This window comes from Saccharopolyspora sp. NPDC000359 (assembly GCF_040300525.1).
Lineage (GTDB): Bacteria > Actinomycetota > Actinomycetes > Mycobacteriales > Pseudonocardiaceae > Saccharopolyspora.
Genome location: NZ_JBEPDU010000018.1, coordinates 1 through 112,029 on the forward strand (window position 1 = coordinate 1; position 112,029 = coordinate 112,029).

Genomic DNA, 112,029 nt, shown 5'->3' on the forward strand with positions numbered 1-112,029 from the left:
AGGTGTTCTCTGGCTTCCTTCAAGCGCTGGCCCAGTTCCCAACCGGCGAGCGTCGGAACACTGTTACGCACTCACGACCCTCACACCCAGCCCGCGCCGAGGCGCTCCAGCCGCTGGTGCAGTTCGGCGGGCCAGTCCACCTGGTCCAGGGTCGCGTAGTCGACGTGCAGGACGTCCTTGACGTCGCGGTCGCCGATCACCAGCACCCGCCGGTTCGCCTCCAGGACCACGTCCATCCCGTCCGGGCCGGCGAAGAACGACACCTCGAGCTCCTTGAGCTGCCCGTACCGCGGTGATCCGGCGAACTCGATCTCCTGGTGGAACGGCAGCTGCTGCCGGGTCCGGCGGAACCGGCCCATCTCCACGTCGGCGTGGTGCAGCCGGAACCCGAGCGACTCCACCGCCTCCAGCAGCACGTGCTGCGCGGGCAGCGCCCCGATCCCGATCGGGTCGGTGTCGGTCGAGTCGAACGACCCCTTGATCTCCAGCTGGGTGCGCACCGCGACGAACATGCCCGGCAGCGGGCCGTGCTTGTAGTGCGTGATGGGCGTCTCGAACGGCACCGGGGCCTGGAACGGGATCTCCACGACCTGCCCGGGCTGCAGGACGACGCCGCGCTGGACGTCGGTCCGCCCGAAGCCGCGCAGCTCCTCCCGCTTCCCGCCGGGGTACTGCCGCTGGCGCATGCGGCGCTCGTCGTGGTCACGTGGCAGGCGGTCCGGGGCCTCCTCCTCGACACGCGTGACGAACTCGACGAACACGCCGTCCAAGGGCTGCTGGACCTCCCCGCCCCGCAGCCGAACGGTCCCGCGCACGACCCCGCCGGGCTGCACCCCCGGCGTGTCCAGCACGGTGTCCACCTCAGCGCCACCCACTCCGACGGCGGCCAACAACTTCTTGAACATGCGGCCCAGTGTTCCGGTCCGCCTGCCGCCGCGTGGGCGAACGGCGGAATCCACTGGCCGCCCGGCGGAGGTGGCTCTGCCCGGCGAACCTCCGCCACCCGAGCGGCGAGCCTTCCACCTGCGGGGACACCAGAGCCGATCGCCGGTTCCGACGGGTGTCGATCGATTCAGCACCGCCGATCGCCCGCAGCGCCGGGGCAGGGCGGAACGAAGGTGCACCGCCCCAGCCGACGTGGAACCTGAAACCAGTTCGGCGGGGTCCGGTGTCGCGAAAACCCTTGCCGCGAATCGTTTTTCACAGCGGGCGTCGCGATCTTCCCGCACTTCCACTGGAAATGAGCAGCCCAGTCATCCGCACGAGTGGAGCACCATTCCCTATGGTGTGGCTGCGAAGGCGCACCGCCCTGAACCGATGCACCGTACATCTTGCCGATCGGCGCGCACCCCCCAGGTCCCGGAAATCCCGGACAGCCGCCGACCCGGCATGAACAACGGATGGGAGTTCAAGCACATGCGCACTACGCTTCGTCTTATCGGTGTCACCGCTGCCTGCGCCGCCGCTCTGGCCATCGGGTCCCCCGCGTTCGCGGGTGGCCACGGGGGCGACAACGCGGGCTCGTACGCCCAGGGCGGCGACGGTTACGGTGGCAACGGTGGCGTCGGCGTCAACGTCCTGAGCGGCATCAGCCTGCTGTCCAGCGGTGACGGCGGCAACGCCTCCGCGGGCAACGGCGGCGCCGGCATCGGTGGCGACGCCGCCTCGGGCGCGTTCAACGACTGACGCAGCGGTCCCCGGGTGCGCCGACCGGCTCCCACCGGTCGGCGCACCCGCGCGTACCCCCAGATCGAGTGACGTAGCCCTGCCGACCTGCGGCAGTGGGGAAAGCAGCACGCACCGGACTCCCGGAGAGGGCGAGCATCATGGGACGCATCAAGGTCGGCATCGAGAACAGTGCGGACATCGAGCTGCACTACGAGGACAAGGGCGCTGGACAGCCGGTCGTGTTGATCCACGGCTACCCGCTGGACGGCAACTCCTGGGAGGGGCAGCTGCCGGCCCTGCTGGACGCTGGCCACCGGGTCATCACCTACGACCGGCGCGGCTTCGGCGGGTCCAGCCAGCCGGCCACCGGTTACGACTACGACACCTTCGCGGCCGATCTGAACACCGTCGTGGAGACCCTGGAACTGCGCGACGCGGTCCTGGTCGGTTTCTCGATGGGAACCGGGGAGGTCGCGCGCTACCTGTCCACCTACGGCTCCGGGCGGATCGCCAAGGCCGCCTTCCTGGCATCCCTGGAGCCATTCCTGGCCATCACCGATGACAACCCCGACGGCGCGGCTCCGCTCTCCTTCTTCCAGAGCATCTCCGAGGACGTGAAGAAGGACCGCTACGCCTTCTTCACCAGCTTCTACCGCGACTTCTTCAACCTCGACGAGAACCTCGGCACCCGGGTGAGCGAGGAAGCCGTCCGCAACGCTTGGAACACCGCGGCAGGCGCCGGCCCGATCGCCTCCGCCGCAGCACCCCTGACCTGGCCCACCGACTTCCGCGCCGACATCCCCCGCATCGACGTCCCCGCCCTGATCGTGCACGGCACCGCCGACCGCACCCTGCCCATCGACGCCACCGGACGCCGATTCGCCAAGGCCCTGCCCAGCGCCCGGTACGTCGAGATCGAGGGTGCACCGCACGGACTGCTCACCACTCACACGGCCGAGGTCAACGAGGTCCTCCTGGACTTCCTCGGCCAGTGACCCCGGTGCCGCACGGTGGCCGCCCCACGCGAACCCTGGCAGATGTCTGGTCTGTTCGGGGACCGGGTGGAAGCCATGCCAGCCATCCCCGATGACGACACCCGCCGCGGGATCCTCGACGCCGCTCAGCGCATCCTGGTCCGCAAGGGGTTCTCCCCAGTAGGCATCGATGAAATCCTCCGCGCGGTCGGCGTGCCCAAGGGGTCCTTCAACCACTACTTCGGCTCCAAGGACGCCTTCGGCGAGGCGATGATTGGATACTCCGCCAACTACCTCGCCGATATGGACCGCACCTTCGCCGAGCCGAGCCTGACCTCGGCGCAGCGGTTGATGCACTACTGGCGGAACTGGCGCGGAACCCACTTCCACGCAGAATCCCTGGAAATGTCCTCTGCTGAATCCAAGCCAGTGCACTGATCCGGGCTGCCAGTACGAAGCCGCCGCTGCGCACAACAGCGGCGGCTTCGTCGTCCTGAGCACTGTTTCCACGCAGCATTCTTCAATGAGGTTGCCAGCCTCGTTGCGTGGCGGTGCGGGTGGCGGCCTCCCTCCGGGCATGCCAGACGCCGTCGAGCTGCGGGGTCGGTGTTGCCGATTGCATGCCCGATGCACGCCGGACGGACTGTCTTCGCCTGGAACCCAGTCCCGATGGCCCGATCTGCGAACCCGCGGCGGCGCAAGCGCCGAGGGTGGGATGCGCATCCGGGTGGAGGGTAGCGCTAGCTGCACTCGCGCTTTCCCGTACACGGGATCGAACGACCACCACCGCCCCGGCATGCTGGCGGTTCACCGCTCGATGAAGGGGATTCCGTGCTCAACCACCGAGATGGATCGCGCCGCCCCAGGCGCCGGACAGCCGCGCTGGGCGCGTGCATACCCGTGCTGATCATCGGGCTCAGCGCCTGCGAAGACGAGGACTTCCCCTTCGGCGGGGGAGGATTCGCCGTCGAAAGCACGGCACCGCACCGCTCTGACGCGGTCCAGGCGAGTTTGGACCGGTTGGTCCACGAGGACGGCTTCCCCGGCGTGCTCGCCGCCGTAACCGAACGCGACGGGCAGGTGCGCGACTACACCGCGGGCGTGGGCGATGTCGCCACGGGGGAGCCGGTGCCGGTCAACGGGCAGGTGCGCATAGCCAGCAACACCAAGATGTTCGTCGCCACCGTCGTGCTGCAACTGGTCGGCGAGGGCGAGGTCGAACTCGACGCTCCCATCGAGGACTACCTGCCCAACCTGCTGCGCGGCGACGGCATCGACGGCCGGGAGATCACCGTGCGGCAGGTCCTCCAACACACCAGCGGGCTCGGTGACAACGACGTGGAGCTCGCGGCGAACTACTCCGAGGTGCAACACACCTATTTCGAGCCGCAGGAACTGCTCGACGTCGCCCTGGCCAAGAAAGCCCTGTTCCCACCCGGAGAGGGTTGGGCCTACAGCAACCCGAACTACATCGTCGCGGGACTGCTCATCCAGAAGGTCACCGGCCGCCCCGTCGGGGAGGTGATCACCAAGCGGATCATCAAGCCGCTTGCGCTGTCCGAAACCTACTGGCCCGCCATCGGCGAACAGGTCATCCGCGGCGAGCACCCGCACGGGTACTTCCCCGATTCCAGCGGTGCCCAGGCAGACGTCACCGTGATGGATCCGTCAATGGCGTGGGCTTCCGGACAACTGGTCGGCACCCCCCGGGACCTCAACCGCTTCCTCACCGCGCTGCTCGACGGCGAACTGCTCAAGCCGGAACAGCTCGAACAGATGAAGACCACCGTCGAGGCGCCGAACTTCGACGCTACCGGCGGCGCCACCTACGGGCTCGGCATCGCCACCTTCCGGCTGAGCTGCGGCGGCACCGCCTGGACCCACGGCGGCGACGCGCCGGGTTACACCACCCGCAACGCCGTGACGGAAGACGGACGTGCGGCCACGATCGCCGCCACCGGAGCCATCACGGAACTTCCTGCGGCACAGCACATCGAACAAGCCCTGGACACGGCTCTCTGCTCGCAGCCATGACCTGCCGCCGGACAGAACCGGCTCAGCGACGGGATCGCCGCGCGGGCCCCACCGGGCTGGCCGAGCGGTACTGGAGCGCGTCATGACAACGGCGCAACCGCGTTCGCCAGCCGCTCCAGGTCCGCAGTGATCCGCTCGGCAGCGGCCGGGAGGACGACCGGGCGGCGGCGGTTCCAGGTCTTGACGTGCCACAGCAGCGCCTCATCGGCCCTGGCCAGCGCCCCGCCACCACACCTGGCGGCAGGAGCTCGGCGAGCACCGCGCAGGTGCCCTCGGAACCGCTCGGTGTGGTTCCCCACCAGGAAGGCCGCGACCTCCACGTCCAGGCACAGGGGGCCCGGGAAGCCACGACGAGCCTCGTCACCCACCACCTGGACGACCGACCGCAGCGACGGCCGCGCCCCGAGCGGGCCCGGCCGTCGGCTGGTCCAGGACGCGCCGCCCACGATCCCGGGCGCCAGGCTAGGTTCTCCTGGTGAGCGAGTACCAGTACTACGAGTTCCTGGCGATCGACCGGCCGCTGGACGACGAGGAGCAGGCCGAGGTCCGGGAGGTGTCCACCAGGGCGACGATCACCGACACCCGGTTCGTCAACGTGTACCACTGGGGCGACTTCCGCGGTGATCCCGTCCTGCTGATGAACAACTACTACGACGCGCACCTGCACGTGACCAACTGGGGCACCCACGAGGTCATGTTCCGCCTGCCGTGCGACCTGCTCGACCCCGACGTCGTCGAGGACTACCTGGTCGGCGGGGTCAGTTCCTGGGTCTACGACGAGTTCGTGGTGCTGGACTTCGTCAGCGACGACCTCACCGGCGAGTTCGCCGCCGACGACGAGGCCGAATCGCTGCTGGAGGAACTCCTCGGGGTGCGGGCCGAACTCGCCACCGGGGACCTCCGACCGCTCTACCTAGCCTGGCTGGCGGCCTACGGCGTCTGGGAACGCGACGAGTACGCCTTCGACCGCGACGCCGACAACAACCTCGAACCCCCGGTCCCGCCCGGCCTGGGCACGCTCACGGCTGCGCAACAAGCCCTGGCCGACTTCCTCCACCTCGACGAAGACCTCCTGGCCACCGCGGCCCAGACGAGCCCACCGGTCGAGGAGACCACCCAGGCCCCCTCCGCCCTCGCCAACTGGGTGACCGGCCTCCCCGAAGCGGACAAGGACCGGCTGCTCACCCGAGTCGTCCAAGGCGAAACCGCCGGGGTGCGAGCAGAACTCCAGCGCCGCTTCCGCGACGACACCTCCCACACCGCCCCACCCCGCCGAACAGTCGGCCAACTGCTCGACGAAGCAGCCCGCCGCCGCACCGGCACCGAAGCCGCGGGATGACCAGGCCAACCGCAACGGCGTGCCCCAGGCCCAACCCTGGGCCGCGTCGCTGGACTCCTTGGGTCGACCGGGCGAAAGACTGGATGTCGACACCAGGCGTCAGCGCGCCACGTTCTGCGGACCTGTCCCGCCAAAGGGAGAAGCCCAGGTCGTTGACCTGGGCTTCGTGGTGACCCGAACGCGTGATCCGGGGTCTTGGGGACTTGTCAGAGCTGGCCGCTGGCGTCGATGCGGACCGGCTTCACCGGCTTGTCGTTGCGCCCGGTCTTGTTCGCCTCGATCGCGTCCAGGACGGGGAAGCCGTCGGTCAGCTCGCCGAAGACGACGTGCTTGCCGTCCAGGAAGCCGGTTTCGGTGAAGGTGACGAAGAACTGGGAGCCGTTGGTGTTCGGGCCCGCGTTCGCCATGGACAGCAGTCCGCGCTTGGTGTGCTTGGCGGTGAAGTTCTCGTCCTTGAACTTCTCACCGTAGATGCTCTTGCCGCCGGTGCCGTCGCCCCTGGTGAAGTCGCCGCCCTGCGCCATGAACCCGGGGATGACGCGGTGGAAGAAGGAGTCGGCGTAACCGAATCCCTTCTCTCCCGTCGCCAGGGCGCGGAAGTTCTCGGCGGTCTCGGGCACGATGTCGGTGTACAAGCTGAAGACCATGCGGCCCACCGGCTTGCTGTCGATCGAGATGTCGAAGTAGACCTCGGGCCTACTGGTGTCGCTCATGCCCGCGATCCTGTCATGCCGCCCGCACCGTGGCAGTCGCGGACCTCGTTCACCCGCGCGTCGACCCCCTGCACATCTGGAGCCGTGCCGTCAGCGGCCACCGGACTCCTGCCCAGCAGCGGCTTCAAGATCTTCTGCGTGTTGGGCGCGAGGTGGGGGTGCGCGGCAGCCACGTCCGGGACCACCAGCACCTCACCCCAGCGGAACGGCCAGGCATACCGGTGGTCGATGGAGAAGGCCACCAGGTCGTCGAGTCCACCGGTGTGGTGGTCGGCGAGGACGACACCTTCCGGGAAGGCAGCTGCCCAGTGCGTGTCATCGAGGGCGAAGGTGGGCGGGGGATCCAAGACAGCGACCAGATTTCGACCTGGTCGTCGGAAGTCAGGCAGGCCGCTCGGATCCCGTCCGGCGCCCAATCCCACGAGAAGCAGTCGGCCTGGTCGTGTTGGCGAGGTTTGAGCCGCGCAGGCACGTCGTAGCGCTGCGTCGTCCCGTCGTGGACGCGCACACCGCAGTCGTGCTCGCCTAGCCCGTCCACCAGCGCCAAGCGTGGAACGTTCCCGCGCTGCCCCCACCGCAATCGCACAGATCCGCCCGGTGCACGTCCGGATGCCGCAGCAGGGCGCCGCGCTCGCGCAGCTTCTCGGTGGCCAACCGGTGGGCGCCGGTCACCCCTTCCCGAGCTTCCAGGGCACGCAAGGAATCCCGCAACCGAACCAGGTCCCGCTCAGCGTCGAAGCGGGCCCAGTCCGCCTGCCGCAACACCTCCTCCACCTCCGCCAAAGTAGCGTCGCGAGATCGCGGCGAAGGTCCCGGTGCGTGCGGCCGCGTCTGCCTCGTGATCCACAGCGGAGAAGACCAGGGAACACCACCGACGCCAGGAGGGCCCTCAACCCAACGGTGCCTCATCCGTGACCAGGCATTCCTGACTGGGACCGCCCTACGACAAGAAGCCCAGGTCATTGACCTGGGCTTTGCGCTCCTCCGACTGGACTCGAACCAGTAACCCTTCGGTTAACAGCCGAATGCTCTGCCAATTGAGCTACGGAGGAATGTTCTCTTGTTCCATCAGCTCGTCTCGCTGACAGGGACTACTCTAGCGCATCCCCCACAGGCCTCCCACAGGGGCCCCCTTTCATTGATCCACGAAGTGTTTTCGCAGGTCATATCCGGTGTGCAACCACGAAGAGGCGGCGGAACGGGAACCAGGTCACACCATCGGGGCGCTGCGGGTAGGCCGCTCTCAGACGGGGTGCCAGTTGCGCGCGGAACTCCGCCCACTCGTCGTCGTCCAGAACTGCGCGGACCGGGCGGAGCGCCGTTCCCGTCACCCATTCCAGGACCGGGTCCGGGCCGCGCAGGGCGTGGACGTAGGTCGTCTCCCAGGCGTCGACCGCGACGCCGAGGTCGGCCAGGGCGTCGGCGTAACCGAGCGGGGTGAGCACCGCATCCGTGCGCAGGACTCCCGCCCGGTCGCGCCAGCGCGGTTCGGCGAGCAGTTCGCGGATCGCCACGTAGGACGGGGATTCGAAGTTGCCCGGGACCTGGAAGGCGAACCACCCGCCCGCCGGCAGTTCCGGCAGCCAGCGCCGCAGCAGGTCCACGTGCTCGGGCACCCACTGCAGGACCGCGTTGCACAGCACGACATCGGTGTCCGGCAACGGTTTCCAGTCGCGGACGTCCTGGAGGCGGGCGGGGACCCCGCGGGCTCGCGCCGCTTCGACCATCTCCGGGGACGAGTCGGTGGCTTCGACCTGTGCCTCCGGCCAGCGGTCGGTGAGCAGCGAGGTCAGGTTGCCCGCGCCGCAGCCGAGGTCGACCACGCGGCGCGCCCGCTCAGCTCCGACCCGGGCCAGCAGGTCGTGGGCCGGGCGGTCCCGCTGCTCGCTGAAGGACAGGTACTCCTGCGGGTCCCACATGCCACACCTCCCAAGCAGTACGCTCGTACTGTATTCCTGGGGTGCGCAGTTGTCGAGCGTCAGCGCTCCTTCGCCCGCTGCAGCTGCTCGGCAACGGTGGCGGCGAACTCCGCGACCGCCGCCTCGTCCGCGCCCTGGTTCGGCCGCACCTGGAGCACGATCCCGTCCCGGCCGGGCACCTTGCGCTGCACGAACCACGCTCCCCCGCCGGGCAGGTCGCGGTGGTGGCGGGAGCGGATCGACTGGTTCACGCGCTCGTGCACGACGTCCGGCAGCCGCCTGGGATCGGTCAGCTGCAACCGGCGCCCCGGCAGGTCGCGCAGCAGCACCGCACCACCCGCCGCACCGGCCTCCTCCGCCTCGATCACGGTGAGCACGCCGTCCTTCCAGGTGGCCTTGCTCAGCAGGTGCCAGCCGACGCGGCGCCCCTCCGGGAGCCACAGGCCCAGGTGGGTGGCGACCAGCGCACCCTCGGCGGTCCTGGCCACCGCCAGCACGTGCTCCTCCGCGGCGAGCTCCCCGGCGAAGTCGGCGGGCAGCTCGGCCGTGCCGCTCAAGCGGGCGGCCAGGCTCCGCAGCCAGGTGATCACATCGTCCCCATCAGCTGCTCCAGCAGGGCCTTCCGGTAGCCCTCCAGCGCGATCATGTCGCCGAACAGCGCGTTGTACTCCTCGGCGTCCTCCAGCGGCGACATCCGCTGGACCTTCGACTTGATGTCCGCGATCTGCCTGCTGACCAGGCGCTCCTGCAGCCGGACGACCAGCCCGGAGATGTAGCGCGGGCCCTCCTCGGTCCGCGACTCCAGCTTCTCCACCGCCAGTTCGGTGAGCAGCCCCCGCGTGACCTGGTTCTCGCACTGCTGCGACACCGCGTCCACCAGCGCCGCCCCACCCAGGCCGGAGGTGCACCCGCCCGCCGCGAGCATCGCCCGGTGCAGCTCGGCGTAGACCGGTTCGGTGAACGCCTCCTCCGGCAGGGCGTCGTACATCGGCCCGGCCAGCGCGGGCTCCTGCAGCGCCGCCTTCAGCAGCTCGCGCTCCACCCACCGCGGGTCGTGCCGCTGCGGGCGCTTGGGCAGGTCGATGTCCATGCCGAGCGACTGCTGCGCCTTGTCACGCTGCGGGCGGCGCTTGGTGCGCTGCGGGGTGCCCGAGCTCTGCCGGACCCGGCGCACCACCTGGTTCTCGTCGTTCCACCCCGCCCACCAGGCGAGGCGGGCCGCGTAGCCGTCCCGGCTGGCCGGGTCCTTGATCTGCGCCACCAGCGGCACGGTCCGCTTCAGCGCCTGCACCCGGCCGTCGACCGAGTCCAGGTCGTACTCGGTCAGCAGGCTGCGGATGGCGAACTCGAACAGCGGCCGCCGCCGGGCCACCAGGTCGCGCACCGCCGCGTCGCCCTTGGCCTCGCGCAGCTCGCACGGGTCCATGCCGTCCGGGGTGATCGCGACGTAGGTCTGCCCGGCGAACTGCTGCTCGCCCTCGAAGGCCTTCAGCGCCGCCTTCTGCCCCGCCTCGTCACCGTCGAAGGTGAAGATGACCTCGCCGCGGAACACGTCGTCGTCCATCATCAACCGGCGCAGCACCGAGATGTGCTCGTCGCCGAAGGCCGTGCCGCAGGAGGCCACCGCGGTCGGCACCCCGGCCAGGTGCATCGCCATCACGTCGGTGTAGCCCTCGACCACCACCGCCTGGCGGCGCTTGGCGATCTCCCGCTTGGCCAGGTCGATGCCGAACAGCACCTGCGACTTGTTGAAGATCGGCGTCGCCGAGGTGTTGACGTACTTGGCCTGGATCGGGTCGTCGTCGAACAACCGGCGCGCGCCGAACCCGACCACGTCACCGCCGAGGTCCTTCAGCGGCCACAGCAGCCGCCGGTGGAACCGGTCCATCGGGCCGTGGCGGCCCTCCTTGGACAACCCGCCCTTGATCAGCTCGTCGAGCTCGAAACCCTTGCCCAGCAACAGCTTCGTCAGCTTGTCCCAGCCCGCGGGCGCGAAGCCGCACCCGAACCGCAGGGCCGCCGCCTCGTCGAAACCGCGCTCCGACAGGTACTCGCGGGCCTTCAGCGCCTCCGGTGAGCGCAGCTGCTCGGCGTAGAACTCGGCGGCGATGCGGTGCGCCTCGACCATCCGCGCCCGCGTGCCGCGATCGCGCTTCGGCCCCGGGGTACCGCCCTCGTACTGCAGCTGGATGCCGACCCGGTCGGCCAGCCGCTCGACCGACTCCACGAAGCCGAGGTGCTCGATCTTCATCAGGAAGGCGATGACATCGCCGCCCTCGCCGCAGCCGAAGCAGTGGAAGGTGCCGTGGCTGGGGCGCACGTTGAACGACGGGGTCTTCTCGTCGTGGAACGGGCACAGGCCCTTCTGCGCACCACCCCCGGCGTTGCGCAGGGCGACGTAATCGCCGACCACGTCGTCGATCCGGTTGCGATCGCGCACCTCGGCGATGTCGCTCTCCCGGATCCTGCCTGCCACGTGGCCCAGTCTAGGGGCCACGTGATCCGCCACGTCCGGGTGGCTCCGTTCCGCGCGGGGCGCCGCGCGCCGTGGGGCAGAATCAGCGGCGTGACCGCCAGCAGCACCGCGCTCGCCGCGGAATTCGACCAGCACCGCAACCGGTTGATCGGTCTCGGCTACCGGCTCACCGGTCGGATCACCGATGCGGAGGACGCTGTCCAGGACGCCTGGCTACGACTGTCGTCGGCCGACCGAGCGGGCATCCGCGACCTCGGGGCGTGGCTGACCACCGTGGTGAGCCGGTTGTGCCTGGACCGGATGCGCTCGGCGGCGGTGCAGCGCGAGCAGTACGTCGGCCCGTGGCTGCCGGAACCCCTGGTGACCTCGATCGACGACGACCCGGGCGACATCGTGGCCGGTCAGGACGACCTGCGGATGGCCGCCATGCGCGTGCTGCACGAACTGCCGCCCGACCAGCGGCTGGCCTTCGTCCTGCACGACGGCTTCGACGTGCCGTTCGCCGAGATCGCCGAGGTGCTCGGCTGCAGCGTGGTCGCCGCCCGGCAGCACGCCTCGCGGGGGCGGCGGGCGATGGCCGAGGCCGACCCGCCGCCGCGGGTGCCGCTGCCCGAGCAGCAGCAGGTGGTGGAGGAGTTCCTCGCAGCGGTGGCGTCGAAAGACCTCAACGCGATCACCCGCGCGCTGCACCCGTCGGCCGTCGTGTTCGGCGACAGCGGTGGCAAGGCCCGCACCGCCCGGCGCCCGGTGGTGGGCGTGGACAAGGTGGCGCGGTTCCTCGTCGGGCTCGTGCAGAAGTACGACGACGGGCTGCTGGCCGACCTCCGCATGGTGCGGGTCAACGGCGACCTCGGTGTCTACCTGCCCGGCTCCGCCGAGGTCGCGCCGCGCGTGTTCACCCTGGCGGTCCGCGACGGCCAGCTGGCGACGCTGTTCGACGTGGTCAACCCGGACAAGCTCACCCGCCTGCCCTGGTGGGTCAGCTCGGGTCGGTGATCCGGGCGAGAAAGTAGAGGGCCCCGGTTGCCTGGTGGCGGACCAGGAACAGGAAGGGGCGGTCCACCTGCACCCGGACCGGGTCGGGTTCGCGGACGATCGCGGTCAGCCGCATCATCACCGCCGTCGCGGCCGCGCCTTCCAGGCCCTTCTCGTCGACCTCGAGCACCGACTGGTGCAGCACCGCCGAGACCCGCAGCGACCGGTCGGTCAGCGGGGAGAAGTCCGCGGCCGGGGTGAACAGGTCGCGGACGCCGAGGGCGCCCAGCGGTCCGGTCAGCTCGGCATCACCGGTGACGTCGAACTTCGGCAGGAACAGCTCCACGCGCTGCTGCTCCACCGCGCCCAGCAGCCTGCTCAGGCGTGCCGCGTCGAGGTCTGGCTCGGCCTGCTCGAGGCCGTCGTCCGGGAGCAGCACCACCGCCTCGACGCCCCCGGCCGCGGGCAGGCTGACCACCTGCCAGCCCTCCGCCGCGGCGTAGCCGAAGCGCCGCGTGACGTGCATCGTCGGCACCTCGCGGGGGCCCGCCGGGGTGTGGAAGGGGCGCGCGGTGGTGGCCTTCTCGTCGAACGCCTCGCCCCAGGAGACCTTCAGGTACAGGGCGTTGACCAGCGCGGCGACCGTGTCCGGGCGCACCGACCCGGCGGGCAGCAGCTCCGGGATCAGCTCCCGGGTCGTCTCCGCCACATCGGAGTTGATCAGCTGCCGGGACTTCTCCGGGTCGGTGCGGAACGGGGCGTTGCGCACCTCGCTGCCCGGCCAGTCCTTGAGCGCGCGCACGTAGGACTCCTCGACGTGCAGGTCCTCGTGCGCCCACAGCGTGTTGGCCACCGCCAGCACTGGTGGTTCAGCCGCACCGCCCGCGGCCAGCTCAGCGGCGTTGCCGAGCACGTCGAGCAGCGCGGAGGGCTCCGCCCGCAGGGCTGTGACCAGCTCGTCGCGGGTCTGGCCGCCGGTCGCGCTGGCGGCCAGACCGAGGGCACTGGACACCGAGTACGGCGACCAGCAGAACTGCTCGTCCGGCGCCGGGGCGAGCTGCCGGTGCAGGGACAGGCTGAAGTCGAGGTGTTCGCTCACGGCCGCTGGGCTCCGTTTCCGCGTCGGCTGGCTCCGGGCTGATCCCGAGTCTGCCAGCCAACCGGGCAGCTCGACCGTCGCCGAACCACAGTTTCAATTGAAACTGTGGTCTGGGAGCATCCACCACGACGCGGCACGTCGTTCGTGGTCACCGGGCCGGTGACCACGGCCTCGACGTCCGGGCACTGCCGTCCCCTCCGCGCGATCCCAGTGGAAATCGGACGTCTGATCTCCCTGGAAGTTGCGAGAAGTGGCCACGGGCGTCGGCGTGTCGGGGCCCGACGCGCCAGGCTCGGTCAGCGGAGGGACTCCTCGATGTCGGAGAGGCCCATCAGGCGGAGCTCCTGGGCGATGTAGCTGGCCGCGCGCTGGGCGGCGGGGTCCTGCCAGTGCAGGTCGTTGACCCAGTCGGCCAGGTTGTCGGTGTTGACGTACGGCTCGCCGCCGACGACGAGCTTCTGGATGTAGTGCCGGTTGCGCATCGGGGTGTCTCCTCGCGACCCGGCGGTTTCGGGGACCGGGCCACTGGCGTCCTTCGGGGGTCGGGTGCCACCGGCGGTCGGGACCCGCCGGCCAACACTCTGCGTAAGCATCGCGGAGAATCCCAGATCAACTCGCCCCTTTCGGATGAACGTCACACGGATTTCGCCACGTTCCGTACATGCTTTCGATGCCACCGCACCGCCTGCGCGTCGGTCAGCGACGCCACCTGGTCCAGCACCACGCGCAACCGCGCGGCATCGTCCCCAGCCCGCCGCCACACCGCCGCCATCGCCGGGTCCAGCGACTCCGGGGCCCGCTCCGCCAGCGCACCCACCAGCTCCGCCAGCACCACCCGCTGCCGCTCCTGCATGCGCAACCGCAGCGGATCGCTCATCACGTACCGCAGCGCGACCGCCTTGAGCACCGCGACCTCGGCCACCACCGGCTCGGGAACGACCAGGTCAGCGCGGTACCGGGTGAGCGGCCCCGGCCCGAACCGCTCCAGCGTGCCGGTCACCGCAGCGGCCACGAAGCGCCCGACCAGCTCGCTGGTGAGCCGCTTGAGCGCCACCTGCGCGGTGAAGGTGCCGTCGTAGTCCAGCACCGACGCCACCACCGGCCACCGCACCAGCTCCGCCGCGGCGTGCTCCAGCAGCCCCGCGACGTCGCCGACACCATCCCCGCAGAAGTGCTTCGCCGCCATCCGGACGATCTCCGCGCGCTCGTCGGCGCTGGTCAGCGAGCGCAGCGAGATCCGCCCGGACAGCACCCCGTCCTCGACGTCGTGCACCGAGTACGCCACGTCGTCGGCCCAGTCCATCACCTGGGCCTCCAGGCAGCGGCGCTGCGGCGGCGCGCCCTGCCGGAACCAGTCGAAGACCGCCACGTCGTCCGGGTACACCCCGAACTTGGCCTCGCCGGAAAGCTTCGGCCACGGGTACTTGGTGGCCGCGTCCAGGCAGGCCCGCGTCAGGTTCAGCCCGCGGCCGACCTCACCGGAATCCGCCAACTTCGGTTCCAGCCGGGTGAGGATCCGCAGGGTCTGGGCGTTGCCCTCGAACCCGCCGCAGGCCGCGGCCAGGTCGTTGAGGGCGCGCTCACCGTTGTGCCCGAAGGGCGGGTGGCCGATGTCGTGCGCGAGCCCGGCGGTGTCGACGAGGTCCGGGTCGGCGCCCAGCGCCGCGGCGATGCCCCGCCCGATCTGCGCGACCTCCAGCGAGTGCGTCAACCGGGTGCGCGGCACGTCGCCCTCCTCCGGGCCGACCACCTGCGTCTTGCCCGCCAGCCGCCGCAGCGCCGCCGAGTGCAGCACGCGTGCGCGGTCGCGCGCGAACGGCGAGCGGTCGTCCGAGCGGGCGCCCTCCGGCACGGCGGTCTTCGGCTGCTCGGGGAGCAGCCGCTGCAGGTCGTGCGCGTGGTAGCCGGGGATCTCCATCGCGCTTCAGACTACGGCCGGAACCCGCCACGTCGAGGCAGCCCGCAGGCGTTTCGCGCAGGTGCCCACCGGGTGGGCGTCCCGACTCAGCCCAGGCCGTCGCCGGTGAGCTCGGCCGGGGCGTGGGTCAGCCGGTAGTACAGCAGGGCGGCGGTCTCGCGGGCGATGTACTTGAACTGGAACTCGCGGGTCTGCACCACCGGGCCAGAGCGGGCGGGCGAGGTCCAGGACTCCAGCCCGAAGTCGTTGGCCATCGTCCGGGCCCGCAGCGAGTGCCACGGGTCGCTCACGATCAGCGCGCTGTCCCAGCCGCGGTCCGCGGCCAGGTCCGCCACCGCCTGCATGCTGCCCAGGGTGTCCTCGCCGACGTCGACCTCGACGACGCGTTCGGCGGGCACCCCGTTCTCGCCCAGCCACTTCTTGCCCGCCTGGGCTTCGGTGAAGGCGTCGCCGGACTGCCGCCCGCCGACGGTGACGACGTACTCCACCAACCCCGCCCGGTACAGCTTCAACGCCTGGTTGAGCCGCGCTTCCAGCACGTCGGAGGGCTTGCCGTGGTACTGCGCCGCGCCGAGCACGACCGCGATGTCGACCGGGCGCCGGTCATCGGCCCGCGCCACCTGCCACACCCGGAACGCGGTGCCGCCGACGACCAGCAGCGCCACCAGCAGCGCACCGGCCACGACCCGGGTCAGCACCCGCCCGGACCGGGGCCGGTGGGCGGCGCGGTGGGGACTCACGCTGGCACAACCTCGCAGAACCGGGCCCGAGCCCGCTGGGCGGGCCCGGGCGAATCCCGCTCGGGACTCCCCGAGCGGGCTGGAGCCTCAGCAGCCGATCAGGCGGACCGCGAGGTACTCCTCCAACTTGTCGATCGCCACCCGCTCCTGGCTCATGGTGTCGCGCTCGCGAACCGTCACCGCGTGGTCGGACAGCGTGTCGAAGTCGACCGTCACGCAGAACGGGGTGCCGACCTCGTCCTGGCGGCGGTAGCGGCGGCCGATCGCACCGGCGTCGTCGAAGTCGACGTTCCAGTTGCGGCGCAGCGTCGCGGCGATGTCGCGAGCCTTCGGCGACAGCTCGGCGTTGCGGGACAGCGGCAGCACCGCCACCTTCACCGGCGCCAGCCTGCGGTCCAGCTTCAGCACCACGCGCTTGTCCACCCCGCCCTTGGCGTTGGGCGCCTCGTCCTCGTGGTAGGCGTCGATCAGGAACGCCATCATCGGACGGCCCACACCCGCCGCCGGCTCGATCACGTACGGCCGGAAGCGGGAGTTGCTGGCCTGGTCGAAGTACGACAGGTCCACCCCGGAGTGGTTGGAGTGGGTGGTCAGGTCGAAGTCGGTGCGGTTGGCGATGCCCTCGAGCTCACCCCACTCCTGGCCACCGAAGCGGAACCGGTACTCGATGTCCACGGTGCGCTTGGAGTAGTGCGACAGCTTCTCCTTCGGGTGCTCGTACTCCCGCAGGTTGTCGCTGCTGATGCCCAGCTCGGTGTACCAGGCCATGCGCTGGTCGATCCAGTACTGGTGCCACTGCTCGTCCTCGCCCGGCTCGACGAAGAACTCCATCTCCATCTGCTCGAACTCGCGGGTCCGGAAGATGAAGTTGCCCGGGGTGATCTCGTTGCGGAACGACTTGCCGATCTGGCCGATGCCGAACGGCGGCTTCTTGCGCGCCGTGGTCATCACGTTGGCGAAGTTGACGAAGATGCCCTGCGCGGTCTCGGGGCGCAGGTAGTGCATCCCCTCCTCGCTCTCGACCGGCCCCAGGAAGGTCTTGAGCATCATGTTGAACTCGCGCGGCTCGGTGAACTGGCCGCGGGTGCCGCAGTTCGGGCACGGGACGTCGGACAGGTCGTCCTCGGCGACCTCCTTGCCGGTGCGCTCGGAGTACTCCTCGGCGAGCTGGTCGGCGCGGAAGCGGTGGTGGCAGGACGTGCACTCCACCAGCGGGTCGTGGAACGCGGTGACGTGCCCGGAGGCCTCCCAGACCGGGCGGGGCAGGATCACCGACGAGTCCAGGCCCACGACGTCGTCGCGGCCCTGCACCATCGACTTCCACCACTGGCGCTTGATGTTGTCCTTGAGCTCGACGCCGAGCGGACCGTAGTCCCAGGCCGACCGGGTACCGCCGTAGATCTCACCGGACGGGTAGACGAAACCACGGCGCTTGCAGAGATTGACGATCGTGTCGATCTGGTCGGCGGGCACGTTAACTCCGGAAATCGTTCGCTGGATCAAGTCGAACCAGCTGGTCGGGCTGGAGTTTCCCAGCGTACCGATCGCGGCGCGGCGCGCGTTCGCCCGGGCCGTGGTGTCTTCGCGATCGTCCTTCCGGGGGTTACCCGTAGGATGGGTGCGTGGAGCGTCACTGCGCCATGGCACCGCAGTTCGACGGCCCCGCGCCCCGACGCCTCGGAGAGGAAGCGATGCCCGCGATCAGCCCGGATGCCGAGCCGGCCCAGCCGACCGCGCGGCCCGGCCTGGACCGCCCCGAGGACCACGTGCACTCCCCGGACCGGGCGGCGCGCCCGGCTCCGCTGCGGGACCAGCAGGTCCTGGTGGAGGCGGGCGAGCTGCTGCGGGCCCTGGCCGCCCCGGTGCGGATCGCGATCGTCCTGCAGCTGCGAACCTCCGAGCGCTGCGTGCACGAGCTGGTCGACGCCCTCGGCGTCGCCCAGCCGCTGATCAGCCAGCACCTCCGGGTGCTGAAGTCGGCCGGGGTGGTGCACGGCGAGCGGCACGGTCGCGAGGTCGTCTACCGGCTCGTCGACGAGCACCTGGCGCACATCGTGGTGGACGCCGCCGCGCACGCGGAGGAGACCTCCGCTGCCCGGGCGCGCGGGGCCGCGGCGCGCTCCACCGGACCCGACGGCGGACAGGAGACGGAGACAGCGTGACCACCGGTGAAGGCCCCGCGGTCGGGGTACCGGGACTGCGGGCCACCAAGCAGCGGGCGGCGGTGTCGAAGCTGCTCGACCAGGTCGACGACTTCCGCTCGGCCCAGGAGCTGCACGAGGAGCTGCGGCGGCAGGGCGAGGGCATCGGCCTGACCACGGTGTACCGCACCCTGCAGACCTTGGCCGACGCGGGCGAGGTCGACGTGCTGCGCAACCCGTCGGGCGAAGCGGTGTACCGGCGGTGCTCCAGCCATCACCACCACCACCTGGTGTGCCGCCACTGCGGCCGCACCGTCGAGGTTGCCGACCCGCCGGTGGAGAACTGGGCGGAGCGCATCGGCCAGGAGCACGGCTTCACCAACGTCAGCCACACCGTCGAGATCATCGGCACCTGTCCAGACTGCGCGGACTGACGGTTCAGTACTCGTAGGTGTCCTGCGGAGCCGGGATGGGGCGGAGGTCCAGGACGTCCACCGCCGGGACGTAGTCGTTGGCCTCCGTGGCCGTGCCCGGGCGCAGCCGGGCCGTCACCTCGATCCAGGTGTCGGCTGGGAGGTCGGAGAGCTGTGGCGCACCGGCGAGGTCGATCTTCACGGGTGCCGCGTCGGCCGCGCAGCAGGTGATGCGCATGCGCGCGAGCTGCGTGGTCCCCGGTGCCGGGTGCACGACGAAGCCCTGGAGGCGGACCGCTCGGCCGTTGAGCGCACCGCTGTCGTCCCAGATCACGCGGGTGAGGAACTCCGAGGTGCTCAGCAGCGGCGCCCGCTCCGGGGGCAGTTCCGGGAACAACGCCTCCTCCGGGGCCTGCGGGGCCGCGGCGCGGTCCCGGGTGACCGAGTCCGAGCCCAGGGCTGGCGGGGCCACCAGGAAGATCGCGAACACGGGCAGCAGCAACAGCCACGGGCTGCGCGAGTCGTGGTCGTGGTGCCGGGCGCCGCTCGCGCGGACGTCGCGGATGATGGCGAACACCGCGAGCCCGACCACGACCAGCCCGGACAGCAGCAGCCACGGGAACAGCGTCGGCTTGACGTAGCGCAGGTAGCTGCCGCCGAGCGCGATCTTGAGCAGTGCGCCGCCGAGCAGCAGCAACAGCAGGTTCTGGGTCTCCCGGCGCATCACGAACCTCCCAGCAGCACGGCGCCGACCCCGACGGCGCAGGCGATCGCGACCACGAACGTCGCCGGGGCGAAGCGGGCCGCGAACCCGCGCCCGAACGCCCCCGACTGCAGGGCGACCAGCTTCAGGTCCACCGCCGGGCCCACCACGAGGAACACCAGCTTGGGGAGCAGCGGCAGCCCCGGCATCGAGGCCACCACGAACGCATCGGCCTCGCTGCACAGCGCCAGCACCACGGCGAGCACGGCCATCACCAGCACCCCGAGCACGAGCTGACCACCCAGCGACTCCAGCCACTCGGTGGGCACGAGGACGTTGAACACCGCGGAGGTCAGGCCACCGAGCACCAGGAAGCCACCGGCCTCCACCAGGTCGTGCCGCGCGGATTCGGCGAACACGACCCAGCGGCTCCCGCCCTGCCGCGCTTCGACTCGGCGCAGCGCGCGCTCGGCGAGCCACTCGGTCCTGCCCAGCCTGGCCCACAGCCAGCCCATCGCGCAGGCCGTCAGCAGCGAGCCGAGGAACCTGGCCAGCACCATGCGGGGCTCGCCGGGGAAGGCGACCGCGGTGGACACCAGGACGACCGGGTTGATCGCCGGTGCGGCCAGCAGGAATGCCAGCGCGGCGGCGGGTGCGACGCCCTGCTGCACCAACCGGCGCGCCACCGGCACCGACGCGCATTCGCACCCGGGCAGCGCGAGACCAGCGGCGCCGGCGACCGGCACCGCCGCCGAGGCGTTGGCGGGCAGCGCCCGGCGCAGCGCGCCCGGCGGGACGAATGCCGCGATCAGCCCGCTGACCAGCACTCCGAGCACCAGGAACGGCATGGCCTGCACGCACACCGCGACGAACACGGTCGATCCGGTGCGCAGCGCGGGGACGTCCAGCAGCGCGGTCAGCTGCGACTGGAACACCGCAGCGAGCACGAGCAGGACGCAGAGCACCTCCATCGAGGTGATCTTGAGGCGCCGCGTGCGCGGCGGATCGGCGATCTCGGTCACCCGGACATGGTGCCAGTTCGAACTGATAATCGTTCGCACTAGTGCGCTAAGAAGTGGTCTCGACACTGCACGTGGTCGGATCGACCCTGGTCAACCGAGGTTCCGAGGTTGCGGACCTCCGGTGCCGACACACCGGCGCATCCCCCGGCTGGGGCGTCCCCCGCGATTTCCAGAGGAGGTCTCACCGAAACCAGGCGAGTCACCCGTAGTTACAGTTTCAACTGAAACTGTAACTACGGGTGAGCGCGGGAGCCGTGCCCACCGACCCCAGCGCCGATCACGAGCGCTGGTAAAGGGCACCTTCCGCCGACTGACTCGGCACGAGGTGCCCCGCCACCCCGGGCGCGAAGCGGCGTGTCGTCAGATGAGCAGGGACAGGCGCAGTTTCAATTGAAACTGCGGGTCTCCGGCGTGTCAGGTGCCCGACACGCCGGTGGTGCGGCGGGGGCGCCTCACTGAGATCAGCGCGGTGGAAACGGACGTGCGTTTTCCACTGGAACCGCGGCGCACCCAGGGGGGAGGGCCGGGGTCAGGAGGTGGTGCCCTCGGGTTCGGCGAGGAGCTCCGAGCGCAGCTGGGACGCCGTGGCCACCACGAGCATCAGCAGCGTGCCCAGCGGGGCCGGGGCCATGCCCTCCGCCGGGAAGGCGTAGCGCAGCGTCACGTCCATCCCGCGCTCGGTGCGGACCACACCCAGCGTGCCGAACAGCCCCTGCCCGGCCCGCTCCGCGACCGACTGCGCGAGCTCGTCCGTCGCCGGGAGGTCCCAGGCGACCACGCAGGTCAGGCTCAGCACGGTCAGCCCCTCGGCCAACTGCATCGCCTGCACCGCGCACGGCACCTCGGAATGTCGGAAGGTCAGCGCGCCGTCGTCGTCGACGTGCACGTCGTGGTAGGTCTCGAGCGCTTCCTTGGCCGCGGTCATCAACCGCGCCGTGGTCGCCGCCTCCTGCGTCATCAGTTGCCCTCCTGGGCGGGTTCGGCGTCCGCCGCCGCCCGATCTACAGCCCCGCCGAACCGCCGGTCCCGGCGCGCGTACTCCTCGCACGCCCGCCACAGGTGCCGCCGGTCCACGTCGGGGAACAGGGTGTCCTGGAAGACGAACTCCGCGTAGGCGGACTGCCAGAGCATGAAGTTCGACGTCCGCCGCTCACCGGAGGGCCTGATGAACAGGTCCACGTCCGGCATCTCCGGCTGGTACAGGTACTTCGCGATGGTGCGCTCGTCGACCTTGTCCGGGTTGATCTTCCCCGCCGCCGCCAGCCGCGCGATCTCCCGCGCCGCGTCGCCGATCTCGGCCCGACCACCGTAGTTGACGCACATGGTCAGGTTCATGACTTCGTTGTTCTGCGTGCGCACCTCGGCGGACTGCAGCTGGTTGACCACGCTGCGCCACAGCTTCGGCTTGCGCCCGGCCCAGCGCACCCGCACGCCCATCTCGTCGAGCTCGTCCACGCGGCGCGCGATCACGTCGCGGTTGAAGCCCATCAGGAACCGCACCTCGTCCGGGCTGCGCTTCCAGTTCTCGGTGGAGAAGGCGTACAGCGACAACCACTTGACGCCGAGCTCGATCGCCCCGCGGGCCAGCTCCAGCACCACGGCCTCACCGCGCTTGTGCCCCTCGATGCGGGGCAGGCCGCGCTCGTTGGCCCACCGCCCGTTGCCGTCCATCACGACCGCGACGTGGTTGGGCACGAACTCGGACGGCAGCGCCGGTGGCTTCTCCCCCGAGGCGTGCGGGGCCGGTGCCCGAACGGTCGGGTCGTCCTTGCCCCGCCCACGGCGTCGCAACATATCTGGCCACTCCTCCTCCGACTGCGTGCGGTGCTCATTGTCCCCGCACGCGTCGACCAACCGTTCAGCGCCCGTCCTCGGCGGTGCCGACCAGCGCGGCTTCGGACGCCCGCTCCCGGATCAGCTCCGGCACGGTCCGCTCGACCAGCGGCAACGAGCGCAACTGCCGCTCCATGTGCCACTGCAGGTGCGCGGCGATCAGCCCGCTGGCCTCGCGGTGGACTGGCGGCTCCGCCCGCTCGGCCGCCGACCAGTCGCCGTGCAGCAACGCCTCCATCAGAGGCAGCGTGCGCGTGGACGGGCGCACCGAACCGGCCGGGCGGCACCGCGCGCACACCGCCCCACCGGCCTGCACGTTGAACGCGGCGTGCGGGCCGGACTCGCCGCACCGCGCGCACTCGGACAGCGCCGGGGCCCACCCGGCGAACGACATCGCGCGCAGCAGGAACGCGTCGAGCACCTGCGAGGAGTCCCGCTCCCGGCCGGACAGCGCGCGGAGCGCGCCGATGGCCAGCAGGTAGAGCCGCAGCACCGGCTCGCCCTCCTCGGCGGCCAGCCGGTCGACGGTCTCCAGCACCGCGCAGGCCGCGGTGTAGCGCTGGTAGTCGTCGACGATGTGCAGGCCGAAGGCGTCCAGGGTCTGCACCTGGGTGATCACGTCGAGCGTGCGGCCGGTGTAGAGCTGCACGTCGACGTGGCAGAACGGCTCGACGCGGGCCCCGAACCGGGAAGTGGTCCGGCGCACCCCCTTGGCCACCGCGCGCACCTTGCCGTAGCGGCGGGTCAGCAGGGTTATGATCCGATCCGCCTCACCCAGCTTCTGCACCCGCAGCACGACCGCGGTATCCCGGTAGAGGCTCACCCCCACATCGTCGCACCTGGCGCCCGGACGCCTGGCGGGTGCGGCGGAGGTTCCGAGGGATCCGGTTCGCCCCCGGGACGCCCCAAGGTGCGAACCGCAGCCGCTGAGAGGAACGGATGACCTACCCGTACGACCCCTACAACCCGTACCAGGTTCCCGGCTACCCGCCACCGCCGCGCAACAACGGCATGGCGATCGCCTCGATGGTCGTCTCGCTCGCGGCGATCCTGACGTGCTACGGCGCGCTGCTCGTCGGACCGGTCGGAGCGATCCTCGGGCACGTCTCGATGCGAGAGATCAACCAGAACCCGCAGGCCTTCTCCAACCGCAGCATGGCGCTGACCGGCATCATCGTCGGCTGGTCGGTGTTCGCGTTGTGGGCGCTGATCCTGACGTTCGTCATCCTGGCGGCCACCGGCGTGCTGGGCGCGGCACTCCAGGAGTCGTTCAACTAGGCGCGCAGCGCCTCGAAGGGTGGGAAGGGCAGGTTCCGCAGCACGGTCCAGGCGATCACCGAGGCCCCCAGCGCCACGGCTACGACCTTCCCCCACCGCCCTGGCGGCCACATCCGCCGGGCCTTCCCCAGCTCCAGCCTCGCCCCGGCGACCAGCAGCACGAGCGCCAGCGGAACCAGGACGAGGACGGCGAAGGCGTTGTGGTCCACGGCAGCCACCAGGTCACCACGCGCCAGGTCCGCGATCACCCGGCTCCCGCCGCACCCCGGGCAGTCGACGCCGAAAGCCGCCCTGACCGGGCACTCGACCGCGAGGACCCCGCTGCCCAACAGGAGCCCGAGCGCCGCGGTCGCGGCGACTGCGCTCGCGGTCCACCGCAACCGCAGCGGGGAACGCGTCCTGGCTGATCGCACGTCGAACGAGGATAGCCAATTCGGCAGCGGGACCGGCACCCGATTTGCCAAGATCAGATGCACTTCCCATGCATGTGGACGGAGAACCGAAGTTGACCACGCCCCCGCACGACCCCTACAACCCGAACAGCGGTGGATTCCCGCAGCAGCCGTACCAGCAGCCCTACGGGCAGCCCGGCTACATCCCGGTGGTCGCGACGACCCCGGCCCTCCCGCCGAACAACGGGATGGCCATCACCTCGATGGTGCTCTCGCTGGTCGGCATCGTCACCGTGTGCGCGTGGATCGGCTTCGTGCTCGGCATCCTCGGGGTGATCTTCGGGCACGTCGCGCAGGGGCAGATCAAGCGCGACGGCACTCGCGGCGCGGGCATGGCGGTGGCCGGTCTGGTGGTCGGCTACTGCGTCATCGGGCTGCTGGTGCTCGTCCTGGCCCTGCCGTTCCTGATCACCGGATTCGCGGTGCCGCTGCTCGGCGCCAACTGATCACCACCCGGGTGGGCGGCGCGGACCGCCCACCCGGTGGGTCAGAAGCCCAGCTTGCGCAGCTGCCGCGGGTCGCGCTGCCAGTCCTTGGCCACCTTGACGTGCAGGTCGAGGTAGATCTTGCTGCCCAGCAGGGCCTGGATGTGCTTGCGGGCCTGGGTACCGACCGCGCGCAGCCGCTCCCCGCCCTTGCCGATGACGATCGACTTCTGGCTCTGGCGCTCGACGTAGACCACGGCGTGCACGTCGATCAGGTCGTCGCGGTCCTCGCGGGGGATCATCTCCTCGATGGTCACCGCCAGCGAGTGCGGCAGCTCGTCGCGCACGCCCTCCAGCGCCGCCTCGCGGATCAGCTCGGCGATGAGGGTGGTCTCCGGCTCGTCGGTCAACTCGCCGTCCGGGTACAGCTGCGGTCCCTCCGGGAGCTGCTGCACCAGCAGGTCGGAGAGCACGTCGACCTGGAAGGAGTCCACGGCCGACACCGGGACGAGGTCGGCGAAGTCCATCACCTGCTGCAGGTCCAGTAGCTGCTGGGCGACCTGCTCCTTGGGCACCAGGTCGGTCTTGGTGACGATGCCCAGCACCGGGGTGCGGCGGGCCACCTTCTTCAGCTGCTCGGCGATGAACTTGTCGCCCGGGCCCACCTTCTGGTCGGCGGGCACGCAGAACCCGACCACGTCCACCTCGGACCACGTCTCGTAGACCAGGTCGTTGAGCCGCTTGCCGAGCAGGGTGCGCGGGCGGTGCAGACCGGGGGTGTCCACGATGATCAGCTGCGCGTCCGGGCGGTGCACGATGCCGCGGATGGCGTGCCTGGTGGTCTGCGGCTTGCTGGAGGTGATCGCCACCTTGGAGCCGACCAGGCGGTTCGTCAGCGTCGACTTCCCGGCGTTGGGGCGGCCGACGAAGCAGGCGAATCCGGAGCGGTGCACATCAGAGCTGGTCACCGACCCATTGTGACGGCCAGGCCCGCACCCGTACCGCCCGGGGTCCACGGCCCCGGGCGGCAACCAGCGCCACGGCTTCCCCCGGGGAACCGCACCCCGTCCGGCGGGCCGGACGTCCGGCCTTCCGGAGGACCGCAGTTTCAATTGAAACTGCGAAACCCGGTGGCTGGGATGCGCAGTTTCAATTGAAACTGCGATCGGCGCGGACGGGGTGACGGGTCAGGGGTTGAGGACTTCGGCGACTTCGCCGCGGGCGTCGGCGCGCAGGATCGGGGCCTTGGCGGTGAGGTCGCGGACTGCCGCCGCGGAGTCGGCGTCGACGGTCCTGGCGTCGGTGACGACCGCCGCTGCTTCCAAGCCCTCCGCCCCGCTGGAGACCGCCGCGGCCACCGCCGCCTGCAGCGCCGTGAGGCGCAGTGACGGGAGGGCGACCGTGGTCGCCGCGTAGGTCCGGCCGTCGGTGTCGCGCACCGCCGCGCCCTCGGCGGCGCCGGTGCGGGCGCGGGCCGACCTCGCGAGCGTGACGATCTTGGCGTCCTCCGGGTCGATCTGCTGCGGCGCCGCCGCTTCCTGCTCAGCCACGGGTGTTGCTTCCCTCCTGGTCAGCACCGCTCAGCGGTGCTTGGTCGGTGTTGACCGGGCGGACCAGCAGCGCGTTGATGCGGATCCGGCCGCGGTGGTCCTTGCCGCCCTCGGCACGCACCTTCAGCCCGGCGATCTCGGCTTCGGCCCCCGGCAGCGGAACCCGGCCGAGGCGCTGCGCCAGCAGGCCGCCGACCGTCTCCACGTCGGAGTCGTCCAGCTCGACGCCGAACAGCTCACCGAGGTCCTCCACCGGCAGCCGCGAGCTGACCCGGACCGTGCCGTCGTCGAGCTTCTCGATCGGCCGGTGCTCCTCCAGGTCGGACTCGTCGGTGATCTCGCCGACGATCTCCTCGATGATGTCCTCGATGGTCAGCAGCCCGGCGGTGCCGCCGTACTCGTCGACGGCGATGGCCAGGTGGCTGCGGGACAGCTGCATCTCGCGGAGCAGCTCGTCCACCCGCTTGGTGTCGGGCACGAAGCTGGCCGGGCGCATCAGCCCGGACACCGGCGGACCGGCCTCGTCGCGCGCGGTCAGCACCGCGCGGGTGAGGTCCTTGACGGTCACCACGCCGACGACGTCGTCGACGCTCTCGCCGATCACCGGCACCCGGGAGAACCCGGAGCGCAGGCACAGCGCCAGCGCCTGCCGGGCGGACTTGGTCTGCTCGATCCAGATGATCTCGGTGCGCGGCACCATGACCTCGCGGGCCAAGGTGTCGCCGAGCTCGAAGACCGAGTGGATCATCTCCCGCTCCCCGGCGGCGACCACCCCGCGCTCCCCGGCCAGGTCCACCAGCTCGCGCAGCTCCACCTCGGTGGAGAACGGCCCCTCGCGGAACCCCTTGCCGGGGGTGATCATGTTGCCGATCAGGATCAGCAGCCTGGTCAGCGGGTTGAGCAGCCGGGCCAGCACGCGCACCGGCGCGGCCACCTTCAGCCCGATGCCGTAGGGGTGCTGCCGGCCGAGGGTGCGCGGCCCGACGCCGACCAGCACGTACGAGGCCACCAGCATGATCAGCCCGGCGATCACCACGGCCCAGGCTTCGGAGTCGGCCAGCCGCAGCGCGACCACCGTGACCAGCACCGTGGCACCCAGCTCGCAGGCCAGCCGCAGCAGCAGGAGCAGGTTGACGTGCCGCGGCCGGTCGGCGAGCAGCAGCGCGAACTGCTTGGCCCCGCCGCGGCCCTCGCGCACCAGCTCGTCCACGCGGGCGCGGGAGGCCACCGTGACAGCCGCCTCGGAAGCGGCGAACACCCCGGCGGCCAGCACCAGCAGCACTGCCGTGACCAGGAACGCGGTGGAATCGGAGAATTCCAACGCCAGCTCCCTCAGTCGGCAGGCGTCGGACCGCTCTGCGGCTCCGACTCGTCCAGGCCGACCGCGCCGAGCACCCGGTCGTCGGCGCTGCGCTGCGCTTCCGCGCGCTCAGCTTCGGCGCGGGCCTCGCGGAACTCGGCCAGGATGCGGTTCTGCAGCCCGAACATCTCGCGCTCCTCCTCCGGCTCGGCGTGGTCGTAGCCGAGGAGGTGCAGCACGCCGTGCACGGTGAGCAGGTGCAGCTCGTCGAGCAGGCTGTGCCCGGCCTTGCGAGCCTGGTCGCGGGCGAAGGCCGGGCAGAGCACGATGTCGCCCAGCAGTGCCGGGCCGGCCCCGGCCGAGTCGGGTCGGCGGGCCGAGTCGTACTCGTCCATCGGGAAGGACATCACGTCGGTGGGGCCGGGCAGGTCCATCCACCGCTCGTGCAGGTCGGCCATCACGTCGAGCTCCACCAGCACGATGGACAGCTCGGCGAGCTGGCTGACGCTCATCTTGTCCAGGGCGAACCGGGCGACCGAGACGATGGTCGCCTCGGGCACTGCGACGCCGGATTCGTTGGCGATCTCGATGCTCATGCTCGTCCTCGTCGCTGCCCGTTGCGCCGACCGGACCGGTCGTGCTGCTCGGCGTCTTCCAGTGCGTGCCAGCGGTCGTACGCGTTCACGATGTCGGTGACCAGCCGGTGCCGCACCACGTCGTGGCTGTCCAGCTGGGCGAAGTGCACGTCCTCGACCTCGCCGAGGATCTCCTGCACCACCTTCAGCCCGCTGCGCTGGCCGCCGGGCAGGTCGATCTGGGTGACGTCCCCGGTGACCACGATCTTGGAGCCGAAGCCCAGCCGGGTCAGAAACATCTTCATCTGCTCGGGCGTGGTGTTCTGCGCCTCGTCGAGGATGATGAACGCGTCGTTGAGGGTGCGGCCGCGCATGTAGGCCAGCGGTGCGATCTCGATGGTGCCCGCCTGGGTCAGCCGCGGCACCGACTCCGGGTCGACCATGTCGTGCAGCGCGTCGTACAGCGGCCGCAGGTAGGGGTCGATCTTCTCGTAGAGCGTGCCCGGCAGGAAGCCGAGCCGTTCCCCGGCCTCGACCGCGGGGCGGGTGAGGATGATCCGGTTGACCCGCTTGGCCTGCAGCGCCTGCACCGCCTTGGCCATCGCCAGGTAGGTCTTGCCGGTGCCGGCCGGGCCGATGCCGAAGACGACGGTGTGGTGGTCGATGGCGTCGACGTAGCGCTTCTGGTTCAGCGTCTTGGGGCGGATGGTCCGGCCCCGTCGCGACACGATGTCCAGGCTGAGCACGTCGGCGGGGGACTCGTCGTGGTCCGCGGAGAGCATCCCGACGCTGCGCCGGACGATGTCCGGGGTCAGCGGGCTGCCCTTGCCGATGAGCGCGATGAGCTCGGCGAAGACCCGCTCGGCGAAGGCCACCTCGGCGGGGTCGCCGGACAGCGTCACCTCGTTGCCCCGAACGTGGACGTCGGCGCTGAGCAGGTCCTCCACGACCCGCAGGTTCTCGTCGCGGGACCCGACCAACGTCAGCACGACGTCGTCGGGAACGGTCACCCTGGACTGCGCCGTCGCGGTCTGGGCTGTTGCCGTCTGGTGGGGTTCTCCGGACTGGGCGGCAGCGCCACCCGCTGCAATACCGGCCACGTGTGTTCGGGCCTGCTTTCTGCGCGTTCCGCGCGGGTCGTTCGGTCAGTTCTACCTGGCTCCGATGGTAGTCCACGCGGCAATCAGATTGCCGCCATCACCGCGGCTCCGAGGACGTGGATCACGCAACACCCCGGCGGTGCGGCCTCGCGACCGCACCGCCGCCGGGTGGGTCGGTCAGCCCTCGAGCGGGCCGCCGGTCAGGCCGCCGAGCGGTTCGCCGCCCAGCAGGTGTAGGTGGACGTGGAAGATCGTCTGCCCGGCGTCGGCGTTGGTGTTGAACAGCAGCCGGTAGCCGGACTCCTCGACGCCCTCCGCCTCGGCGATCTCGCGCGCCACGGTGAACAGCTCGGCGAGCAGCCCCGGGTCGGCGGCGGCCAGTTCCGCGGCGTTGCGGTAGCGCTCCTTCGGGATCACCAGCACGTGCGTGGGGGCCTGCGGGTTGATGTCGCGGATGGCGATGACCCGGTCGTTCTCCCGCACGATGTCGGCGGGCACCTCGCGCGCGATGATCCGCAGGAACAGGGAATCCATGTCGCTCATGCCGGAAGACTAAGGGGTGCCCGCGCGGCCCGGAGTGGTGCGGCCCACCCGGCACGCTGCGCCGCAACCGGGTCTGGGGGTGTTCCCGCCTGCGGCGCAGCTCTCGCCGGACCGAGGGGGGAGGTGTCCGGCGAGTGCTGGGGTCCGATGCCCCGTGCGGCACCGGTCGCGGCCAAGCCGCGATGTTCATCTTTCACCACCGAGCGTAGCGCTCCGTCAACCATTCGCGCTACGAGAACGGAAGAAGTTTTTGATCTTCTTAGCGGACCGTCACCAGGCGAACAAGACCACCACCGCCGGGTGGACCAATCGACACCCTGCTTCTTCCACGATGCGGTACCCAGGTTCCGGCGAATTCGAACCTCAATGGAAATCGGACACCTGATCTCCATTGGAATCGCGGAGATCAGCCCCAGCGGTCGGTGCGGACGCCGAGGGCGCCCAGGGCAACGGCGGCAGCGGTGGAGGCGCGGAGCACCGTGGGCCCCAGGCGCACCACGTGCGCGCCCGCCTCGGTCAGGGCCGCGAGCTCCTCGCGGGTGATGCCGCCCTCCGGGCCGACCACCAGCACCAGCTCGCCCGACTCCGGCAGGTCGACGGAGGCCAGCGGTTCGGTCGCCGACTCGTGCAGCACCAACGCCGCGTCGGCGCTGCCGACCAGCGCGGCCAGCTGCTTGGTGCTCACCGGCTCGGACACCTCCGGTGTCCACGCCCGCCGCGCCTGCTTCGCCGCCTGCTCCGCGGTGCTTCGCCACCGCGCCAGCGCTTTCGCGCCGCGCGGGCCGTCGTCCCACTTCGCCACGCAGCGGGCGGCCCGCCACGGCGCGACCGCGTCGACACCTGCCTCGGTGGCCAGTTCCACCGCCAGCTCGCCGCGATCACCCTTCACCAGGGCCTGCGCGAGCCGCACCCGCAGCGCGGGCTGCGGTTCGCGCCAGGTCTCGGTGACCGCGAGCTGCAGGGAGTCTTTGGCCGCGGCCACCACCTCGCAGCGCGCCAAGCCGCCCGCGCGGTCGGACAGCAGCAGGTGCTCGCCCGCCCGGAGGCGGCGGACGGTGGCCGCGTGCTTGCCCTCCGGGCCGTCCAGCGTGGTCGGCCCGACGGCGGGCAGCTGCTCGACAGCGAACACCGGCAACGAGGATTCCGACACGTTCCTGCCTCAGTCCGGGGAGCGGCCCCCCGCGGGGGGCCGCTCGCGGGGAGTTCTCAGCGGTGCCCGAAGGACCGGAACCGGGAGAACAGCCCGTGCCTGCTGCCGTTGCCGTTGGCGGTCACGGTCGGCTCGGGCTGCTCCTCGCCGCGCAGCGCGGCGAGCTGGCGCAGCAGGTCCGCCTGCGCGTCGTCGAGCCGGGTCGGCACCACGACGTCCAGGTGCACGTGCAGGTCGCCGTGCCCGCTGACCTTGCCGTTGGAGCGCAGCTTCGGCAGGCCGCGTCCGGTGAGCACGTGCTCAGTGCCGGGCTGGGTGCCTGGTTCGACGGCGAGCTCCTCCTGCCCACCGTCGAGGGTCTCCAGCGTCAGAACCGTGCCCAGCGCGGCCGCGGTCATCGGCACCTCGACGGTGCAGTGCAGGTCCGCGCCGTCGCGGGTGAACCGCTCGTGCGGCAGCTCCTCGACCTCGACGAACAGGTCGCCCGCCGGACCGCCACCGGGCCCGACCTCGCCCTCACCGGCCAGCCGGACGCGCATCCCGTCGCCGACCCCGGCCGGGATCTTGACCGTGATGGTGCGCCGCGCGCGGACCCGCCCGTCGCCGTTGCACTGCTGGCACGGGTCGGTGATGACCTCGCCGAAGCCGCGGCACACCGGGCACGGGCGGGAGGTCATGACCTGCCCGAGGAACGAGCGCTGCACCGACTGCACCTCGCCGCGGCCACCGCAGGTGTCGCAGGTCGAGGGCGCGCTGCCGGCCTTCGAGCCACCGCCGTCGCAGGAGTCGCAGAGCACCGCCGTGTCGACGGTGATGTCCCGGTTGACTCCGCTGGCGCACTCCTCCAGCGTGAGCTCGAGGCGCAGCAGCGCGTCGGAGCCCGGCTGGACCCGGCTGCGCGGGCCGCGGCCGCCGCCACCGGCACCACCGCCGAAGAAGGCGTCCATGATGTCGCCGAGCCCGCCGAAACCGGCGAACGGGTCGCCCATCCCGCCGCCTCCGCCGCCGCCGTTGCCCAGCGGATCACCGCCGAGGTCGACGACCTGCCGCTTCTTCGGGTCGGACAGCACCTCGTAGGCGGTGGTCACCTCGCGGAACCGCTCCTGCGCGGCCTCGTCGGGGTTGACGTCCGGGTGCAATTCCCTCGCGAGCTTGCGGTAAGCCCGCTTGATCTGCTCGGGCGTCGCGTCCCTGGACACGCCGAGAGTCGCGTAGTAGTCCCTGGCCACCTTCTCCGTACTTCCTCTGCTCGATCAACGAGTACATGCCGGTCCGGCTGGTGAAGCGTCACCGACCGACCAGGATCTCACCCACGTACCGGGCGACCGCCCGCACCGCCGCCATCGTGCCCGGATAGTCCATCCGGGTGGGTCCGACGACACCGAGTCCTCCCAGCACCATGCCATCAGAACCGTATCCGGTCGAAATCACCGAGGTCGTCTGCATCTCCTTGGCCTCGTTCTCCATGCCGATGCTGACCCGCACGGTGCTGGAGTCGCGGGAGGCGGCGAGCAGCTTGAGCACCACCACCTGCTCCTCGAGCGCCTCCATGACCTGGCGCAGCGAGTTGGGGAAGTCGGCCACGTTGTTGGTGAGGTTGGGGGTGCCGCCGAGCACCATCCGCTCCTCCGGGTGCTCCACCAGCGAGTCGATGAGCACGCTGCACACCCGGATCAGCGCGTCGCGCAGCTCCGCGGGGGCCTGCTCGGGCAGCTCGGCCACCGCCGCGGAGGCCTCGGCCAGCCGCTTCTCGGCCATCGCGGCGTTGAGCACGTTGCGCAGCCGCGCCACGTCGTCGTCGGTGATGACGTCGCCCAGGTCGACCATCCGCTGGTCGACGCGCCCGGTGTTGGTGATCAGCACCAGCATCAGGCGGGCCGGGGTGATGGTGACGACCTCGACGTGCCGGACGGTCGAGCGGGTCAGCGTCGGGTACTGCACGACGGCGACCTGCTGGGTGAGCTGCGCCAGCAGCCGGACGCTGCGCCGCATCACGTCGTCGAGGTCCAGCGCGCCCTCCAGGAAGGTGTGGATGGCGCGGCGCTCGGCGGTGGTCAGCGGCTTGATGTCGTGCAACCGGTCGACGAACATCCGGTAGCCCTTGTCGGTGGGCACCCGCCCAGCGCTGGTGTGCGGTTGGACGATGAAGCCCTCCTCCTCGAGCGCTGCCATGTCGTTGCGGACCGTGGCGCTGGACACACCCAGGTTGTGGCGGTCGACGAGTGCCTTGGAGCCGACCGGCTCCTTCGTCGACACGTAATCCGCGACGATCGCCCGCAGGACTTCGAACCGGCGTTCATCCGCGTTCACCCGCGCCACCTCCTCCTGCGTCCGCAGCACCTGCCCAGCCTGATGCGCCCGGGCCGCGCCCGGGTACCACCACCGAGTTTACGGTGTTCCCCGCCCGAGACCGAGCGCCGCAGGTGGGCACGGGTAGCCTGCCGGTGGCCGACCGGCCAGCGGTCCGCCACCGACGGGCACCGCTCGCCAGGAGGTGACCAGCACGTGATCTTCAAGGACGTCCGCGAGGGCCGGCCGTACCCGGAGCTGCGGATGTCCCTGCGGGACTGGGCCGCGGTGCCGCCGCGGCCGGTGCGGATGGAGGAGCTGGTCACCACGACCAAGGTCCTGCACCTGGACCGGTTGCTGAGCCCGGACTCGACCTTTTTCGGCGACCTGTTCCCGCACGTGGTCGGCTGGCGCGGCGAGCTGTTCCTGGAGGACGGCCTGCACCGGGCCCTCCGCGCGGCCCTCCACCAGCGCACGGTCCTGCACGCCCGCGTCCTGGACCTGGACGCCCCGCGCCCTCACGCGATGAGGCGCTGAACCACCCCGTCGGCGAGCAACCGGCCCCGGTCGGTGAGCACGCAGCGGCCCGCGGTGAGGGCGTCGCGATCGAGGAGCCCGTCGGACACCGCCTGCTTGGCCGCCAGCACCCCGGACTCGTCGAGGGCCGCCACCGGGAGGCCCCGCGCCACCCGGAGTTCCAGCATGATCCGCTCGATGCGCTGGTCCTCGGTGCTCAGGCGCTCCCGGCCCGCCGCCGGGGAGTTGCCCTCGGCGAGCAGCGCCGCGTAGCGGGCCGGGTGCTTGACGTTCCACCAGCGGACCCCGCCGACGTGGCTGTGCGCGCCCGGTCCAGCGCCCCACCAGTCGCCGCCCTGCCAGTAGCCCAGGTTGTGTTGGCAGGCCGCCGCGTCGTCGCGGGCCCAGTTGGACACCTCGTACCAGCGCAGGCCCACCTCGGCGAGCGTCCGGTCGATGAGCTCGTAGCGGTCGGCGAGCACGTCGTCGTCGGGCATCGGCAGCTCGCCGCGGCGGACCTTGCGGGCCATCGCCGTGCCGTCCTCCACGATCAGCGCGTAGGCCGAGACGTGGTCGACGCCGGTGCTCAGCACCGCGTCCAGCGAGCGGCGCAGGTCGTCGTCGGCCTCCCCCGGCGTGCCGTAGATCAGGTCCAGGTTGACGTGCTCGAACCCGGCTGCACGCGCCTCGCGGGCGGCGGCCACCGCGCGGCCCGGCGTGTGCCGCCGCTCCAGCACCCGCAGCACGTGCTCGGCGGCCGACTGCATGCCGAGCGAAACGCGGTTGTAACCGGATTCGCGGATCGCGGCGAAGAACTCCGGCGACGTCGACTCCGGGTTGGACTCGGTGGTGACCTCCGCCGCATCCGCCAGCCCGAAGGTGCTGCGGACCACCGCCAGCACCTCCCCCAGCCGCTCCGCGCCGAGCAGCGACGGGGTGCCCCCGCCGACGAACACCGTCTCCGCCCGCGGCACCGGCGCACCGCCCGCGCCCAGCACCCGCGCGCCCAGCTCCAGCTCGGCCCGCAGGCCGTCCAGCCAGCTGCGGAAGCTCGCCGAGGAGCCCAGCTCGTCGGCGGTGTAGGTGTTGAAGTCGCAGTACCCGCAGCGGGTGGCGCAGAACGGCACGTGGACGTACACGCCGAACGGTCGGGAACCGAGTCCGGTCAGGGCCTCGGGCGGCAGGGTTCCGTCGGCCGGGGCGGGTTCGCCAGTGGGCAGCTGAGCAGGCACAGCACCACTGTCTCACCATTCGGATGGGCCTGGACCGGCTGGTGGGCGCGTGGCACGCTCCTTCACGTGGGCGCAACATTGCCGAGGCTTCTGCTGGTTGCCCGCCGCTACGTGGACCTGCGGCGGGTTTCCAGCGCGCTCTGCCGCGCCATCGACTGATCCCGCGCTGCTGCACTGTCCAGTCGGCGCTGGGGGCGCCGGCAGTGCGATCCGTCACCGACGGGGATGACACGCGGCGCCGCCGCGCCTGAATCCCGGAGGTCGGACATGGTCCCCCCGACGGAAGCTGCCACCCGCCCCGCCCGCAAGCGCAAGACGCGCGGCGAGGGCCAGTGGGCGCTCGGCTACCGCGAGCCGCTCAACGCCAACGAGCGGTCCAAGAAGGACGACAACCCGCTCAACGTCCGGCAGCGCATCGAGACGATCTACGCCCACGGCGGCTTCGACTCGATCGACCCGGCGGACCTGCGCGGCCGGTTCCGCTGGTGGGGCCTGTACACCCAGCGCGCACCGGGCATCCCGGGGGCGCGCACCGGCACCATCGAGCCGGAGGAGCTCGACGACCGCTACTTCATGCTGCGGGTCCGCGTCGACGGCGGGGCGCTGACCACCGAGCAGCTGCGCACCGTCGGTGAGGTCTCGCAGACCTACGCCCGCGACACCGCCGACATCACCGACCGGCAGAACATCCAGCTGCACTGGGTGCGGGTGGAGGACATGCCGACGATCTGGCAGAAGCTGGAGGGCGTCGGGCTGTCCACCACCGAGGCCTGCGGGGACTGCCCGCGCGTGGTGCTGGGTTCACCGGTGGCCGGGATCGCCGCCGACGAGATCATCGACGCCACCCCGGCCATCGACGAGATCGCCGAGAAGTTCATCGGCGACCGGTCGCTGTCCAACCTGCCGCGCAAGTTCAAGTCCGCGATCAGCGGTTCGCCGCGCTGGGACACCGTGCCGGAGATCAACGACATCTCGCTGGTCGGCGTGGTGCACCCGGAGCACGGCCCCGGGTTCGACCTGTGGGTCGGCGGTGGCCTGTCCACCAACCCGAAGCTGGCCGTGCGGCTGGGCGCCTGGGTGCCGCTGGGCGAGGTCGCCGAGGTGTGGCAGGCGGTGGTGCAGGTCTTCCGCGACTACGGCTACCGGCGGCTGCGGCACCGGGCCCGGTTGAAGTTCCTGGTCAACGACTGGGGTCCGGAGAAGTTCCGACAGGTGCTGGAGGACGAGTACCTGGGGCGGGCGCTGGTCGACGGCCCCGCGCCGGAGACGCCGACCGGGGCGCGCGACCACATCGGGGTGCACCCGCAGGTCGACGGCAACTTCTACGTCGGGGTGAAGTCCCCGGCCGGGCGGGTCAGCGGGTCGACGCTGGTGGAGGTGGCCAAGGCCGCCGAGCGCGTCGGTTCCCGCCGGGTGCGCACCACGGTGGAACAGAACCTGCTCGTGCTGGACGTGGCGGGGTCCGAAGTGGACGGCCTGGTCGCGGACCTGGCCGAGCTGGGCCTGCAGGCCGACCCGTCGCCGTGGCGGCGCAGCGTGATCGCCTGCACCGGCATCGAGTTCTGCAAGCTGGCCATCGTGGAGACCAAGGAGCGGGCGATCGCCCTGGTCCACGACCTGGAGCAGCGGCTGGCCGACATCCAGGGCGACATCGCCGACCCGGTGACGATCAACCTCAACGGCTGCCCGAACGCCTGCGCCCGCACCCAGGTCGCCGACATCGGCCTGAAGGGCCAGATGGTGCCGGACGGCAACGGCAACCAGGTGGAGGGCTTCCAGGTGCACCTGGGCGGCGGGCTCGGGCAGGACGCCGGGTTCGGCCGCAAGATCCGCGGCCACAAGGTCACCTCCGCCGAGCTCGGCGACTACGTGGAGCGCCTGGTCCGCCGCTACCTGGCGCAGCGCGCGGACGGCGAGCGCTTCGCGCAGTGGGTGGCCCGCGCCGACGAGGACGACCTCAAGTGAGCCGGGCGACGCCGTTCTACTGCCCGTACTGCGGCGACGAGGACCTGACGCCCGAAGCCGAACCGGCCGGGGCGTGGAAGTGCCAGTCGTGCCTGCGGGTGTTCGCGGTGCGGCTGGTCGGACTGGCCCTGGGAGGAGACCGATGACCGCCGACCCCACCACGAAGATCGGCACCCGGCGCGGCGACGACGAGCTGCGCGCCCTGGTCGAGGAGGCCGCGCCGCGGCTCGCCGAGGCCAGCGCGCAGGAGGCGCTGCGCTGGGCCGCGGAGACCTTCGGCGACGAGCTGATCGTCGCCTCCAACATGCAGGACGCGGTGCTGGTCGACCTGGCCGCCAAGGCCAGGCCGGGGGTGGACGTCCTGTTCCTGGAGACGGGCTACCACTTCGCCGAGACCATCGGCACCCGCGACGCGGTGGCGCAGGTCTACGACGTGTCCATCGTCAACGCGATCCCGGAGCAGACGGTCGCCGAGCAGGACGCCGCCGAGGGACCGCGCCTGCACGAGCGGGACCCGAACCGCTGCTGCTTCCTGCGCAAGGTGGTGCCGCTGCGCAACACCCTGGCCCGCTACGAGGCGTGGGTGACCGGCGTGCGGCGGGTGGAGGCCCCGACGCGCGCGAACACCCCGGTCGTCACCTGGGACGACCGCAACGGCCTCGTCAAGGTCAACCCGCTGGCGGCCTGGTCGGACGAGGACCTGCAGCGCTACATCGACGAGCACGGCGTGCTGGTCAACCCGCTGGTCCCGGCCGGCTACCCGTCGATCGGCTGCCAGCCGTGCACGGCCAAGCCCGCGCCGGGCGCGGACCCGCGCAGCGGCCGCTGGGCGGGCAGCTCCAAGACCGAGTGCGGCCTGCACGGCTGAACGGCATGTTTCCGAGCTCGACCTGACTCGCGCAGGCGGGCCGAGCGGCTGCGCCGCTCCGAAGACACAGACACAGCAGCCCCCGAGACCGCAGGAGGGGACATGACCGCAATCGATGCCGAGGTCGAGCTGGCGGGTGACGCACCGCCACAGGTGGACAACCTGGACGCGCTGGAGTCCGAGGCGATCCACATCTTCCGCGAGGTCGCCGGGGAGTTCGACCGACCGGTGATTCTGTTCTCCGGCGGCAAGGACTCCACGGTGCTGGTGCACCTGGCGCTCAAGGCGTTCCGGCCCGCTCCGGTGCCGTTCCCGCTGCTGCACGTCGACACCGGGCACAACTTCCCGGAGGTGCTGGCCTTCCGCGACGAGCTCACCGCGCGGCACGACCTGCGGCTGGTGGTGGCCTCGGTGCAGGACTACATCGACGACGGGCGGCTGCAGGAGCGCCCGGACGGCACCCGCAATCCGCTGCAGACCACGCCGCTGCTGGACGCGATCAGCGAGAACCGGTTCGACGCGGTGTTCGGCGGCGGTCGCCGCGACGAGGAGCGGGCCCGCGCCAAGGAGCGGATCTTCAGCCTGCGCAACGCCTTCGGCCAGTGGGACCCGCGCCGCCAGCGCCCCGAGCTGTGGAACCTCTACAACGGCAGGCACCGGCCGGGCGAGCACGTGCGGGTGTTCCCGCTGTCGAACTGGACCGAGCTGGACATCTGGCGCTACATCCAGCGGGAGAAGATCGAGCTGCCGGACATCTACTACGCGCACCGCCGCGAGGTGTTCCAGCGCGACGGCATGTGGCTGACCTCCGGCCCGTGGGGCGGTCCGCGCGACGGCGAGGTCCCGGAGCTGAAGACGGTCCGCTACCGCACGGTCGGCGACGGTTCCTGCACCGGCGCGGTGGAGTCCGAGGCGTACACGGTGGACGACGTGATCGCCGAGGTCGCGGCCAGCCGCCTCACCGAGCGCGGCGCCACCCGCGCGGACGACCGGATCTCGGAAGCCGCGATGGAGGACCGCAAGCGCGAGGGCTACTTCTGACCGGTGCCGCCGGGCACACCGACCACGTCCTCATCGAAGACCAGGAATGGGTTTCCGAATGACCGAGACCACCACCCGCACCGCACCCGACAGCGGCACCGAGGTGACCTTGCCGGTGCAGACCGACCTGCTGCGGCTGGCCACCGCCGGGTCCGTCGACGACGGCAAGAGCACCCTGGTCGGGCGGCTGCTGCACGACACCAAGTCGGTGCTGGCCGACCAGCTGGACGCGGTGCACCGCGCCAGCGCCGACCGCGGCCTGGCGACCCCGGACCTGTCGCTGCTGGTCGACGGGCTGCGCGCGGAGCGCGAGCAGGGCATCACCATCGACGTGGCCTACCGCTACTTCGCCACGCCCAAGCGCTCCTTCGTGCTGGCCGACACCCCGGGGCACGTGCAGTACACCCGGAACACGGTCACCGGCGCGTCCACCGCGCAGCTGGCGGTGCTGCTGGTCGACGCGCGCAACGGCGTGGTCGAGCAGACCCGGCGGCACGCGGCCGTGCTGGCGCTGCTGGGCGTGCCGCAGCTGGTGCTGGCGGTCAACAAGATCGACATGGTCGACTTCGACGAGGCGGTGTTCACCCGCACCGCCGCCGAGTTCACCGAGCACGCCCGCGCGCTCGGCTACCGCGACGACGCCGTGGTGACCATCCCGGTGTCCGCCCTGCTCGGCGACAACGTGGTGGAGCGCTCGGCGAACACGCCGTGGTACGACGGCCCGTCGCTGCTGGAGCACCTGGAGCGCGTACCCGTGGCGCCCGACCCGCACGACGCGCCGTTCCGGCTGCCGGTGCAGTACGTGATCCGACCGCGCACCGCGGAGCACCCGGACTACCGGGGTTACGCGGGCCAGGTGGCGGCCGGGGTCGTCACCGAGGGCGACGAGGTCGTGGTGCTGCCCGCCGGGGTGCGCACCCGGGTGTCCAAGGTGGACACCCCGAACGGCGCCAAGCCGCGCGCGGCCGCGGGGCACTCGATCACCCTGCTGCTGGACGACGACGTGGACATCTCGCGCGGTGACCTGATCGCCGCCGCGGACGCCGCCCCGGAGCTGACCGACGAGCTCGACGCCACGGTGTGCTGGCTGACCGAGAAGCCGCTGCAGGCGGGCGCGAAGGTGCTGGTCAAGCACGGCACGCGCACCGCGCCCGCCATCGTCACCGAGCTGTCGGCCCGCTTCGACGAGCAGCAGCTGTCCAGTGTGGATGGTCCGGACGCGTTGCAGCTCAACGAGATCGGCCGGGTGCAGCTGCGGACCGCGGAGCCGCTGCCGGTGGACACCTACGCGGCCAGCCGCCGCACCGGCTCGTTCCTGGTGATCGACCCCGCCGACGGCACCACCCTGGCCGCTGGCCTGATCGGGGTCCCACTGGCGCCGTTCGCCGCGGGATGACGATGACCGCACCACTGGTGGCCGTCGCCCACGGCAGCCGCGACCCGCGCTCGGCCGCGACCATCCACGCCCTGCTGGACGTGGTGCGCGCGCAGCGCCCGGACCTCGACGTGCGCGTGGCGTTCCTGGACCTGTCGGCACCGCGCGTGGGCGACGTGCTCAGCGCGGTGCACGGCGACGGCCACGACACCGCAGTCGTCGTCCCGCTGCTGCTGGGCCGCGCCTTCCACGCGCGCGTGGACGTCCCGGCGGCCGTGGCCGAGATCCAGCATCGCTACCCGCGCTTCCGGGTGCACGTGTCCGACGTCCTCGGCCCCGACCCGCGGCTGGATGCGGCGGCCTGGCGCCGCCTGGTCGAAGCCGGGGCCGACCCCGAGGACCCGGAGCTCGGCGTCCTGCTGGCAGGCGCTGGCTCCTCCCACGCCCCGGCGAACCAGCTCGTCGCGGACGTCGCCGAGCGCTGGCAGGCGCGCACGTCGTGGGCGGGCGCGGTCGCGACCTTCGCCGCAGCCGCGCAGCCCGCGGTCCCGGCGGCCATCGAGCTGCTCCGAGCCCGCGGCGCCCGCCGCATCGCGGTCGGCTCCTGGTTCTTGGCCCCCGGCCTCCTCCCAGACCGCATCACAGCCCTGGCCCGCGACCACGCGACCAACCCGCTGGTCGCACCCCCGATGGCCGACGACGAGGACCTGGCGGATCTCGTCCTCACCCGCTACGCGCAAACCCTCGCCACCACCCCGCACCACCTCCCCACCGCACTGTGAACCACGGCGGATGCCGCACCTGCGGAAGCCGGGGGTGCGCCCGTACCGCCACCCAGGTGCACGTGGACGAGCCGAACCACTCCGCAGACGAGTGCGGTTGGGCCAAAAAGACGTGCGGGTGAGCAAAAGTCGACAACTGCGGTCGGGTGGGCAACGTCCGGGGCATGATGGCGCTCGTGTCCACCAGCTGGGTACACGATGACCGGCAGCGACCCGGAACACCCCGACATCCCAGGTCGCTGCCGGACCCGTCTTCGCGGCGCCGCGCGGGCGCCGCATGATCTCGCAACCGCACCTGATCGCGCGGGTGCGCCCGGAGTTCGCCCGCGGCGAGCGGGACCGGTGCTGCCACTTTTTCCCGCTGCCCGCCGACGGCGCCATCCCGGCCGTGCTGAGCGCCTACTGCGGGTTCGACATCCACCCCGGTGAGGCCGAACCGCTGGACGCCCCCGTCGGGATGCCCTGCACCGGCTGCCTGATGGCCGCCGCGCTGTCCTCCTGAGCGCTGAACCGGACGAAGAGGGCTGATCACCCGTTGACGGGGAGTCGTTCTCTCGAACACTAAACTTCACCCCATGTGGTCATGAGAGAGTTTGATGTCAGCGTCTGGGTGGGGAACCGGCCGCTCCCTGTGTTCGTCGGACCCGCCGGACCCGCGCTAACGAGTGACCGCCGTGGTGTGGGGGCGATCAATGCAGGGCTGGATGAGGAGTCGGGGACAACAGCGCGAGATGAACACGACGCAGCAGCCGAATCGACCGGTGATCACCCCCGCGATGCGGGAACAGGCCACCAAGCAGCCCAACACCTGGTTGTACGTGGTCGACCCGATCTTCACCGACCCCAGCGCCGAGGTGCCGCCGTGGGGCTTCATCGGGGGCTACCGGGTCGACGAGCAGGGTGAGATCACCGACGACTTCTCCCCCAACCCGAACTACCGCCCCTCCCCGGTCGCGCTGCGGCTGCCCGCGCCGACCAACGACGTCGAACGCGCCCTGCAGCTGACCACCACCGGGTACGCGCAGGGGCACGCGCTGCTGACCGCGATGCTCGACGCCGAGCTGATCCTGTTCGCGCAGCCGCAGGGCAGCGGCCTGTTCACCATGGAGCACGAGTCGGGGCGGCGGCAGCTGCAGGTGTTCACCTCCGAGGGGTTCCTGCCGCCCAACTGGAGCACCTGGCAGCGGATGACCGGCCGCCAGTTGGCCTCGCACAACCCGACCGGCATCGACATCCAGGTGAACCCGACCAGCCCGGTGAAGGCCCGGGTGCCCGCCGAGGACCTGGTCAAGGCCGCCGCCGCGGTGCCGCCGAAGCCCGGCGCCCCGGTGCACTCGCCCGCCACCGGCACCCCGGTGGTCGCGCCGCCGTCCCCGCCGGCCGGCACGCCGGTGCAGACCGGCGCCGCACCGGCGGAGCAGCCCGCGCCGCCGCCCGCCACCGACCCGACCGAGACCGAGTTCGGCCGCCGCTTCCTCGGCTCCGTGCTGGCCGGGGCGATCGGGGACGCGCTGGGCGCGCCGGTCGAGTTCTACCCGGTGGACCAGATACGCAGCCGCTTCGGCGCGATGGGCGTCACCGAGTACGACCGCACCGGCGACCAGCCCGGCGAGTTCACCGACGACACCCAGATGGCGCTGTTCACCCTGGAGGGCCTGATCCGCGGGCACATCGCGGTCCGGTCCGGGGCGGACAGCCCGCTGTCCGCGATCCAGCTGGCCTACCAGCGCTGGCTGCACACCCAGGGCTACGCGTGGATGCGGGCGGCCGGGCCCTACGCCATCAGCCACCCCAAGCCCAACGGCTGGCTGATCGAGCAGCGCGACCTGTTCGCGGTGCGCTCGCCGAACAGCAGCTGCATCACCGCGCTCCGCGAGTTCGCCTCGGTCGGGGCGCCCGGCACCTTCGAGCGGCCGATCAACGACTCGCCCGACTGCGGTGGCGTGGTGCGCGCCGCCCCGGTGGCGCTGTGGTCCGAGGACCCCGAGCAGGTCTTCGAGCTCGCCGCGGCCACTGCGGCGCTGACCTACTCGCAGCCCAACGGCTACCTGCCCGCCGGTGTCCTCGCGGTCATCGTCCACCAGCTGCTGCGGGAGGCGACGCTGGAGGAAGCGGTGCGCCAGGCCCGCGAACTGCTGGTGCGCTACGCCGACCACGAGGACACCGACCGCGCACTGCAAGCCGCCGAGGACCTCGCCCAGCAGGGCAGGCCGACCCCCGAGCAGCTCAAGGACACGCTGGGCGGCGGCTGGGCCGGGCACGAGGCCCTGGCGATCGCGGTGTGCGCGGCGCTGAGCACCGACAGCATCGCGGCTGCGCTGATGATCGCGGTCAACCACTCCGGCGACAGCGACTCCACCGCGGCGATCTGCGGCAACATCGTCGGCGCCCGCTACGGCGCGCCCGCGCTGCCGGGCGTCTGGCTGCGCGACCTCAAGCAGCGCGAGACCGTGGAGGCGCTGGCGAAGGACGCGCTGCTGGAGTTCGGCCCCACACCCCCGAGCGGGGACGCCTGGGCCGCGCGCTACCCGGCGGCCAAGGACGTCTCCGACCTGGACTTCACCTCCACCCTCCCGCTGGTCGGGTCGAAGCCCACGGCACCTGCGCCTGCGGCCGGACAAGCCCCGGTCGAGGAGACCGCGGTCGACGAGGAGCCGCCCGCCACCGAAGCACTCGCGAGTGCCCCTGAGGAACCGGCGCACGAAGAAGCCCAGGCGGACCAGGCCACCGAGGAACCGCCGCCGGTCGCCGAAGAACCGCCCGCAGCGCCGGACGCCGAGGAGCCCCCGGCACCGGTGGCGGAGGAACCGGCGCCCTCCGAGGAAGTACCCGCTGACGACGAACCTCCCGCAGCACCCGTCGCCGAAGAGCCCCCGGCGCCGGTCGAGCCCGCGACCGACGCCGTCGAAGAACCCGCCGCTGAGCCGGAGGAAACCGAAGCTCCCGAGGAGGCGAGCACCGAGGTCGACCCGGCGGAGCTGCGCGCCCAGCGGATCCTGGGCTTTTTGCTCGGCGGCGCGGCCGGGGACGCCCTCGGCTACCCGATCGAGGACGACTCGCTGAAGGACATCCGCCGCAAGTACGGCCCGGCGGGGCTGACCGACTTCGTCGACGCGCACCGGCCCGGCGGTTCGGTCAGCGACGAGACCCAGATGACGCTGTTCACCCTGGAAGGCCTGATCCGGGCGAGCATCCGGCGGCGGCTGTTCGGCGAGAACGAACCCGGCACCCAGGTCCAGCACGCCTACCAGCGCTGGCTGCACACCCAGGGCTTCGACTGGAAGGAAGCGGGCGGCCCGCTGGCCAGCGCCCCGCCGGACGGCTGGCTGATCCGACAGAAGGGGCTGTTCGTCCGCCGCGCGCCCGGCACCACGTGCATACAGGCGCTGCACGGCTACGCCAACGGCAACCCGCAGGGCTCCTTCACCAACCGGCTCAACGACTCCAAGGGCTGCGGTGGGGTCATGCGGGCGGCCCCGGCCGCGCTGTGGTCGGCCGACCCGACCGAGGTGTTCCAGGTCGGGGCGATGACCGCGGTCCTCACCCACGGCAACCCGAGCGGCTACCTGCCCGCCGGTGCGCTGGCGGTGATCGTCCAGCAGCTGCTCGACGGCCGGTCGCTGCCGGAGGCGGTGGACGGCGCGCTCACCGAACTGTCCACTTGGGACGGCAACGAGGAGACGGCGGCGGCGCTGCGCGCGGCGGTCGAGCTCGCCGCCGCGGGTGACCCGAGCCCGGAGCGGCTCCAGGAGGCCCTCGGCGAGGGCTGGTTCGGCGAGCAGGCGCTGGCGATCGCGGTGTGCGCGGCGCTGACCCACCCCCGGTCGTTCGCCGACGCGGTGGTGCTGGCCGCCAACCACTCCGGCGACAGCGACTCGACCGCGGCGATCTGCGGCAACATCATGGGCGCGGCGCTGACGGCGGAGGCCATCCCGCGGACCTGGCGCGACAAGCTGGAGCTGCGCGAGGTCATCGAGCAGCTGGCCGCCGACGCGATCCGGGAGTTCGGCCCGAACCCGCCGAGCGACGCCGAATGGCTGGAGCGCTACCCCATCGGTTCGGCCGAGCCCGCCGTCGCCGAGCAACCCGAACCCGCGGAGCAGGTGGCCGAACCGGTGGTCGTGGAGCAGCTTGAGGTCGCCGACGAGCCCGCGCCCGAACCCGTGGCGGCCGCGGTCGCAGCCGAACCCGCGGCGGTCGCGGTCGAAGCGGTCGAACCCGTCCCGGTCGAAGCGGTCGCCGAACAGCCCGCCGAGGACGCCGACGACGGGCTCTCCGACGAGGAGCTGCGGCTGCTCGCCGCTTGGCGGAAGTTCCGCGACAACGAGGAGGGCAATTCCTCGGACCTCACGCAGGACCTGCACAAGCTGCTCGTCGAGGCCTTCGGCCCGGAACGCGCGGCGCAGCTGATCGGCGAGGCCACCGAAGCCGAGGAGGAGGCCGAGCTGGTCGCCGAGACCCAGGTCCAGCTCGGCCGCGAGCAGCGGGTGGCGGGCTGCGTGCTGGGCACCGCGGTCGGCGACGCGCTCGGCGCGCCGTGGATGTTCGCCGACCTGAGCACCATCCTGCGCGAGAACCCGGAAGGCGTGCGGGAGATGGCCGAGGTGTTCGGCACGCGCGCGGCGGCCACCTCGCACGGGCAGCAGACCGCGTTCGTCCTGGACGGCCTCATCCGCAGCCGCATCCGCTCGGTGCTGCGCGGGATCAGCGCGCACCGGCCGTCGATGATCCGCGGCAGCCTGCTGCACTGGATGCACACCCAGGGCGTGAAGCTGCGCAGCGGCGTCTTCCAGCTCGGCGTGCTCGCCGAGACCGAGGTCCTGCAGGCGCAGCGGTTCCCGGACGAGGCGACGCTGACCGCGCTGGCCCGCTTCTCCGACCGCCGCGAGGTCCCGACCCCGAGCACCCCGCCGAACTCCGCGCGCACGACCGCGGCCACGGTGCGCGGCGCCGTCGTCGGCTTCGGGTTCACCTCCCCGCAGGACGCGATCATCCACGGCGCGGAGATCGCCGCGGTCACCCACGGCCACCCGGACGGCTACCTGTCCGCCGGGGCGCTGGCCGGGCTGGTGTGCTCGCTCAACAACGGGCAGACCCTGGTCGACGCGGTGCACGCGGTGCTGGCCGAGCTGGACCAGATGGAGGTCGCGGAGGGCATCACGCAGGGGCTGCGCTCGGCGGTCGAGATCGCCGGCAGCGGGCAGGTCTCGCCGACCCGCTTCACCGAGCTGGGCCTGGGCTGGCACGCGCCGGAGGCGCTGGCCATCGGCGTCGCCGCCGCGCTGGCGCACCCGAACTCGTTCGCGGACGCGGTGTCGCTGGCGGCCACCCACTCCGGCAACACGGCGGCCACCGCGGCGATCTGCGGCAGCCTGCTCGGCGCCGCCCGCGGCAGCGAGCAGATCCCGGCCGACTGGCTCGCCGACCTGGAGCTGCGGGAAGTCCTGGAACAGCTGATCACCGACGACCACCGGGCGCACACCGAGATCTTCACCGACCAGCCGGTGCCCGACTGGGCACAGCGCTACCTCGGATAACCCGCGTGGACGAATCCCGGTTGGACGACTCCGAACGAGCACTGCTGGCCGCCTGGCGCGCGGCCCGCGCAGCGGACCGCCGCGACCCGGTGGAACAGCGGCTGCTGGAGACCTGGCGGCGGTGGCGGGAACGGCCCGCCACCCGACCGCTGTGGGCGGCGGCCCTGCAGCACCGGCTCGGCGCGGAGTCACCACCGGTACCGGCCACCGGGTTGGCCGACCGCGACGGCCCGATCCCCGAAGCCTCGGGCCGCGTCCTCGGCATGCTGCTGGGCGGCGCGGTCGGCGAGTTCGTCGCCCTCGGCGAAGTCGGGCAGCGCACCAGCGCCCTGCTCTTCGCGTTGGAGGGCCTGATCCGCGCGCACACGCAGGCGCGCGCGTCCGGCGACGGCGACCCGGTCGGCTTCGCGCTCAGCGGTCTGCGCCGCTGGCTGCACACCCGCGGGGTCCCGTGGCAGGACTGCGGGGCGGACACCCCTCGCCCCAACGGCTGGCTGGTGCGGGAACGGCTGCTGCACTCCCCGCGCACCGACGAGCCGACGATGCTCACCGCGATGGCGCGGATCGCCACCGGACACGCTGCCGGGTCGCGGAAGCAGCCGATCAACAGCTCCGACGCCGCCACCGCCGTGCCGCTGGGCGCGCTCGCAGCGCTGTGGTCGGGAGATCCGGGTACCGTGTTCGCGCTCGGTGGTGACCTCGCCGCGCTCACCCACGGGCACGTCAACGGGCACAGCCCGGCCAGCGTCCTCGGCACCGCGGTGCTGTGGCTGCTCCGCGGCAACCCGCTGGAAACCTCGCTGCAGCAAGGGGTCTCGGGGTGGCAAGCCGCCCGCACCACCTTCGCGCACGCGCTGCGGCTCGGCCGAGTCAGCCCGGCCGGAGCCCACCCCGGACCGGCCCACCTCGACGCGATGCAACCCGGTCGCAGCGGCCTGGCCGCCCTGGCGGTCGCGATGCGCGTGGCCGTGGCCTGCGAGGACGACTTCGCCGCCGCCGTCCGCGCCGCCAGCGCCCACACCCCCAGCTCGGCGGCGCTGTGCGGGCAACTGCTCGGCGCGCTGCACGGCCCGACGGCGATCCCCGCCGACCTGCTCGACGCACTTCCGATCACCGCTCTGGTCGAGCGCATCGCCACCGACGCGGCGGCGGAGTTCGGCCCCTACCCGGACGAGTCCGACGACTGGGAGCGCCGCTACCCGACCACCGACACCGCCGAACCGGCACCGTCCACGACGGACTACCGGACCGGGCTGACCGCGGTCCCCCGCCTGGCCGCGTCCCGCGACCGGTTCCTGGGCGCGGTGCTCGGCTGCGCGGTCGGCGAAGCCCTCGGCATGCCGGTGGCCGCGGACAGCTGGGACGAGATCCGGGCCCGGCATGGCGCGGACGGCCTCACCGACTACGTCCCCGCTGGCCACCCCTCCGGCCGCCTCGGCAGCGACACCCAGCTGCTGCTGTTCTCGCTGGAGGGCACCATCCGGGCCAACATCAGCCGCCGCACCACCGGGACCACCGACCCCACCCGGCACATCCAGCACGCCTACCAGCGCTGGCTGCACACCCAGCACCTGAGCTGGCCGCGCGCGGCGGGCGAGTTCCTGGCCACCACCCCGGCACCGGACGGCTGGCTGGTGCAGCAGCGGGCCCTGTTCCAGACCCGCAACCCGGGCCGGACGATGATGCGCACGCTGATCGCCTTCGCCAAGGGCCAGCAGCCGATGGGCACTCCGGAGCAACCGGGCAGCGACTCCCCGGGCAGCAGCGCGATCATGCGCGCGGTCCCGGCGGCGCTGTGGAGCAGCGACCCGGCCGAGGTGTTCGACGTCGGGATGCGCACCGCGGCACTGACCCACGGCCACCCGACGGCCCGGCTGAGCGCGGGCGCGCTGGCCTTCCTGGTGTCCCGGTTGCTCGCCGGTGAACCGCTGGGCACCGCCGTGGACGAGGTGCTGGACCAGCTCGCCCCGCACTCCGGGCACGAGGAGGTCACCCGCCGGATCAGCGCGGCGGTCCGGCTCTCCCGCGAGGGCCGGGTGCCGCCGACCGACCTGGAGCGCAGCCTGGGCACCGGCTCGACCGCGGCGGAATCCCTCGCCATCGGCCTGCACGCGGCGCTGATCAGCGACGGCGACTTCGACGCCGCGCTGCCGGTGTCGGTCAACCACTCCGGCAACAGCGCGACCACCGGAGCGGTCTGCGGCAGCCTGGTCGGCGCGGTGGCCGGTGCCCGGCGCATCCCGGAGCGCTGGACGTCGGAGCTGGAGCTGCACGAGGTGATCGAACGCCTCGCCCACGACGCGGTCCTGGAGTTCGGCCCCCGTCCCCCAGCCTGGGCCGACCGCTACCCCCCGACCTGACCCCCGCGCACGCGATCTCACCGGAATCGCGCTCGGCTCGGCGGTGGGTGGGGACGTCCCGGCAGATCGCCCGGTGCCGGGGAGCCTCCGCCGCGGGTCAGGACCCGTGCCCGGTGGGACGTGGATCACTGGTCCGGTCGTGGTGGGCGCGGTTAACGTGCCTGTCATGGATGAACTCGTGCACTTGGCGGTGGCCGACGGGGTCGCCACGATCACCCTGGACTCGCCGCGCAACCGCAACGCCCTCTCCGCCCAGCTGCGCCGGGAGCTGCGGGCGCACCTGTCGACCGCGCTCGCCGACGACGCGGTGCGCGTGATCGTCCTGGACCACACCGGCCCGGTGTTCTGCGCCGGGATGGACCTCAAGGAGTCGCGCTCGGCCGACGCCGAGAACCAGGGCGTGCAGGAGTTCCCGGCGATTCTGGAGCAGCTGTGGACCAGCCCCAAGCCGGTCGTGGCCAAGCTCGCCGGACCGGCCCGCGCCGGTGGGGTGGGCATCATCGCGGCCTGCGACATCGCCGTCGCGGTGGACACCGCCACCTTCGCCTTCTCCGAGGTGCGCATCGGCGTGGTGCCCGCGGTGATCTCGGTGACCGTGCTGCCCCGGCTGACCGCCCGCCAGGCGCACGAGCTGTTCCTCACCGGCGAGACCTTCGACGCCCGCCGCGCGGCCGAGATCGGTCTGATCAACTCCGCGGTTCCCGCCGACGAGCTGGACGCGGAGGTCAAGCGCTACGCCGACATGCTCGCCCTCGGTGCCCCGAAGGCCCTGGCGGCGACCAAGGAGATGCTGACCGCCCAGCGCCCGGCGGCGATGGGCGAGGCCTTCGAGCAGATGTTGGAGCTCTCCGCCGAGCACTTCGCGGGCGAGGAGGGCCAGGAGGGCATGCGGGCCTTCGCCGAGAAGCGCAAGCCGTCCTGGGTGCCCGACGCCCTCAAGTGACCTGACGCCTCAGGCGCCTTCGCCACTGAGGTCCCACGGCCCATCCGCGCCCGCCGTCAGCAGGTCCGGGGTGATCGTCACGGGGAGGGGAAGTCAGTGGCGAAGGCGTCTTTCCCAACAGCCTCCTGCACCACGCGGTAGTCACCGCCACCCATACGGAGCTCGAACGTCCTCGGCGTGTCCAGCAATGAGTCGACGACCCAGCACCGCCTCGATGAGCGGATGCCCGCTGAGTGGCGCTGGAGACACGTCAAGCCTCCCGTCGACCAGCTCGTAGCGGTACCCGTCATCGGGTAGTCGCTCCAGGTCGTCGACGGTCATCGGCCCGTGCTGCTCGTCCGCCCAACTGCTCACGACAGTCGTACTGCCTCCTGTTCCGCACAGCAGCCAGTACCACGACGGGCCCGGTTTCCCGATCGAGCGATCAGTCCTTGGTCAGGACCGAGGTGAAGGTGCGGCCGCAGATCGGGTGCTCGGCCGCGTCGCGCAGGACCGCGTTGATCCGGCTGAACGCCTTGGGGTCGTGCTCGGCCAGGGACTTGGACCCCGACCAGATCAGCACGTGCTCGCCCTCGGACAGCCAGGACAGGTCGGTCAGGCAGTCGTAGAGGGCGTCCAGGTTGCGGCCGGTCCACTCCGGGAAGTTCAGGACCGCCGCGATGCCCTCGAGCGCGGTGCGCTTGCTGATCAGGTCCGAACCGTCGAGGACGTGCGCGGTCGCCCCGCGCTGCTCAGCTTCCCGGACGGCCTCGCGCGCCGTGATGTCGGCGGAGGGGTGTTCCACCTCGCTCACCGGCTGCTCCTTCCGCACCCTGCTGGCCCATTTAGTCGCAAACATCGCACTCAACCCGTGGTGTCGACAACCACGAAGGACTCGTAGTGATCGCTGGTGTAGTAAAGCTCAGAACGGTCACCGGTGACCAGACGTCGGGCGCCGCGGTCGCGGGAGCCCGGCGTCGGCACGGTGTACTCGTGGTAGTAGCCCGCCTCCTGGTCGGGCAGGATGCCCTCCCGGTTGCCGAACACGGTGCCGTCCTTGCCCGGGTGGGGGAACGGTCCGTTGCGCTGGATGAGCTGCCAGGTCTTGTCGACCTCCGGTGGGAGCGTGGACAGCTTCTCCACCGGCAGGCCGGATTCGGCGCCGGGAACGGCCGCGACCGGCTGGCTGCCGGCGGGCGCGGGGTCGGTGGCGGCGTAGTCGCGGACGAACCAGCCGATGACGACCAGGGCGATGAGCCCGATCAGCGCCGTCGAGATGCGCTTGCGCGAGGTCACGCCGTCTCCTTCCGACCCCGGGCCGGTTCGCCGTCGCGGCGGCCGACCGGGGGTTCGGCGTCCCGCACGCGGGTCAGCTTCGCACCCAGGCCGTCGATGCCGCGATCGATCACGCGGGCCAGGCCCCAGCACAGCGGCAGCAGCACGGCGAAGACCAGTGCCACCTGCAACGGGTAGGGCAGCTGCACGAGCCACAGCTCGACGCCGTCGTACCACTCGACAAGCCACTCCAACACAAGGCGCCAGGGTACGCCCGGCCCGGCGGGCCGCTGCGCCACCCCGCCCTCCGGGACCGCGCCGGGTTTCGCCGGTTTCGCGAAGACCACGTCGGCACCCCCACCGCTGGCCCGATCGCACCGGCCGAACGGGCACGGCACCAAAAATGACTTGCCATGGCACCACAGTGGTGCCATTGTTGTGCCACCGAGGGGCCGCGACCCCGAACATCCCGCCGCAGGAGGGGAAAATCCATGACGACGCTCGCCGAGCAGTGGGGCATCGACCACCAGCAGTTCTGGATGCACGGGCGGCAGCCGGAGCACCCGGTGCGGTTCGACGAGTCGAGGCAGCTGTGGGCCGTCTCCGGCTATCCGGAGGCCGTCCAGGTCCTCGGCGACCCGCAGCGCTTCTCCTCGAACGTCGTGCCGCTGCTGCCAGTGGAACCGGACCCGGCGCTCACCGACGGCAACCTGATCCAACTGGACCCGCCGGGCCACCGGGAGCTGCGCGGCCTGGTCAGCCACGCGTTCACGCGCAAGGTGGTGGCCGACCTCGAACCGCGGATCGCGGAGGTCACCGGCGAACTGCTCGACGAGCTCACCGGACTGGAGCGGTTCGACCTGGTCAGCGGGCTCGCCTACCCACTACCGGTGATCGTCGTGGCCGAGCTGCTGGGGGTGCCCAGCAGCGACCGGGAGCTGTTCACGAAGTGGGCGGGCGCGCTGTTCGCCAACCAGTCCGCGCTCTCGCTGGCCGAGGACGACCTGGCGGAGCAGCGCGCAGACCTGGCCGAACAGGCCCAACCGGCGGCGGAGCTGGGCGAGTACCTCCTGGCGCACGCCGCCGAGCGGCGGCGCAGACCTCGGGAGGACCTGCTGACCAAGCTGGTCGAGGCGGAGGTCGACGGCAGGCGGCTCACCGACGCCCAGCTGGCCAACTTCGCCAGCCTGCTGCTGCTCGCCGGGCACATCACCACCACGATGCTGTTGGGCAACACGGTGCTCTGCCTGGACGCGCACCCGGAGCAGCAGGCGGCGGTCCGGGCCGACCGCGCGCTGGTGCCCGGCGCGATCGAGGAGTCGGTGCGGTTCACGACCCCGTTCACCGCGCTCTACCGGGCGACCACCGCCGAAGTGGAGATCGCCGACCAGCGGATCCCGGAGCGGCAGGTCGTCACGGTGCAGCTGGCGGCGGCGAACCGGGACCCGCGCCGGTGGGCGGACCCGATGACCTTCGACGTCACCCGCGACCCGAACCCGCACCTGGGCTTCGGCCGCGGCATCCACTTCTGCCTGGGCGCCCCGCTGGCCCGGCTGGAGGGCCGCGTCGCGCTGAACCTGCTGCTGGACCGGTTCCCGGTGCTGCGCACCGACCCGACGACCCGGCCGGAGTTCATGCCGTCGCCGGATTCGATGGGTGTCAGCGCACTACCGCTGCTGACGTCGTGAGCGAGCGCGGCCCGGGGTGCTGCACGACCCCGAACCACGCTCGTCTCGATCAGTCGCCGGAGTGCTCCCGGACCGACTTGATGATGGCGCCGAAGTCCAGGTTCCCGCCGCCCTCCTCGTTGAACCGCTGGTAGAGCTCGGTGGCCAGGCGGCCGATCGCGATGTCGGTGCCGCTCTGCTCGGCCGCCGAGGTGGCCAACCGCAGGTCCTTGAGCATCAGCGCGGCGGCGAAGCCGGGCTCGTAGTCGTGGTTGGCCCGGCTGGTCTCCACCAGGTCCGGCACCGGGCAGTTGGTGGTCAGCGCCCAGCACTGGCCGGTGGAGATCGAGGCCACGTCGTAGAGCGCCTGGTGCGACAGCCCCAGCCGCTCACCGAGCACGAAGGCCTCGCTGACCGCGACCATCGAGGCACCGAGGATGAGGTTGTTGCACATCTTGGTGACCTGGCCGTTGCCCGGCCCGCCGCAGTGGATCACCTTGCGCGCCATGGGCTCCAGCAGCGGTTCGGCGCGGTGGAAGTCGTCCTCGGAACCGCCGACCATGAACGTCAGCGTGCCCGCCTCGGCACCGGCCGTGCCGCCGGACACCGGTGCGTCCACCGAGCCGAACCCGGCCGCCGAGGCCCGCTCGTGCGCCGTCCGCGCGTCGGCCACGTCCACAGTGGACGAGTCGATGAGCAACGCGCCGGGCGCGGCCGCGGCCAGCACCTCGTCGTAGCACTCCAGCACGTGCTTGCCGCTGGGCAGCATGGTGATCACCGCATCGGCACCGGCGACGGCCTCGGCCACCGACCCGACGGTGCTCACGCCGTGCCGTGCCGCGTCCTCCAGCGCAGCTGGGACCAGGTCGTAGCCCTGCACGGTGTGCCCGGCCTTGACGAGGTTCGCCGACATCGGACCGCCCATGTGGCCCAGCCCGATGAAACCGATGACAGCCATTGTCACAACCTTTCTGCGCTGGAACTTCGGAGTCGGGGATCAGCTGAACAGCGCCGGCTCGTCGGCGGCCGGTGCGAAGAACTCCGCCACCCGCGCGTCGTCCACCCCGGACAGCGTGGCGGGCGACCACCGCGGGTTGCGGTCCTTGTCGACCAGGGTCGCCCGCACCCCCTCGACGAAGTCACCGATCCGCACGCAGGCCATGGCCAGCCGGTACTCCTGCGCCAGCGCCTCCTCCAGGGAGGCGTAGCCGCTGCGCAGCGCCCTGAGCGTGACCTTCAGCGAGGTCGGCGACTTCTGCTCGATCACGTCGGCGGCAGCACCGGCCTCGGCCTCCGGCCGCTCGCGCAGCCGCCGCAGGACCTCCTCGACGCTGTCGGCCGAGTACGCCGCGTCGATCCACTCCCGCTGCGCGGCCAGCGGCGCCTCCGGGACGGGCTCGGCGAACTTGCGCAACACCTGGTCCACCTGGCCCCCGGCCAGCGCGTCGATCATCTCGGGCAGGTTGGCGCTGTTCACGAAGTGGTCGGCGATGCCGCAGTGCACCGCGTCCGCTCCGCCGATCGGGGTGCCGGTCAGCGCCAGGTGGGTGCCGAGCTCACCGGGCGCGCGGGACAGCAGGTAGGTGCCGCCGACGTCCGGGATGAAGCCGATGCCGACCTCCGGCATGCCGACCTTGGAGCGTTCGGTGACCACCCGGTGCGAGCCGTGCGCGGAGATGCCGACCCCGCCGCCCATGCAGATGCCGTCCATAATCCCGACGACCGGCTTCGGGTACCCCGCCAGCGCGGAGTTGAGCCGGTACTCCTCGGTCCAGAAGGCGATCGGCAGGGACTCGTCACCGGCCTTGACCGCGTCGTGCAGCGCCCGGACGTCCCCGCCCGCGCACAGCCCGCGCTCGCCGGCACCGTCGATCAGGACCGCCTTGATGTGCTCGGCGGTGCGCCACTGGTCGATGGCCTCGGTCATCGTCCGGACCATGCCCAGGGTCAGCGAGTTGAGCGCCTTGGGCCGGTTGAGCGTGATCCGTCCGAGCGAACCCTGTTCGCGGACCAGGACCTCGGGCTCCGTCATAGTGCGACTCCTGTGTCTCGTGCGCGCGGGCCTGCGCGACTCCCCGAGTCGTCGGCCCCGCGGGCTCGAGGGGAGTTGCGGACCACCGGACCGCGCCGGTGCGCCGATCGTGCCTCCGGACCGCGGGGCTCACCCCGCGAGCAGGCTCCGGGAGACGATCAGGCGCATGATTTCGTTGGTGCCTTCCAGGATCTGATGCACCCGCAGGTCGCGGACGATCTTCTCCAAGCCGTACTCGGCAAGGTAGCCGTATCCACCGTGGATCTGAAGTGCTTCGTTGGCCACCGCGAAACCGGTGTCGGTGGCCAGCCGCTTGGCCATCGCGCACAACCGGGTGGCCGCCGGGTCCTTGGCGTCCAGCGCCGAGGCCGCCCGCCACAGCAGCAGCCGAGCGGCTTCCAGCTCGGTGGCCATGTCGGCGAGCTTGAACTGCAGCGCCTCGAACTCGCTGAGCTTGACCCCGAACGCGCTGCGCTCCCGCACGTAGCCGAGGCTCTTGTCGAGCGCGGCCTGCGCACCACCCAGCGAGCACGCGCCGATGCTGAGCCGACCGCCGTCCAGCCCGGCCATCGCGATCCGGAAGCCGATGCCCTCCTCGCCGAGCCGCTGGTCGGCGGGCACCCGGACGCCGTCGAAGATCACCTGCCTGGTCGGCTGGGCGTTCCAGCCCATCTTCTTCTCGTTCGCGCCGAACGACAGCCCCGGCGCACCGGCCTCGACGACGAAGGTGGAGATGCCCTTCGCGCCCTGCTCGCCGGTGCGGGCCATCACCACGTACACGTCCGAGCTGCCGCCGCCGGAGATGAACTGCTTGACCCCGGTGAGCAGGTAGTCGTCGCCGTCGCGGACCGCGCGGGTCTGCAACGCCGCCGCGTCCGACCCGGCGCCCGGCTCGGTGAGGCAGTAGCTGGCCAGGAGCTCCATGGAACACAGCTGCGGCAGCCAGCGCGCGCGCTGCGCGTCGGTGCCGAAGCGGTCGATCATGCCCGCGCACATGTTGTGGATCGAGATGTAGGCGGCGATCGACGGGTCACCGCCCGCCAGCGCCTCGAAGACCAGCGCCGAGTCGAACCGGCTGAGGCCACTGCCGCCGACCGATTCGTCGACGTAGACCCCGCCCATGCCCAGCTCCCCGGCCAGCCGCAGCGTGTCCACCGGGAAGTGCTTGTCCTGGTCCCACTCGACGGCGTGCGGGGCGAGCTGCTCGGCGGCGAACTCCCGCGCGGCGTCGCGGATCGCGCGCTGGTCGTCGGTGAGCTCGAACGGCGACGCCGGGCCGGCTACCGCTGCAACGGACACGTCCACTCCTTCACGTTCTGCGGTCCCGCGCTGCACCGGTGGCGGCGCCCACCCAGGGCGCCGCCACCGGCGGTCAGTGCATGGTCGGGATGGTGAAGCTGGCGCCTTCCTTCAGGCCGGAGGGCCAGCGCGAGGTGACCGTCTTGGTCTTGGTGTAGAAGCGGATCGAGTCCGGGCCGTGCTGGTTCAGGTCGCCGAACCCGGAGCGCTTCCAACCACCGAAGGTGTGGTACGCGATCGGCACCGGGATCGGCACGTTCACCCCGACCATGCCGGTGTTGACGCGGGAGACGAACTCGCGGGCCGCGTCCCCGTCGCGGGTGAAGATCGCCACCCCGTTGCCGTACTCGTGCTCGCTGGGCAGCCGCAGCGCCTCGTCGTAGTCCGCGGCGCGCACCACCGACAGCACCGGGCCGAAGATCTCCTCGCGGTAGATCCGCATGTCCGGGGTGACGTGGTCGAACAGCGAGGCGCCGAGGAAGAACCCGTCCTCGTGCCCGGCCAGCCGGAAGTCGCGGCCGTCGACCAGCAGCTGCGCGCCCTCCTCGACTCCCACGCCGATCAGGTCCAGCACCCGCTGCCGGGCCTGCCCGGTGACCAGCGGACCGAAGTCGGCGTCCGCGTCGAAGCTGGTGCCGATCTTGAGCTCGCCCACCCGCTCGACCAGCTTCTCCACCAGCGCGTTCGCGGTGGCCTCGCCGACCGGAACGGCCACCGAGATGGCCATGCAGCGCTCGCCCGCCGAGCCGTAGCCCGCGCCGATGAGCGCGTCGACGGCCTGGTCGAGGTCCGCGTCGGGCATCACGATCAGGTGGTTCTTGGCGCCACCGAAGCACTGCGCGCGCTTCCCGTGCGCTGCGGCGGTGCTGTAGATGTACTCGGCGATCGCCGAGGAGCCGACGAACCCGACCGCCTGGACGCGCGGCTCGGTCAGGATCGCGTCCACCGCGGTCTTGTCGCCGTTGACCACGTTGAAGATCCCCGGCGGCAGCCCGGCCTCGATGAACAGCTCGGCCAGCCGCAGCGGCACCGAGGGGTCCCGCTCGGAGGGCTTGAGCACGAAGGCGTTGCCGCAGGCGATGGCCGGCGCGGCCTTCCACAGCGGGATCATCGCCGGGAAGTTGAACGGCGTGATGCCGGCGACCACGCCCAGCGGCTGGCGCAGCGAGTACACGTCGATCCCGGTGCCGACGCTCTCGCTGTACTCGCCCTTGAGCAGGTGCGGGATGCCGACAGCGAACTCCACGACCTCCAGGCCGCGCTGGATGTCGCCCTTGGCGTCGGGGACGGTCTTGCCGTGCTCGGAGGCCAGCAGCTGGGCCAGCGAGTCCATCTCCTCGTTGACCAGCTGCAGGAACCGCATCAGCACCCGCGCCCGCTTCTGCGGGTTCAACGCGGCCCAGGCGGGCTGCGCCTCGGCGGCGTTGTCGACCGCCGCCTCGACCTCCGCCGCCGACGCCAGCGGCACCCGGGCCTGCACCCGCCCGGTGTTGGGGTCGAACACGTCGCCGAAGGAACCCGAGGTCCCCGCGACGCGCTTGCCGCCGATGAAGTGCTCCAGCTCGTTGGTCATCTCGCAACGCACCTTCCGCCGTACCGGCCGGTAATTACTCGGAAGTCAAACCTTTGGTACCCCAATCATTCCTGGAAAGCCACCGCACGCAACAGGGTGGCAAGCATCACACTTCGACCGGGTACCGGCGCACCGCGCGTTCGACGGGACCGGCAGCCAGTTCCAGTAACTTGGTCGCGGCCACCCTGAGCTGGGCAGCACCGAGAACGTGGGAGGACAACCGTGCCGGACGACGCCGCAGCGCTCGCCGCCTTCGGGTACGAGCTCGGGGTGCTCAAGCGCATCCGCCGCGCGGGCTGGTGGCACGCGGGGGTGCGCGACCCCGAGTCAGTCGCCGAGCACAGCGCGCGGGTCGCGCAGCTGGCCGCGGTCCTCGCCGCCGAGGAGGGCGCCGACCCCGGCCGGGCTGCACTGCTCGGGCTTTGGCACGACAGCCAGGAGACGCGGACCGGCGACCTGCCGCACACCGCGAACGGATACCTCACCAAGCCCGCGCCCCGGCAGATCACCGCTGACCAGACCGCGGACCTGCCCGACCGGTCCCGGGGCATGGTCCGCGACGCGGTCGACGAGTACGAGTCGCGGCAGAGCCCCGAGGCGCGGTGCGCCAAGGACGCCGACAGACTGGAGATGCTGCTGCAGGCCGTGGAGTACCGCGAGATCGGTGTCCAGCGGGTCGACGCCTGGATCGACTCCGCCCGCGCCGGGCTCCAGACCCCGACCGCCCGGCGGATCGCCGAAGCAGCGCTTGCCCTGTCCCCGCTGGCCTGGCGCGACTGCTGACGCCGCTGCGCCGGGTCAGCTGCCGAAGTGCTTCTCGAGGATCGCCGCGAGCTCGGAGCTGAGCGGGACTTCGTCGGCTTCCGCCACCCAGGTGTGGGCGTCGTGCTCGGTCAGCCGCACCTCCTCGACGGCTTCGACGAGGACCGACCAGGTGTGCTGGCGGTTGAAGCGACCGCTGCTCTGCGAGGTGTAGTCGAAGGCGCCCAGATAGTCGGCGACATCGGCGACGCGGAGGCCGGTCTCCTCGCGGACCTCGCGGTGCAGCGCGGTGCTCAGGTCTTCGCCGGGGTCGACCTTGCCGCCCGGGAACTCCCACTCGCCACCGCGGGTATCCCCCGCGCAGCGGCGCAGCAGCAGCACCCGCCCGTCGACGTCGATCAGCGCTGCGACGATCTGCTGTTCAACACCGTCGACGATGTCCTGGCGGGTCAGGGCGGCCATCTCGGCCAAGTGCATGCGGACCGTCCTCCTGGGCTTTCGGCCACGGTACCGCAGGGCGGACTCGGCTAATCCGCCACGCAGAGCGCCGCGGAGACCCGGCACACCGACTCCAGCGCGTCCGGGGCCAGCGAGTAGCAGATCTGGGTGCCGTCGCGGCGGGTGCGCACGAGCCTGGCCTCGCGGAGCGTGCGCAGGTGCCCGGAGATCGTCGGCTGGCTGACGCCGAAGTGCTCGGTGAAGTCGCACGCGCAGATCTCGCCCTCCTGCCGCAGGCGCTCGAGCACGCCCAGGCGGATGGGGTGCCCCATCGCCCGGAACAGCGCGGCGGCTCGCGTCAGCTCGTCGGTGCCCACGCTGACATCGTATCGGCACTTCCCTATACGTTGATCATAGGCAAAACCCTATATAGGAGGACAGCGATGACCACGGGTGTAAACGAGCTGGTCCTGGAGGTGGCTGACCTGGCCGCCGCCGAGCGGTTCTACACCGAGGTGCTCGGGTTCCCCGTCATCGAACGGTGGGAGGGCGCGCACTGGCGGCACCGGGAGGCGGTCTGGGTGCTGGCCGGGGGCTCCCGGATCGGCCTGTGGAAGCCCGCCCTCGGCATCGCACGAGCGCGCGGTGGGGTGCACGTGCACTACGCGCTGTCGGTGAGCGACCAGGAGTACGACGCAGTGGTCGAGCGGGTGCGCGGCCTCGGCGTGCAGGTCGACGAGGTCGAGTTCGGCCCGGGCAACGCGCGCTCGGCCTACGTGGCCGACCCGGACCACAACGTCGTCGAGTTCTGGACCTGGGACGTCACCGCGGGCAGCCCCGGCGCTCCGCGCGCGATCAGCGAAGGCGTGCCGGGGCTGTGATCCCGCGTTGATCGCTGGACGATCAGCAGCCCTCGTACTCGCTGAGCACGGCGACCTTCGCCGCAGAGGGCGAATTCGGGTCGAACCGGTGCCCCAGCCACTCCCGCACCAGGCGACGTGCCAGCTCCAGGCCGATCACGCGCTGCCCGAGGCACAGCACCTGCGCGTTGTTGCTCAGCACCGAGCGCTCCACGGAGAAGGCGTCGTGCGCGGTGACCGCGCGGATCCCCGCCACCTTGTTCGCGCTGATCGCCACCCCCAGGCCGGTCCCGCAGACCAGCAGCGCGCGATCAGCTCCTCCGCGCGCGACCTCCTCCGCCGCGGCGATGGCGATGCTCGGGTAGGCCGTCCTGTCGTCCCCGCTGACCCCCACGTCCACCACGGACTCGACGCGCGGCTCGGCGGCCAGGTCGGCCTTCAATGCGTCCTTGTACTGCAGGCCCGCGTCGTCAGAACCCACCACGATCCGGAACGGCTTGTCCATCAGTCCTCCAGCACGCGTGCGATGGTCTCGGTGATCAGCGCGAACGAGATCGCACCGGCGTCCGGGGTGCCGATGCTGCGTTCGGCCAGCGGTCGGGCGCGGCCAACCTTGGGTGCGAGCGCCGCCGTGTCGACCGCGGCCTGCCGAGCGACCCGCGCGGCCGCGCGCCAGGTCCCGTCGAAGGCCTCGGCGAAGGGCACGATCGCGTCGACCATCGTCTTGTCCCCGACCTGGGCGCCACCGGTGCGCTGGACGGCGTCAGCGAAGGCCGCGACTCCTGCGGCGATGTCGGAGCCCGAGGGCTCGCGGTCGTTGCCGAGGCATGCCGCGAAGGCCCGCAACCCGGTGCCCCACAGCACTCCGGACGTGCCACCGGCCTTCGCCGCCCAGGCGTCCCCTGCCGCGGCGAGCACCGACTCCGCCCCGGCCCCGGCGGCGGACGCGGCAGCAGCGGCTTCCACAGCAGCCGTCGCACCCTTGACCATGCCTCGGCCGTGGTCTCCGTCGGCCGCCACCGCGTCGATGCGACCGAGTTCGTCCTCGGCGGCGACGATCGCCTGCCGGACCTCGGCGAGCACGGAAGCGATCGTCCCGCCGCACGCGGCGGATCGCGGTGCCGCAGGAGGGTGTTCGGCCGCGGCTTCGGCCGGGCTGTCCTCGATCGCGTGGGGCACCGCCTCGATCGGTCGCGGGCGCTTGCGGTAGGCGGGGGTGTCTGCCGAGGCGCACCAGTAGCACTCCAGCTGCTCGTCCAACCAGACCAGGGTCAGCGAGATGCCCGCCATGTCGAGGCTAGTCACCAGCTCCCCGACCTCCGGTTCGACGGCCACCAGCCCCGCCGCGCGCAATCGCTCGGCCACCCGGGCCCAGACCACGAACAGCTCCTCGTGCTTTGTCGCGCCCAAGCCGTTGAGGACCACGCCCACGCGCCGACCCGCGCCCTCCGGGGCCTCCGCCAGCACGCCGTCGACCAGTGCGTCGGCCACCTCCGCCGCACTCGGCATGTCCACATCGGACACACCTGGTTCGCCGTGGATGCCCAGCCCCAGGCCCATCTTCCCGGCCGGGACGGTGAACAACTTGTGGTCCTGGCCGGGCATCCTGCAGCCGTCGAAGGCGATGCCGAGCGTGCGGGTGCGGTCGTTGGCGGCGCGGGCGACCCGCTCGACCTCGTCCAGCGAGGCGCCCTCCTCCGCCGCGGCGGAGGCGAGCTTGAACACCACGAAGTCCCCGGCGATGCCACGCCGCTTGGACTCCTCGCCCTTCGGAGCGGAGGCCACGTCATCGGTGACGACCACCGTGCGGCAGTCGATGCCCTCCGCCCGCAACCGCTCCTGGGCGGCGCCGAAGTTCATGGTGTCCCCGGCGTAGTTGCCGAAGCTGAACAGCACACCGCCGCCGCGGTCCGCCGCCTTCGCCACGTCGTGGGCCAGCTGCGCGGACGGCGAGGTGAAGATGTTGCCGACCACCGCCCCATCGCAGAAGCCCGGCCCGACCACGCCGCAGAACGCCGGGTAGTGCCCGGACCCGCCGCCCACCACCACGGCGACCTTGCCCGACCGCCCCGGCGCGGAGCGGACCACACCACCGGGCACCGCGCGGACGTAGTGCGGGTAGAGGTCGCAGAACCCCACCATCGCGTCCTCGGTGAAGGCGGCCGGGTCGTTGAACAGACGTGTCATGACTCCTCGATGGGTCCACTTCGGATGGTCGCGCCGGATCTCACTGGATGTGCGAGCCGCCGTTGATGTCGAAGGTGGCGCCGGTGATGTAGCCGACCTGCTCCCCGGCCAGGAAGGTGATGGTGGCGGCGACGTCCTCGGTGCGGCCGTTGCGGCCCACCGGGATGTCGGCGATCAGCGCCTCCTTGCGCTCACCGGTCAGCGCGCCGCCGGTGATGTCGGTGTCGATCAGGCCCGGGGCGACGGCGTTCACCACCACGCCGTGCTGGCCGACCTCGCGGGCCAGCGCCCGGGTCAGCCCCAGCACCGCCGCCTTGGCGGCCGAGTAGTGCGAGCCGCCGAACACCCCGCCACCGCGCTCCGCGCTGACCGAGGAGAGGTTCACGATCCGGCCGTACCCGCGCTCGACCATGCCGGGCAGCACGCGGCGGGTGACCAGGTAGGTGCCGGTCACGTTGACCTTGAAGACCAGGTCCCACTCGTCCTGCTCGATGTCCAGGAAGCGGGTCGGGCGGGTGATCCCGGCGTTGTTCACCAGCGCGCCGACCGCGGGCAGCTCCGAGCCCTCCAGGAGCCCGACGGCCCGGTCGACCGACGCGGCGTCGGTGACGTCGGCGGCCAGGCCCAGCGCCGGGACGCCGTGGCGCTCGGCGACCAGCTCCGCGGTGCTCTCGGCGGCGGCACCGTCGATGTCCAGCACTGCGACGGCGAAACCGGCTGAGGCCAGGTGCAGCGCGGTCTCCCGGCCGATGCCGCGTTCGGAACCGGCGCCGGTGATCACGGCGGTGCGGGTGGCGGACATGGGTCTCTCCTCGTTCTCGGGGGCGTGCGGGGTCAGGCGGCCAGGTGCGGGGCGATGAGGTCGACGGCTCGCGCGGCGACCGCTTCGCGGTCGGCTTCCGCCACGTCGTGCGTCTCCAGCTCGAGCACGTAGCGGCCGGAGTAGCCGTGCTGGCGCAGGGCGGCGATGACCCCGGCGAAGTCCGCCCGGCCGCGCCCCAGGCTCAGGTTGATGTTCCCGGGCACGGCGTCGCGCAGGTGGACGTGCTCGATGCGGTCGGCGAAGTCGTGCACGAAGGCGACCTCGTCGATCTCGCCCGCCACGACGTGGCTGACGTCGAAGACGAACCCGGCCGACTCGGCCGGCACCCGCTCCAGCAGCGCCTCGGCGCGTGCCCTGTCGTGGCAGAAGCGGAAGTGGTGCAGGCCCTCCACCAGCAGCCGGACACCCCGGGCGGCAGCCAGGTCGCCGAGCTCGCGCAGGCCGCGGGCCAGCCGGTCGAGGTCAACCGCCTCGTCGACGAACGGCTCGCGGGACTGCGCGCCGCAGGGCACGATGATCGCCGCGTCGAGCCGGGCGGCCAGCGCGATCAGCTCGCCACCGGCGGCTTCCAGGGCGGCATCGTCGAGGGCCGGGTCGTTCATCGCCCCGGGGTCCACGTTGATCGCCCAAGTCCGCAGCTCGTGCCGGTCGAGCTCGCGCACCACGCCGTCGGCGCGGCCGTCGAGCGGGTGCGGGATGTGGTCGCAGACGCCCGGCAGGCCGCCGAGGTCGATGCCGGGCAGCCCGAGCCCGGAGATCGCGCGCAACGCCTCCGGCAGTCCTCGGTGCCGGAACGAGATCGTCGAACAACCGATCTCCGCGATCGGACCCGTCAAGGCCAACACCCCTTCCCGACGCTGGATGCGCACAGTTAACGCCGCAGCACTGCCGACTGTCAACAGTCGACCGTCATCCGTTCCCCGATGGATTAGAGTGGGCGCGTCCGACGAACCAGAAAGGCGTGACCCGGTGTCCCTCGACGTCCCCGCGCTGGCCGGAGTCGACCGGCAGACGCTCCGCGAGCAGAGCCTGCACAAGCTCCGCGAAGCCATCAGCAGCGGTCAGCTCGCGCCGGGCACCCGGCTGATCGAGACCGAGCTCAGCGAAGCCCTCTCGGTGTCCCGCGGCACGCTGCGGGAAGCCCTGCGCCACCTGGTCCAGGAGGGCCTGGTCGTCGCCGACGAACGCGGTCGCCTGCTGGTTCGCGCGCTCACCCCGGCCGAGGTCCGGGACATCTTCGCCGTCCGCGGCGCGCTGGAGTCGCTCGCCGCGGAGACGCTGTGCGCGGCACCGGACCGCGCCACCGCCGTCGCGGAGCTGCGGACCGCGGTCGACCGGCTACGCGGCCCCGACCAGTCGCTGTCCGAGCTGGTCGAAGCCGACCTGGCGTTCCACCGGCGGCTGTGCGAGCTCACCGGCAACGACACGCTGGTGCAGTCCTGGCAACACCTGTCCGGGCTGACCCGGGCGACCATCGTCCGCTCCGGACCCGAGCAGGCGCTGCGCAACATGGACTGGCAGCGGCACACCCCGATCGTCGAGGCCATCGAGGCCGGTGACGCCGACCGGGCGCGCGAGGTCGTGCGCGACCACATGCGGGAGACCGCCGAGCGGATCGTCGCGATCCTCCCCGGCTGACCACCGGAGTCCACAAAGCACAACCGCGCTGCGCCGCGCTGATCCGCCGTTGCGGGCTTACCCTGCAACGCATGTCCTCCGAATCACCGGACATCTGGGCGATGGCCGACCTGGCCACGCCGTTCGCGGTTCGGACCGCAGCCACCCTGCGAGTGCCCGACGTGGTCAAGGACGGCCCGCTCCCGCTCGACGAGATCGCGCACCGCTGCCACGCCGAGGCCGACCCGCTGGGCCGGGTGCTGCGCTTCCTGGTGCACCACGGCATGTTCACCGAGCCCGAGCCCGACGTCTTCGGCCCCAACGAGGCCTCCGACGAGCTGCGCAGCGACCTGCCCGAGGGACCGCGCGCCTGGCTGGACCTCGACGGCGCGGTCGGCCGCGCCGACCTCGCCTTCGTCGAGCTCATCGAGCAGGTGCGGGGCCACCACCCGGCCTACCCGGCCGCGTTCGGCCGGTCCTTCTGGGAGGACCTGGCGCACAACGCGCAGCTCTCGAACTCCTTCGAGGCGCTGGTGGAGACCAAGGACCAGGGCATCGCCCCGCTGGTCGCCGCCGCCCACGACTGGTCGCGCTACGACCGGATCGCCGACGTCGGCGGCGGCAAGGGCGTGCTGATCGCCGAGATCCTCCAGCAGCACCCCCAGCTGCGCGGTGTCCTGGTCGACCTGCCCGGACCGGTCCGCAACGCCACCGACTACCTGCGGGAACAGGGCGTGCTGGAGCGAGCGGAGGTGGTGGCGGCGAGCTTCTTCGAACCGCTGCCGGTCCGCGCCGACGCGGTGGTCATCTGCGACGTCCTCGGCGACTGGGACGACGAGGACGCCGCCCAGATCCTGCGGCACTGCGGCCAGGCGCTGGAACCTGACGGCCGGGTGCTGGTCGTGGAGCTGCTGCCCGACAAGGACCGGATGGCCACCTTCACCGAGATGGACCTGCGGATGATGGTCTACGTCGGCGGCCGGATGCGCGACCTGGAGCGCACCCAGCAGGTCGCGGCCGCGGGCGGGCTCTCCGTCGAGGACTTCACCCCGCTGGACAACGGCTACGCCATCATCGAGTGCCGCTGCGCGCGCTAGCCACCTTGGCGGCCAGCGACTCGCGCCACTTCTCCGGCAGGTCCGCCAGCCCGCGCTCGACGTGCTCGGCCAACTCCGGTGCCCGGTTCATCGCCACCGCGAACACCTCGGCGACCCGCACACCGTGCTCCGGTCGGGAGAGCACCTCGACGGTGTCACCCGCCGTGATCTCCCCCGGCTCCTCCACCGCCAGGTACGCACCGGTCCGGCCGTGCGCGGTGAACTGCTTCACCAGCGACGGAACCTCCCAGAACCCGGCGAAGACCCGGCACGGCGTGCGCGGTCCTGTCACCCGGAGCACCGCCCCACCGACGCGCCAGCGCTCACCGATCACCGCCGAGCTGCTGTCGACGTCAACCAGCGTGAGGTTCTCCCCCGCATTGCCCGGCACCAGTTCCCGGCCCAGCACCTGCGACCAGTGCCCGAGCTCCTCGCGGTCGAAGGCGTAGGCCGCCTGGTACCACGCGCCGTGGTGCTTGCGGTCGCACACCGCGTCCCCGCGCACCCCGGCCGCCTCGAACAGCACCGGACTGGCCACCGGCTTCTTGTCGATACCGCTGCGGCCGACCCGCCCGGTCCACTCCCCGGTCCGCACCACCGCAACGTTCACCGACTCGACGATCCCCATGACCTGAACCTACGTGGCGCCCGGCACGCGGCACCAACCAATTCCCACGCGTGGAGACGTCGGACACACGACCACCCTGGCCTGTGCGGACCCTGCTGGGCTCGCCGCCCCACCCGAAGTCCACAATGGTCTCCCGGGCGGTCTGGAGGTGGATCTGCCACCGCAACCGTCGCTCGGTGATCACGCCCCGAGGCCCATACCCCGCCCTGCCACCCGACGGGCTCGCGATCGCGACACCTCAGCAGGTGATCCGGCACTCTTTCAACGGCATTCCTCCTCCCACTTCGGCATAACGGATGGTGAGGCGCTGATCCGAAGGGCAACAACCATGCAGACCACCACGCGCAAGGACCTCGTGCTCCGCACCGCCAGCGGCGAAGACACCGCGATCCTCGCCGAGCTGCTCGGCACCGCCTACCGCGACGAGCCCCGCATGGCCGCGCTGCTACCTGATCAGGCGCACCGGGAACCCCGGCTGCGCAAGCTCTTCTCCCTCCTGCTCAACCACGACCACCTCGGGCACCGCACCGACATCGCGGTGCTGCGCGGACAACCGCAGGCCGCGGCGGTGTGGGACCAGCCCGGCGGTCAGGCACCCGCGCTCGGCCGCCGCATCGCCCACCTGCCCGCGCTGCTCTCGCTGTTCCGGTGGCACCTCCGCGACACGGCGCGGGCGATCGAGGCGTTCAACGCCACCGACAGCCACCGCCCGGACGAACCGCACTGGCACCTGTTCGCCCTCGGCACCGCGCCGCAAGCGCGCGGCGGCGGACTCGCCAGCGCGCTGCTGAGGTCCGGGCTCGCCCGCGCCGACGCCCACGACACGCCCGTGTACCTGGAAACCACGACGCACGCTGGAGTTGCGCACTTCGAGCGGTTCGGCTTCCGGGTGATCCACGAGTTCCCGGTCGCCGGCGGCCTCACCGTCTACGGCATGTGGCGACCCGCCCGCCCCTGACCCCGGCGCGCATCAGGGGCGCAACCCGGCCACCAGGTCGGCCGGGGCGAACCGGACCGGGAATGGTCGCTGCGGTTCGAACAGCTCCTCCCCGACCACCCGCGCCACCCGCTGGTAGTCGCTGCCACCGACCAGCTCCCACGCCGTCACCGACGGCACCTCCAGGTCCGGGTCTACCAGCCAGAAGTGCTGGCTGCCCAGCCTGGCGTGCGCGGCCTTGCGCAGGCTGATGTCGTTCAGCCTGCTGCTCGGCGACGCGACCTCGACCGCCAGCACCGGCGCGGACCGCAGGTCCCGCAAGGTCAGGTCGGCGTAGCGCGCCACGACGAGGTCCGGCCGCAACTCGGTGTGCAGGTCCTGCCGCACCGCGAACGGCGCGGCGAGCACCCGGTACTCCGGCGGGCTCGCCCGGTGCAGTCGGACGAACAGGGCGCCCAGCGCCTCCTGGTGCGGCCACCCCACCGCCGGGCTCACCAGCAGCTCCCCGTCGACGAGCTCGTACCGGCGCCCGTCCTCCGGGAACGCCTCCAGGTCCTGGACCGTGAACCGGCGGCCACCAAGGTCGATCGACATCCCGTGCTCCCTCCACTCGTGCGCACCCCGGTGCCTCCGGAGTCCCGCTTATAAAGAGGAGCGAAGGTGCCGAACAGATACAGCAACCGCCGATGATCACCTGAACGAGTCGAAAACCACCACCACCGAAGAGAAGTGGGCGGGAACCCGACGCCTGGGTTCCCGCCCACTCGCACCATCGCGATATTTCCGACACCCCGCCACAGGGCCGCTGGTGCGTCTCGGGTGGTCGGCTCGGGGCCGACCACGGTCTCGAACCGGTCAGTGGAACTGCGCGGTCTCGGTCGAACCGGCCAGCGCCGTGGTCGACGAGTCCGGGCTCACCGCGGTGCTGATCAGGTCGAAGTAGCCGGTGCCCGCCTCGCGCTGGTGGCGGGTCGCGGTGTAGCCGTCGACCTCGGCGGCGAACTCCCGCTCCTGCAGGTCCACGTAGGAGGTCATGCCGTCCGCCGCGTAGCCCTTGGCCAGGTCGAACATGCCGTAGTTCAGCGCGTGGAAGCCGGCCAGCGTGATGAACTGGAACTTGTAGCCCATGTGGCCCAGCTCCCGCTGGAACTTGGCGATCGTCGCGTCGTCCAGGTTCTTCCGCCAGTTGAACGACGGCGAGCAGTTGTAGGCCAGCATCTGGTCCGGGAACTTCGCCTTGACCGCCTCGGCGAACTTGCGCGCCACCTCCAGGTCCGGGGTGGAGGTCTCCATCCAGATCAGGTCGGCGTGCGGCGCGTAGGCCAGCGCGCGGGTGATGCACGGCTCGATGCCGTTGCGGACCTTGTAGAAGCCCTCCGGGGTGCGCTCACCGGTGGTGTACTGCTGGTCGCGCTCGTCGACGTCGCTGGTCAGCAGGGTCGCGGCCTGCGCGTCGGTGCGGGCGATGACCAGACTCGGCACCCCGGCGACGTCCGCGGCCAGGCGCGCGGCGTTGAGCGTCTTGACGTGCTGGCTGGTGGGGATGAGCACCTTGCCGCCCAGGTGGCCGCACTTCTTCTCGGAGGCCAGCTGGTCCTCCCAGTGCACGCCCGCCGCACCGGCGGCGATCATGCCCTTCATCAGCTCGTAGGCGTTGAGCACCCCGCCGAAGCCGGCCTCGGCGTCGGCGACGATCGGCGCCAGCCAGTGGATGTCCTCGTTCTCGACGCCCGGCGTCTCCGGGTCGAGCGCCTCGGACCAGTTGATCTGGTCGGCGCGCTTGAGGGCGTTGTTGATCCGGCGCACGACCGAGGGGACCGAGTTCGCCGGGTAGAGGCTCTGGTCCGGGTAGGTCTCCCCGGCCAGGTTGGCGTCCGCGGCGACCTGCCAGCCGGACAGGTAGATGGCCTTCAGCCCGGCGCGGACCTGCTGGACCGCCTGGTTGCCGGTCAGCGCGCCCAGCGAGTTGACGTAGTCGGTCTCGTGCAGCAACTTCCACAGCCGCTCGGCGCCCTGGCGGGCGAGGGTGTGCTCCTCGCGCACCGAACCGCGGAGGCGGATGACGGTCTCAGCGGAGTGGGTGCGCTCGATGCCCTTCCACCGCGGGTTGGTGTCCCAGTCGCGCTGCAGCTCCTCAGCGGCCTGCTTCGCCTGCTCGCGGATGCTCATCTTGTTCCCCTTCCGGGCTCTCCTGCGGCCTGTTGGGAACCAGTTTTGCCGCCGCACCAGCGAAACACGACCAGATTTCCTTGGTAATTTTCCGCGTTTTTCTGCTAGCATCAACGCCATGACGGAGTTCGCCAGCGAAGAAGACCGCAATTTTTCGACGGAACACGACCTTCTCGTGTTCGGTCAGCGGCTGCGCCACTTGCGCCGCGCCGCCGGGCTCACCCTCGTCGAGCTGGGCGAGCGGGTCGGTCGTGCCCCGTCGCAGCTGTCGCTGCTGGAGAACGGCCACCGCGAGCCGAAGCTGTCGCTGCTGCGCGGGCTGGCCGAGGCGCTCGGCACCTCCGTCGACGAACTGCTGTCCAAGAAGCCGCCGAACCGGCGCGCCGAGCTGGAGATCGCCGTGGAGAAGGCGCAGCTCGACCCGGTCTACCAGCGGCTGGGCGTGCCCCCGCTGAAGGTCGGCAAGCGCGTGCCCACCGAGGCGCTGGAGCACGTGCTCGCCCTCTACGAGGAGCTCAAGCGCCGGGAGACCAAGCAGGTCGCCACCCCGGAGGAGGCCCGCAAGGCCAACGCCGAGCTGCGCCGGATGATGCGCGAGCACGGCAACTACTTCCCGGAGATCGAGAAGGCGGCCGCGGGCATCCTGGACAAGGTTGGCTACCACGGTGGACCGCTGTCGGAGGGGCAGATCCAGGCGATCGCCACCCACCTCGGCTTCGGCCTGCGGTTCGTCACCGACCTGCCGCGCTCGGTCCGCTCGGTCACCGACCTGAAGAACCACCGGATCTTCCTGCGCCGCGAGTCGCTGGGCATGCACAGCCCGCGCACCATCCTGCTGCAGACCCTCGGCCACCTCACCCTCGGCCACAGCCAGCCCCGCGACTTCGCGGACTTCCTGCGGCAGCGCGTCGAGGCGAACTACTTCGCCGCGGCGGTGCTGGTGCCCGAGCAGACCGCGGTGCCGTTCCTGCAGGACGCCAAGGCCGAGCGCGACATCGCGGTGGAGGACCTGCGGGACGTCTTCTCGGTGTCCTACGAGATGGCCGCGCACCGCTTCACCAATCTGGCCACCCAGTACCTGGACCTGGTCTGCCACTTCGTGCGCAACGACGAGACCGGCATCATCTACAAGGCCTACGAGAACGACGGCCTGGTCTTCCCGAGCGACCCGACCGGCGCGATCGAGGGGCAGCGGATGTGCCGGTACTGGGCCGGGCGCCAGGTGTTCGCCTCCCCCGACCGGTACTCGACCTACTACCAGTACACCGACAAGCCGGGTGCGACCCACTGGTGCGTCGCGCACGTCGACCCCAGCCGCGGCCGGGACTTCGCGATCACCCTGGGCGTCCCCTACGCCGAGTCGCGCTGGTTCCGCGGCCGGGACACCAACAACCACTCGAAGTCCAAGTGCCCCAACGGCGAGTGCTGCCAGCGCCCGCCAGCGGACCTGGCAAACCGCTGGGAGGGCATGGTGTGGCCATCGGCGCGGGCCCACTCGCACGTCCTGGCCGCGCTTCCCGCCGACACCTTCCCCGGTGTCGACGAGGCCGACGTCTACGCGTTCGTGGAGGCCCACCAGAACTAACCACGTCGGTGTCGCCTCAGCCGCTGGTCCTCTCGCAGCCGGGAGCGCTGGCGGTACCCACCGGTCGTCGTAGCGCAAGGGCGTGTTCCGGCACGCGGTGGTGCTCGTAGCGCCCCGCTGCGGAACCGCGCCGCCTCCAGCGTCGTTTCACGCCAGGACGCCGCGCAGGAAGGCCTCGACCGCACGGGAGAGCTGCGCGACGCTGGCCGGGCTCCCCGGCTCGGGCGCATCCAGGGAGCGGCTGCCGATCACCCGGTCGAAGACCAACCCCTCGCACAGGCTGACCAGATCAGCGCCAGCCGCAGCGGGGTCGGGCGCCTGCAGGGACACCATCAGGCCCGCTGCCAGCTGCGCGGAGAACGCCGCCCGCGCCAGCGGTTCGTGCAGGTCGGCGGTCGCGGCCACCTCCGCGACCAGCGCGTACCTCGCGATGGTGTCGTTGCGCCGCTCCCCCAGCATGCGATCCAGGTGCACCGCGATGCGGTCGGCGGCAGCTCGAACGTCCGGCGCCTGCGCGGGCTCCGCACCGGCCAAGGCGTCGAAGTCCTCCCGCGCCCGCACCGCCAACCGCTTCACCGCAACTTCCAGCAGCGCTCGGCGGGTGCGCACGTAGTACGACGTCGAACCGCGTGGCAGCCCCAGCCTCGTGTCGACGGCCAGGTGCGTCAGCGCCCGGACTCCCTGCTCAGCGACGAGCTCGATCGCGGCGTCGGCGATGCGCGTGCGGCGGTCCCGCTCACCCATGACTCGCCCTCCCCATTCCCCGTACTCTACATCCATAGAGGCTCTGTGCATGTAGAGGAGCAACCGTTGTCCAACCGCACCCGCACGTCCGGTGACCTGCGCGAACAATTCGACCTGGCCGCCTCGCTACGCGGTTTCGAGCTCGACGCCGGGCAGCGGCTGGTGGCCGACAAGCTCGCCGACCTGGGCACCGCGCTACCCAAGCGGTCCCGTCGGCCCCGCGGCCTGTACCTGCACGGATCGGTTGGGCGCGGCAAGAGCTTCCTGGTGAACACCTTCTTCGCCGCAGCTCCCACCCCGGGCAAGCTGCGCGTGCACTTCCACGGCTTCCTCACCCAACTGCACCGGGCCATCGCGCAACACCGGTCGGCTGGCGAGGTGGACGCCGTGGGCGCCGCGTTCACCGAACTGCTCGGCGGACTGCGGCTGCTGTGCTTCGACGAGTTCCACGTGCACGACCCCGGCGACGCGAGGCTGTTCACCACCCTGCTGCACGCCGTGCACGCGCGTCGCATCACGCTCGTGACCACCTCGAACTACCGTCCCGCCGACCTGCTGCCGAACCCGCTGTTCCACGAGGTGTTCCGGCCCGCGATCGAACTCATCCAGGCACGCCTGGAGGTGGTCGAGCTCCCCGGCGGTCCGGACTACCGGCGCACCGGCCAACGCAGCGGCACCGGCTTCGCGAGCGGAACCTGGTCGACGTCACTTCCCGCAGGGCTCGACTCCCCCACCACGGCCGAGCGCACCGCGCTCCCGGTGAACGGTCGGACGCTGTGCGCCGCGGCCGCGCGGGATGGCCTGGTGTGGTTCGACTTCGAGGACCTGTGCGCGACGGCCACCTCGGCACAGGACTACCTCGTGGTCGCCGAGCGGTTCGACACGTGGGTGGTCACCGGCGTACCGCAGCTGACCGACCGCGACGCCGAGACGCAGCAGCGATTCGCCAACCTCGTGGATGTGCTGTGCGACAGGGACACCACGCTGCACGTGGTGGCCGAGCACGACATCGCCGGGACGTTGGCCGACGGCCGCGACACCGACCGGACTGCCAGCCGCCTGGCCCTCCTCCAGTCCCACCGAGACCCAACAGAAGGCCCCGCACCTGCTGCGGTGCGGGGCCTTCGCCGCTGATCAGTGGACCGATCAGCCGAGCACGGTGACTTCCAGCTTCCGAACCGGGTCGATGACGCTGTCGGTCGTGGCGACGGTGCCATCGACTACGTCGTGGACCGCGTCGGCGAGGGCCGCGCCTCCGCCCAGCAGGCCGAGTCCCGCTGCCGCCAGCATCGCGAGCACGAACGAACGCAAGCGCATTGCTCAGTCTCCATTCGGGGTTCGAGGTGTGCGCTCCGAGTCTGGGTCGCAGTGCCACCGCACGCCCGCGAACGCACCCGTCCGGTTCGATCCCTCACTCGCCCGCATGATCAGCGACCGACTCGATCCACGACGGATCACCTCTCAAGCCCCAGCAACGAGAAGTGCCTCCCTCCCCAGAAGGGGAAGGAGGCACCGGGGCGAGGGCGCTACTTCTTGCCCTTGGCCTTGTCGTCCTTGGACTCGTCGGTGGACAGCGCGGCGACGAAGGCCTCCTGCGGGACCTCGACCCGCCCGATGGTCTTCATCCGCTTCTTGCCCTCCTTCTGCTTCTCCAGCAGCTTGCGCTTCCGGCTGATGTCACCGCCGTAGCACTTGGCGAGCACATCCTTGCGGATCGCGCGGATCGTCTCGCGGGCGATGATCCGCGAACCGATCGCTGCCTGGATCGGCACCTCGAACTGCTGCCGCGGGATGAGCTCGCGCAGCTTCGTGGCCATCTTCGTGCCGTAGGTGTAGGCGGCGTCGCGGTGCACGATCGCGCTGAAGGCGTCCACCGGCTCGCCCTGCAGCAGGATGTCGACCTTGACCAGGTTCGACGACTGCATCCCCGACTCCTCGTAGTCCATCGAGGCGTAGCCGCGGGTGCGGGACTTGAGCTGGTCGAAGAAGTCGAACACGATCTCGGCCAGCGGCAGCGTGTAGCGCAGCTCGACGCGGGTCTCCGACAGGTAGTCCATGCCGGACAGCTGGCCGCGGCGGCTCTGGCACAGCTCCATGATCGTGCCCACGAACTCCGACGGCGCGATGATGGTGCACTTAGCGACCGGTTCGAAGACGTTCTTGATCTTGCCCTCCGGCCAGTCCGAGGGGTTGGTGACGGTCAGCTCGGTGCCGTCCTCCATGCCCACCTCGTAGACCACGTTCGGCGCGGTGGAGATCAGGTTCAGGTTGAACTCGCGCTCCAGCCGGTCGCGGGTGATCTCCAGGTGCAGCAGCCCGAGGAACCCGCAGCGGAAGCCGAAGCCCAGCGCGCCGGAGGTCTCCGGCTCGTAGGTCAGCGCGGCGTCGTTGAGCTGGAGCTTGTCCAGCGCCTCGCGCAGCAGCGGGTAGTCGCTGCCGTCCACCGGGTAGAGCCCGGAGTACACCATCGGTTTGGGCTCGCGGTACCCGCTCAGCGGCTCCTCGGCGCCCTTGCGCTCGGCGGTGATCGTGTCACCGACCTTGGACTGGCGGACGTCCTTCACGCCGGTGATCAGGTAGCCGACCTCGCCGACGCCGAGGCCCGCCGACGGCTTGGGCTCCGGCGAGATGATGCCGACTTCCAGCAGCTCGTGGGTGGCGCCGGTGGACATCATCCGGATCCGCTGCCGCGGGGTGATCTTGCCGTCCACCACGCGGATGTAGGTGACCACGCCGCGGTAGGTGTCGTAGACCGAGTCGAAGATCATCGCGCGCGGCGGGGCGTCGGCGTCGCCCTGCGGCCCCGGGACCTGCTGCACGACCGCGTCGAGCACCGCGTCGACACCCTCACCGGTCTTGGCCGACACGCGCAGCACGTCCTCCGGCTCGCAGCCGATGATGTGCGCCAGCTCCGCGGCGTACTTGTCCGGCTCCGCGGCGGGCAGGTCGATCTTGTTGAGCACCGGGATGATCTGCAGGTCGTGCTCCATCGCCAGGTACAGGTTGGCGAGCGTCTGCGCCTCGATGCCCTGTGCGGCGTCGACCAGCAGGATCGCGCCCTCGCACGCGGCCAGCGAGCGGCTGACCTCGTAGGTGAAGTCGACGTGACCGGGCGTGTCGATCATGTGCAGCACGTGGTCGACGCCGTCCGCGGTCCACGGCAGGCGCACGTTCTGCGCCTTGATCGTGATGCCGCGCTCCCGCTCGATGTCCATCCGGTCGAGGTACTGGGCGCGGTACGCGCGTTCCTCCAGCACGCCGGTCAGCTGCAGCATGCGGTCGGCCAGCGTGGACTTGCCGTGGTCGATGTGCGCGATGATGCAGAAGTTCCGGATCCGCTCCGGGGGCGTGAACGTGGTGTCGGCGAAACTGCTCACTCAGTGTTCCTCGCGGATGTCGGCTGGTGCGGGGGTTCACCCCATGGTCCCATGACACGCCCAGTGCCCGATGTCCAACTCCGGGTCATCCCCGATGCCGGCCCCGCGCGCACGGTGCTGAGCTGGATGTATGAGCAGTTTTCCGGAGTTCGCCCTGGACCGTGCGTTCGGTCACCCCCGCGGTCTGCTGGGTGCTGCGGGCGGCTGGCTGATGGCGCACCGCAACGCGGCGACCGAGCAGCAGGTCGTGCGCCTGGCCCGGCTGTCCGGCGCGGAGCGGGTGCTGGTGGTCGGCCCCGGCCCCGGCGTGGGGCTGCGGGCCGCTGCGGGACAGGCCGCTCAGGTGGTCGCGGTCGAGCCTTCGGAGCAGATGCGGCACGCCGCGGCGCACCGGTGCAGCGGCCTCGACAACGTGACCGTGCAGGGCGGTGACGCCGAGTCGACCGGCCAGCCGGATGCTGAGTTCGACGTGGTGATGAGCGTCAACAACGTGCAGTTGTGGCCAGACCGAATCCCGGCGCTCGCCGAGCTGCGCCGCGTGCTGCGCCCCGGCGGGACCCTGCTGCTGTCCACGCACAGCCAGTGGCTGCCCGGTGGCCGCGCCGGGCTCGACGCGGACGTGCGGGCGGCCGGGTTCACCGACGTGCAGGTCTGGGCGTGGCAGCCGCGCGGCCGGGGCCCCACGCAGGTCCAAGCCCGCGCCGTCCGCCCGGGATGACCGGTGGTTACGGTGGGCGGCCGGTACCGGACCAGAGTTCTGGAGGATCACGAGATGTCGTTGGGCTTGACGCTGCCCAAGGCCGAGCTGCACCTGCACATCGAAGGCACCATCGAACCGGAGCTGGTGTTCAGCCTCGCCCGGCGCAACGGGGTGGCGCTGCCCTTCGAGACCGTGGACGACCTGCGCCGCCGGTACGTCTTCGACGACCTGCAGTCGTTCCTCGACCTCTACTACCTGGCGATGGCGGTGTTGCGCACCGCCCAGGACTTCACCGACCTCACCGACGCGTACCTGGCCAAGGCCCGCGAGCAGGGCGTCCGGCACGCGGAGATCTTCTTCGACCCGCAGGCCCACGCCTCCCGCGGTGTCCCGCTGTCGTCGGTCGTGGCCGGGCTGACCGAGTCGCTGCGGCACAGCGAGGAGCGCTTCGGCATCTCCACCCGGTTGATCGCGTGCTTCCTGCGCGACCGCGGCCCGCAGGAGGCCTTGGAGACCTGGGAGGGCCTGCAGCCGCACCTGGAGCAGATCGACGGGGTCGGCCTGGACTCCGCCGAGGTGGGCCACCCGCCGCAGGTGTTCGAGCCGGTGTTCGCCCGTGCTCGCGAGGCGGGTCTGCACGTGGTCGCGCACGCCGGTGAGGAGGGGCCGCCGGAGTACGTCTGGCAGGCCATCGACGTGCTCGGCGTGGAGCGGGTCGACCACGGCATCCGGTCGGTCGAGGACAGCGCGCTGCTCAAGCGCCTCGCCGACGACCGCACGCCGCTGACGGTCTGCCCGCTGTCGAACGTCCGGCTGCGCTGCGTGCCGGAGCTGTCCCAGCACCCGCTGCCGCGACTGCTCGACGCCGGGCTGCTGGTGACGATCAACTCCGACGACCCGTCCTACTTCGGCGGGTACGTCGGGGAGAACTTCGTCGCGCTGCAGGACGCGCTCAAGCTCGACGACGCGGTGCTGCGCCAGCTCGCCGCGGATTCGTTCCGGGCATCGTTCCTCCCCGACGCCAAGCGCGACGCGCTGATCGCCGAAATCCAGTAGCCACTTCTCCCCTGCGGCCCCGCCCCGGACGGCGGGGCCGCAGGAGACCGGCTCGCATGGCCGCGCGAGCCGGAACAGAGCTGGTCACGGTGCCCCGCGGACCTCAGAGGTTGCGGACGTCGATGCGCAGCGGATGGTCGTCCGGGATCTCCACCAGCACGATCCGCATGCCGTCCGGGTCGGCGATCCAGGCCTCGTCCAGGCCCCACGGCTTGCGCTCGGGCTCGGCCAGCACGGTGACGCCCCGCTCGCGCAGCTGCGCGAACTCGGCCCGGACATCGCGCACCTGCACCCACAGGACCTGGTCCGGGCTGGGGCCGGGCCCACCGCTGCCGGAGACCTCCAGGAACCCCTGGCCGAGGAAGAACACCGTGCCACCGGGGAACTCCCGAGCGATCGCCAGTCCGAGCACGTCCCGGTAGAACCGCACCGACCGGTCCCGCTCGCGGGGCCGGAGGATCAACCGGCTGGCCAAGACATCCATGCCCCATTCCTACCGGCCCGCACCCCAGACTGCCGAGTCACCCGGTCCTCGCAGCGCGCTCCGCCCGAAGTAGCACAGCCACGCGAGGTGGTGGGTTCGGCATCGCATGCGATCACCAGGACACCCCCGAAGCCGGGGGCGACCTCAGGCTGGCTATGCGCATGCGCGCGCTGCACTTCGGCATCGAGCTCATCGCAGTGCTCGTGCTGTTGCGCAACGAGTCATCCGGGAGAAGCCCGGCTCCGCCATCGCACGCCCAGGCACCGATGGCACGCGCCGTGCGAGTGCCCGGGAGTACCTGCCGAAGTGCACCGCACCGCCGCAGGAGTTCGCGGGTCCCCGAGCGCGGGGCCGGTCAGGCGAGGCCGAGCAGGACCACCCCGGTGAGGACGACGAGGGCGCCCGCCATGCGGCGGCCGGGTTGGGACTCACCGAGGAAGCGCCAAGCCAGCAGGCCCGCGATCACGATGCTCAGCTCCCGGGCGGGGGCCACCAGGCTCACCGGGGCGAGCTGCATCGCGAACAGCACCAGGATGTAGGCCAGCGGCGACAGCAGCGCCACCGCCAGCACGGACGCCCGGTGCTCGGACCAGACCGCGGCGATCTGGGCGCGGCGGCGAACCGCGTACGGGGCCAGCAGGACCGACCTGGCGAGGTTGTTCGCCCAGTCGTACAGCAGCGGGGACAGCGCCAGGCCGGTCACCGCGTAGGCGTCCCACACCGTGTAGATCGCGATCAGCGAGCCGGTCAGGACGCCGAAACCGACCCCGGCCAAGCTCGCGCCGGAGCGGGGCACCCCATCGGACAGCCCGATCACGAGCACGCCCGCGATGACCAGCAGGCCGCCCGCCGCCCCGAGCCAGCCCGGCCGCTCACCCAGCACCAGCACCGCGATCAGCATCGCCAACATCGGGCCGGTGCCCCTGGCCAGCGGGTACACCACCGACATGTCACCGACGGCGTAGCCGCGCTGCAACATCAGGAAGTAGGCCAGGTGCACGACCGCGCTGACCAGCACCCCCAGCACCCAACTGCGCAGAGGTGGAGCCCCCTGCCAGAGCAGCACCCCGGCGGCCACCGGCAGGTAGAGAGCAGCCGAGCAGGTCGCGGTCAGCCACACGAACCCGGGGCCAGCCGATCCGGCGCGCTTGGCGAAGAAGTTCCAGCCCGCGTGCGCGAACGCGGCGGCGACGACGAGGAGCACGGCGACCAAGCTCATGAAGAACCCTCCGTGCCGCGCGGGCGCGCAGCAACCGGGTTCCTCCAGGCTTTTGTCCCGTCAGATGTGCGACCGCTTCCGTTCCGCGACCGCCGGTGCCGCTCGGACCAGTCCCCCGCGCTCCTGGTTGTGGCGATCTGCGACGGAGCTGGGGCGGAACCCTAGGCACAACCAGCGCTGATGGTACGCCGCCCCGGCGCGCGGTTTGAAGGATCTTGTGGGCTGCGGCACGTCAGGCGCCCGCAGCGAGCTTCCAACCCAGGCTGATCACGAGGCCGACGACCACGGTGAGGAAGACCCGACGCACGAAACCCGAGCCACGCCGGGCCGCGACCACCGCGCCCAGGACGCTGCCCGCGATGTTGCTCAACGCCATCAAGATCCCCAGCCCCCACAGCACCTTGCCCGCCGGGATGAAGAAGATCAGCGCACCGATGTTGGTCGCGACGTTGACGACCTTCGCCGTGGCCGAAGCAGTGAGGAACGCGAAGCCGACCAAGCCGACCAGCAGGAACACCAGGAACGAGCCGGTGCCCGGGCCAGCGATGCCGTCCCAGAAGCCGATCACCGCGCCACCCGCGAGCATCACGAGCAGCTGCGCGCGGCGCTGGAAGCGCGGTGCGTCCACCGAACCGAGGTCGGGCTTGCGCCAGGTGTAGAAACCCACGGCCACCAGCGCGACGAGCACGACGATGTTGAGCACGTGCGAGGGCAGGGCGTTGGCGAGCATCGCGCCACCCAACGAACCCAGCAGCGCCACCACCGCCATCGGCAGCGCGGCGCGCCAGTCGATCGGGGTGCGCTTGGCGTAGGTGCGGGCCGCTGCCGAGGTGCCCGCGATCGCCGCGACCTTGTTGGTGGCCAACGAGTAGATCACCTCGCCGCCGGGCATCAGCAGCAGCATGGCGGGTAGCTGGATCAGGCCGCCACCGCCAACGATCGCGTCGACCGCCCCGGCGAGGAACGCCGCCGCGCAGAGGAACAGCAGACCGGCGAGCGTGAGATCGGCGAAACCGGGCCAGTTCAGGGCGTCGAGCACGAGGATCGACCTTATGGCCTGCCGCGCCGGTTCCGAGGCGGATGTGATCGCTCTCGCCCCGGCTCGCCCGGCCGACATCCGCCCAGGTCGCGGCTGTTAACATGGTCGACCGTGCCGTGCGGCGTTCCGCCGTGGAGGAAACCTGCCCCCGGGCAGGGCCGATCAAGCGCGGCACGACTGATTCGTCACGACGAGGAAGAGGCGCACCAGTGGCCAACATCAAGTCCCAGATGAAGCGGATCAAGACCAACGAGAAGAACCGGCAGCGCAACAAGGCCGTGAAGTCCTCGCTGAAGACCGCGATCCGCAAGTTCCGCGAGGCCGCTGCCGCCGGCGAGAAGGAGAAGGCCATCGAGCTGCAGCGGGCCGCCAGCAAGGCGCTGGACAAGGCCGCCAGCAAGGGCGTGATCCACCGCAACCAGGCCGCCAACAAGAAGTCCGCGCTGGCTCAGCGCGTCAACGAGCTCTGAGGCTCGGCCTGGTCTTCGGCCCCTTCCCCGGCGGGAAGGGGCCGTTTGCCGTTCAGGAGCGCTGGTTGCGGAGTTCGACCAGGCGCAGGACGGTGCGCTCCAGCGCGTAGGTGGCGTCGGCGGCCATGCCCTTGACCCCGGCGTTGACCTCGGCGACGGCCTGGAGCGCGGCGGCGAGGCTCCTGGGGTTCCAGCCCCGGGACTGCGCCAGCGCCTTCTTCACCTTCCACGCGGGCATGCCCAGCTCCCCGGCCAGCCGGAACGGGTCGTTGCGACCACCGGCAGCGGCGACCCGGCCGATGGTGCGGACCGAGTCCGCCAGCGCATCGGCGATCAGCACGTGCGGCACACCGAGCTGCACCGCCCAGCGCAGCGCCTCCAGGGCGGCCGCGCGGTCCCCGGTCACCGCCTTCTCCGCCACCGCGAACCCGGTGACCTCGGCGCGGCCCCGGTGGTAGCGGCGCACCGCGGTCTCGTCCACCTTGCCCCCGGTGTCGGCGACCAGCTGGGTCGCTGCCGCGGAGAGCTCGCGCAGGTCCGAACCGACGGTCTCGATCAGCGCGGCCACCGCCGCCGCGTCCGCCTTGCCGCCCGCCCGGCGGACCTCGTCGCGGACGAACGACTCCCGCTCGGCGGGTTTGGTGATCTTGTTGCACTCGGTGACGCGCGCGCCCAGCTTGCGCAGCGCGTTGGGCAACTCCTTCGCGTGCTTGGACCGCCCGCCACCGGAGTGCACGACCACGAGCGTCACGCCGTCGACCGGCTGCTTGGCGTGCGAGAGCAGGGCTTCGGCGATCTCCTTGCCCGCGTCCTGCGCGGACTCCACGGCCAGCACCCGGCCCTCCGCGAACAGCGACGGGCTGAGCATCTCGGCGAGCTCCGGAGGGGTGAGTTCGCTCACCTTCACCCGGCGCAGCTCCGCTTCCGGGTCCGCCGCGCGGGCCGCTCCGACGGCCGCCCACAGCGCACGTTCCACCAGCAGTTCCTCGTCGCCGAGGACCAAGTGCAGCGGATCGGTGACCACGGCCGGTGAACTCATGCAGGCATGGTCCCACGCACCCGTGACGATCCCGGCATCTGGATCGGCCTGGCCAGAACGCGGCGCGATCCATTAGCGTTGCGAGCACAACCGAATAGCTCATCCAGAGGGGCAGAGGGAACGGCCCGATGAAGCCCCGGCAACCGTTCGCCCGGTGAATCGTGATGTTCAGCGCGAGGTCTCCGGCGAAAGCGGTGCCAATTCCGACCCGTCCGCGGGACAGATGAGGAGAGGACCTCGCGATGACCGCTGCTGCCCAGCGCACGAACACGACCTTCGACCTCGGCAACGCCGTCGAACTGGTGTCCAAGGAAGAGGGCCACCGGCAGCCGCTGGCCCCCGAGTTCGTGTCGCTCGAAGACTTCTCGCCGCTGGAAGTGGCCTACGACTTCCCCCGGATCCGCCGCGAGGACATCGAAGCCGGTCCCCGGTCGATCTGGCGCTACAAGCAGCTGCTGCCGGTGCCCTCCAACGTCGAGGAGCACCCGAACACCGACCCCGGCTGTACCCGCCTGATCCGGGCCGACAACCTCGCCAAGGCGCTGGGCGTCAAGCGGATCTGGATCAAGGACGACACCGGGAACCCGACCCACTCCTTCAAGGACCGCGTGGTCGCGGTCGCGCTGGCCGCCGCCCGCGAGTTCGGGTTCAAGGTGCTGGCCTGCCCGTCGACCGGCAACCTGGCCAACGCGGTCGCCGCGGCCGCCGCCCGCGCCGGGTGGGACTCGGTGGTGCTGGTGCCGAAGACCCTGGAGCGCGCCAAGATTCTGATGAGCGCGGTCTACGACGGCTCGCTGCTCGCCGTCGACGGCAACTACGACGACGTGAACCGCCTGGCCACCGAGCTGGCCGGGGAGCACGAGGACTGGGCGTTCGTCAACGTCAACGTCCGCCCCTACTACTCCGAGGGTTCCAAGACCCTGGCCTTCGAGGTCGCCGAGCAGCTCGGCTGGCGCATCCCCGAGCAGATCGTGGTGCCGATCGCCTCCGGCTCGCAGCTGACCAAGGTTCACAAGGGGTTCAACGAGCTCAGCGAGGTCGGCCTGGTGGAGCCGAGCCCGGTGCGGATCTTCGGCGCGCAGGCCACCGGTTGCTCCCCGGTGTCCACCGCGTACAAGAACGACCAGGACGTGGTGCAGCCGGTGCGGCCGGACACCATCGCCCGCTCGCTGGCCATCGGCGCGCCCGCCGACGGTCCGTACGTGCTGGACATCGTGCGCAAGACCGGTGGTGCCATCGAGGACGTCACCGACGACGAGGTCCGCGAGGGCATCCGGCTGCTGGCCCGCACCGAGGGCATTTTCGCCGAGACCGCCGGTGGGGTCACCGTGGCCACCGCGAAGAAGCTCGTCGAGACCGGCAAGATCGACCCGGACGCCGAGACCGTCCTGCTGATCACCGGTGACGGGCTGAAGACGCTGGACGCGGTCCAGGACCAGATCGGCCCGAAGGCCACCGTGGCTCCGACGACCGAGGCCGTCAACCAGGCCCTGGGCCTGTAACCCGCTTTCCCGGACGTGCGCGGTGCTGCTCGCGGCACCGCGCACGTACCGTCTACAAGGGACTGGAGTTCAGCGGTCCACCGCGCGCAGCGGATCTCCGCGTGAGACGTGCCGCGGACCTCGTGGGCCGGGCAGGATCGCGATGTCTCCTTCCTGGTCGGTGCGCAGCACTTCCGCGCCGCCGCGGGTGAGCAGGTCCACCACGAACGGGCTGGGGTGCCCGTAGCTGTTGCCGTCGCCGACGCTGATCAGCGCCGTCCGCGGCCGCACCGCGCTCAGCAATCTCGGTGTGGTGTACCGGGATCCGTGGTGCGGGACCTTGAGCACGTCGGCCCGCAGGTCCAGCCCGGCGGCCATGAGGCGCCCCTGGGCGGGCAGCTCGATGTCGCCGGTGAGCAGCAGCCGCCCGGCCGGGGTGGTCGCCAGCAGCACGATCGAGGCGTCGTTGGCGTCCTCGGCCGTCTGCGACCGGGTCGACGCCGGATCCGGTGCCAGCACGTCCAGCACCAGGCCCGGCCAGCGCACCCGCTGCCCGGACTGCATCGGCACGACCGGCACCCGGTGCGCCCGGGTGTCCCGCAGCACCTGCCGCATCGCCCACTCCGGCTCCCGCAGCGGCCCCACCGCCACCGCACCGACCGCGAACTCGCCCAGCAGCCCGGTGAGCCCGCTGACGTGATCGGCGTGCAGGTGCGTCAGCACGACCAGCGGGACGCGGCGCACTCCGAGTCGGTCCAGGCACGCTGCCGCCCGCCGGAGGTCGGGGCCGGTGTCAACCACCACTGCTTCCCCCGGGCGCCCGGTGGCGAGCACGAGCCCGTCCCCCTGGCCGACGTCGCAGACGACCATGCTCCAGCCGGGCGCGGGCCAGCCGGACACCGCGCTGCGCACCGGCACCAGCACGAGCACCGCGAGCAGCAGGCCCACCGACGCCAGGACGCGGAACCGCTTGCCGCGCAACGCGACCAGACCAACGGCGACCAGCCCCGCCAGCAGCAGTCCGCCGGTGGTCCCGGGCAGCCAGTCGAAGGCCCCGCCGGGCACCGCTGCTGCCCGGTCGGCGACCAGCACCAGCCACTCCAGCTCGGGCGCGGCCAGCCAGCAGAACGCGCCCGCCAGCCAACCGGACAACGGCGCGACCACCGTTGCCAGCACGCCGAACACGGTCGCCGGTGCGACGACCGGACCGGCCAGCAGGTTCGCGGGTACCGCGACGAGGCTGACCGTGCCGGACAGCGCCGCGATCAGCGGAGCGGTCACGACGTGCGCTGCCAGCGGGACCGCGATGGCCTCCGCCACGCCGACCGGGACACCCCGGCTCCGCAAGGCTGCCGCCCACGCCGGGGCCAGCACGACCAGCCCGGCCGTCGCCGCGACGGACAGGGCGAAGCCCGGGCTCGTGGCCAGCTCCGGCATCAGCAGCAGCAAGCCGATCACGCTGGCCGACAGCACCGGCAGCGCGGAACGCCGCCTGCCCAGCACCAACGCCAGCAGCGTGATCGCGCCCATCGCCGCCGCGCGCAGCACGCTCGGCTCCGGACCCGCCAGGACGACGAACCCGACGAGCGCCGCGCCAGCCCCGAGCGCCGACAGCAGCGGCCCCGCGCCGACCAGGTGCAGCACGACGAGCACGGCACCGCACACGATCGCCAAGTTGGCCCCCGAAACCGCCATGAGGTGCGTGAGGCCCGCGGTGTCGAAGTCCTGCTCCACCTCCGGCGGCAGCGCGCCGGTGTCACCGACGACCAGGCCGGGCAGCAGTCCTGCGGCAGCGGGGCCCAGCTCGGCGGCCGCCGTGCGACGCAGCCCGTCGCGCAGGTCCGCGGCAGCTCGCTGCCAGCCCGGCGGTGGGCCGACCTCGGTGGGCGCCCCGAACACCTGCAGCGCAGCGATCGTCAGCTCGCCCGAGCGCGGCGGTGCAGCCTTGCCCCGCACCGTCACCTGCTGCCCGGCTATGAGGTCACGCCACTGCTCGGTCGGCACCAGCAGCACCACCGAACCGCTCGCGCGCACGTGCCGCCCGATGAGGTCAGCCGTTTCCAGCTCGGCCCGGACCAGAGCGCGGTCCTGCGCTCGCCGCGCCCCGAAGGACGCGCCGCGCAGCGGAACTGGTGCGCTGGTCAGGGTCACCCGTGCCGTCACCCGCTCGCCGTGGTGGGCCGCCTCCCGGACCGGGTGGTGCTCGGCGTGGTGGCCCCGGACTGCCATCCCGGCCGCGGCGACGCCTGCCAGCAGGAGGACCACCAGCGTTCCCCTCGCCCAGGCCCGGCGCCTCGTGGCAGGCCACAGCACCGGGGCCGCCAGCAGCGCGCACACCGCCGTCAGCGCCACCACGCCCCACCCGGCCAGCAGGCCGAGCAACGTGACCGCCCAGACCGCAGCCGCGGTCGGCGCCAGCCGGAGGTCGAACCCGGTGCTCACACCCGCACCAACTCCCGCAGCCGGGCGAAGCGGGACCTGCCGATCCCGCCGACCTCCCGCAGCTGCTCCACCGAGTCGAACCGGCCGTGCTCGGTGCGCCACCGCACGATCCGCTTGGCGGTGACCTCGCCGATGCCTGGGAGTTCATCGAGTTGCTCCTCCGTTGCGGTGTTCAGGTCGACCTTGCCGTCGCCGGTCTGCCCGGACTGGGCCTGCGGCGGCACCGGCACGGCGACGTGCAGCTGCTCGCCGTCGGACAGCCGGCGGGCGAGGTTGAGCCCGGTCAGGTCGGTGTCCGGCAGCACGCCACCGGCCGCCTCGACCGCGTCGGCGACCCGACTGCCGGGCTCGACCGTGACCAGGCCGGGGCGGTTGACCCGGCCGACGACGCTGACCACGAGTTCGGGCGCGGACGTGGTGGCCGCTGGGAGCGGCGGCGGGGGCAGGACGGGTGGCGGGGCCGGCTCGGCGGCGGACCTGGAGGTCCACGCCATCGCGGCCATGCCGAGCAGCAGGACGGCGGCCAGCAGGGCGATCGCGAGCACACCGGTCCGGCCGGGGTCCACTCTGGACCTCAGCAAGGACTCGGGCAGCCACCGCTCCGCGAACCGGCGCGTGCGCGGCACCGGTTCCGGTGGTGTTGCGGAGTAATCAGGACCGGCACGCTCCACCGCGTCGTCGCGGTCGGCGTGTCGGCGCAGGGCCTGCAGCCTGCTGCGCGGGTCGAGTGCTTCGTCAGGCCCGCCTGTGGCGCGGATAGCTCGTGCGTCGAACATGACGACAAAGTTAGATCACGCGAATCCCGTTGCGCAGCCCCTTTTTTCGCGACCAGGACCACTGTGGACGAAGATTCAGCACGATGGTGTGGAATCCGCCCACCGAAAGGTTCTCAGTCGGCCGAACGCCACCCGTTCGGGAGAACCACGACCCCCACCGCGCCAGGCCCGATGTGCGCCCCGATCACCGCGCCCACCTCCGAGACCACGCAGTCCGCCACCGCGCCGAGGTGCGCGCGGATCCGGCTCGCCAGCTGCTCCGCGCGCTCCGGCGCGGCCAGGTGGTGGACCGCGATGGCCGCCGCCCCGGAACCCGCCGCCGACGAGGAGATCTCCACCAGCCGGGACATCGCCCGCGTGGTCGTCCGCACCTTCTCCAGCGCGTCGATCCGCCCGTCGTGGACGTGCAGCAGCGGCTTGATGGCCAACGCCGTGCCCAGCACGGCGGCTGCCGTGCCGATCCGGCCACCGCGCCGCAGATACTCGAGCGTCTGCACCGAGAACAGGGTGGTGGTGCGCTCCGCGGTGGCGGTCGCGGTGCGCACGACTTCGTCCAGGTCCGCACCCGAGTTCGCCACCTCGGCCGCGGCCAGCACCGAGAAGCCCAACCCCATAGCGGCGGAGCGCGAGTCGACGACCCGCACCCGGTCGGCGTCGACCTCGCGAGCGGCCAGCCGCGCCGCGTCCCACGTGCCCGAGAGCTGCCGCGACAGGTGAACCGCCACCACGCCGTCGGCGCCCTCGTCGAGGGCCGCCCGGAAGGTGCGCGCCAACTCCTGCGGCGTCGCGCCCGCCGTGGTCACGCGGTGCTTGCGCGCGAAGGCCCCCGCCAAGTCGTCCGGCCCGAAGGCCGACTCGTCGACCGCCGCCGCCCCGTCCACGCTGACGTGCAGGGGAACGGTCCGCACCGCGTACCGCTCGGCATATCCCGGCGGCAGGTACGCCGTCGAATCGGTGACGACTGCAATGGGCACACCGCAACCCTACGACGTCGCGCCGCGAACCCGATCAGCGCTCGCCCGGAGCGGTCAAACCTCGCTTTTCCGGGCACGGGCAGCCCGCCCGGCGACCGGCATGCGCATCGAGGAGTTGGGGCCGACCAGCGGCGGGAGGTCAGTCCGCGGAGAAGGCCCCGGCGTTGTAGGCCATCAGCCGCCAGTGGGTGCCGGTGCGCCGCTTGAGCACCACCCAGTGGCAGTTGCCGATGCCGCCCAGGCCCGGCCACAGCTCCAGCGGGAGCCCGACCAGCTTGGCGGTCAACGCCGTGATCAGCCCGCCGTGCGCGCACAGCAGCGCGGTGCCGTGGTGCTCGTGGTCGAGCTCCTCGACCACCTCCGCGGCGCGCTCGGCCACCTCGATGCGGGTCTCCCCGCCCGGCGGCGCCCAGGTCGGGCTCGACCGCCAGGTGGCCAACGCCCCGGGCCAGCCGTGCTCGACCTCGGCCCCGCTGAGACCCTGCCACTCCCCCAGGTGCGTCTCGCGCAGCCGCTTGTCCAACCGCACCGGCATCCCGCTGACCTCGGCGAACGCTTCCGCCGTGGTGCGCGCGCGGTTCAGGTCCGAGCTGATCGCGGTGTCCGGCGCGAACTGGGCGATCCGCGGCGCCGCGCGCCGGGCCTGCTGCCGACCGGTCTCGGTGAGCGCGCTGTCCAGGTGTCCCTGCAGCCGCCCGGCCGCGTTGTAGTCGGTTTCGCCGTGCCGCCAGAGCACCAACCGGTCGAGGCTCACTCCGCTGCGTCCGACGGCGCGTTCTGGTCCACGAACTCGATGCGCGGGCAGTCCTTCCACAGCTTCTCCAGCTGGTAGAAGGAGCGCTCCTCGGCGTGCTGGACGTGCACCACGAGGTCGACGAAGTCCAGCAGGACCCACCGGCCCTCGCGCGCGCCCTCACGGCGCACCGGCTTGGTGCCGGCCTCGCGCACCTTCTCCTCGATCGCGTCGACGATCGCCTCGACCTGCCGCTCGTTGGGCGCCGAGGCGATCAGGAAGCAGTCGGTGATGACCAGCTGCTCGGAGACATCCAGCAGGACCACGTCGGTGGCCTTCTTGTCCGCCGCGGCCTGCGCCGCGATCAGAGCCAGTCGGCGAGCGTTCTCGGTGGCTGCCACGTCACTCCTCTCGAGGTGGGCCCGGTGTGCGACCCACGCCGGGTAGAGGATAAGGCCAGCCCGCAGCGCGCCAGGACGGACCACCTGGCACCAACGCCGACCGCCTCGTCCGCCATTCCCGGCGGGCGTGGTCCGCACCACAGCGCAGCCACCGGCGGCGACGCGCGGAGGCGAACGCCACTCCGGTCAGTCCTGGCCGGTGGGCAGGACCACGGCCTGCCCGGCGACCACGGTCTTTCCGTCCCAGGTCAGCGTCGGCGGGCCGTGCAGGACGTACCCCTCCTCCAGCAGCGCGCTGATCCGGCGGCAGAACTCGGCATCGTCCGGACCGGTGATCAAGCGGTAGCGCAGTCGTTCCACGGCCAGGAGGGTACGGAGCCCCAGCCGGTGACGAGCCAGTGCAGCCCGCGTCGACCAGGCGCTGCTCCGCGGCCTCGACCGGAACGAAGGCCAGCCCGGAGCTGCTGGCGGCCGTCGAGCGCACCCGGGAGCGGGTCGTCGCGGCCGCTGAGGACGCGGGCTACGGGCCCCACTCGGGGGTGAGTTCGCGGTAGAGGCCCCGTTTGGAGATGTACTGGACGATGCCGTCCGGGACCAGGTACCAGACCGGGAGTCCGGCGCGGACGCGGTCCCGGCAGCCCGTGGACGAGATCGCCATCGCCGGGATCTCCACCAGGGACACCGCGCCAGCCGGGAGGTGGGCGCCGTTGAGCGAGTAGCCCGGGCGGGTCACGCCGATGAAGTGCGCCAGGTCGAACAGCTCCTCGACCCGGTGCCAGGACAGGATCTGCTCCAGCGCGTCGGCGCCGGTGATGAAGTACAGGTCCGCGTCCGGGTACTCGGCGTGCAGGTCGGTGAGGGTGTCCGCGGTGTAGGTCGGGCCCGCGCGGTCGACGTCGACCCGGCTGACCAGGAAGCGCGGGTTGGACGCGGTGGCGATCACCGTCATCAGATAGCGGTCCTCGGCCGGGCTGACCGCCTCGTGGCTCTTCTGCCACGGCTGCCCGGTCGGCACGAAGACCACCTGCTCCAGGCCGAACTGGGCCTGCACCTCGCTGGCGGCCACCAGGTGACCGTGGTGAATGGGATCGAAGGTGCCACCCATGACCCCGATCCGGCGACGAGACATAGCTGCCAAGCCTAGGAAGTCACCTCCTCGGCGCGCTCGCCGGGGCGTCGCGGAGTGTCGAGGATCGCACCGCAACCGCGAGGCCCGACCCCGCCCCCCGCCGGGCCGGGCCCCACGCCCTCATCAACCGCGTGGTCCGGGCTGGGCCTCCCCTGCCCAGGCCAGACCGCGCGGCCCCGCCGACCGCGGAGCCCGGCCCAAGCTCCCCCCTGAGCCGGGCCCCGCGGCCCTGCGCGACCCTCGGCGGCTGGGGGCCCACCTCGGGTCACGGGCGCTGCCGTTTTCCAGGCGCGCACCGGTGTGACCCCGCGCCTCGGCGGCCATGACGCGACCCCGGACGTGTCCTGCGTCACTCTTCCGGGGCAACCACCCGGCCCGTGTCCGCGTCCTTCACCAGGATCGCCTCGACCGGGCAGGACTCGGCCGCGTCCACCACCTCGTCGGCCGGTTCCACCTGCGCCTGCTTCGCGCACGCGTAGCCGTCCACCAGCTCGAAGTGGTCCGGTGCCACGCCGGCGCACATGCCACTGCCGATGCAGGTGTTCGCGTCGATCTCGATCGACCAGCTCATTCGCCACCTCTTCCCGTCATGAGCGAGATCACTCGACACCTTGCCACGACAGCAGCATCTTCTGGGGCCCGCGGACGAGCATCCCGCTCTTCCACTCCACGTCCTCGGCGGTGGTCGCGAAGCGCAGCCCCGGCAGTCGGGTCAGCAGCGTGCGCAGCGCGACCTGCAGCTCCATCCGTGCGAGCTGGGCGCCCAGGCAGTGGTGCGGGCCGTGGCCGAACCCGATGTGCGTGGCCTCCTGGCGGGTCAGGTCGAGCAGCTCCGGGTCGCTGAACACCGACTCGTCGCGGTTGGCGGCGGAGGTGCTGACCATGACCGGCTCCCCCGCCCGGACCAGCACACCGCCCAGCTCGACGTCCTCGGTGGCGTACCGGGGGAACCCGGCGCCGCTGCCCAGCGGCACGAAGCGCATCAGCTCCTCGACCGCCTGCGGGATCCCGTCCAGGTCCGCGCGCAGCGCGGCCAGCTGCTCGGGGTGGGTCAGCAGGACGTAGACGAAGTTCGGGATCTGGGTGGCGGTCGTCTCGTGCCCCGCCACCAGGATCCCGGCCGCCAGCCGGACCAGCTCGTCCTCGGAGAGCTTGTCCTGCTCGTCGCGGGCCTCGATCAACGCGCTGAGCAGGTCGTCGGCCGGTTCCGCGCGGCGCACGGCGATCAGCCCGGCGATGTAGTCGAACATCCGGTCCATGTAGTCGGTGACCTGCTCGGGGGTGAGCTTGGTCGTGGACAGGAACGCGTCCGACCACACCCGGAAGTCCCCGCGATCGTCGTAGGGCACGCCGAGCAGCTCGCAGATGACGGTGATCGGCAGCGGCAGCGCGAAGTCCTCGACCAGGTCGGCCGGGGCGCCACCCCGCAGCATCTCGTCGACGAGGCCGTTGGCGATCTCCTCGGTGCGCGGGCGCAGCTTCTCCACGCGGCGCGCGGTGAAGGCCTTGGCGACGAGCTTGCGCAGGCGGGTGTGCTCGGGCGGGTCCATGGACAGCAGCCCGCCGTTCGGCGTGTTGGGCCGCATCCTCGGCTCGTCGTGGTGCAGCACCGCGGCCCGGCTGAACCGCGGGTCGCCCAGGACGACCTTGGCGTCTTCGTAGCGGGTCGCCAGCCACGCGGTGTCGCCGTAGGGCAGCTGGATCCGGGTGAGCGGTTCCTGCTTGCGCAACTGGGCGTAGAGGGGGTCGAGCTGGAGCTTGTCAGCTTCGCTGAACGGGTAGGTCCTCGGCTCCGTGGTGGTCATGCACAGCTCCCGGTGGACTAGTTGTAAGCGAGTGCTTACACCTTCGTCTCCACGGTACGCAGACCCCCGGTTACCCGCACCTACCGATCACCTTTCGTCCGGAAGGTCCGTCCGTTCCAGCAGCACCGAGATCCCCCGCGTGACGTGCCGCGCCACGGCGTCCGGATCGGCCTGCGCCAGCGGGCTCTTGCCCAGCACCGACCGGACCATCCCGATCCCGAACAACCACGCCAGCACCAGGTCCGCGCGCAGCTCGGCGTCCTCGGCGTCGGTCAGCTCCGCCAGCCCGGCGGTGTAGCGGGCCCCGAGCTCCTCGCGGAGCACGTGCGCGGCGCGCTCGTCGCTGTAGGAGCGCAGCATCGCGGCGATCGGATGCTCCTCCCCGCTGAGCTGGTCGGCCGACAGCAGGCCGTCGAGGATGCGGCGCGGGAGCCCCTCGGGCGGCTGCCCGGCGATCAGCTCGGTGCTGTTGTGGTCGAGCACCGCGGCGAAGAGTTCCTGCTTGGAGCCGAAGTAGCGGAACAGCAGTGCCTGGTTGACCCCGGCCCGCGTCGCGACGTCGCGCACCGTCGTCGCGCTGAAGCCGCGCTCGGCGAACAACGCCGACGCGGCCTGCAGCAGCGCTTCCTTGGTGGCGGCCGAGTCCCGCTTGCGGCGCGGGCCCCCGGTCAACTCAGCTCCCCGGGCAGGAGCTCGGGCCCGCCGGGGCGCTGCCCGGCCGCACGTGCCCGTCGCCGAAGGCCAGCCACTTGGTCGAGGTCAGCTCCGGCAGCCCCATCGGCCCCCTGGCGTGCAGCTTCTGCGTCGAGATGCCGATCTCCGCGCCCATCCCGAACTCGCCGCCGTCGGTGAACGCGGTGGAGGCGTTGACCATGACCGCGGCCGCGTCGACCTGCGCGGTGAACTGCCGAGCGGCGCGGACGTCGCTGGTCACGATGGCCTCGGTGTGCCCGGAACCGTGCTCGCGGATGTGCTCGACCGCGGCGGGCAGCGACCCCACCACGGCGGCGGCGATGTCCGCGGACAGGAACTCGGTGTCCCAGTCCTCGTCGGTCGCGGGCACCACGTTCGCACCGCCGACGGCCACCACCTGCTCGTCCCCGTGCACGGTCACACCCGCACCGCCCAGCTCGGCGATGGCGCGCGGCAGGAACTCGGCCGCGATCGCCTGGTGCACCAGGAACGTCTCCGCGGCGTTGCACACGCTGGTGCGCCGGGCCTTGGCGTTGAGCAGGATCCGTAGCGCGGTGTCGATGTCGGCGCTCGCGTCGACGTAGACGTGGCAGTTGCCCACCCCGGTCTCGATCGCGGGCACCGTCGCGTTCTCCACCACGGCCGCGATCAGCCCGGCCCCGCCGCGCGGGATCACCACGTCCACCAGGCCGCGCGCGGTGATCAGGTGCTGCACCGAAGCCCGGTCGTGGCACGGCAGCAACTGCACCGAATCGGCGGGCAACCCGTGCTCGACGACCACGTCGGTGAGGATCCCGACCAGCGCGGTGTTGGAGTTCTCCGCCGACGACGAGCCGCGCAGCAGCACCGCGTTGCCCGCCTTGAGGGTGAGCCCGGCCGCGTCCACCGTGACGTTGGGGCGCCCCTCGTAGACGATCCCGACCACGCCCAGCGGCACCCGGACCTGCTGCAGCTGCAGGCCGTTGGGCAGCACGCTGCCGCGCATTACCTCACCGACCGGGTCCGGCAGCCCGGCCACCGTGCGCAGGCCGTCGGCCATCGCCTCGACGCGCTCGGTGCTCAGGCCCAGCCGGTCGATCAGGCCCTCCGACATGCCTGACTCGCGTCCGCGGGCCACGTCGAGCTCGTTGGCGGCGAGCACCTCCGGGGCCCGCCGCACCAGCGCGTCGGCCATCGCGTGCAAAAGCGCGTCCTTGGTGCTGCGGGTGGCCAGCGCGAGCTCCGCGGCCGCTCGCTTCGCCCGGCGCGCCGCGTCGCGGACCTGGTCCCGCAGCTGCTCGCCGGACGCCTTACCTGTGGTCGTGGTCGTGGTCACCGCCCCAGACTAATCCGTTCGGCGACCGGACCAGCACCGGATTTCGCACCGTCCCAGCCCCCGGACGACGCACGTCAGGGTCGTCCGGTAGGAATCGGGGCGTGGACGAACACGCGCTTCGCGAACTCGCCGACGAACGACTCCGCGCGCTGGCCGGGCCCGAGGCGGCACTGCGCGAGGACCAGTGGAGCGCGATCCGCGCCCTGGTGCTGGAGCGCCGCCGCGCGCTGGTCGTGCAGCGCACCGGCTGGGGCAAGTCGGCCGTGTACTTCATCGCCACCGCGCTGCTGCGCGAGCTCGGCGAGGGCCCGACCGTCATCGTCTCCCCGCTGCTGGCGCTGATGCGCAACCAGGTGGAGGCCGCAGCCGCCGCCGACGTGCACGCCGCGACGATCAACTCGGCCAACCCGGAGGAGTGGGCCGACGTCGAGGAGCGGGTCGCCGCCGGTGAGGTGGACGTGCTGCTGGTCAGCCCGGAGCGGCTGAACAACCCCGACTTCCGGGACACCATCCTGCCCCAGCTGACCCAGGACGCCGGGTTGCTGGTGGTCGACGAAGCGCACTGCATCTCCGACTGGGGTCACGACTTCCGCCCGGACTACCGGCGGCTGCGGACCCTGCTGACCGAGCTGCCCGAGGGCGTGCCGGTGCTGGCCACCACCGCCACCGCCAACGACCGCGTGGTGCAGGACGTCGCCGACCAGCTCGGCGTCGGCGGCGAGCACACCGACCCGCAGGAGACCCTGGTGCTGCGCGGCAGCCTGGACCGGGAGAGCCTGCGGCTGGGCGTGGTGCGGCTGCCCAGTGCCGAGGCGCGGCTGGGGTGGCTGGCCAGCCACCTCCGGGAGCTGCCGGGTTCCGGGATCATCTACACGCTGACCGTGGCCGCCACCGAGGAGATCTCCGCCTACCTGCGGGACCAGGGCTACCAGGTCGCCTCCTACTCGGGCCGCACCGATCCGGCCGAGCGGGAGCAGGCCGAGGCCGACCTGCTGGCCAACCGGGTCAAGGCGCTGGTGGCGACCTCCGCGCTGGGCATGGGCTTCGACAAGCCCGACCTCGGGTTCGTCGTGCACCTCGGCGCGCCGTCCTCCCCCATCGCCTACTACCAGCAGATCGGCCGCGCCGGTCGTGGCGTGCAGCGGGCGGAGGTCTTGCTGCTGCCCGGGCCGGAGGACCGCGACATCTGGAGTTACTTCGCCTCGCTGGCGTTCCCGCCGGAGCCCACCGTGCGCGCGGTGCTCGACGCGCTGGCGCAGCACGGGAAGATGTCGACGGCCGCGCTGGAACCGCACGTGGAGCTGGGCCGCAGTCGGCTGGAGATGGTGCTCAAGGTCCTCGACGTCGACGGCGCGGTGCGCCGCGTCAAGGGCGGCTGGGAGCCCACCGGCGAGCCCTGGCACTACGACGCCGAGCGCTACCAGCGCATCGCCGCCGAGCGCAGGGCCGAGCAGCAGGCGATGCTCGACTACCTCGCCACGTCCTCGTGCCGCATGGAGTTCCTGCGCCGCCAGCTCGACGACCCGCAGGCCGCGCCGTGCGGGCGCTGCGACAACTGCACCGGCTCCGGCTACTCCGGCGACGTCGACGACCAGGCGGTGCAGCAGGCGGAGGAGCGGCTGCGCAGGCCTGGCGTCGAGGTGTCGCCGCGCAAGATGTGGCCCAGCGGGATGGACGCGCTGGGCGTTCCGCTGTCCGGCAAGCTGCCCGCCGACGAGCAGGCGAGCACCGGCCGGGCGGTCGGTCGGCTCACCGACATCGGCTGGGGCAACCGGCTCCGCGAGCTGCTCGCCACCGGCGCCCCGGACCAGGAGCTGCCGGACGACCTGTTCCAGGCGGCGATCAAGGTGCTGGCCGCCTGGGACTGGGCGCAGCGCCCCGTCGGCGTGGTGGCGCTGGGGTCGCGGACGCGACCGGTGCTGGTGCGCAGCCTGGCCGAGCGGATCGCGGGCATCGGGCGCCTGCCGCTGCTCGGTGAGGTGCTGACCAACCCGGCCACCACCCCGCGCAGCGCCACCAACAGCGCCCAGCGCGTCGCGTCGCTGTGGTCGCAGTTCAAGGTCCCGGAGGAGCTCGCCACCAAGTTGTCCACACTGGACGGTCCGGTGCTGCTGATGGACGACTACGCCGACACGGGGTGGACCGTCACGGTGGTCAGCCGGCTGCTCCGCCAGGCCGGGGCGCCCGCCGTGCTGCCCTTCACCCTCGCCACCACGAGCTAGCCGGTCCAGTCGGCGACCAGCAGGTCCAGGACCGGCATCGGGAGGGCACCGCTGCCCAGCACCACGTCGTGGAAGGCGCGCAGGTCGAAGTCCTCGCCCAGCGCGGCCCGGGCGCGCTCGCGCAGCCGCTGGAACTCCAGCCTGCCGACCATGTAGGACAGCGCCTGCCCCGGCATCTCCAGGTAGCGGTCGGTCTCGGACTGGACGTCGACCTCGGGCAGCACGGTGTGCTCGCGCAGGTAGTCCACGGCCTGCTGCCGGGTCCAGCCGAAGGCGTGCAGGCCGGTGTCCACCACCAGCCGCGCCGCCCGGAGCGAGTCCGAGGCGAGCATGCCCAGGCGGGCGAGGTCGTCGGTGTACCACCCGGCCTCGTCGGCGAAGCGCTCGGCGTACAGGCCCCAGCCCTCGGCGTAGGAGTTGACCCAGGCGTACTGCCGGATCTCCGGCACCCCGGTCAGCTCCTGGGCGAGGGTGACCTGGAAGTGGTGGCCGGGCACGGCCTCGTGGAACGCGGTCGCCTCGGCGAGGAAGCGCGGGCGCTGCTCGGCGAGGTGGGTGTTGGCGAAGTAGGTGCCGGGGCGGGAGCCGTCGGGCGGACCAGCCAGGTAGTACGCCACGGGGGCGCTGGGGGCCAGCTCCGCCGGGACCGGTTCCACCTGGCAGTGCTGGGCGGGCAGGGTGCCGAACCACTCCGGTGCCGCGCTCTCCGCCCGCTCGATCGCCGCCCTGGCGGCGTCCAGCAGCTCCTGCCCGTCGGACCAGCGCAGCGCGGGGTCGGTGCGCATCCGCTGCTGGACCTCGGCGGCGGTGCGCAGCCCGAAGAGCCGCGAGCCGATCTCCGCGTACTCCTCGGCGAGTTCCGCGACCATGTCGATCCCGGTCCGGTGCAGTTCTTCCGGGGTGCGGTCGGTCGTGGTGTGCATCCGGGCCTGTGCCGCGTAGGTCGCCGCGCCGTCCGGCAACCAGCACAACCCCGCGCGCTCGTCCGGGCGCGCGTGCTCCTGGACCTCGTCGCGCAGCACGTCGCGGTACGCGGCGAAGGCCGGGCGCACCACACCCGCGAGCAGCTCGTCGCGCTTGGCCGCGGCTTCCATCGGGACCAGGTGCAGCGGGTCGGACTCCGGCGCGGCCAGGTGCGCGTCCAGGTGCTTGACGGCCTCCCGCACCGCGCGCGCGATCGGCAACCGACCAGCGGAAACGCCGAGCCGGAGGCGTTCTGCCCCCTGGGCCAGGAACTCGGGGATCGCCGCGAGGCGGGTCAGGAAGTCCTGCTCCTGCCGCGGGTCGCTCGGGCGCGTGCTGGCCAGCACCATCAGCAGCTTGCCCAGCGGCGAGGTCTCGCTGTCGTGCACCGTGTGCTCGACGATCCGGGAATCGATCCGGGTGATCACGGATTCGGCCTGCTGCACCACGACACCGAGCGTGATCCGGTCGTCCCCGGTGGCCTCGATGCGGCCTGCAGCGGCGATGATCGCGGCCGCGCGCTCGCGCAGCGCGCGCTCGGTCGCTTCGGACAAGTCGTTGAGGCGGTCCCGCGTACTGGGCAGATCCACGAGCAGTTCGTTCAGCGGATCAGCGGCAGCGATCAGCTCGAGGGCTTCGTCGGCGAGTTCGTGCACTGTCGTCACTTCGACAGTCTGCCGCCGCGCACCGCAGCACTTCGCCCGATCGGGCCGAAACGGCGCAACTCTTCGCAAAGTTGCCAGCCGGTGCACGGTGCCCCCTCCCCGCGGGGCACCGCAGGACATCAGCCGTCGAACCGGCCGGAGCGGATCCCGGCGACGAAGGACCGCCACTGCGCACCGGAGACGGTGAAGTACCCGCCCGCCCGGTGCTTGGAGTCCCGGACCGCCGCGCCCTCACCGCAGCGGCCGACCTCCACGCAGTCGGTTTCCTGCGCCGACCTGCTCGACTTCCGCCAACCGACCGGTTGTGCCGTAATCACGCAAGAGCCTCCATCTCGTCCGCACACTTCGTGATGAACGCGATCGACTCGGCGTCGTCCATCGCGAACGAGAGCAGGGTAGTGATCGCTTCCAGGTATTCCTGCGCTAGTCCGGGGTTGTAGAGGAAGGCGGAGGAGCGGTAGTGCTCCAGGTGCACGATCGGCTGGGCTTTGGGGAACTCGAACACCACGAACGGGCCGACGTGGCCGGGGTGCCAGGTGGTGCAGCCGCTGGGTAGCACCCGCACGTCGATGTTGGGCCACTCCGCCAGGTCCGCCACCCGGTGCAGCTGCTCGGCCATCACCTCGTGCCCGCCGATCGGTTCGCGCAGCGCGTTCTCGCTGATGATCGCGGTCAGCTCCGGCGCGTCGCGGGCGGCCAGTACCTCCCGGCGGCCGAGGCGCATGAGCACCAGCTTCTCCACCTCCCCGACCGGCTTGCCGCGCATCACCGCCCGCGCGTAGTCGGAGGTCTGCAGCAGGCCGGGGACCAGGCCGGTGGCGACGTTGGTGATGCGGGTGGCGGTGCGCTCGAACTCGATCAACGCGGTGAGCTCCTGCCGGACCCCCGCCCGGTCCGCGGTGAGCCAGTTCGGCGCGTCGGCGTCACGCGCCATCTCGACGAGTCGATCACGTTCAGTAGCCGAAACGCCCAACGCGGTCACGAAAGCGGCAACCACTTCCGGCGACGGCACGGACCGCCCGGTCTCGTAGCGCATCAGCTTGACGTGGTTGGTGTCGAGCTCGTGTGCCAGCGCACGCAGGCTCCGACCGACCGCTTCCCTGGCTTCGCGCAGCTCAGCACCGAGCGCGCGGGCCTTCGGCGTACCGCCGGTGGTACGGGTCATGCAACAAGCGAAACAGAATTCAGCGCCGGTAACTACTACCTGTTCAGGTAATTGGCCCCGCGTTTCAGTACCACCAGAATGGTACGCGCGACGACGAACGACCAGGAGCACCACATGTGGACACCGCCCGCCGCGGCGACCAGCGCCCCGACCGCGCGAGCCGCCCGGCCCACCGGTTCCGCTGCCCCACCGACGTCTCGCCACCGAACCCGGCTGCCAGGACGCGACCCACTCGCGGTGGTCGCCTCCAGTCGACTTGGAACAGGCGGTGATCGCGCATGCCACACCCGTTTCGCTGGCAACCCGGCGAAGGTCAGCGGCACGCCACGCTGAAACCACGCCCGAAGGGCGGCTTCCCGGACGACGCGCAGATCGAGACGTTGTGCGGCGCGCAGATCACTGTGGACAACTCCGACGTGGCGTGGCTGTGGACGACCTGCCCGGAGTGCAACCGGGGCGCGCACGAGCTGACCGGGACCCCGATCGTGCCGCGCTGAGCGAGCGCAAGCACGTCCCACCAGCTGAATCCGGATCTTCCTAACCGGCGGCGCAGACCGTACTGTGTCGTCACCCGTTCGAGGTCCGGAGCGCATGGACATGCCTCCAGGACGCGGGCGTCCTGCCACGACACCGGAGGATGCGATGTCCCAAGGCACGGCGACGACCGGCGAATCCCGGCTGCCCATGCGCACCCTGGTCGCGGCGAGCATCGGCAACGCCGTGGAGTGGTACGACTGGACGGTCTACACCGCGTTCAGCGTCTACTTCGCGCACGCGTTCTTCCCCGGCGAGCTCGCGCTGATCAACACCCTGGCCACGTTCGCGTTGGCGTTCTTCTTCCGCCCGCTCGGTGGCTGGCTGCTCGGCCGGTTCGCCGACCTGCGCGGTCGCAAGACCGCGATGCTGGTGACCATCTCGCTGATGGCCGGTGGGTCGCTGGCGATCGGCCTGCTGCCCACCTCCGAGACGATCGGGTGGGCCGCAGCGGTCCTGTTGGTGCTGGCGCGCGTCGGCCAGGGCCTCTCGCTGGGCGGCGAGGTGTCCAACGCCTCGGCCTACCTGGCGGAGATCGCCCCGGCGGCCAAGCGCGGCCGGTACTCGGCGTTCTTCTACATCTCGACCGGGACCGCGCTGCTCATCGCCTCACTGCTGGGCTTCCTGCTGACCGCCGTGCTCACCGAGCAGCAGCTCACCGACTTCGGGTGGCGCATCCCGTTCATCATCGGCGGCGTGCTCGGCCTGCTGGGCATCTGGTTGCGCCGCACCCTCGAGGAGACCGAGCAGTTCGAGGAGAACCAGGCCAAGGCCAAGGCGCTGAAGAATCCACTGTGGATCACGCTGACGAAGCACCCGAAGGCGGTCGGGCAGCTGGTGGGCTTCAGCATGCTCTCGACGCTGTGCTACTACACGTTCTTCAGCGCGCTGACGCCGTTCGCGGTGAACAACCGCGGCGCGGACGCCACCGACGTGTTCCTGGCGCTGTCGATCGCGACCGCGCTGTTCATCGCCCTGCAGTACCCGGTCGGCGCGCTGTCGGACCGCTTCGGCCGCAAGCCGCAGCTGCTGGTCTGGTCGGCGGCCACGGCCATCCTCATCGTGCCGTTGTCCAGTCTGGTGCGCCCCGGCTTCTGGAACCTGCTGGTGGTCTTCTGCGTCGGCATCGCGCTCTACACCGCGATGACCTCGATCGCCCCGGCGGTCATGTCCGAGCTGTTCCCGACCGAGCTGCGCGGCCTGGGCATCGGCGCCTGGTACAACCTCACCGTCGCGATCTTCGGCGGTACGGCACCGCTGGTCATCCAGGCCCTGGCCCGCTACGAGCTGTCCTCGCTGTTCTTCTGGTACCTCGCGGTCGGCGCGGCGATCGCCTTCCTGGTGATCCGCACCCTCCCCGAAACCCGGGCCACCGAGCTCCGCTGACGGGTGGTGCGTCGGCGACCAGCAGGGCCCCACTCATCGGGGCAGCTCAGCGCAAGGGGACGAGGTCGTCGGCGTGGACGACCTCCCGGCGCTGCTCCGGCGGGAGCTGGTGGCTGGAGCGGCCGATGAGGTCCGGGAGCTCCGAGGCGTCGTAGGCGACCACGCCGCGGGCCACCACCACGCCGGACGGGTCGATCAGCTCGACCACGTCACCGCCGTCGAAGGCGCCCTCCACCGCGGTGATGCCCGCGGCCAGCAGGGAGCGGCGGCGCTTGACCACCGCCGCGACCGCGCCGTCGTCCAGCCACAGGCGCCCGTTGGCGTCGGCCGCGTGCGCCAGCCAGAAGCGGCGGGCCGACAGGCGGTTGCCCGTCGCCGCGAAGGCGGTGCCCACGTCCGCCGGGCCCAGCGCGCGCTCGGCCTGCGCGGCCGAGGTCAGCAGGACCGGGATGCCCGACGAGCAGGCGACCCGGGCCGCCCCCACCTTCGAGGCCATGCCGCCGGTGCCCAGGCCGGAGGCGCCGGTGCTGCCCGCCTGCACGCCGACCATGTCCGCGTCGCCGTTGACCTCGCGGATCACCGAAGCGCCACCGCGCCGCGGATCCCCGTCGTAGAGCGCGTCCACATCGGACAGTAGGACCAGGGCGTCCGCGCCCACCAGGTGCGAGACGAGGGCGGCGAGCCGGTCGTTGTCACCGAAGCGGATTTCGGTGGTGGCCACCGTGTCGTTCTCGTTGACCACCGGCACCGCACCCAGCCCCAGCAACCGGTGCAGGGTGCGCTGGGCGTTGCGGTAGTGACCGCGGCGCATCACGTCCTCCGCGGTGAGCAGAACCTGGCCGACCCTCAACCGGTAACGCGAGAAGGACTCGGCGTAGGCGTGCGCGAGGGACTGCTGGCCGACGCTCGCCGCCGCCTGCTGGGTTGCCAGGTCACGCGGCCTGCGGCGCAGGCCGAGCGGTGCGAGCCCCGCCGCGATCGCACCCGAGGACACCAGCACAACCTGGCAGCCGGACGCCACCCGCCGGGCCAGCGAGTCGACCAGCGCGCCCAACCGCTCGGTGTCCAGGCCGCCTTCCGCCGTGGTGAGCGACGAGGAACCGACCTTCACCACGATCCGCTGCGCGGCCGCAACCGCCTTCCGCGTCGCCGAGAGCTCCTCGCTCACCGACCCGCCCTCCTCGGTGTTCTCGCGGGGCGTCCGCGCCCCGTCGGTCGCGTCGGTGAGATGCGAACGCGACCGTCACTCGTCGTCCTGGTCCTCCAGGAACCGGCCGGACTCGTCCAGCGAGCTGCGGCGCGCCTTCTTCGCGGCCTTGCGTTCGCTGGCCGAGACCCGGTCGTCGTGCTCGATGCGCAGGTCGGTGCCGCGACGGCCGAGCACGCTGGCCACGCCCGCCGGGGTGGACGGCTCCCAGTCGAAGGTCATGTTCCCGATGGTCACCTGGCTGCCGGGCTCCGCGCCCTGCTTGGCCAGCGCGTCCTCCACGCCCAGCTTGGCCAGCCGGTCCGCCAGGAAGCCGACCGCTTCGCTGTTGTTGAAGTCGGTCTGCCGCACCCAGCGCTCCGGCTTCTCGCCGCGCACCACGTACGCGTCCTCGAACTCGGGGTCCGGCTCGACGGTGAACCCGCCGTCGTCGACCGCGGTCGGCCGGACCACCACGCGCGCCGGCTCCGGCGGCGGCAGCTGCGCCCGGTAGCGCTCCACCTCGGCGGCCATCGCGAAGCTCAGCTCCCGGAGGCCGTCGCGGGAGGCGGTGGACACCTCGAACACCGGCCAGCCGCGGGCCTCGACATCACCGCGCACCAGCTCGGCCAGCTCGCGGGCCTCCGGCACGTCCATCTTGTTGAGCACCACCATGCGCGGGCGCTCAGCCAGGTCGACGCCGCCCTGTTCCGCCTTCAGCGCGGGCGTGTACTGCGCGAGCTCGTGCTCCAGCGCGTCCACATCGGACAGCGGGTCGCGGCCGGGCTCCAGGGTGGCGCAGTCGACCACGTGCACCAGGACGGCGCAGCGCTCGATGTGCCGCAGGAAGTCGAGGCCGAGGCCGCGGCCCTCGCTGGCACCCGGGATGAGCCCGGGCACGTCGGCCACGGTGAACACGGTCTCGCCCGCGGTGACCACGCCCAGATTGGGCACCAGCGTGGTGAACGGGTAGTCGGCGATCTTCGGGCGCGCTGCGGACAGCACCGAGATCAGCGACGACTTGCCCGCCGAGGGGAAGCCGAGCAGGCCCACGTCGGCGACCGACTTGAGCTCCAGCACCAGTTCCAGCTGCTCCCCGGGCTCGCCCAGCAGTGCGAAGCCCGGGGCCTTGCGCGCCTTGGACGCCAGCGCCGCGTTGCCCAGGCCACCGCGCCCACCGGCCGCGGCGACGAAGGTGGTGCCGACGCCGACCAGGTCGGCCAGCACCTCCCCGTCCGGGCTCATCACCACGGTCCCGTCCGGCACCGGCAGCACCAGGTCCTCGCCCTGGGCGCCGTTGCGCATGCCACCCCTGCCCGGCTTGCCGTTGGCGGCGCTGGCGTTGGGCCGGTAGTGGAAGTCCAGCAGGGTGTGCACGCCCGGGTCGACGACGAGCTGCACGTCACCGCCCCTGCCGCCGTTGCCGCCGTCCGGCCCGCCCAGCGGCTTGAACTTCTCCCGGTGCACCGAGGCGCAGCCATGCCCGCCGTCGCCAGCCGCGACGTGGATGGTCACGCGGTCAACGAACCGCGACACGAATGCCTCCAGGAAGATCGAGCCGAGCCGGGCTCGGCGGTAGCACGCTCTGACCTGGTTCAACGACGGCGGAGCCGCCCGTCTTCCCGCGATCCAGGTCCGGGAACAGCAACGAGGGGCGGGCCGGACTAGCCGGACCCGCCCCTCGTCGGGAAGAACTCGCAGTCGAGAGCCGGATCAGGCCTCGACCGGCTTCACGCTGACGGCCTTGCGGCCGCGGTAACGCCCGAACTCGACGGTCCCGGCGGACAGCGCGAACAGGGTGTCGTCGTTGCCGCGACCCACGTTCAGACCCGGGTGGAACTTGGTCCCACGCTGACGGATCAGGATCTCGCCGGCCTTGACGACCTGGCCGCCGTAGCGCTTCACCCCGAGGTACTTGGGGTTCGAGTCGCGGCCGTTCCGAGAGCTGGATGCGCCCTTCTTGTGTGCCATGACTACTCAGGTCCTCACTTGTTGATGCCGGTGACCTCGACGCGGGTCAGCTTCTGGCGGTGACCCTGCCGCTTGTGGTAGCCGGTCTTGTTCTTGAACTTGTGGATGCGGATCTTGGGGCCCTTGGTCTGCTCGACCAGCTTGCCGGTCACCGACACCTTGGCCAGCGCGTCGGCGTCGGTCGTGACATCGGTGCCATCGACGACCAGAAGTGCCGGGAAACTGACCTCGGAGCCCAGCTCGCCCTCGAGCTTCTCGACCTCGACGACGTCTCCGACAGCCACCTTGTACTGCTTGCCGCCGGTCTTGACGATCGCGTACATGAGTCGGAAGTCTCCTGCTGCTCGGTTTCGCTACTTTCACCAGGTCTGCGGCGGACGTCCACCCCGACCCAGGAGTCGGGGATTCCTACCACGCCGCTGGTGCAGCGCCTCGGTGGGGTTCCCGTCCCAGCAGCGCTGGAGCACCGCTCGAAACAGGCGTTTTCTCTCTCCGCTCGTCCGGCGGCGAGAAGTTCTCACCCATCATACAGACCGCTTTCCGGGTCCCGATCGGCCGGGGCCGCCGCAGGCGGCGCGCACGGCTGCTGGACCCAGCGACGGGCGAGCCGCGACAGCGTAAGGCGCTCCGGTCGACGTGGTCAAACCGACCCCTGCCGAAAGAAGGTGCCGGGCCCCCACGATCGCTTGCTACGGTAGGTCGCCGTTCTACTTGATCTGGGGAAACACGTTCGTGACTGACATCGCACCGGGGACCGAGCGGGACGAGCACGCCGCCTCCGGGCCCGCTTCGCGCCCAAGTCCGCTGCACCGGTTCGGCCCGCTGCTGCTCGGCCTGTCCGCGGTCGTGCCGCCGCTGCTGATGCTCCGGGAAGTGCTGCGCTACCCGCAGATGCACTTCTACGACTACTGGTGGGTGCTGCTGGACCTCACCAACGACGACGGCACGCTGCGCCCGGAGGCGCTGCTGGGCTTCCGCAACGAGCACCCGTTCGTGCTGCCCAGCCTGCTGTTCTGGCTCAGCGCGCGGTACGGGAACGGGCTGAACCAACCGCTCGGTCTGGTGATCACCGCCTTCGGCGTGGTCAGCGTGCTGCTGGTGTGGGCGATGCTGCCGAAGGAGCTGAACCGCTGGCAGCGCGCCGGGCTGGTCGCGGCCACCTCGACGCTGGTGTTCAACCCGCACGGCATCCACAACTACGTCCGCTCGATGAGCGGCGCGTCCTGGATTCTCGCCCTGATGCTGGTGCTCGCCGCGCTGCTGGCGGCTCAGCGCGGGCACCGGGTGTGGGCGATCGTCTTCGGCCTGCTGGCCTCGATCAGCTACGGCACCTCGTTCGCGGTGTGGCCCGCCTTGGCGCTGATCGCATGGTTGCGCGGGGACCGCCGCCGGTGGGCGGCGGCTCCGATGGTGGTCGGGGTCGTCGTGGTGCTGTCGTGGCTGGTGCTGCGCGGCCCGCAGGGCGGCGGGGGTGCCTCACCGACCGACGACCCGGCGCAGGCGCTGCTGGCCGGGCTGAGCATGCTCGGCATGGTGTGGACCGGCACCGAACCGGCGATCGCGCTGATCGCGGGCGTGGTCGGGCTGGCGGTGCTGGTGGCGCACGCACAGCAGACGCCGGAGCAGCGGCGCAGCGCGGCGCCCTGGTGGGGCTTGGCGGTCTACGCCGTCGGCTGCGCGGTGATGATCTCCGGTTCGCGCGCCGCGTTCGGCGAGACGGCCGGGCTGCAGAGCCGGTACAACAGCATGACGGCCGCGCTGTGGATCGCGCTGCTGGTCATCGTGGTGGCCTGGCCCAAGCTGCCGAAGCTGCGCACCGTCACCGTCGCGGGCACCGTGCTGGCCACCGTGGCGCTGGGCGCGCCGATGGCGCAGAGCGTCCGGGCCGACGCGCCGAACCAGGACCTGCTGGCCACCGCCGCCCGCATCGGGCACCCGGACGCCTTCATCGACCGGTTCCCGGAGCCGGACCGGCTGCTGCCGCGCCTGCGGGCGCTGGGCCACTACCCGTTCTCCCCGGAGTTCACCCTGGGCTGCCCGGACGGCCTGGAGATCGGCGACCGGGTCAGCACCGCGAACTGGCGCACGCCCAGCCAGGACGCGTTCCGCGAGCCCCGCCCGAACGGCCGGGACGTGGTGCTCAACGTCGAGACCGACCAGGTCCAGGGCGGGGCGCGGATGCTCAAGGGCTGGGCGATCTCCGGCATCGAGCGCGCCAGCTGCGTGGCGGTGCTCGACCAGAGCGGCACCGTGATCGGCGGCGGGGTGGTCGACATCCCGCGCTCCGACGCCGAGGCGCAGACGCCGGGCATCGAGATCGGGCTCGGCTTCGAAGCGGTCGCGCCCGCCCAACCGGGCCTGCTGCGCGTCGCGTTCCACTTCCCCGACGGCTGGTGGATCCGGCCCCTCACCGAGAGCCCGCAGGTCAAGCCATGACGAACCCCGCGTTACCCCAGGTGTCGCTGCTCGCCCCCGCGAAGAACGAGCAGGACAACCTGCCCGAGCTGTTCGCCCAGGTCAGCCAGGCCATGGCGGCGCAGGACCGGACCTGGGAGCTGGTGGTCGTCGACGACGGCAGCACCGACGGCAGCTGGCAGGTGATCGGCGAGCACGCGGCGCGGGACCCGCGGATCCGGGGCATCCGGCTGCGCCGCAACTTCGGCAAGGCCGCCGCGCTGGCCGCCGGGGTCGCCGAGGTCCGCGGCGAGCTGCTGGTCACGCTGGACGCCGACCTGCAGGACGACCCGGCCGAGATCCCGCGGCTGCTGGCCGAGCTGGACGCGGGCGCCGACCTGGTCAGCGGGCACAAGGCGAACCGGCAGGACCCGCTGGGCAAGCGGCTGCCGTCGAAGGTGTTCAACTGGTTCACCGGGCTGATCACCGGCCTGAAGCTCTCCGACCACAACTGCGGGCTCAAGGCCGCGCGCACCGAGGTCTACCGGCGGGTGCCGCTGTACGGGGAGCTGCACCGCTACATCCCGGCGCTGGCGCACCAGCTGGGCTACCGGGTCGCCGAGCTGGCCGTACACCACCGACCGCGGCTGCACGGCAAGTCCAAGTACGGCCTGGAGCGTTACCTGCGCGGCGCGCTGGACCTGCTCACGGTGGTCGCGCTGACCCGGTACGGGCGGCGCCCGGCGCACCTGTTCGGCGGGCTGGGGATGCTGGCCGGGACGATCGGCACGCTGATCCTGCTGTACCTGACCGGTGTGTGGTTGTTCACCGACCAGCCGATCGGCACCCGGCCGCTGCTGACGCTGGGCATCCTGCTGGAGATCTTCGCGGTGCAGATGATCTCGGTCGGGCTGCTCGCCGAGCTGGTGCTGCACCGCACCGGCCGGGACCGCGACGTCGAGGTCCTCGTGGCCGAGCAGACCGCGCTGACCAGCACGGATCCGGAAGAGCAACTACCGGCTGGTAACGACGTGGGGTCCGGGCGGTAACGGCGCGCTCACCGCCGGGGGTGCACTCGTCGCACTGCGATCACACCCCCGTAAGGTGCTGCGCGTGCACTCGGCGAAGCGACTTCGGCTGTCTGCCGCAATCCTCGGACTGGTCGGGACGGTGCTCGCGCTCCTGATCCCGTTCCTCCCGGTCAACCACGACATCGGCACCCTGCGGTGGCCGACCGCCGAGGGCACCAGATCGGTGTCCGCGCCGCTGGTCGCCTACTCACCGCTGTGGCTGGACGCGGAGGTGCCGTGCGCCGCCGTGCGGAGCCTCGACGAGCGCACCGACGGGCCCGGCATGCTGCTGAGCACCAACCCGCCGTCCTCTGACTTCGGCAAGCTGACCGGCCTGGTGCTGCAGGTCGACAACGGCCAGGTCGCGCTGTTCTCCAAGGGGCAGCAGGTCAGCACCGCCGACCTGCCGGCCGGTGACTGCACCATCGCGCTGCGCGCCGACGCCGAAGGCACCACCGCCACCGTCGGCGGCAAGCAGTGGGCGCACGTGCTCGGCGACCAGCGACCCCAGCTGACCGGGATCTACTCCGCGCTGGACAACGCGGTCGACGACGTCCGGGGCCTGTCCTTCGAGGCCCGCGTGGACAACCGGTTCAGCACCGAGCCGACGGTGCTGAAGGTGGTCGTGATGGCGCTGACCGTCGCGGCGTTCATCGGTTCGGTGGTGTGCCTGCGGCGGCTGGACGTGCGCGCCGGGCGGCGCCCACCGCGCCTCGCCCCGGCCGGGTGGTGGAAGCCGACGCTGCGCGACACGGCGGTGTTCCTCACGCTGGGCGTGTGGTGGTTGGTCGGGGCGATGACCTCCGACGACGGCTACGTGCTCAGCATGGTGCGCTCGGAGCAGAGCGCCGGGTACGTCAGCAACTACTACCGCTGGTTCGCCAACCCCGAGTCACCGTTCGGGTGGTTCTACGAGCTGTACGCGCTGTGGGTGCAGGTCTCCACCGCGACGCCGTGGGTGCGGTTGCCCGCGCTGCTGATGGGCATCGTCTCCTGGCTGCTGATCAGCCGCGAGGTGCTGCCCCGGCTCGGCCAGCAGGTGCGGCGCTCCAACGCCGCCGGGTGGGCCGCCGCCGCGGTCTTCCTGGCCTTCTGGCTGCCCTACAACAACGGCCTGCGCGCCGAGCCGGTCGTGGTGCTGTTCTCGCTGCTGGCGCTGTGCGCTGTCGAGCGCGCGGTGGCCACCGGGCGGCTGATGCCCGCCGCGCTGGGCCTGGTGGGCGCGGCGCTGTCGGTCGGTGTCAACCCGCACGGCCTGGTCGCCGTGCTGCCCTACATCGCGGCGATCAAGCCGCTGTACCGGCTGGTGCGCAAGCGGGCGCAGGAGTTCGGCTGGCTGCCGGTGCTGGCCCCCATCTCCGCGTCCGGGTTCGTGATCCTGACCCTGGTCTTCTACGACCAGACCTTCCGGTCGGTGCTGGACTCGATGGAGCTCAAGACCACTTTCGGCCCCAACGGCCGGTGGTACGAGGAGCTCAGCCGCTACAGCCTGCTGTTCAGCCAGAGCCCGGACGGGTCGCTGACCCGGCGCTTCCCGGTGCTGCTGGTCATCCTGTGCCTGGTGACCTGCGCCGTGGTGCTGCTGCGCCGCAACCGCATCCGCGGGGCGGGGCTGGGCCCGAGCCGGCGCCTGCTGGCCATCGCCGCGATGTACTTCGGCGTGCTGGCCCTCACCCCGACCAAGCACACCCACCACTTCGGCATCTTCGCCGCGGTCGGCGGTGCGCTGGCCGCGCTGACCGCCCTGGCGACCAGCACCACGGTGCTGCGCTCGCGGCGCAACCGGGCAGCGTTCGTGGCCGGGCTGATGGTCATCCTGGCCTTCGCCGCCACCGGGCCCAACGCCTGGTGGTACGTCTCGGGCTGGGGCATCCCCTGGTTCGACAAGCCGCCGTCGATCAAGGGCTACAACTTCAGCACGCTGTTCCTGGTCTTCGCCGCGGTCGCGGGCGTCATCGCGCTGATCGAGCACCTGCGCATCGACGAGAACAACCCGAAGGTCGTCGACGAGCGCTGGGACAGCCCGGAGAAGCGCAGCCGCGCGCTGCGGCTGGGCACCGCGCCGCTGTCGGTGCTGTGCGCCCTGCTGGTGCTCGGCGAGCTGGCGGCCTTCGGCAAGGCCATCCAGAAGCAGGAGGGCACATACAACCTCGGGGTGGACAACGTCAAGCAGTTGGCCGGGTCCAGCTGCGGGCTGTCCGACTACATCGACGTGGAGACCGACCCGCGCGACGGCGTGCTGCCGGTGGCGCCCGAGCAGCCGTCGCAGGCGGCGCCCGTGCGAGACAAGGCGGTGCCGGTCCCGCCGAAGCGCCTGGTCGGCCGCGAGACCGCCGAGCAGTACCTGCAGCCGAAGGAGACCGGCTTCGCCCGGCCCGGCGTACCGGACAACGGCACCGACCCGGAGGAGCCGAGCTGGCGGCCGCCGCACCAGTTCGGCGACGACGAGGCCCCGGCGTGGGGCAGCTACGACGAGGCCGGGCTCGGCACCGGTGAGCTGCGCACGCCCTGGTACGACCTGCCGCCGGAGGCGCTCAGCGGTGAGGTGCCGGTGGTGGTGGGCCTGGCCGGTGCCGAGACCGGGGCGAACTCGGTGGTGCTGGAGTTCGGCCGGGACACCGAGCGCGGCTTCGAGATCACCGGCCGCTACGCCGTGGAGCAGGGCCCGCCGCCGGGCTGGCGCGACCACCGGTACACGCTCGGCGCCGAGGCCGAGGGCGCCACGAAGATGCGGCTAGTCGCGGTCGACCAGGCGCTCGGCGCGGACGGCTGGCTGGCCGTGACCGCACCGCGCGTGCCGAAGCTGACCAACATGACCCAGCTGGTCGGTGGCGCTCCGGCGTTCGTGGAGTGGCCCGCCGCGCTGGTCCACCCGTGCCTGCGGATCTCCGGGCTGTACAACGGCATCGCCGAGGTGCCGCACTTCCGGGTGTCGGCCGGTGAGCTGGTGCGCGACGTCGGCGAGGGCTGGTCGTCGCCGGACGCGGGCGGGCCGTTCGGCTGGCTCAACGTGGCCTCCAGCGTCCGGGAGCTGCCGACCTACCTGCGCGGGGACCCACAGCAGGACTGGGGTTCGCTCTACGTCGTGCACCCCTACGACGCGGACGCGCTCCCCGCGGAGGCGGCGCTGGACATCCGGCCGGAGACGCACTGGGGCACCTGGTCCCCGGGGCCGCTGACCCAGGCGGTGCAGCTGCCGGGCGACGTGCCCAGCTCCGACGACCGGACCGACATCCCCACCTTCGACACGCCCGAGCAGGACTGATCAACGCCAGGGGCCCCTCCCGGCCAGCTGGTCGGGAGGGGCCCCTGGCGTTCCGGCGTCAGCTGGTCCAGAAGTCCAGCCGGTGCTCGGCGGCGAAGTCGGTGCGCCCGATCCGCGCCGGGTGCAGCGACTGGACGTGCGGGTCGGTCGCCGTGAAGCGGGGCCAGGCGGCCAGCTCGGGGCCGTTCGGGTCGCCGCTGCGCGCGAAGTTGGCCCAGTACCGGTGCATCGTCGCCGCCAGCTGCCACTGCGCTGGGGTCAGCGGCGCGGGCGCGCCGATGTCGAACAGGTACGGCAGCACGGCGGCGTGGTGCGCCCCGGGCTGGAAGTCCTCCGGGAACGGTGCGACCGGGGGAGCACCGCGGTCCGCGAACTCGTAGACGTAGGTGGGGGTGTTGGCGTTGAGCACCTGCGCGAGGTCCCAGAGCGAACGCGCCCAGGCCGCGTCGTCGAGCACGGTCGACCACGCCAGGCTCGACGTCGCGTGGTCCTCCAGCGGGTACGCGCGCGACCTCCTCCGCCCGCGCGTCGAAGCTCTCCACCAGCAGCTTGCCGTAGCCGTCCTCGGTGACCGGCTGACCCGCGCCGTCGAAGAGCAGTCCGACGAAGAACCTGGCCTCGTCCCGGGCGTTTCCCGCCAGCACCGGGACGCGGTGGAAGCGACCGGCCGACAAGGCCTGCACCGGCGACTCCGGCAGCACCTCGTTGCCGAACACGGGCGGGGCGAACGCCGAGGTGAACTGCAGCAGCTGCTCCACCGGGAGGGCGCGCAGCTGGTCGACCGGGTCCCCGCCGCCTGGGCGCACCCAGCCCAGTTGACCGACCAGGTGCTCGGCCATCCCCTCGAGCTCCGCCACGGGCAGCCACATGGACGGCATCGCCGGGGACCCGGGCACGAAGAGGTTCGCCGGAGGCCGCATGAGCGGGAATCCGCTCTGCACGATCGCCCGGTGGAACAGGTCCGCGGAGCCGGGGGCCACCAGGTGCGCGCTGACGCTGAGCCCGCCGTAGGACTCGCCGAACAGGGTCACGTTGCCCGGGTCGCCACCGAACCCGGCGATGTTGCGCTGCACCCAGCGCAGCACCGCCTGCTGGTCGGCGATCCCGAACGAGCCGCCCGACAGTCCCGGGTAGCCGAAGTTGCCGAAGATGCCCAGCCGGTAGTTGGCGGTCACCACCACGACGTCCTCGGCGACCGCCAGTCGGCGCGCCCCGTACATCGCTCCCTCGCCGTTGGTCCCACCACCACCGTGCAGCCACACCATGACCGGCTTGGCACCCGCGGTCCGCGGCGAGGTGACGTTGAGGAACAGGCAGTCCTCGACCACGCTGCCCGCGCCGGAGTAGGGCTGCGGGAGCTGCGGGCTCGGGCTGCCCGGCTGGGTCGCGTCCCGCACCCCGGCCCAGGGCTCGACGGGCTGCGGCGCGCGCCAGCGCAGCTGACCGACCGGCGGCGCGGCGTAGGGGATGCCCTGGAAGAGCCGGTGGTCGTCGAAGACCAGGCCGCACACCCACCCGGAGTCCAGCTCCGCGGTGTCGTTGGCGGCGTTGCTCATGACTCCTCCTGGCGGGCCTGGGTGGCGAGGTCGAAGGTGGTGACCAGCTCGCGGGCGTAGCTGTCGGCGTCGGTCTCGATCTCCGTGCCGAGCCGCATCGCGACGCCGTCGAGCGCGTGGCGCACCGCCACCGCCATGACGTGCGGGTCGAAGTCGCGGAACTCGCCCGTCCGCTGACCTGCGCGGAACAGCTCCTCGAGGGCTCCGATGTCGCGCTGGTGCAGCGGCATCACGGGCTGGTCGTCGCGGTGGTTGATGAGAATCTCGGTGAGCGCCCGGAGCTCGCGGTGGTGCGTGCGGTAGAAGTCCACGCTGGCCTCGATGAACGCCCGGAGCTGCCCGCGCGCCGTGTCCGCCGCCACGACGCGGGTCCCCACCAGCTCCTCGGCCGTCCCGTAGACGCTGACGGCGACCTGCCGCATGAGCTCGGCCTTGTTCTCGAAGTGGTAGGAGATCATGCCCGTGCTGCTCAGCCCGGCGCGCTGGGCGATCTGCCCGAAGGAGGCCTTCGGGTAACCGAGGTCGACGATCGCCTCGACGGTCGCGGCGACGATCTGCGCCCGCCGCCCCCGCTCGGTGAACGACCTCCCCTGCTCATCCGAGCCAGAGTTTGCTCGCATGAGCAAAACCTAGCACGGTTGAGCAAACCAGCACGCGTGCTCCCCGCCGCGCGCGACCAAGGCCTGGAAAAGCGGGATGGCCGACCCGTTCGAGAACGGATCGGCCATCCCAGCTGCTACGTCAGCTCAGCCCTCGACGGGCGGACCAGCGGGCCGCGACGCGGCCCGGCGCCGCGCCCGGCGAACCGGCGCGGCCGGAGCCACGTCGGCCACGCCGTTGTCGGTCGACTGCACCGGCTCGGCGGGCTTGCTGATCACCATCGGCGCCACCGAAGCGCCAGCGCTCCCCGCGGCCCGCGTCGCCTTCCGGCGCCGCCCGTTGGCGCTCGGCTCCGCCGCCGCGGCCTCCGGCCGCTCGACCGGCTCCGCCTTCGCGGGCTCCGGCTTCGCAGGCTCAGCCTTCGGCGCCTCCGCCTTCGGCTCCGGCTTTACCTCGGCCTTCGGGGCCTCGACCTTCGGCTTCTCCGCCTTCGGGACCTCAGCCTTCGGCGCTTCGGCCTTCGCCTCCGCGGCCTTCACCGGCTCCGCCTTCGGCTCCGCAGACTTCGGCTCCGCAGACTTCGTCGCTTCCGCGACCTTCGCCACCTCGGCCTTGGCGGTCTCCGCCTTCGCCGACTCGGTCTTCGCCGACTCCGTCGACTTCGCCTCCGGCTGCTCGGCGTCCTGCTGCTTGCCGCGGTTGCGGTTGCGGCGGGAGCCGTTGTTGCCGTTCCCGCCACCGCCGCCGTGGCCGCCGTTCGCGTGGTGGGTCGGCTCGGTGGAGACGAGCAGGCCGCGGCCTCGGCAGTGCTCGCAGGTGCTGCTGTAGGCCTCGAGCAGGCCGGTGCCGACCCGCTTGCGGGTCATCTGCACCAGTCCCAGCGAGGTCACCTCGGCGACCTGGTGCCGGGTGCGGTCCCGGCCCAGGCACTCGGTGAGGCGGCGCAGCACCAGGTCGCGGTTGGACTCCAGCACCATGTCGATGAAGTCGATGACGATG

At 71.7% G+C, this 112,029-nt stretch carries 114 protein-coding genes, 1 tRNA gene, 1 pseudogene and 1 riboswitch (1 of these 117 only partly in view); of the genes and pseudogenes, 40 read left to right on the forward strand and 76 right to left on the reverse strand.

Annotation, left to right across the window (positions count from 1 at the left end; translation table 11 throughout):
• Positions 1-80 precede the first annotated feature (80 nt).
• Positions 81-905, reverse strand: a complete 825-nt coding sequence (locus ABT324_RS13900; RefSeq protein ID WP_351176068.1) for a sporulation protein — start codon at positions 903-905, stop codon at positions 81-83.
• Positions 906-1,416: 511 nt separating this feature from the next.
• On the opposite strand from ABT324_RS13900, the gene ABT324_RS13905 reads away from it, so the two are divergent.
• The 4 genes from ABT324_RS13905 (at position 1,417) to ABT324_RS13920 (ending at position 4,676) form a co-directional block, all read left to right on the forward strand.
• Positions 1,417-1,686, forward strand: a complete 270-nt coding sequence (locus tag ABT324_RS13905) for a hypothetical protein (protein WP_351176070.1) — start codon at positions 1,417-1,419, stop codon at positions 1,684-1,686.
• A gap of 140 nt (positions 1,687-1,826) precedes the next feature.
• The gene (locus ABT324_RS13910; protein ID WP_351176072.1) at positions 1,827-2,663 is read left to right on the forward strand and encodes an alpha/beta fold hydrolase; all 837 of its coding nucleotides are present in this window, start codon (positions 1,827-1,829) and stop codon (positions 2,661-2,663) included.
• Between the two features lie 75 nt (positions 2,664-2,738).
• Positions 2,739-3,080 carry a TetR/AcrR family transcriptional regulator gene (locus ABT324_RS13915; RefSeq protein WP_351176074.1) on the forward strand — a complete coding sequence of 114 codons (342 nt, stop codon included), beginning with the start codon at positions 2,739-2,741 and terminating at the stop codon, positions 3,078-3,080.
• Positions 3,081-3,542: 462 nt separating this feature from the next.
• Positions 3,543-4,676, forward strand: coding sequence for a serine hydrolase domain-containing protein (locus tag ABT324_RS13920; RefSeq protein ID WP_351176076.1), 1,134 nt, complete (start codon positions 3,543-3,545; stop codon positions 4,674-4,676).
• An 80-nt stretch (positions 4,677-4,756) separates the two neighbouring features.
• Here the strand turns inward: ABT324_RS13920 and ABT324_RS13925 are convergent, their stop codons facing one another.
• A complete protein-coding gene (locus ABT324_RS13925) occupies positions 4,757-5,122 on the reverse strand; it encodes a hypothetical protein (RefSeq protein ID WP_351176078.1) in 366 nt (121 codons plus the stop codon).
• A gap of 29 nt (positions 5,123-5,151) precedes the next feature.
• Between ABT324_RS13925 and ABT324_RS13930 the strand changes: the two genes are divergently transcribed.
• A complete protein-coding gene (locus ABT324_RS13930; protein ID WP_351176080.1) occupies positions 5,152-6,015 on the forward strand; it encodes a hypothetical protein in 864 nt (287 codons plus the stop codon).
• Positions 6,016-6,221: 206 nt separating this feature from the next.
• On the opposite strand, the gene ABT324_RS13935 is transcribed toward ABT324_RS13930, so the two are convergent.
• The 7 genes from ABT324_RS13935 to dnaG form a co-directional block, all read right to left on the reverse strand.
• Positions 6,222-6,728: a peptidylprolyl isomerase gene (locus ABT324_RS13935; RefSeq protein ID WP_351176082.1), complete on the reverse strand. Its 507-nt coding sequence runs from the start codon at positions 6,726-6,728 to the stop codon at positions 6,222-6,224.
• Positions 6,725-7,075 (reverse strand): hypothetical protein, encoded by a 351-nt coding sequence (locus tag ABT324_RS13940; protein ID WP_351176084.1) that lies wholly within the window; start codon positions 7,073-7,075, stop codon positions 6,725-6,727. The genes ABT324_RS13935 and ABT324_RS13940 overlap by 4 nt, the downstream gene beginning before the upstream one ends.
• 178 nt (positions 7,076-7,253) lie before the next feature.
• Positions 7,254-7,502 carry a hypothetical protein gene (locus ABT324_RS13945; protein WP_351176086.1) on the reverse strand — a complete coding sequence of 83 codons (249 nt, stop codon included), beginning with the start codon at positions 7,500-7,502 and terminating at the stop codon, positions 7,254-7,256.
• A 205-nt stretch (positions 7,503-7,707) separates the two neighbouring features.
• Positions 7,708-7,780 (reverse strand) — tRNA-Asn (locus tag ABT324_RS13950).
• A 111-nt stretch (positions 7,781-7,891) separates the two neighbouring features.
• Entirely contained in the window at positions 7,892-8,647 is a 756-nt protein-coding gene (locus ABT324_RS13955) for a trans-aconitate 2-methyltransferase (protein WP_351176088.1), read from the reverse strand.
• A 59-nt stretch (positions 8,648-8,706) separates the two neighbouring features.
• Positions 8,707-9,237: a hypothetical protein gene (locus ABT324_RS13960; protein ID WP_351176090.1), complete on the reverse strand. Its 531-nt coding sequence runs from the start codon at positions 9,235-9,237 to the stop codon at positions 8,707-8,709.
• Positions 9,234-11,123: a DNA primase gene (gene dnaG / locus ABT324_RS13965; protein ID WP_351176092.1), complete on the reverse strand. Its 1,890-nt coding sequence runs from the start codon at positions 11,121-11,123 to the stop codon at positions 9,234-9,236. The genes ABT324_RS13960 and dnaG overlap by 4 nt, the downstream gene beginning before the upstream one ends.
• A gap of 90 nt (positions 11,124-11,213) precedes the next feature.
• Here dnaG and ABT324_RS13970 point away from each other — a divergent pair, with 90 nt between their 5' ends.
• On the forward strand, positions 11,214-12,119 hold the full coding sequence (locus tag ABT324_RS13970) for a sigma-70 family RNA polymerase sigma factor (protein WP_351176094.1): 906 nt from the start codon (positions 11,214-11,216) through the stop codon (positions 12,117-12,119).
• On the opposite strand, the gene ABT324_RS13975 is transcribed toward ABT324_RS13970, so the two are convergent.
• The 5 genes from ABT324_RS13975 to ABT324_RS13995 all read right to left on the reverse strand — a co-directional run bounded on the left by ABT324_RS13975 (position 12,103) and on the right by ABT324_RS13995 (position 17,328).
• Entirely contained in the window at positions 12,103-13,197 is a 1,095-nt protein-coding gene (locus ABT324_RS13975) for a serpin family protein (protein WP_351176096.1), read from the reverse strand. The genes ABT324_RS13970 and ABT324_RS13975 overlap by 17 nt on opposite strands.
• Before the next feature lie 296 nt (positions 13,198-13,493).
• Positions 13,494-13,679: a hypothetical protein gene (locus tag ABT324_RS13980; protein WP_093152102.1), complete on the reverse strand. Its 186-nt coding sequence runs from the start codon at positions 13,677-13,679 to the stop codon at positions 13,494-13,496.
• Positions 13,680-13,831: 152 nt separating this feature from the next.
• The gene (locus ABT324_RS13985; protein WP_351176098.1) at positions 13,832-15,115 is read right to left on the reverse strand and encodes a deoxyguanosinetriphosphate triphosphohydrolase; all 1,284 of its coding nucleotides are present in this window, start codon (positions 15,113-15,115) and stop codon (positions 13,832-13,834) included.
• Between the two features lie 86 nt (positions 15,116-15,201).
• Positions 15,202-15,855, reverse strand: a complete 654-nt coding sequence (locus ABT324_RS13990; RefSeq protein WP_351176100.1) for a YdcF family protein — start codon at positions 15,853-15,855, stop codon at positions 15,202-15,204.
• 87 nt (positions 15,856-15,942) lie between these two features.
• Entirely contained in the window at positions 15,943-17,328 is a 1,386-nt protein-coding gene (locus ABT324_RS13995; protein WP_351176102.1) for a glycine--tRNA ligase, read from the reverse strand.
• Positions 17,329-17,546: 218 nt separating this feature from the next.
• Here ABT324_RS13995 and ABT324_RS14000 point away from each other — a divergent pair, with 218 nt between their 5' ends.
• Both ABT324_RS14000 and ABT324_RS14005 read left to right on the forward strand, forming a co-directional pair.
• The gene (locus ABT324_RS14000; RefSeq protein WP_351176279.1) at positions 17,547-18,017 is read left to right on the forward strand and encodes an ArsR/SmtB family transcription factor; all 471 of its coding nucleotides are present in this window, start codon (positions 17,547-17,549) and stop codon (positions 18,015-18,017) included.
• Complete coding sequence (locus ABT324_RS14005) at positions 18,014-18,430, forward strand: Fur family transcriptional regulator (protein ID WP_351176104.1); 417 nt, start codon at positions 18,014-18,016, stop codon at positions 18,428-18,430. The genes ABT324_RS14000 and ABT324_RS14005 overlap by 4 nt, the downstream gene beginning before the upstream one ends.
• Before the next feature lie 4 nt (positions 18,431-18,434).
• On the opposite strand, the gene ABT324_RS14010 is transcribed toward ABT324_RS14005, so the two are convergent.
• The 5 genes from ABT324_RS14010 to recO form a co-directional block, all read right to left on the reverse strand.
• Positions 18,435-19,133 carry a TIGR03943 family putative permease subunit gene (locus ABT324_RS14010; protein WP_351176106.1) on the reverse strand — a complete coding sequence of 233 codons (699 nt, stop codon included), beginning with the start codon at positions 19,131-19,133 and terminating at the stop codon, positions 18,435-18,437.
• On the reverse strand, positions 19,133-20,083 hold the full coding sequence (locus ABT324_RS14015; protein ID WP_351176281.1) for a permease: 951 nt from the start codon (positions 20,081-20,083) through the stop codon (positions 19,133-19,135). The genes ABT324_RS14010 and ABT324_RS14015 overlap by 1 nt, the downstream gene beginning before the upstream one ends.
• A gap of 580 nt (positions 20,084-20,663) precedes the next feature.
• A complete protein-coding gene (locus ABT324_RS14020; protein ID WP_351176108.1) occupies positions 20,664-21,092 on the reverse strand; it encodes a hypothetical protein in 429 nt (142 codons plus the stop codon).
• Positions 21,092-21,928: an isoprenyl transferase gene (locus tag ABT324_RS14025; RefSeq protein ID WP_351176110.1), complete on the reverse strand. Its 837-nt coding sequence runs from the start codon at positions 21,926-21,928 to the stop codon at positions 21,092-21,094. The genes ABT324_RS14020 and ABT324_RS14025 overlap by 1 nt, the downstream gene beginning before the upstream one ends.
• A 64-nt stretch (positions 21,929-21,992) precedes the next feature.
• Positions 21,993-22,790, reverse strand: a complete 798-nt coding sequence (recO, locus tag ABT324_RS14030) for a DNA repair protein RecO (protein ID WP_351176113.1) — start codon at positions 22,788-22,790, stop codon at positions 21,993-21,995.
• A 116-nt stretch (positions 22,791-22,906) separates the two neighbouring features.
• Here recO and ABT324_RS14035 point away from each other — a divergent pair, with 116 nt between their 5' ends.
• On the forward strand, positions 22,907-23,245 hold the full coding sequence (locus ABT324_RS14035; protein WP_351176115.1) for a DUF4190 domain-containing protein: 339 nt from the start codon (positions 22,907-22,909) through the stop codon (positions 23,243-23,245).
• Here ABT324_RS14035 and ABT324_RS14040 read toward each other — a convergent pair.
• Complete coding sequence (locus tag ABT324_RS14040; protein WP_351176117.1) at positions 23,242-23,658, reverse strand: DUF2752 domain-containing protein; 417 nt, start codon at positions 23,656-23,658, stop codon at positions 23,242-23,244. The two genes, ABT324_RS14035 and ABT324_RS14040, sit on opposite strands and share 4 nt — an antisense overlap.
• 92 nt (positions 23,659-23,750) lie before the next feature.
• Between ABT324_RS14040 and ABT324_RS14045 the strand changes: the two genes are divergently transcribed.
• Positions 23,751-24,143 carry a DUF4190 domain-containing protein gene (locus ABT324_RS14045; RefSeq protein ID WP_351176119.1) on the forward strand — a complete coding sequence of 131 codons (393 nt, stop codon included), beginning with the start codon at positions 23,751-23,753 and terminating at the stop codon, positions 24,141-24,143.
• A 41-nt stretch (positions 24,144-24,184) separates the two neighbouring features.
• On the opposite strand, the gene era is transcribed toward ABT324_RS14045, so the two are convergent.
• From era to hrcA, 9 genes are all read right to left on the reverse strand, one after another.
• Positions 24,185-25,090 carry a GTPase Era gene (gene era, locus ABT324_RS14050; RefSeq protein ID WP_351176121.1) on the reverse strand — a complete coding sequence of 302 codons (906 nt, stop codon included), beginning with the start codon at positions 25,088-25,090 and terminating at the stop codon, positions 24,185-24,187.
• Positions 25,091-25,309: 219 nt separating this feature from the next.
• A complete protein-coding gene (locus tag ABT324_RS14055) occupies positions 25,310-25,672 on the reverse strand; it encodes a cytidine deaminase-like protein (RefSeq protein WP_351176123.1) in 363 nt (120 codons plus the stop codon).
• Positions 25,665-26,993: a hemolysin family protein gene (locus ABT324_RS14060; protein WP_351176125.1), complete on the reverse strand. Its 1,329-nt coding sequence runs from the start codon at positions 26,991-26,993 to the stop codon at positions 25,665-25,667. Before ABT324_RS14060 ends, ABT324_RS14055 begins: the two co-directional genes overlap by 8 nt.
• 11 nt (positions 26,994-27,004) lie before the next feature.
• The gene (gene ybeY, locus ABT324_RS14065) at positions 27,005-27,568 is read right to left on the reverse strand and encodes an rRNA maturation RNase YbeY (RefSeq protein ID WP_150069576.1); all 564 of its coding nucleotides are present in this window, start codon (positions 27,566-27,568) and stop codon (positions 27,005-27,007) included.
• Positions 27,565-28,647, reverse strand: coding sequence for a PhoH family protein (locus ABT324_RS14070; RefSeq protein ID WP_351176127.1), 1,083 nt, complete (start codon positions 28,645-28,647; stop codon positions 27,565-27,567). The genes ybeY and ABT324_RS14070 overlap by 4 nt, the downstream gene beginning before the upstream one ends.
• Before the next feature lie 177 nt (positions 28,648-28,824).
• Positions 28,825-29,190: a histidine triad nucleotide-binding protein gene (locus tag ABT324_RS14075; RefSeq protein WP_351176129.1), complete on the reverse strand. Its 366-nt coding sequence runs from the start codon at positions 29,188-29,190 to the stop codon at positions 28,825-28,827.
• A 406-nt stretch (positions 29,191-29,596) separates the two neighbouring features.
• Positions 29,597-30,340, reverse strand: coding sequence for a 16S rRNA (uracil(1498)-N(3))-methyltransferase (locus tag ABT324_RS14080; protein ID WP_351176131.1), 744 nt, complete (start codon positions 30,338-30,340; stop codon positions 29,597-29,599).
• A 56-nt stretch (positions 30,341-30,396) separates the two neighbouring features.
• The gene (dnaJ, locus tag ABT324_RS14085) at positions 30,397-31,569 is read right to left on the reverse strand and encodes a molecular chaperone DnaJ (RefSeq protein ID WP_351176133.1); all 1,173 of its coding nucleotides are present in this window, start codon (positions 31,567-31,569) and stop codon (positions 30,397-30,399) included.
• A gap of 58 nt (positions 31,570-31,627) precedes the next feature.
• Entirely contained in the window at positions 31,628-32,650 is a 1,023-nt protein-coding gene (hrcA, locus tag ABT324_RS14090) for a heat-inducible transcriptional repressor HrcA (protein ID WP_351176283.1), read from the reverse strand.
• Between the two features lie 195 nt (positions 32,651-32,845).
• Between hrcA and ABT324_RS14095 the strand changes: the two genes are divergently transcribed.
• Positions 32,846-33,166 carry a type II toxin-antitoxin system VapB family antitoxin gene (locus ABT324_RS14095; protein WP_351176135.1) on the forward strand — a complete coding sequence of 107 codons (321 nt, stop codon included), beginning with the start codon at positions 32,846-32,848 and terminating at the stop codon, positions 33,164-33,166.
• Here the strand turns inward: ABT324_RS14095 and hemW are convergent.
• Complete coding sequence (hemW, locus tag ABT324_RS14100; RefSeq protein WP_351176137.1) at positions 33,148-34,377, reverse strand: radical SAM family heme chaperone HemW; 1,230 nt, start codon at positions 34,375-34,377, stop codon at positions 33,148-33,150. The two genes, ABT324_RS14095 and hemW, sit on opposite strands and share 19 nt — an antisense overlap.
• A gap of 66 nt (positions 34,378-34,443) precedes the next feature.
• Here hemW and ABT324_RS14105 point away from each other — a divergent pair, with 66 nt between their 5' ends.
• The 11 genes from ABT324_RS14105 to ABT324_RS14155 all read left to right on the forward strand — a co-directional run bounded on the left by ABT324_RS14105 (position 34,444) and on the right by ABT324_RS14155 (position 49,248).
• Positions 34,444-34,536, forward strand: a complete 93-nt coding sequence (locus ABT324_RS14105) for a putative leader peptide (RefSeq protein ID WP_342782947.1) — start codon at positions 34,444-34,446, stop codon at positions 34,534-34,536.
• A gap of 108 nt (positions 34,537-34,644) precedes the next feature.
• Positions 34,645-36,342 carry a nitrite/sulfite reductase gene (locus tag ABT324_RS14110; protein WP_351176139.1) on the forward strand — a complete coding sequence of 566 codons (1,698 nt, stop codon included), beginning with the start codon at positions 34,645-34,647 and terminating at the stop codon, positions 36,340-36,342.
• Complete coding sequence (locus ABT324_RS14115; RefSeq protein ID WP_351176141.1) at positions 36,339-36,488, forward strand: hypothetical protein; 150 nt, start codon at positions 36,339-36,341, stop codon at positions 36,486-36,488. The genes ABT324_RS14110 and ABT324_RS14115 overlap by 4 nt, the downstream gene beginning before the upstream one ends.
• Complete coding sequence (locus tag ABT324_RS14120) at positions 36,485-37,210, forward strand: phosphoadenylyl-sulfate reductase (RefSeq protein ID WP_351176143.1); 726 nt, start codon at positions 36,485-36,487, stop codon at positions 37,208-37,210. The genes ABT324_RS14115 and ABT324_RS14120 overlap by 4 nt, the downstream gene beginning before the upstream one ends.
• Positions 37,211-37,312: 102 nt before the next feature.
• The gene (gene cysD / locus ABT324_RS14125) at positions 37,313-38,251 is read left to right on the forward strand and encodes a sulfate adenylyltransferase subunit CysD (RefSeq protein ID WP_351176145.1); all 939 of its coding nucleotides are present in this window, start codon (positions 37,313-37,315) and stop codon (positions 38,249-38,251) included.
• A 58-nt stretch (positions 38,252-38,309) separates the two neighbouring features.
• On the forward strand, positions 38,310-39,647 hold the full coding sequence (locus ABT324_RS14130) for a sulfate adenylyltransferase subunit 1 (RefSeq protein WP_351176147.1): 1,338 nt from the start codon (positions 38,310-38,312) through the stop codon (positions 39,645-39,647).
• Positions 39,648-39,649: 2 nt separating this feature from the next.
• Positions 39,650-40,408, forward strand: a complete 759-nt coding sequence (locus tag ABT324_RS14135) for a sirohydrochlorin chelatase (protein WP_351176149.1) — start codon at positions 39,650-39,652, stop codon at positions 40,406-40,408.
• Positions 40,409-40,685: 277 nt separating this feature from the next.
• The gene (locus ABT324_RS14140; protein ID WP_351176151.1) at positions 40,686-40,910 is read left to right on the forward strand and encodes a hypothetical protein; all 225 of its coding nucleotides are present in this window, start codon (positions 40,686-40,688) and stop codon (positions 40,908-40,910) included.
• Between the two features lie 229 nt (positions 40,911-41,139).
• On the forward strand, positions 41,140-45,945 hold the full coding sequence (locus ABT324_RS14145) for a type VII secretion system-associated protein (RefSeq protein WP_351176153.1): 4,806 nt from the start codon (positions 41,140-41,142) through the stop codon (positions 45,943-45,945).
• Positions 45,946-45,950: 5 nt separating this feature from the next.
• Entirely contained in the window at positions 45,951-48,305 is a 2,355-nt protein-coding gene (locus ABT324_RS14150; RefSeq protein WP_351176155.1) for an ADP-ribosylglycohydrolase family protein, read from the forward strand.
• Positions 48,306-48,471: 166 nt separating this feature from the next.
• Positions 48,472-49,248: an enoyl-CoA hydratase-related protein gene (locus tag ABT324_RS14155; RefSeq protein WP_351176157.1), complete on the forward strand. Its 777-nt coding sequence runs from the start codon at positions 48,472-48,474 to the stop codon at positions 49,246-49,248.
• A gap of 141 nt (positions 49,249-49,389) precedes the next feature.
• Here ABT324_RS14155 and ABT324_RS14160 read toward each other — a convergent pair whose 3' ends face one another.
• The 4 genes from ABT324_RS14160 to ABT324_RS14175 form a co-directional block, all read right to left on the reverse strand.
• Positions 49,390-49,602: a hypothetical protein gene (locus ABT324_RS14160; RefSeq protein ID WP_351176159.1), complete on the reverse strand. Its 213-nt coding sequence runs from the start codon at positions 49,600-49,602 to the stop codon at positions 49,390-49,392.
• A 70-nt stretch (positions 49,603-49,672) separates the two neighbouring features.
• The gene (locus ABT324_RS14165) at positions 49,673-50,041 is read right to left on the reverse strand and encodes a barstar family protein (RefSeq protein ID WP_351176161.1); all 369 of its coding nucleotides are present in this window, start codon (positions 50,039-50,041) and stop codon (positions 49,673-49,675) included.
• A gap of 50 nt (positions 50,042-50,091) precedes the next feature.
• Complete coding sequence (locus ABT324_RS14170) at positions 50,092-50,523, reverse strand: guanyl-specific ribonuclease (protein WP_351176163.1); 432 nt, start codon at positions 50,521-50,523, stop codon at positions 50,092-50,094.
• Entirely contained in the window at positions 50,520-50,759 is a 240-nt protein-coding gene (locus ABT324_RS14175; protein WP_351176165.1) for a hypothetical protein, read from the reverse strand. The genes ABT324_RS14170 and ABT324_RS14175 overlap by 4 nt, the downstream gene beginning before the upstream one ends.
• 234 nt (positions 50,760-50,993) lie before the next feature.
• On the opposite strand from ABT324_RS14175, the gene ABT324_RS14180 reads away from it, so the two are divergent.
• Positions 50,994-52,190: a cytochrome P450 gene (locus ABT324_RS14180; RefSeq protein WP_351176167.1), complete on the forward strand. Its 1,197-nt coding sequence runs from the start codon at positions 50,994-50,996 to the stop codon at positions 52,188-52,190.
• Between the two features lie 49 nt (positions 52,191-52,239).
• On the opposite strand, the gene mmsB is transcribed toward ABT324_RS14180, so the two are convergent.
• The 4 genes from mmsB to ABT324_RS14200 all read right to left on the reverse strand — a co-directional run bounded on the left by mmsB (position 52,240) and on the right by ABT324_RS14200 (position 57,073).
• Complete coding sequence (gene mmsB, locus ABT324_RS14185; RefSeq protein ID WP_351176169.1) at positions 52,240-53,127, reverse strand: 3-hydroxyisobutyrate dehydrogenase; 888 nt, start codon at positions 53,125-53,127, stop codon at positions 52,240-52,242.
• A gap of 39 nt (positions 53,128-53,166) precedes the next feature.
• The gene (locus tag ABT324_RS14190; RefSeq protein WP_351176171.1) at positions 53,167-54,201 is read right to left on the reverse strand and encodes an enoyl-CoA hydratase/isomerase family protein; all 1,035 of its coding nucleotides are present in this window, start codon (positions 54,199-54,201) and stop codon (positions 53,167-53,169) included.
• Positions 54,202-54,330: 129 nt separating this feature from the next.
• Entirely contained in the window at positions 54,331-55,500 is a 1,170-nt protein-coding gene (locus ABT324_RS14195; protein ID WP_351176173.1) for an isobutyryl-CoA dehydrogenase, read from the reverse strand.
• A gap of 73 nt (positions 55,501-55,573) precedes the next feature.
• Positions 55,574-57,073, reverse strand: coding sequence for a CoA-acylating methylmalonate-semialdehyde dehydrogenase (locus ABT324_RS14200; protein WP_351176175.1), 1,500 nt, complete (start codon positions 57,071-57,073; stop codon positions 55,574-55,576).
• Between the two features lie 222 nt (positions 57,074-57,295).
• Here ABT324_RS14200 and ABT324_RS14205 point away from each other — a divergent pair, with 222 nt between their 5' ends.
• The gene (locus ABT324_RS14205) at positions 57,296-57,856 is read left to right on the forward strand and encodes an HD domain-containing protein (RefSeq protein WP_351176177.1); all 561 of its coding nucleotides are present in this window, start codon (positions 57,296-57,298) and stop codon (positions 57,854-57,856) included.
• 15 nt (positions 57,857-57,871) lie between these two features.
• Here the strand turns inward: ABT324_RS14205 and ABT324_RS14210 are convergent, their stop codons facing one another.
• Both ABT324_RS14210 and ABT324_RS14215 read right to left on the reverse strand, forming a co-directional pair.
• The gene (locus tag ABT324_RS14210) at positions 57,872-58,312 is read right to left on the reverse strand and encodes an NUDIX hydrolase (protein ID WP_351176179.1); all 441 of its coding nucleotides are present in this window, start codon (positions 58,310-58,312) and stop codon (positions 57,872-57,874) included.
• A 50-nt stretch (positions 58,313-58,362) separates the two neighbouring features.
• On the reverse strand, positions 58,363-58,650 hold the full coding sequence (locus ABT324_RS14215) for an ArsR/SmtB family transcription factor (RefSeq protein WP_351176181.1): 288 nt from the start codon (positions 58,648-58,650) through the stop codon (positions 58,363-58,365).
• A 66-nt stretch (positions 58,651-58,716) separates the two neighbouring features.
• Between ABT324_RS14215 and ABT324_RS14220 the strand changes: the two genes are divergently transcribed.
• Positions 58,717-59,154 (forward strand): VOC family protein, encoded by a 438-nt coding sequence (locus ABT324_RS14220; protein WP_351176183.1) that lies wholly within the window; start codon positions 58,717-58,719, stop codon positions 59,152-59,154.
• A 22-nt stretch (positions 59,155-59,176) separates the two neighbouring features.
• Here ABT324_RS14220 and ABT324_RS14225 read toward each other — a convergent pair whose 3' ends face one another.
• From ABT324_RS14225 to ABT324_RS14240, 4 genes are read right to left on the reverse strand one after another with little or no spacing between them, the layout of a single operon-like run.
• A complete protein-coding gene (locus ABT324_RS14225) occupies positions 59,177-59,638 on the reverse strand; it encodes a ribose-5-phosphate isomerase (protein WP_351176185.1) in 462 nt (153 codons plus the stop codon).
• On the reverse strand, positions 59,638-61,320 hold the full coding sequence (locus tag ABT324_RS14230) for a dihydroxyacetone kinase family protein (RefSeq protein ID WP_351176187.1): 1,683 nt from the start codon (positions 61,318-61,320) through the stop codon (positions 59,638-59,640). The genes ABT324_RS14225 and ABT324_RS14230 overlap by 1 nt, the downstream gene beginning before the upstream one ends.
• A 40-nt stretch (positions 61,321-61,360) precedes the next feature.
• Positions 61,361-62,122 (reverse strand): SDR family NAD(P)-dependent oxidoreductase, encoded by a 762-nt coding sequence (locus ABT324_RS14235; protein ID WP_351176189.1) that lies wholly within the window; start codon positions 62,120-62,122, stop codon positions 61,361-61,363.
• A gap of 32 nt (positions 62,123-62,154) precedes the next feature.
• Positions 62,155-62,979, reverse strand: coding sequence for a sugar phosphate isomerase/epimerase family protein (locus tag ABT324_RS14240; protein ID WP_351176191.1), 825 nt, complete (start codon positions 62,977-62,979; stop codon positions 62,155-62,157).
• Between the two features lie 133 nt (positions 62,980-63,112).
• Here ABT324_RS14240 and ABT324_RS14245 point away from each other — a divergent pair, with 133 nt between their 5' ends.
• Together ABT324_RS14245 and ABT324_RS14250 are read left to right on the forward strand one after the other, a co-directional pair.
• Positions 63,113-63,781 carry a GntR family transcriptional regulator gene (locus ABT324_RS14245; RefSeq protein WP_351176193.1) on the forward strand — a complete coding sequence of 223 codons (669 nt, stop codon included), beginning with the start codon at positions 63,113-63,115 and terminating at the stop codon, positions 63,779-63,781.
• Positions 63,782-63,852: 71 nt separating this feature from the next.
• On the forward strand, positions 63,853-64,857 hold the full coding sequence (locus tag ABT324_RS14250; protein ID WP_351176195.1) for a methyltransferase: 1,005 nt from the start codon (positions 63,853-63,855) through the stop codon (positions 64,855-64,857).
• On the opposite strand, the gene ABT324_RS14255 is transcribed toward ABT324_RS14250, so the two are convergent.
• Positions 64,832-65,485 carry an MOSC domain-containing protein gene (locus ABT324_RS14255; protein WP_351176197.1) on the reverse strand — a complete coding sequence of 218 codons (654 nt, stop codon included), beginning with the start codon at positions 65,483-65,485 and terminating at the stop codon, positions 64,832-64,834. The genes ABT324_RS14250 and ABT324_RS14255 overlap by 26 nt on opposite strands.
• Positions 65,486-65,813: 328 nt before the next feature.
• Between ABT324_RS14255 and ABT324_RS14260 the strand changes: the two genes are divergently transcribed.
• Positions 65,814-66,443 carry a GNAT family N-acetyltransferase gene (locus tag ABT324_RS14260; protein ID WP_351176199.1) on the forward strand — a complete coding sequence of 210 codons (630 nt, stop codon included), beginning with the start codon at positions 65,814-65,816 and terminating at the stop codon, positions 66,441-66,443.
• A gap of 12 nt (positions 66,444-66,455) precedes the next feature.
• Here ABT324_RS14260 and ABT324_RS14265 read toward each other — a convergent pair whose 3' ends face one another.
• Positions 66,456-67,016 carry a Uma2 family endonuclease gene (locus tag ABT324_RS14265; RefSeq protein WP_351176201.1) on the reverse strand — a complete coding sequence of 187 codons (561 nt, stop codon included), beginning with the start codon at positions 67,014-67,016 and terminating at the stop codon, positions 66,456-66,458.
• A gap of 261 nt (positions 67,017-67,277) precedes the next feature.
• Positions 67,278-68,591, reverse strand: coding sequence for an isocitrate lyase (aceA, locus tag ABT324_RS14270; RefSeq protein ID WP_351176203.1), 1,314 nt, complete (start codon positions 68,589-68,591; stop codon positions 67,278-67,280).
• A 175-nt stretch (positions 68,592-68,766) separates the two neighbouring features.
• On the opposite strand from aceA, the gene ABT324_RS14275 reads away from it, so the two are divergent.
• Positions 68,767-70,176 (forward strand): helix-turn-helix domain-containing protein, encoded by a 1,410-nt coding sequence (locus tag ABT324_RS14275; protein WP_351176205.1) that lies wholly within the window; start codon positions 68,767-68,769, stop codon positions 70,174-70,176.
• A gap of 147 nt (positions 70,177-70,323) precedes the next feature.
• On the opposite strand, the gene ABT324_RS14280 is transcribed toward ABT324_RS14275, so the two are convergent.
• Positions 70,324-70,920: a TetR/AcrR family transcriptional regulator gene (locus tag ABT324_RS14280; protein ID WP_351176207.1), complete on the reverse strand. Its 597-nt coding sequence runs from the start codon at positions 70,918-70,920 to the stop codon at positions 70,324-70,326.
• 66 nt (positions 70,921-70,986) lie between these two features.
• On the opposite strand from ABT324_RS14280, the gene zapE reads away from it, so the two are divergent.
• On the forward strand, positions 70,987-72,054 hold the full coding sequence (zapE, locus tag ABT324_RS14285) for a cell division protein ZapE (protein ID WP_351176209.1): 1,068 nt from the start codon (positions 70,987-70,989) through the stop codon (positions 72,052-72,054).
• A 12-nt stretch (positions 72,055-72,066) separates the two neighbouring features.
• Here the strand turns inward: zapE and ABT324_RS14290 are convergent, their stop codons facing one another.
• Complete coding sequence (locus ABT324_RS14290) at positions 72,067-72,237, reverse strand: hypothetical protein (RefSeq protein ID WP_351176211.1); 171 nt, start codon at positions 72,235-72,237, stop codon at positions 72,067-72,069.
• A gap of 209 nt (positions 72,238-72,446) precedes the next feature.
• Positions 72,447-74,297 (reverse strand): translation elongation factor 4, encoded by a 1,851-nt coding sequence (lepA, locus tag ABT324_RS14295; protein ID WP_351176213.1) that lies wholly within the window; start codon positions 74,295-74,297, stop codon positions 72,447-72,449.
• 130 nt (positions 74,298-74,427) lie between these two features.
• On the opposite strand from lepA, the gene ABT324_RS14300 reads away from it, so the two are divergent.
• Both ABT324_RS14300 and ABT324_RS14305 read left to right on the forward strand, forming a co-directional pair.
• The gene (locus ABT324_RS14300; RefSeq protein ID WP_351176215.1) at positions 74,428-75,015 is read left to right on the forward strand and encodes a class I SAM-dependent methyltransferase; all 588 of its coding nucleotides are present in this window, start codon (positions 74,428-74,430) and stop codon (positions 75,013-75,015) included.
• Positions 75,016-75,069: 54 nt separating this feature from the next.
• Positions 75,070-76,053, forward strand: coding sequence for an adenosine deaminase (locus ABT324_RS14305; protein ID WP_351176217.1), 984 nt, complete (start codon positions 75,070-75,072; stop codon positions 76,051-76,053).
• 103 nt (positions 76,054-76,156) lie between these two features.
• Here ABT324_RS14305 and ABT324_RS14310 read toward each other — a convergent pair whose 3' ends face one another.
• The 3 genes from ABT324_RS14310 to ABT324_RS14320 form a co-directional block, all read right to left on the reverse strand.
• Complete coding sequence (locus tag ABT324_RS14310; RefSeq protein WP_351176219.1) at positions 76,157-76,537, reverse strand: VOC family protein; 381 nt, start codon at positions 76,535-76,537, stop codon at positions 76,157-76,159.
• 355 nt (positions 76,538-76,892) lie between these two features.
• Positions 76,893-77,756, reverse strand: coding sequence for an EamA family transporter (locus tag ABT324_RS14315; RefSeq protein ID WP_351176221.1), 864 nt, complete (start codon positions 77,754-77,756; stop codon positions 76,893-76,895).
• A 232-nt stretch (positions 77,757-77,988) separates the two neighbouring features.
• Positions 77,989-78,795, reverse strand: coding sequence for a sulfite exporter TauE/SafE family protein (locus ABT324_RS14320; RefSeq protein WP_351176223.1), 807 nt, complete (start codon positions 78,793-78,795; stop codon positions 77,989-77,991).
• Positions 78,796-79,004: 209 nt separating this feature from the next.
• Between ABT324_RS14320 and rpsT the strand changes: the two genes are divergently transcribed.
• Entirely contained in the window at positions 79,005-79,265 is a 261-nt protein-coding gene (gene rpsT / locus ABT324_RS14325) for a 30S ribosomal protein S20 (RefSeq protein WP_351176225.1), read from the forward strand.
• A 52-nt stretch (positions 79,266-79,317) separates the two neighbouring features.
• On the opposite strand, the gene holA is transcribed toward rpsT, so the two are convergent.
• The gene (gene holA, locus ABT324_RS14330) at positions 79,318-80,304 is read right to left on the reverse strand and encodes a DNA polymerase III subunit delta (RefSeq protein WP_351176227.1); all 987 of its coding nucleotides are present in this window, start codon (positions 80,302-80,304) and stop codon (positions 79,318-79,320) included.
• A gap of 96 nt (positions 80,305-80,400) precedes the next feature.
• A riboswitch (SAM riboswitch) is annotated at positions 80,401-80,534 on the forward strand.
• Positions 80,535-80,546: 12 nt separating this feature from the next.
• Between holA and thrC the strand changes: the two genes are divergently transcribed.
• A complete protein-coding gene (thrC, locus tag ABT324_RS14335) occupies positions 80,547-81,806 on the forward strand; it encodes a threonine synthase (protein ID WP_351176229.1) in 1,260 nt (419 codons plus the stop codon).
• A gap of 69 nt (positions 81,807-81,875) precedes the next feature.
• Here thrC and ABT324_RS14340 read toward each other — a convergent pair whose 3' ends face one another.
• The 11 genes from ABT324_RS14340 to ABT324_RS14390 all read right to left on the reverse strand — a co-directional run bounded on the left by ABT324_RS14340 (position 81,876) and on the right by ABT324_RS14390 (position 92,053).
• Positions 81,876-84,227, reverse strand: a complete 2,352-nt coding sequence (locus ABT324_RS14340; protein WP_351176231.1) for a DNA internalization-related competence protein ComEC/Rec2 — start codon at positions 84,225-84,227, stop codon at positions 81,876-81,878.
• The gene (locus ABT324_RS14345; RefSeq protein ID WP_351176233.1) at positions 84,224-85,003 is read right to left on the reverse strand and encodes a ComEA family DNA-binding protein; all 780 of its coding nucleotides are present in this window, start codon (positions 85,001-85,003) and stop codon (positions 84,224-84,226) included. Before ABT324_RS14345 ends, ABT324_RS14340 begins: the two co-directional genes overlap by 4 nt.
• Positions 85,004-85,116: 113 nt before the next feature.
• A complete protein-coding gene (locus ABT324_RS14350; protein ID WP_351176235.1) occupies positions 85,117-85,977 on the reverse strand; it encodes a DegV family protein in 861 nt (286 codons plus the stop codon).
• A 139-nt stretch (positions 85,978-86,116) separates the two neighbouring features.
• Positions 86,117-86,731 carry a histidine phosphatase family protein gene (locus ABT324_RS14355; protein WP_351176237.1) on the reverse strand — a complete coding sequence of 205 codons (615 nt, stop codon included), beginning with the start codon at positions 86,729-86,731 and terminating at the stop codon, positions 86,117-86,119.
• Positions 86,728-87,111: a ribosome silencing factor gene (gene rsfS / locus ABT324_RS14360; RefSeq protein WP_351176239.1), complete on the reverse strand. Its 384-nt coding sequence runs from the start codon at positions 87,109-87,111 to the stop codon at positions 86,728-86,730. The genes ABT324_RS14355 and rsfS overlap by 4 nt, the downstream gene beginning before the upstream one ends.
• A 186-nt stretch (positions 87,112-87,297) precedes the next feature.
• Positions 87,298-87,471, reverse strand: a complete 174-nt coding sequence (locus tag ABT324_RS14365) for a DUF1737 domain-containing protein (RefSeq protein WP_351176241.1) — start codon at positions 87,469-87,471, stop codon at positions 87,298-87,300.
• Positions 87,472-87,631: 160 nt separating this feature from the next.
• Positions 87,632-88,240: a nicotinate-nucleotide adenylyltransferase gene (gene nadD, locus ABT324_RS14370; protein ID WP_351176243.1), complete on the reverse strand. Its 609-nt coding sequence runs from the start codon at positions 88,238-88,240 to the stop codon at positions 87,632-87,634.
• Positions 88,241-88,589: 349 nt separating this feature from the next.
• Entirely contained in the window at positions 88,590-88,811 is a 222-nt protein-coding gene (locus ABT324_RS14375; protein WP_351176245.1) for a ferredoxin, read from the reverse strand.
• Positions 88,812-88,839: 28 nt separating this feature from the next.
• Complete coding sequence (locus ABT324_RS14380) at positions 88,840-90,045, reverse strand: cytochrome P450 (RefSeq protein WP_351176247.1); 1,206 nt, start codon at positions 90,043-90,045, stop codon at positions 88,840-88,842.
• Positions 90,046-90,132: 87 nt separating this feature from the next.
• Positions 90,133-90,717: a TetR/AcrR family transcriptional regulator gene (locus ABT324_RS14385; RefSeq protein WP_351176249.1), complete on the reverse strand. Its 585-nt coding sequence runs from the start codon at positions 90,715-90,717 to the stop codon at positions 90,133-90,135.
• 1 nt (position 90,718) lies between these two features.
• The gene (locus tag ABT324_RS14390; RefSeq protein ID WP_351176251.1) at positions 90,719-92,053 is read right to left on the reverse strand and encodes a glutamate-5-semialdehyde dehydrogenase; all 1,335 of its coding nucleotides are present in this window, start codon (positions 92,051-92,053) and stop codon (positions 90,719-90,721) included.
• 101 nt (positions 92,054-92,154) lie between these two features.
• Here ABT324_RS14390 and ABT324_RS14395 point away from each other — a divergent pair, with 101 nt between their 5' ends.
• Complete coding sequence (locus tag ABT324_RS14395) at positions 92,155-94,275, forward strand: RecQ family ATP-dependent DNA helicase (protein ID WP_351176253.1); 2,121 nt, start codon at positions 92,155-92,157, stop codon at positions 94,273-94,275.
• On the opposite strand, the gene ABT324_RS14400 is transcribed toward ABT324_RS14395, so the two are convergent.
• The 3 genes from ABT324_RS14400 to ABT324_RS14410 all read right to left on the reverse strand — a co-directional run bounded on the left by ABT324_RS14400 (position 94,272) and on the right by ABT324_RS14410 (position 97,068).
• Positions 94,272-95,903 (reverse strand): DUF885 domain-containing protein, encoded by a 1,632-nt coding sequence (locus tag ABT324_RS14400; protein ID WP_351176255.1) that lies wholly within the window; start codon positions 95,901-95,903, stop codon positions 94,272-94,274. The genes ABT324_RS14395 and ABT324_RS14400 overlap by 4 nt on opposite strands.
• A 119-nt stretch (positions 95,904-96,022) precedes the next feature.
• Positions 96,023-96,220 carry a DUF397 domain-containing protein gene (locus ABT324_RS14405; RefSeq protein ID WP_502949739.1) on the reverse strand — a complete coding sequence of 66 codons (198 nt, stop codon included), beginning with the start codon at positions 96,218-96,220 and terminating at the stop codon, positions 96,023-96,025.
• Positions 96,217-97,068 carry a helix-turn-helix domain-containing protein gene (locus ABT324_RS14410; protein WP_351176257.1) on the reverse strand — a complete coding sequence of 284 codons (852 nt, stop codon included), beginning with the start codon at positions 97,066-97,068 and terminating at the stop codon, positions 96,217-96,219. Before ABT324_RS14410 ends, ABT324_RS14405 begins: the two co-directional genes overlap by 4 nt.
• Before the next feature lie 278 nt (positions 97,069-97,346).
• Between ABT324_RS14410 and ABT324_RS14415 the strand changes: the two genes are divergently transcribed.
• On the forward strand, positions 97,347-97,565 hold the full coding sequence (locus tag ABT324_RS14415; protein ID WP_351176259.1) for an HC3 family zinc finger protein: 219 nt from the start codon (positions 97,347-97,349) through the stop codon (positions 97,563-97,565).
• Positions 97,566-97,710: 145 nt separating this feature from the next.
• Positions 97,711-98,988: an MFS transporter gene (locus tag ABT324_RS14420; protein ID WP_351176261.1), complete on the forward strand. Its 1,278-nt coding sequence runs from the start codon at positions 97,711-97,713 to the stop codon at positions 98,986-98,988.
• 46 nt (positions 98,989-99,034) lie between these two features.
• Here ABT324_RS14420 and proB read toward each other — a convergent pair whose 3' ends face one another.
• The 4 genes from proB to rplU form a co-directional block, all read right to left on the reverse strand.
• Positions 99,035-100,156, reverse strand: coding sequence for a glutamate 5-kinase (gene proB, locus ABT324_RS14425; protein ID WP_351176263.1), 1,122 nt, complete (start codon positions 100,154-100,156; stop codon positions 99,035-99,037).
• 75 nt (positions 100,157-100,231) lie between these two features.
• Entirely contained in the window at positions 100,232-101,722 is a 1,491-nt protein-coding gene (gene obgE, locus ABT324_RS14430) for a GTPase ObgE (protein WP_351176287.1), read from the reverse strand.
• Positions 101,723-101,887: 165 nt separating this feature from the next.
• Positions 101,888-102,145, reverse strand: coding sequence for a 50S ribosomal protein L27 (gene rpmA, locus ABT324_RS14435; RefSeq protein ID WP_351176265.1), 258 nt, complete (start codon positions 102,143-102,145; stop codon positions 101,888-101,890).
• A gap of 14 nt (positions 102,146-102,159) precedes the next feature.
• Positions 102,160-102,468, reverse strand: a complete 309-nt coding sequence (gene rplU, locus ABT324_RS14440; RefSeq protein ID WP_093152314.1) for a 50S ribosomal protein L21 — start codon at positions 102,466-102,468, stop codon at positions 102,160-102,162.
• A gap of 409 nt (positions 102,469-102,877) precedes the next feature.
• Here rplU and ABT324_RS14445 point away from each other — a divergent pair, with 409 nt between their 5' ends.
• From ABT324_RS14445 to ABT324_RS14455, 3 genes are all read left to right on the forward strand, one after another.
• Positions 102,878-104,581 (forward strand): hypothetical protein, encoded by a 1,704-nt coding sequence (locus ABT324_RS14445; RefSeq protein WP_351176267.1) that lies wholly within the window; start codon positions 102,878-102,880, stop codon positions 104,579-104,581.
• The gene (locus ABT324_RS14450) at positions 104,578-105,588 is read left to right on the forward strand and encodes a glycosyltransferase family 2 protein (protein WP_351176269.1); all 1,011 of its coding nucleotides are present in this window, start codon (positions 104,578-104,580) and stop codon (positions 105,586-105,588) included. Before ABT324_RS14445 ends, ABT324_RS14450 begins: the two co-directional genes overlap by 4 nt.
• 64 nt (positions 105,589-105,652) lie before the next feature.
• Positions 105,653-108,874, forward strand: a complete 3,222-nt coding sequence (locus ABT324_RS14455; protein ID WP_351176271.1) for an arabinosyltransferase domain-containing protein — start codon at positions 105,653-105,655, stop codon at positions 108,872-108,874.
• A gap of 58 nt (positions 108,875-108,932) precedes the next feature.
• Here the strand turns inward: ABT324_RS14455 and ABT324_RS14460 are convergent, their stop codons facing one another.
• From ABT324_RS14460 to ABT324_RS14475, 4 genes and pseudogenes are all read right to left on the reverse strand, one after another.
• Positions 108,933-109,331: a carboxylesterase family protein gene (locus ABT324_RS14460; RefSeq protein WP_351176289.1), complete on the reverse strand. Its 399-nt coding sequence runs from the start codon at positions 109,329-109,331 to the stop codon at positions 108,933-108,935.
• Positions 109,332-109,515: 184 nt separating this feature from the next.
• A pseudogene (locus ABT324_RS14465) lies at positions 109,516-110,430 on the reverse strand (carboxylesterase family protein); the annotation flags it as partial.
• The gene (locus ABT324_RS14470; protein WP_351176273.1) at positions 110,427-111,050 is read right to left on the reverse strand and encodes a TetR/AcrR family transcriptional regulator; all 624 of its coding nucleotides are present in this window, start codon (positions 111,048-111,050) and stop codon (positions 110,427-110,429) included. The gene ABT324_RS14470 and the pseudogene ABT324_RS14465, both read right to left, overlap by 4 nt.
• Positions 111,051-111,176: 126 nt before the next feature.
• On the reverse strand, positions 111,177-112,029 hold the end of the coding sequence (locus ABT324_RS14475) for a translation initiation factor IF-2 N-terminal domain-containing protein (protein ID WP_351176275.1). The gene runs 2,108 nt beyond the window's last position; the window shows 853 of its 2,961 coding nt (coding positions 2,109-2,961); its start codon lies off the right edge, out of view; it ends in the stop codon at positions 111,177-111,179.

Excerpts from the sequence above, each read along its gene's own strand:
- ABT324_RS14280 (WP_351176207.1), bottom strand. The coding sequence starts at position 70,920 with ATGGGTGAGCGGGACCGCCGCACGCGCATCGCCGACGCCGCGATCGAG.
- ABT324_RS14155 (WP_351176157.1), top strand. The coding sequence starts at position 48,472 with ATGGATGAACTCGTGCACTTGGCGGTGGCCGACGGGGTCGCCACGATC.
- ABT324_RS14110 (WP_351176139.1), top strand. The coding sequence starts at position 34,645 with ATGGTCCCCCCGACGGAAGCTGCCACCCGCCCCGCCCGCAAGCGCAAG.
- ABT324_RS14025 (WP_351176110.1), bottom strand. The coding sequence starts at position 21,928 with ATGTTGCGACGCCGTGGGCGGGGCAAGGACGACCCGACCGTTCGGGCA.
- ABT324_RS14225 (WP_351176185.1), bottom strand. The coding sequence starts at position 59,638 with ATGGACAAGCCGTTCCGGATCGTGGTGGGTTCTGACGACGCGGGCCTG.
- ABT324_RS14010 (WP_351176106.1), bottom strand. The coding sequence starts at position 19,133 with ATGCGCCGGGAGACCCAGAACCTGCTGTTGCTGCTGCTCGGCGGCGCA.
- ABT324_RS14375 (WP_351176245.1), bottom strand. The coding sequence starts at position 88,811 with ATGAGCTGGTCGATCGAGATCGACGCGAACACCTGCATCGGCAGTGGC.
- nadD (WP_351176243.1), bottom strand. The coding sequence starts at position 88,240 with ATGTCTCGTCGCCGGATCGGGGTCATGGGTGGCACCTTCGATCCCATT.
- ABT324_RS14190 (WP_351176171.1), bottom strand. The coding sequence starts at position 54,201 with ATGACGGAGCCCGAGGTCCTGGTCCGCGAACAGGGTTCGCTCGGACGG.
- ABT324_RS14035 (WP_351176115.1), top strand. The coding sequence starts at position 22,907 with ATGACCTACCCGTACGACCCCTACAACCCGTACCAGGTTCCCGGCTAC.
- ABT324_RS14260 (WP_351176199.1), top strand. The coding sequence starts at position 65,814 with ATGCAGACCACCACGCGCAAGGACCTCGTGCTCCGCACCGCCAGCGGC.
- thrC (WP_351176229.1), top strand. The coding sequence starts at position 80,547 with ATGACCGCTGCTGCCCAGCGCACGAACACGACCTTCGACCTCGGCAAC.
- rplU (WP_093152314.1), bottom strand. The coding sequence starts at position 102,468 with ATGTACGCGATCGTCAAGACCGGCGGCAAGCAGTACAAGGTGGCTGTC.
- ABT324_RS13955 (WP_351176088.1), bottom strand. The coding sequence starts at position 8,647 with ATGTGGGACCCGCAGGAGTACCTGTCCTTCAGCGAGCAGCGGGACCGC.
- ABT324_RS14200 (WP_351176175.1), bottom strand. The coding sequence starts at position 57,073 with ATGACCAACGAGCTGGAGCACTTCATCGGCGGCAAGCGCGTCGCGGGG.
- ABT324_RS14310 (WP_351176219.1), bottom strand. The coding sequence starts at position 76,537 with ATGGATGTCTTGGCCAGCCGGTTGATCCTCCGGCCCCGCGAGCGGGAC.
- ABT324_RS14140 (WP_351176151.1), top strand. The coding sequence starts at position 40,686 with ATGATCTCGCAACCGCACCTGATCGCGCGGGTGCGCCCGGAGTTCGCC.
- ABT324_RS14470 (WP_351176273.1), bottom strand. The coding sequence starts at position 111,050 with ATGCGAGCAAACTCTGGCTCGGATGAGCAGGGGAGGTCGTTCACCGAG.
- ABT324_RS14145 (WP_351176153.1), top strand. The coding sequence starts at position 41,140 with ATGAACACGACGCAGCAGCCGAATCGACCGGTGATCACCCCCGCGATG.
- ABT324_RS14130 (WP_351176147.1), top strand. The coding sequence starts at position 38,310 with ATGACCGAGACCACCACCCGCACCGCACCCGACAGCGGCACCGAGGTG.
- ABT324_RS14300 (WP_351176215.1), top strand. The coding sequence starts at position 74,428 with ATGAGCAGTTTTCCGGAGTTCGCCCTGGACCGTGCGTTCGGTCACCCC.
- ABT324_RS13905 (WP_351176070.1), top strand. The coding sequence starts at position 1,417 with ATGCGCACTACGCTTCGTCTTATCGGTGTCACCGCTGCCTGCGCCGCC.
- ABT324_RS13980 (WP_093152102.1), bottom strand. The coding sequence starts at position 13,679 with ATGCGCAACCGGCACTACATCCAGAAGCTCGTCGTCGGCGGCGAGCCG.
- ABT324_RS14255 (WP_351176197.1), bottom strand. The coding sequence starts at position 65,485 with ATGGGGATCGTCGAGTCGGTGAACGTTGCGGTGGTGCGGACCGGGGAG.
- ABT324_RS14135 (WP_351176149.1), top strand. The coding sequence starts at position 39,650 with ATGACCGCACCACTGGTGGCCGTCGCCCACGGCAGCCGCGACCCGCGC.
- ABT324_RS14020 (WP_351176108.1), bottom strand. The coding sequence starts at position 21,092 with ATGACGCAGGAGGCGGCGACCACGGCGCGGTTGATGACCGCGGCCAAG.
- cysD (WP_351176145.1), top strand. The coding sequence starts at position 37,313 with ATGACCGCAATCGATGCCGAGGTCGAGCTGGCGGGTGACGCACCGCCA.
- ABT324_RS13900 (WP_351176068.1), bottom strand. The coding sequence starts at position 905 with ATGTTCAAGAAGTTGTTGGCCGCCGTCGGAGTGGGTGGCGCTGAGGTG.
- ABT324_RS14410 (WP_351176257.1), bottom strand. The coding sequence starts at position 97,068 with ATGACCCGTACCACCGGCGGTACGCCGAAGGCCCGCGCGCTCGGTGCT.
- aceA (WP_351176203.1), bottom strand. The coding sequence starts at position 68,591 with ATGAGCATCCGCGAGCAGGCGAAGCAGGCCGCTGAGGAGCTGCAGCGC.
- ABT324_RS14380 (WP_351176247.1), bottom strand. The coding sequence starts at position 90,045 with ATGACCACCACGGAGCCGAGGACCTACCCGTTCAGCGAAGCTGACAAG.
- ABT324_RS14450 (WP_351176269.1), top strand. The coding sequence starts at position 104,578 with ATGACGAACCCCGCGTTACCCCAGGTGTCGCTGCTCGCCCCCGCGAAG.
- ABT324_RS14250 (WP_351176195.1), top strand. The coding sequence starts at position 63,853 with ATGTCCTCCGAATCACCGGACATCTGGGCGATGGCCGACCTGGCCACG.
- ABT324_RS14345 (WP_351176233.1), bottom strand. The coding sequence starts at position 85,003 with ATGTTCGACGCACGAGCTATCCGCGCCACAGGCGGGCCTGACGAAGCA.
- ABT324_RS13935 (WP_351176082.1), bottom strand. The coding sequence starts at position 6,728 with ATGAGCGACACCAGTAGGCCCGAGGTCTACTTCGACATCTCGATCGAC.
- ABT324_RS14000 (WP_351176279.1), top strand. The coding sequence starts at position 17,547 with ATGCCCGCGATCAGCCCGGATGCCGAGCCGGCCCAGCCGACCGCGCGG.
- ABT324_RS13915 (WP_351176074.1), top strand. The coding sequence starts at position 2,739 with ATGCCAGCCATCCCCGATGACGACACCCGCCGCGGGATCCTCGACGCC.
- ABT324_RS14075 (WP_351176129.1), bottom strand. The coding sequence starts at position 29,190 with ATGAGCGACATGGATTCCCTGTTCCTGCGGATCATCGCGCGCGAGGTG.
- ABT324_RS14015 (WP_351176281.1), bottom strand. The coding sequence starts at position 20,083 with ATGGAGGTGCTCTGCGTCCTGCTCGTGCTCGCTGCGGTGTTCCAGTCG.
- ABT324_RS14230 (WP_351176187.1), bottom strand. The coding sequence starts at position 61,320 with ATGACACGTCTGTTCAACGACCCGGCCGCCTTCACCGAGGACGCGATG.
- ABT324_RS14265 (WP_351176201.1), bottom strand. The coding sequence starts at position 67,016 with ATGTCGATCGACCTTGGTGGCCGCCGGTTCACGGTCCAGGACCTGGAG.
- ABT324_RS14180 (WP_351176167.1), top strand. The coding sequence starts at position 50,994 with ATGACGACGCTCGCCGAGCAGTGGGGCATCGACCACCAGCAGTTCTGG.
- ABT324_RS13985 (WP_351176098.1), bottom strand. The coding sequence starts at position 15,115 with ATGGAGATCCCCGGCTACCACGCGCACGACCTGCAGCGGCTGCTCCCC.
- ABT324_RS14235 (WP_351176189.1), bottom strand. The coding sequence starts at position 62,122 with ATGTCCGCCACCCGCACCGCCGTGATCACCGGCGCCGGTTCCGAACGC.
- ABT324_RS14420 (WP_351176261.1), top strand. The coding sequence starts at position 97,711 with ATGTCCCAAGGCACGGCGACGACCGGCGAATCCCGGCTGCCCATGCGC.
- ABT324_RS14120 (WP_351176143.1), top strand. The coding sequence starts at position 36,485 with ATGACCGCCGACCCCACCACGAAGATCGGCACCCGGCGCGGCGACGAC.
- mmsB (WP_351176169.1), bottom strand. The coding sequence starts at position 53,127 with ATGGCTGTCATCGGTTTCATCGGGCTGGGCCACATGGGCGGTCCGATG.
- ABT324_RS14210 (WP_351176179.1), bottom strand. The coding sequence starts at position 58,312 with ATGCACTTGGCCGAGATGGCCGCCCTGACCCGCCAGGACATCGTCGAC.
- ABT324_RS13910 (WP_351176072.1), top strand. The coding sequence starts at position 1,827 with ATGGGACGCATCAAGGTCGGCATCGAGAACAGTGCGGACATCGAGCTG.
- ABT324_RS14415 (WP_351176259.1), top strand. The coding sequence starts at position 97,347 with ATGCCACACCCGTTTCGCTGGCAACCCGGCGAAGGTCAGCGGCACGCC.
- holA (WP_351176227.1), bottom strand. The coding sequence starts at position 80,304 with ATGAGTTCACCGGCCGTGGTCACCGATCCGCTGCACTTGGTCCTCGGC.
- rpmA (WP_351176265.1), bottom strand. The coding sequence starts at position 102,145 with ATGGCACACAAGAAGGGCGCATCCAGCTCTCGGAACGGCCGCGACTCG.
- ybeY (WP_150069576.1), bottom strand. The coding sequence starts at position 27,568 with ATGAGCATCGAGATCGCCAACGAATCCGGCGTCGCAGTGCCCGAGGCG.
- ABT324_RS14315 (WP_351176221.1), bottom strand. The coding sequence starts at position 77,756 with ATGAGCTTGGTCGCCGTGCTCCTCGTCGTCGCCGCCGCGTTCGCGCAC.
- ABT324_RS14290 (WP_351176211.1), bottom strand. The coding sequence starts at position 72,237 with ATGCGCTTGCGTTCGTTCGTGCTCGCGATGCTGGCGGCAGCGGGACTC.
- ABT324_RS14305 (WP_351176217.1), top strand. The coding sequence starts at position 75,070 with ATGTCGTTGGGCTTGACGCTGCCCAAGGCCGAGCTGCACCTGCACATC.
- ABT324_RS14220 (WP_351176183.1), top strand. The coding sequence starts at position 58,717 with ATGACCACGGGTGTAAACGAGCTGGTCCTGGAGGTGGCTGACCTGGCC.